The sequence below is a fragment of the Treponema bryantii genome (assembly GCF_036492245.1).
Taxonomy (GTDB): Bacteria; Spirochaetota; Spirochaetia; order Treponematales; family Treponemataceae; genus Treponema_D; species Treponema_D bryantii_C.
Genome location: NZ_AP025286.1, coordinates 915,994 through 1,031,336 on the forward strand (window position 1 = coordinate 915,994; position 115,343 = coordinate 1,031,336).

At 39.1% G+C, this 115,343-nt stretch carries 96 protein-coding genes, 3 tRNA genes and 1 riboswitch (2 of these 100 only partly in view); of the genes, 64 read left to right on the forward strand and 35 right to left on the reverse strand.

The features are described 5' to 3' along the window. Positions 1 to 1,160: the 5' portion of a leucine--tRNA ligase gene (gene leuS, locus AABJ44_RS04320; RefSeq protein ID WP_338370685.1), read on the reverse strand. 1,393 nt of this gene lie to the left of the window's left edge; the window shows 1,160 of its 2,553 coding nt (coding positions 1-1,160); it begins with the start codon at positions 1,158 to 1,160; its stop codon lies off the left edge, out of view. 358 nt (positions 1,161 to 1,518) lie between these two features. Here leuS and AABJ44_RS04325 point away from each other — a divergent pair, with 358 nt between their 5' ends. The 3 genes from AABJ44_RS04325 to AABJ44_RS04335 all read left to right on the forward strand — a co-directional run bounded on the left by AABJ44_RS04325 (position 1,519) and on the right by AABJ44_RS04335 (position 7,092). Continuing rightward, positions 1,519 to 2,946 (forward strand): DUF4832 domain-containing protein, encoded by a 1,428-nt coding sequence (locus AABJ44_RS04325; RefSeq protein ID WP_338370687.1) that lies wholly within the window; start codon positions 1,519 to 1,521, stop codon positions 2,944 to 2,946. Positions 2,947 to 3,002: 56 nt separating this feature from the next. After that, positions 3,003 to 5,186, forward strand: coding sequence for a hypothetical protein (locus tag AABJ44_RS04330; RefSeq protein ID WP_338370689.1), 2,184 nt, complete (start codon positions 3,003 to 3,005; stop codon positions 5,184 to 5,186). Between the two features lie 232 nt (positions 5,187 to 5,418). Further along, positions 5,419 to 7,092, forward strand: coding sequence for a DUF4832 domain-containing protein (locus AABJ44_RS04335; protein ID WP_338370690.1), 1,674 nt, complete (start codon positions 5,419 to 5,421; stop codon positions 7,090 to 7,092). Positions 7,093 to 7,094: 2 nt separating this feature from the next. Here AABJ44_RS04335 and AABJ44_RS04340 read toward each other — a convergent pair whose 3' ends face one another. From AABJ44_RS04340 to AABJ44_RS04350, 3 genes are all read right to left on the reverse strand, one after another. Beyond that, positions 7,095 to 7,493 (reverse strand): hypothetical protein, encoded by a 399-nt coding sequence (locus AABJ44_RS04340; RefSeq protein ID WP_338370691.1) that lies wholly within the window; start codon positions 7,491 to 7,493, stop codon positions 7,095 to 7,097. A gap of 204 nt (positions 7,494 to 7,697) precedes the next feature. Then, positions 7,698 to 8,543 (reverse strand): metal ABC transporter permease, encoded by an 846-nt coding sequence (locus tag AABJ44_RS04345; RefSeq protein WP_074643000.1) that lies wholly within the window; start codon positions 8,541 to 8,543, stop codon positions 7,698 to 7,700. Next, positions 8,515 to 9,201, reverse strand: coding sequence for a metal ABC transporter ATP-binding protein (locus tag AABJ44_RS04350; RefSeq protein WP_338370692.1), 687 nt, complete (start codon positions 9,199 to 9,201; stop codon positions 8,515 to 8,517). Before AABJ44_RS04350 ends, AABJ44_RS04345 begins: the two co-directional genes overlap by 29 nt. Positions 9,202 to 9,325: 124 nt before the next feature. Between AABJ44_RS04350 and AABJ44_RS04355 the strand changes: the two genes are divergently transcribed. Beyond that, positions 9,326 to 11,224 (forward strand): methyl-accepting chemotaxis protein, encoded by a 1,899-nt coding sequence (locus tag AABJ44_RS04355; RefSeq protein WP_083379803.1) that lies wholly within the window; start codon positions 9,326 to 9,328, stop codon positions 11,222 to 11,224. 118 nt (positions 11,225 to 11,342) lie between these two features. Here AABJ44_RS04355 and AABJ44_RS04360 read toward each other — a convergent pair whose 3' ends face one another. Next, complete coding sequence (locus tag AABJ44_RS04360) at positions 11,343 to 11,969, reverse strand: adenylate kinase (RefSeq protein ID WP_338370694.1); 627 nt, start codon at positions 11,967 to 11,969, stop codon at positions 11,343 to 11,345. A 252-nt stretch (positions 11,970 to 12,221) separates the two neighbouring features. On the opposite strand from AABJ44_RS04360, the gene AABJ44_RS04365 reads away from it, so the two are divergent. The 3 genes from AABJ44_RS04365 to AABJ44_RS04375 are packed head-to-tail and all read left to right on the forward strand — an operon-like array spanning position 12,222 to position 14,331. Next, positions 12,222 to 12,827, forward strand: a complete 606-nt coding sequence (locus tag AABJ44_RS04365; RefSeq protein ID WP_338370695.1) for a LemA family protein — start codon at positions 12,222 to 12,224, stop codon at positions 12,825 to 12,827. Positions 12,828 to 12,841: 14 nt separating this feature from the next. Further along, positions 12,842 to 13,546 carry a TPM domain-containing protein gene (locus AABJ44_RS04370; RefSeq protein ID WP_338370696.1) on the forward strand — a complete coding sequence of 235 codons (705 nt, stop codon included), beginning with the start codon at positions 12,842 to 12,844 and terminating at the stop codon, positions 13,544 to 13,546. Continuing rightward, entirely contained in the window at positions 13,540 to 14,331 is a 792-nt protein-coding gene (locus tag AABJ44_RS04375) for a TPM domain-containing protein (RefSeq protein ID WP_338370697.1), read from the forward strand. The genes AABJ44_RS04370 and AABJ44_RS04375 overlap by 7 nt, the downstream gene beginning before the upstream one ends. Here the strand turns inward: AABJ44_RS04375 and AABJ44_RS04380 are convergent. From AABJ44_RS04380 to aroF, 4 genes are all read right to left on the reverse strand, one after another. Continuing rightward, entirely contained in the window at positions 14,300 to 16,534 is a 2,235-nt protein-coding gene (locus tag AABJ44_RS04380; protein ID WP_338370698.1) for a methyl-accepting chemotaxis protein, read from the reverse strand. The two genes, AABJ44_RS04375 and AABJ44_RS04380, sit on opposite strands and share 32 nt — an antisense overlap. Before the next feature lie 83 nt (positions 16,535 to 16,617). After that, positions 16,618 to 17,196 carry an O-methyltransferase gene (locus AABJ44_RS04385; RefSeq protein ID WP_338370699.1) on the reverse strand — a complete coding sequence of 193 codons (579 nt, stop codon included), beginning with the start codon at positions 17,194 to 17,196 and terminating at the stop codon, positions 16,618 to 16,620. Between the two features lie 33 nt (positions 17,197 to 17,229). Then, positions 17,230 to 18,087 (reverse strand): prephenate dehydrogenase, encoded by an 858-nt coding sequence (locus AABJ44_RS04390; protein ID WP_338370700.1) that lies wholly within the window; start codon positions 18,085 to 18,087, stop codon positions 17,230 to 17,232. Beyond that, complete coding sequence (gene aroF, locus AABJ44_RS04395; RefSeq protein ID WP_338370702.1) at positions 18,084 to 19,094, reverse strand: 3-deoxy-7-phosphoheptulonate synthase; 1,011 nt, start codon at positions 19,092 to 19,094, stop codon at positions 18,084 to 18,086. Before aroF ends, AABJ44_RS04390 begins: the two co-directional genes overlap by 4 nt. A 284-nt stretch (positions 19,095 to 19,378) precedes the next feature. Between aroF and AABJ44_RS04400 the strand changes: the two genes are divergently transcribed. Further along, a complete protein-coding gene (locus AABJ44_RS04400) occupies positions 19,379 to 20,695 on the forward strand; it encodes a nucleotidyltransferase family protein (protein WP_338370703.1) in 1,317 nt (438 codons plus the stop codon). Positions 20,696 to 20,745: 50 nt separating this feature from the next. Here AABJ44_RS04400 and tsaD read toward each other — a convergent pair whose 3' ends face one another. Both tsaD and AABJ44_RS04410 read right to left on the reverse strand, forming a co-directional pair. Further along, positions 20,746 to 21,777, reverse strand: a complete 1,032-nt coding sequence (gene tsaD / locus AABJ44_RS04405; RefSeq protein WP_338370705.1) for a tRNA (adenosine(37)-N6)-threonylcarbamoyltransferase complex transferase subunit TsaD — start codon at positions 21,775 to 21,777, stop codon at positions 20,746 to 20,748. A 9-nt stretch (positions 21,778 to 21,786) separates the two neighbouring features. Continuing rightward, positions 21,787 to 23,049 (reverse strand): divergent polysaccharide deacetylase family protein, encoded by a 1,263-nt coding sequence (locus AABJ44_RS04410; protein ID WP_338370706.1) that lies wholly within the window; start codon positions 23,047 to 23,049, stop codon positions 21,787 to 21,789. A 135-nt stretch (positions 23,050 to 23,184) separates the two neighbouring features. Between AABJ44_RS04410 and thrH the strand changes: the two genes are divergently transcribed. The 4 genes from thrH to AABJ44_RS04430 all read left to right on the forward strand — a co-directional run bounded on the left by thrH (position 23,185) and on the right by AABJ44_RS04430 (position 26,950). Further along, the gene (gene thrH, locus AABJ44_RS04415) at positions 23,185 to 23,784 is read left to right on the forward strand and encodes a bifunctional phosphoserine phosphatase/homoserine phosphotransferase ThrH (RefSeq protein WP_074642962.1); all 600 of its coding nucleotides are present in this window, start codon (positions 23,185 to 23,187) and stop codon (positions 23,782 to 23,784) included. Positions 23,785 to 23,851: 67 nt separating this feature from the next. After that, a riboswitch (TPP riboswitch) is annotated at positions 23,852 to 23,966 on the forward strand. Continuing rightward, a complete protein-coding gene (locus tag AABJ44_RS04420) occupies positions 23,953 to 24,930 on the forward strand; it encodes a thiamine ABC transporter substrate-binding protein (RefSeq protein ID WP_338370708.1) in 978 nt (325 codons plus the stop codon). Its footprint overlaps the riboswitch before it by 14 nt. Further along, complete coding sequence (locus AABJ44_RS04425) at positions 24,930 to 26,315, forward strand: ABC transporter permease (protein WP_338370710.1); 1,386 nt, start codon at positions 24,930 to 24,932, stop codon at positions 26,313 to 26,315. The genes AABJ44_RS04420 and AABJ44_RS04425 overlap by 1 nt, the downstream gene beginning before the upstream one ends. Next, positions 26,312 to 26,950: an ABC transporter ATP-binding protein gene (locus AABJ44_RS04430; protein WP_338370711.1), complete on the forward strand. Its 639-nt coding sequence runs from the start codon at positions 26,312 to 26,314 to the stop codon at positions 26,948 to 26,950. Before AABJ44_RS04425 ends, AABJ44_RS04430 begins: the two co-directional genes overlap by 4 nt. Before the next feature lie 22 nt (positions 26,951 to 26,972). On the opposite strand, the gene AABJ44_RS04435 is transcribed toward AABJ44_RS04430, so the two are convergent. The 5 genes from AABJ44_RS04435 to argC all read right to left on the reverse strand — a co-directional run bounded on the left by AABJ44_RS04435 (position 26,973) and on the right by argC (position 31,619). Beyond that, positions 26,973 to 27,740 (reverse strand): GNAT family N-acetyltransferase, encoded by a 768-nt coding sequence (locus AABJ44_RS04435; protein WP_338370712.1) that lies wholly within the window; start codon positions 27,738 to 27,740, stop codon positions 26,973 to 26,975. A gap of 29 nt (positions 27,741 to 27,769) precedes the next feature. Beyond that, positions 27,770 to 28,642, reverse strand: coding sequence for an acetylglutamate kinase (gene argB, locus AABJ44_RS04440; RefSeq protein ID WP_074642950.1), 873 nt, complete (start codon positions 28,640 to 28,642; stop codon positions 27,770 to 27,772). Between the two features lie 9 nt (positions 28,643 to 28,651). After that, positions 28,652 to 29,932, reverse strand: coding sequence for a bifunctional glutamate N-acetyltransferase/amino-acid acetyltransferase ArgJ (argJ, locus tag AABJ44_RS04445; RefSeq protein ID WP_074642947.1), 1,281 nt, complete (start codon positions 29,930 to 29,932; stop codon positions 28,652 to 28,654). 97 nt (positions 29,933 to 30,029) lie between these two features. Next, positions 30,030 to 30,656 carry a polysaccharide deacetylase family protein gene (locus AABJ44_RS04450; protein ID WP_338370713.1) on the reverse strand — a complete coding sequence of 209 codons (627 nt, stop codon included), beginning with the start codon at positions 30,654 to 30,656 and terminating at the stop codon, positions 30,030 to 30,032. 18 nt (positions 30,657 to 30,674) lie between these two features. Then, on the reverse strand, positions 30,675 to 31,619 hold the full coding sequence (gene argC / locus AABJ44_RS04455) for an N-acetyl-gamma-glutamyl-phosphate reductase (protein ID WP_074642942.1): 945 nt from the start codon (positions 31,617 to 31,619) through the stop codon (positions 30,675 to 30,677). Positions 31,620 to 31,715: 96 nt separating this feature from the next. On the opposite strand from argC, the gene AABJ44_RS04460 reads away from it, so the two are divergent. The 17 genes from AABJ44_RS04460 to AABJ44_RS04540 all read left to right on the forward strand — a co-directional run bounded on the left by AABJ44_RS04460 (position 31,716) and on the right by AABJ44_RS04540 (position 48,043). Then, entirely contained in the window at positions 31,716 to 33,680 is a 1,965-nt protein-coding gene (locus tag AABJ44_RS04460; protein WP_338370714.1) for an EAL domain-containing protein, read from the forward strand. Further along, positions 33,670 to 34,041 (forward strand): metal-dependent transcriptional regulator, encoded by a 372-nt coding sequence (locus tag AABJ44_RS04465; protein ID WP_074642937.1) that lies wholly within the window; start codon positions 33,670 to 33,672, stop codon positions 34,039 to 34,041. Before AABJ44_RS04460 ends, AABJ44_RS04465 begins: the two co-directional genes overlap by 11 nt. A 1-nt stretch (position 34,042) precedes the next feature. Further along, complete coding sequence (locus tag AABJ44_RS04470; protein WP_338370715.1) at positions 34,043 to 34,882, forward strand: phosphatase PAP2 family protein; 840 nt, start codon at positions 34,043 to 34,045, stop codon at positions 34,880 to 34,882. Between the two features lie 72 nt (positions 34,883 to 34,954). Then, positions 34,955 to 35,027, forward strand: a tRNA-Lys gene (locus tag AABJ44_RS04475). A gap of 270 nt (positions 35,028 to 35,297) precedes the next feature. Further along, on the forward strand, positions 35,298 to 35,882 hold the full coding sequence (locus AABJ44_RS04480) for an MptD family putative ECF transporter S component (protein ID WP_338370716.1): 585 nt from the start codon (positions 35,298 to 35,300) through the stop codon (positions 35,880 to 35,882). Then, positions 35,882 to 36,607 (forward strand): energy-coupling factor transporter transmembrane component T, encoded by a 726-nt coding sequence (locus AABJ44_RS04485; RefSeq protein ID WP_338370717.1) that lies wholly within the window; start codon positions 35,882 to 35,884, stop codon positions 36,605 to 36,607. The genes AABJ44_RS04480 and AABJ44_RS04485 overlap by 1 nt, the downstream gene beginning before the upstream one ends. After that, positions 36,608 to 38,101 (forward strand): ABC transporter ATP-binding protein, encoded by a 1,494-nt coding sequence (locus AABJ44_RS04490; protein ID WP_338370718.1) that lies wholly within the window; start codon positions 36,608 to 36,610, stop codon positions 38,099 to 38,101. After that, positions 38,083 to 38,478 (forward strand): heavy-metal-associated domain-containing protein, encoded by a 396-nt coding sequence (locus AABJ44_RS04495; RefSeq protein WP_338370720.1) that lies wholly within the window; start codon positions 38,083 to 38,085, stop codon positions 38,476 to 38,478. Before AABJ44_RS04490 ends, AABJ44_RS04495 begins: the two co-directional genes overlap by 19 nt. Then, positions 38,478 to 38,702 carry a FeoA family protein gene (locus tag AABJ44_RS04500; protein ID WP_074642922.1) on the forward strand — a complete coding sequence of 75 codons (225 nt, stop codon included), beginning with the start codon at positions 38,478 to 38,480 and terminating at the stop codon, positions 38,700 to 38,702. Before AABJ44_RS04495 ends, AABJ44_RS04500 begins: the two co-directional genes overlap by 1 nt. Further along, a complete protein-coding gene (gene feoB / locus AABJ44_RS04505; protein WP_338370721.1) occupies positions 38,699 to 40,744 on the forward strand; it encodes a ferrous iron transport protein B in 2,046 nt (681 codons plus the stop codon). Before AABJ44_RS04500 ends, feoB begins: the two co-directional genes overlap by 4 nt. A gap of 7 nt (positions 40,745 to 40,751) precedes the next feature. Continuing rightward, positions 40,752 to 41,042, forward strand: coding sequence for an Lrp/AsnC family transcriptional regulator (locus tag AABJ44_RS04510; RefSeq protein ID WP_074642916.1), 291 nt, complete (start codon positions 40,752 to 40,754; stop codon positions 41,040 to 41,042). Between the two features lie 13 nt (positions 41,043 to 41,055). Then, the gene (gene gpmA, locus AABJ44_RS04515; protein ID WP_338371289.1) at positions 41,056 to 41,799 is read left to right on the forward strand and encodes a 2,3-diphosphoglycerate-dependent phosphoglycerate mutase; all 744 of its coding nucleotides are present in this window, start codon (positions 41,056 to 41,058) and stop codon (positions 41,797 to 41,799) included. Positions 41,800 to 41,853: 54 nt separating this feature from the next. Further along, complete coding sequence (gene eno / locus AABJ44_RS04520) at positions 41,854 to 43,173, forward strand: phosphopyruvate hydratase (RefSeq protein ID WP_338370723.1); 1,320 nt, start codon at positions 41,854 to 41,856, stop codon at positions 43,171 to 43,173. An 88-nt stretch (positions 43,174 to 43,261) separates the two neighbouring features. Continuing rightward, complete coding sequence (locus tag AABJ44_RS04525) at positions 43,262 to 43,858, forward strand: class I SAM-dependent methyltransferase (RefSeq protein WP_338370724.1); 597 nt, start codon at positions 43,262 to 43,264, stop codon at positions 43,856 to 43,858. A gap of 94 nt (positions 43,859 to 43,952) precedes the next feature. Then, on the forward strand, positions 43,953 to 45,275 hold the full coding sequence (gene xylA, locus AABJ44_RS04530; RefSeq protein ID WP_338370725.1) for a xylose isomerase: 1,323 nt from the start codon (positions 43,953 to 43,955) through the stop codon (positions 45,273 to 45,275). Between the two features lie 37 nt (positions 45,276 to 45,312). After that, entirely contained in the window at positions 45,313 to 47,202 is a 1,890-nt protein-coding gene (locus AABJ44_RS04535) for a dihydroorotate dehydrogenase (RefSeq protein ID WP_338370726.1), read from the forward strand. A 232-nt stretch (positions 47,203 to 47,434) separates the two neighbouring features. Then, the gene (locus AABJ44_RS04540) at positions 47,435 to 48,043 is read left to right on the forward strand and encodes an L-2-amino-thiazoline-4-carboxylic acid hydrolase (RefSeq protein ID WP_338370727.1); all 609 of its coding nucleotides are present in this window, start codon (positions 47,435 to 47,437) and stop codon (positions 48,041 to 48,043) included. Here the strand turns inward: AABJ44_RS04540 and AABJ44_RS04545 are convergent. The 5 genes from AABJ44_RS04545 to AABJ44_RS04565 all read right to left on the reverse strand — a co-directional run bounded on the left by AABJ44_RS04545 (position 48,040) and on the right by AABJ44_RS04565 (position 53,935). Continuing rightward, positions 48,040 to 48,495 carry a PIN domain-containing protein gene (locus AABJ44_RS04545; protein ID WP_338370728.1) on the reverse strand — a complete coding sequence of 152 codons (456 nt, stop codon included), beginning with the start codon at positions 48,493 to 48,495 and terminating at the stop codon, positions 48,040 to 48,042. The genes AABJ44_RS04540 and AABJ44_RS04545 overlap by 4 nt on opposite strands. Then, positions 48,485 to 49,027, reverse strand: a complete 543-nt coding sequence (locus AABJ44_RS04550; RefSeq protein WP_338370731.1) for a helix-turn-helix transcriptional regulator — start codon at positions 49,025 to 49,027, stop codon at positions 48,485 to 48,487. The genes AABJ44_RS04545 and AABJ44_RS04550 overlap by 11 nt, the downstream gene beginning before the upstream one ends. A gap of 186 nt (positions 49,028 to 49,213) precedes the next feature. Next, positions 49,214 to 51,565, reverse strand: coding sequence for an efflux RND transporter permease subunit (locus AABJ44_RS04555; RefSeq protein WP_338370733.1), 2,352 nt, complete (start codon positions 51,563 to 51,565; stop codon positions 49,214 to 49,216). A 25-nt stretch (positions 51,566 to 51,590) separates the two neighbouring features. Then, a complete protein-coding gene (locus AABJ44_RS04560; protein WP_338370735.1) occupies positions 51,591 to 52,529 on the reverse strand; it encodes a helix-turn-helix domain-containing protein in 939 nt (312 codons plus the stop codon). A gap of 50 nt (positions 52,530 to 52,579) precedes the next feature. Beyond that, the gene (locus AABJ44_RS04565; RefSeq protein WP_338370736.1) at positions 52,580 to 53,935 is read right to left on the reverse strand and encodes an MATE family efflux transporter; all 1,356 of its coding nucleotides are present in this window, start codon (positions 53,933 to 53,935) and stop codon (positions 52,580 to 52,582) included. Between the two features lie 285 nt (positions 53,936 to 54,220). Between AABJ44_RS04565 and AABJ44_RS04570 the strand changes: the two genes are divergently transcribed. Continuing rightward, positions 54,221 to 54,850, forward strand: coding sequence for a manganese efflux pump MntP (locus tag AABJ44_RS04570; protein ID WP_338370737.1), 630 nt, complete (start codon positions 54,221 to 54,223; stop codon positions 54,848 to 54,850). Here the strand turns inward: AABJ44_RS04570 and AABJ44_RS04575 are convergent. From AABJ44_RS04575 to AABJ44_RS04585, 3 genes are all read right to left on the reverse strand, one after another. Beyond that, positions 54,828 to 55,340 (reverse strand): HXXEE domain-containing protein, encoded by a 513-nt coding sequence (locus AABJ44_RS04575; RefSeq protein WP_338370739.1) that lies wholly within the window; start codon positions 55,338 to 55,340, stop codon positions 54,828 to 54,830. The genes AABJ44_RS04570 and AABJ44_RS04575 overlap by 23 nt on opposite strands. A gap of 31 nt (positions 55,341 to 55,371) precedes the next feature. Next, positions 55,372 to 55,941, reverse strand: a complete 570-nt coding sequence (locus AABJ44_RS04580) for a DUF3793 family protein (protein ID WP_338370740.1) — start codon at positions 55,939 to 55,941, stop codon at positions 55,372 to 55,374. Between the two features lie 99 nt (positions 55,942 to 56,040). Next, positions 56,041 to 56,460, reverse strand: coding sequence for a flavodoxin (locus tag AABJ44_RS04585; RefSeq protein WP_074642874.1), 420 nt, complete (start codon positions 56,458 to 56,460; stop codon positions 56,041 to 56,043). Positions 56,461 to 56,655: 195 nt separating this feature from the next. Here AABJ44_RS04585 and AABJ44_RS04590 point away from each other — a divergent pair, with 195 nt between their 5' ends. From AABJ44_RS04590 to AABJ44_RS04615, 6 genes are all read left to right on the forward strand, one after another. Then, complete coding sequence (locus AABJ44_RS04590; RefSeq protein WP_338370741.1) at positions 56,656 to 57,333, forward strand: energy-coupling factor transporter transmembrane component T family protein; 678 nt, start codon at positions 56,656 to 56,658, stop codon at positions 57,331 to 57,333. Next, entirely contained in the window at positions 57,318 to 58,787 is a 1,470-nt protein-coding gene (locus tag AABJ44_RS04595) for an ABC transporter ATP-binding protein (RefSeq protein ID WP_338370742.1), read from the forward strand. The genes AABJ44_RS04590 and AABJ44_RS04595 overlap by 16 nt, the downstream gene beginning before the upstream one ends. Before the next feature lies 1 nt (position 58,788). Next, entirely contained in the window at positions 58,789 to 59,382 is a 594-nt protein-coding gene (locus tag AABJ44_RS04600; RefSeq protein WP_338370744.1) for an MptD family putative ECF transporter S component, read from the forward strand. 141 nt (positions 59,383 to 59,523) lie between these two features. Further along, the gene (locus AABJ44_RS04605) at positions 59,524 to 61,374 is read left to right on the forward strand and encodes an ABC transporter ATP-binding protein (RefSeq protein WP_338370746.1); all 1,851 of its coding nucleotides are present in this window, start codon (positions 59,524 to 59,526) and stop codon (positions 61,372 to 61,374) included. Further along, complete coding sequence (locus AABJ44_RS04610; RefSeq protein WP_338370748.1) at positions 61,367 to 63,085, forward strand: ABC transporter ATP-binding protein; 1,719 nt, start codon at positions 61,367 to 61,369, stop codon at positions 63,083 to 63,085. The genes AABJ44_RS04605 and AABJ44_RS04610 overlap by 8 nt, the downstream gene beginning before the upstream one ends. A 98-nt stretch (positions 63,086 to 63,183) precedes the next feature. Beyond that, on the forward strand, positions 63,184 to 63,822 hold the full coding sequence (locus AABJ44_RS04615; protein WP_338370750.1) for a TetR/AcrR family transcriptional regulator: 639 nt from the start codon (positions 63,184 to 63,186) through the stop codon (positions 63,820 to 63,822). Here the strand turns inward: AABJ44_RS04615 and AABJ44_RS04620 are convergent. Genes AABJ44_RS04620 through AABJ44_RS04635 form a run of 4 tightly spaced genes read right to left on the reverse strand, consistent with a single transcriptional unit; the run spans position 63,805 to position 70,080 of the window. Next, complete coding sequence (locus AABJ44_RS04620) at positions 63,805 to 65,469, reverse strand: ABC transporter ATP-binding protein (RefSeq protein ID WP_338370752.1); 1,665 nt, start codon at positions 65,467 to 65,469, stop codon at positions 63,805 to 63,807. The two genes, AABJ44_RS04615 and AABJ44_RS04620, sit on opposite strands and share 18 nt — an antisense overlap. 3 nt (positions 65,470 to 65,472) lie before the next feature. Next, positions 65,473 to 68,736: an energy-coupling factor transporter ATPase gene (locus AABJ44_RS04625; protein WP_338370754.1), complete on the reverse strand. Its 3,264-nt coding sequence runs from the start codon at positions 68,734 to 68,736 to the stop codon at positions 65,473 to 65,475. Between the two features lie 9 nt (positions 68,737 to 68,745). Further along, positions 68,746 to 69,462: an energy-coupling factor transporter transmembrane component T family protein gene (locus AABJ44_RS04630; protein ID WP_338370755.1), complete on the reverse strand. Its 717-nt coding sequence runs from the start codon at positions 69,460 to 69,462 to the stop codon at positions 68,746 to 68,748. A 12-nt stretch (positions 69,463 to 69,474) separates the two neighbouring features. Continuing rightward, the gene (locus AABJ44_RS04635) at positions 69,475 to 70,080 is read right to left on the reverse strand and encodes an MptD family putative ECF transporter S component (RefSeq protein ID WP_338370756.1); all 606 of its coding nucleotides are present in this window, start codon (positions 70,078 to 70,080) and stop codon (positions 69,475 to 69,477) included. 116 nt (positions 70,081 to 70,196) lie between these two features. On the opposite strand from AABJ44_RS04635, the gene AABJ44_RS04640 reads away from it, so the two are divergent. From AABJ44_RS04640 to AABJ44_RS04690, 11 genes are all read left to right on the forward strand, one after another. After that, the gene (locus AABJ44_RS04640; protein WP_338370757.1) at positions 70,197 to 70,838 is read left to right on the forward strand and encodes an exonuclease domain-containing protein; all 642 of its coding nucleotides are present in this window, start codon (positions 70,197 to 70,199) and stop codon (positions 70,836 to 70,838) included. Between the two features lie 12 nt (positions 70,839 to 70,850). Beyond that, entirely contained in the window at positions 70,851 to 71,843 is a 993-nt protein-coding gene (locus AABJ44_RS04645; RefSeq protein ID WP_338370758.1) for a helix-turn-helix domain-containing protein, read from the forward strand. A gap of 98 nt (positions 71,844 to 71,941) precedes the next feature. Then, the gene (locus AABJ44_RS04650; protein WP_338370759.1) at positions 71,942 to 73,768 is read left to right on the forward strand and encodes an ABC transporter ATP-binding protein; all 1,827 of its coding nucleotides are present in this window, start codon (positions 71,942 to 71,944) and stop codon (positions 73,766 to 73,768) included. 178 nt (positions 73,769 to 73,946) lie between these two features. After that, on the forward strand, positions 73,947 to 75,716 hold the full coding sequence (locus tag AABJ44_RS04655) for an ABC transporter ATP-binding protein (protein WP_338370761.1): 1,770 nt from the start codon (positions 73,947 to 73,949) through the stop codon (positions 75,714 to 75,716). Positions 75,717 to 75,821: 105 nt separating this feature from the next. Beyond that, positions 75,822 to 76,823: a hypothetical protein gene (locus AABJ44_RS04660; protein WP_338370763.1), complete on the forward strand. Its 1,002-nt coding sequence runs from the start codon at positions 75,822 to 75,824 to the stop codon at positions 76,821 to 76,823. A gap of 205 nt (positions 76,824 to 77,028) precedes the next feature. Next, complete coding sequence (locus AABJ44_RS04665) at positions 77,029 to 78,804, forward strand: ABC transporter ATP-binding protein (RefSeq protein ID WP_338370764.1); 1,776 nt, start codon at positions 77,029 to 77,031, stop codon at positions 78,802 to 78,804. An 11-nt stretch (positions 78,805 to 78,815) separates the two neighbouring features. Then, positions 78,816 to 80,639 (forward strand): ABC transporter ATP-binding protein, encoded by a 1,824-nt coding sequence (locus AABJ44_RS04670; RefSeq protein ID WP_338370766.1) that lies wholly within the window; start codon positions 78,816 to 78,818, stop codon positions 80,637 to 80,639. A 152-nt stretch (positions 80,640 to 80,791) separates the two neighbouring features. Continuing rightward, positions 80,792 to 82,615: an arginine--tRNA ligase gene (argS, locus tag AABJ44_RS04675; RefSeq protein WP_338370768.1), complete on the forward strand. Its 1,824-nt coding sequence runs from the start codon at positions 80,792 to 80,794 to the stop codon at positions 82,613 to 82,615. A gap of 145 nt (positions 82,616 to 82,760) precedes the next feature. After that, positions 82,761 to 83,375: an HAD-IA family hydrolase gene (locus AABJ44_RS04680; RefSeq protein WP_338370770.1), complete on the forward strand. Its 615-nt coding sequence runs from the start codon at positions 82,761 to 82,763 to the stop codon at positions 83,373 to 83,375. Positions 83,376 to 83,392: 17 nt separating this feature from the next. Then, entirely contained in the window at positions 83,393 to 84,172 is a 780-nt protein-coding gene (locus AABJ44_RS04685; RefSeq protein ID WP_338370772.1) for a ZIP family metal transporter, read from the forward strand. A gap of 15 nt (positions 84,173 to 84,187) precedes the next feature. Beyond that, positions 84,188 to 85,180, forward strand: coding sequence for a 2-hydroxyacid dehydrogenase (locus AABJ44_RS04690; protein ID WP_338370773.1), 993 nt, complete (start codon positions 84,188 to 84,190; stop codon positions 85,178 to 85,180). A gap of 7 nt (positions 85,181 to 85,187) precedes the next feature. On the opposite strand, the gene AABJ44_RS04695 is transcribed toward AABJ44_RS04690, so the two are convergent. Together AABJ44_RS04695 and AABJ44_RS04700 are read right to left on the reverse strand one after the other, a co-directional pair. After that, positions 85,188 to 86,609: an adenylate/guanylate cyclase domain-containing protein gene (locus tag AABJ44_RS04695; protein ID WP_338370774.1), complete on the reverse strand. Its 1,422-nt coding sequence runs from the start codon at positions 86,607 to 86,609 to the stop codon at positions 85,188 to 85,190. Positions 86,610 to 86,686: 77 nt separating this feature from the next. Beyond that, positions 86,687 to 87,313 carry a TetR/AcrR family transcriptional regulator gene (locus AABJ44_RS04700; RefSeq protein ID WP_338370775.1) on the reverse strand — a complete coding sequence of 209 codons (627 nt, stop codon included), beginning with the start codon at positions 87,311 to 87,313 and terminating at the stop codon, positions 86,687 to 86,689. Positions 87,314 to 87,507: 194 nt separating this feature from the next. Between AABJ44_RS04700 and AABJ44_RS04705 the strand changes: the two genes are divergently transcribed. From AABJ44_RS04705 to AABJ44_RS04745, 9 genes are all read left to right on the forward strand, one after another. After that, a complete protein-coding gene (locus AABJ44_RS04705) occupies positions 87,508 to 89,871 on the forward strand; it encodes an efflux RND transporter permease subunit (protein WP_338370777.1) in 2,364 nt (787 codons plus the stop codon). 15 nt (positions 89,872 to 89,886) lie between these two features. Further along, entirely contained in the window at positions 89,887 to 90,666 is a 780-nt protein-coding gene (locus AABJ44_RS04710) for an outer membrane lipoprotein-sorting protein (RefSeq protein ID WP_074642818.1), read from the forward strand. A 14-nt stretch (positions 90,667 to 90,680) separates the two neighbouring features. Further along, entirely contained in the window at positions 90,681 to 91,844 is a 1,164-nt protein-coding gene (locus tag AABJ44_RS04715; protein ID WP_338370778.1) for a DUF1302 domain-containing protein, read from the forward strand. A gap of 53 nt (positions 91,845 to 91,897) precedes the next feature. Further along, on the forward strand, positions 91,898 to 92,356 hold the full coding sequence (locus AABJ44_RS04720; protein ID WP_074643529.1) for a chemotaxis protein CheX: 459 nt from the start codon (positions 91,898 to 91,900) through the stop codon (positions 92,354 to 92,356). Between the two features lie 57 nt (positions 92,357 to 92,413). After that, positions 92,414 to 93,589, forward strand: a complete 1,176-nt coding sequence (locus AABJ44_RS04725; protein ID WP_338370780.1) for a TrkA-related ion transporter — start codon at positions 92,414 to 92,416, stop codon at positions 93,587 to 93,589. Positions 93,590 to 93,598: 9 nt separating this feature from the next. After that, positions 93,599 to 94,114 (forward strand): cyclic nucleotide-binding domain-containing protein, encoded by a 516-nt coding sequence (locus AABJ44_RS04730; protein ID WP_074642810.1) that lies wholly within the window; start codon positions 93,599 to 93,601, stop codon positions 94,112 to 94,114. 1 nt (position 94,115) lies between these two features. Further along, entirely contained in the window at positions 94,116 to 95,102 is a 987-nt protein-coding gene (gene rsgA / locus AABJ44_RS04735; protein ID WP_074642809.1) for a ribosome small subunit-dependent GTPase A, read from the forward strand. A gap of 77 nt (positions 95,103 to 95,179) precedes the next feature. Then, a complete protein-coding gene (locus tag AABJ44_RS04740) occupies positions 95,180 to 97,729 on the forward strand; it encodes an endonuclease MutS2 (RefSeq protein WP_338370782.1) in 2,550 nt (849 codons plus the stop codon). A 32-nt stretch (positions 97,730 to 97,761) separates the two neighbouring features. After that, positions 97,762 to 98,532: a class I SAM-dependent methyltransferase gene (locus AABJ44_RS04745; RefSeq protein WP_338370783.1), complete on the forward strand. Its 771-nt coding sequence runs from the start codon at positions 97,762 to 97,764 to the stop codon at positions 98,530 to 98,532. Here AABJ44_RS04745 and AABJ44_RS04750 read toward each other — a convergent pair. The 4 genes from AABJ44_RS04750 to AABJ44_RS04765 all read right to left on the reverse strand — a co-directional run bounded on the left by AABJ44_RS04750 (position 98,522) and on the right by AABJ44_RS04765 (position 103,130). After that, positions 98,522 to 99,607 carry a GGDEF domain-containing protein gene (locus AABJ44_RS04750; protein WP_338370785.1) on the reverse strand — a complete coding sequence of 362 codons (1,086 nt, stop codon included), beginning with the start codon at positions 99,605 to 99,607 and terminating at the stop codon, positions 98,522 to 98,524. The genes AABJ44_RS04745 and AABJ44_RS04750 overlap by 11 nt on opposite strands. A gap of 95 nt (positions 99,608 to 99,702) precedes the next feature. Then, on the reverse strand, positions 99,703 to 100,800 hold the full coding sequence (asd, locus tag AABJ44_RS04755) for an aspartate-semialdehyde dehydrogenase (RefSeq protein ID WP_074642799.1): 1,098 nt from the start codon (positions 100,798 to 100,800) through the stop codon (positions 99,703 to 99,705). Between the two features lie 151 nt (positions 100,801 to 100,951). Then, entirely contained in the window at positions 100,952 to 101,866 is a 915-nt protein-coding gene (gene dapA / locus AABJ44_RS04760; RefSeq protein WP_074642796.1) for a 4-hydroxy-tetrahydrodipicolinate synthase, read from the reverse strand. 172 nt (positions 101,867 to 102,038) lie between these two features. Then, a complete protein-coding gene (locus tag AABJ44_RS04765; RefSeq protein WP_338370786.1) occupies positions 102,039 to 103,130 on the reverse strand; it encodes a GGDEF domain-containing protein in 1,092 nt (363 codons plus the stop codon). Between the two features lie 60 nt (positions 103,131 to 103,190). Between AABJ44_RS04765 and aroC the strand changes: the two genes are divergently transcribed. From aroC to AABJ44_RS04790, 5 genes are all read left to right on the forward strand, one after another. Then, a complete protein-coding gene (gene aroC, locus AABJ44_RS04770; protein ID WP_338370788.1) occupies positions 103,191 to 104,306 on the forward strand; it encodes a chorismate synthase in 1,116 nt (371 codons plus the stop codon). Between the two features lie 9 nt (positions 104,307 to 104,315). Further along, positions 104,316 to 105,758, forward strand: coding sequence for a serine hydrolase (locus AABJ44_RS04775; protein WP_338370789.1), 1,443 nt, complete (start codon positions 104,316 to 104,318; stop codon positions 105,756 to 105,758). Positions 105,759 to 105,794: 36 nt separating this feature from the next. Beyond that, a complete protein-coding gene (locus AABJ44_RS04780; RefSeq protein WP_338370790.1) occupies positions 105,795 to 106,217 on the forward strand; it encodes an isoamylase early set domain-containing protein in 423 nt (140 codons plus the stop codon). 66 nt (positions 106,218 to 106,283) lie between these two features. Then, a tRNA-Gln gene (locus AABJ44_RS04785) sits at positions 106,284 to 106,354 on the forward strand. 75 nt (positions 106,355 to 106,429) lie between these two features. Further along, positions 106,430 to 106,502: transfer RNA gene (locus tag AABJ44_RS04790), tRNA-Glu, on the forward strand. 196 nt (positions 106,503 to 106,698) lie between these two features. Here AABJ44_RS04790 and AABJ44_RS04795 read toward each other — a convergent pair. After that, complete coding sequence (locus tag AABJ44_RS04795; protein WP_338370791.1) at positions 106,699 to 107,505, reverse strand: hypothetical protein; 807 nt, start codon at positions 107,503 to 107,505, stop codon at positions 106,699 to 106,701. 343 nt (positions 107,506 to 107,848) lie between these two features. On the opposite strand from AABJ44_RS04795, the gene AABJ44_RS04800 reads away from it, so the two are divergent. The 3 genes in view from AABJ44_RS04800 to AABJ44_RS04810 are tightly spaced (at most 15 nt apart) and all read left to right on the forward strand, a layout consistent with a single transcriptional unit that may run on beyond the window. Continuing rightward, on the forward strand, positions 107,849 to 109,666 hold the full coding sequence (locus tag AABJ44_RS04800; protein WP_338370793.1) for a tetratricopeptide repeat protein: 1,818 nt from the start codon (positions 107,849 to 107,851) through the stop codon (positions 109,664 to 109,666). A gap of 15 nt (positions 109,667 to 109,681) precedes the next feature. Then, the gene (locus AABJ44_RS04805; protein ID WP_338370795.1) at positions 109,682 to 113,287 is read left to right on the forward strand and encodes a DUF481 domain-containing protein; all 3,606 of its coding nucleotides are present in this window, start codon (positions 109,682 to 109,684) and stop codon (positions 113,285 to 113,287) included. After that, positions 113,284 to 115,343, forward strand: the 5' portion of a protein-coding gene (locus AABJ44_RS04810) for an Ig-like domain-containing domain (protein ID WP_338370797.1). 10,936 nt of this gene lie beyond the right edge of the window; 2,060 of the gene's 12,996 nt are visible here — the first part of the coding sequence; it begins with the start codon at positions 113,284 to 113,286; the stop codon falls past the right edge of the window. Before AABJ44_RS04805 ends, AABJ44_RS04810 begins: the two co-directional genes overlap by 4 nt.

Genomic DNA, 115,343 nt, shown 5'->3' on the forward strand with positions numbered 1-115,343 from the left:
ACATGGATTCCATCCTGAGTCCAAGCCTGAGTCTGTACATCAACTTCGCTCTTCAAAACTTCGATGATTGGAAGATTGAACTTCTTAGCGAATTCCCAGTCGCGGTCATCGTGAGCAGGAACTGCCATGATTGCACCTGTACCATAAGAAATCAAAACGTAGTCTGCAATCCAGATTGGAATGAGTTTTCCGTTTACAGGGTTGATTGCGTAGCTTCCAGAGAATACACCGGTCTTGTCTTTTGCAAGGTCTGTACGCTCAAGGTCAGATTTCTTAGCAGCTGCTTCCTGATAAGCCTTAACTGCATCAGCCTGTTCAGCAGTTGTGATTTCAGGAATGATTTTGTGCTCAGGGCTTACTACCATGTAAGTAGCTCCGAACAATGTATCGCAGCGAGTTGTATAAACTGTAAGTTTATTATCAGTTGGTTTTCCGTCTTTGTCAGCTACAGTGAAAGTAACTTCAGCACCTGTTGATTTACCAATCCAGTTGTGCTGCATTGCCTTTACACTTTCCGGCCAGTCGAGACCTTCGAGGTCTGCATCAAGGCGGTCTGCATAATCAGTAATCTTCAAAATCCACTGACGGATTGTCTTATGAGTAACTTCTGCACCACAGCGGTCACACTTTCCGTCTTTTACTTCCTCGTTAGCAAGACCTGTCATACAAGAAGGACACCAGTTGATTGGAGTCTGTGCTTCGTATGCCAATCCTTTTTTGTAGAGCTGGAGGAAAATCCACTGTGTCCATTTGTAATAGTCTGGCTCACAGGTAGAAACGCAGCGGTCCCAGTCATAAGAGAAACCAAGCGACTTAATCTGCTGTGTAAAGTGTTCAATATTTGCGTTAGTTGTTGTCTTTGGATGTGTTCCAGTCTTAATAGCATAGTTTTCTGCAGGAAGACCGAAAGCGTCATATCCCATAGGGTGAAGAACGTTGTAACCGTTCATACGTAGGTAGCGGCAGTAAATATCAGTTGCGGTATAACCTTCAGGATGTCCAACATGTAGACCAGCAGCACTTGGATACGGGAACATGTCCAGTACATACATGCGTTTCTCTGGTGGAAATTTTTCATCCTCAGTTGCCTTAAAAGTTTTGTGTTCGTCCCAATACTTCTGCCATTTAGGCTCGATGGACTCAAATGGATACTTACTCATACACGCCTCACATTTTTTGGGGAGTCTCAAATCCAGGCTCCCATTTGGAATAATGCATCTATTATATAAAAAAAATGAATTCGTGAAAATATAAAATAAAAAATAATAAATTTTGTAACCTTAGGGGATTTTACCTATTATTTAATATAACTGCAGAATTACAGCAGTTATAAAAACAATAGCGAGGTTATATATGCGTAAAAGAACTATTTCTGTCTTATTGTGCTTATCAGTGCTATTTGGCTGTAGTGCTTCACTACAAAAGGAAAGGGATTCTGAAAGAGGGGAAGAACAAATAAGAAGTGTTCACCCTGATTTAGAGTTTAAGGATTCCGAAAAGATTATTTTTAATCCTGATATGGGATTCTATAGTGTCGTAAAGGCAATTGTTACAAAAGATAATATTACAATAAAAAGTAGTTATAAAAATCGACTTGAGAATCATAATCCGATTTGTACTGATGGAGTTTACCCTGAAGATAATGAAGTTCTGAATACTGCAAGATTTGATCAGCTGCTTATAGAGTTTGATATAAGTTCTTTTTCAACAAGAAATGATGGAACTGAAAGTCTTAATGGAGAAAAGGTTCATCTGCCGGTAGATGAAATTAAAGATGTTTTAAATCGTGTAAAAGCTGCAGGAAAAACAGCTTTAATTCGTTTTGCATACGATCCAAATTTTGAAGGTGATGGAAAAACTCGTGATGTTGAGCCTGAAGATTTTGGTTTAATTCTCACTCATGTTGAAGATATCTGCGAAGCAGTTAAGGATTATGCGCCGGTGCTTACAGGTATTCAATGTGGAATGATTGGCCCTTGGGGTGAAATGAACTTTACTACTTATTCTAAAAAAATGAAAAAAGCTGATTTTGAAAAGTATGATTATGATTTCGAATTAGAGCTTGATTCAATACCTGATAAAAATGATGAATATATTGAAAACGGATATCTTGTTCTGGTTATGCGAAAGTTTACAAAGGAACTAGAAGCAAATAATTGTGATGTTCCATTGTTAGTTCGTCAGCCAAGATTTATTTATGATTATATCAAACGAAGAAATTCAGATTTTGATTTTGATTGTGAGAATGTTCCTGCATTATATAAACCAGATTCATCTGATAAAGAATTTTACAGACTGGGACTTTATAATGACGGTTATCTTGGTTCAGAGTCTGATTCTGGAACTTTTACCATAGATCGTGCTCAGGAAACTGCTTTTATGGAGGCCTTTACAAATCACACTCCTTATGGCGGTGAATTGATCGGAAACTATAACTTGAAATCAGGTAATTGTAATTCAATGGTTGAAATGTTTACAAATCATCTTTCAGTTTTGAATATAGGTTATAAAGAATCTGTTTTCCGTGAATTAAATAAGTTTAATTATAAAAATGAACCAGCCTTTAAATATCTGATTAAGCATATGGGCTATCGATATGTCCTAACAGATGTACTTTTAGAATATCCTGAAAATCTTTCTGAAATGGATATAAATCTTACTTTTATAAATAATGGTTTTGCAAATCTTCCTTATCACAGAAAAAAGGTGATGACTGTGCTTTTTGAAAAAGATGGCGAAATCGTTTTTGAAAAGAAAGATCCAAATCTTGTGTTTGATGGAAAAGATAAAAGTTTTGTTTTGAATACATCAAAACTACCGGAAGGTAGTTATGCAATATACCTCAAAATTTCTGATTTTGACGGAAACTATCCAATTCAACTTGCAAATAAAGATCTTTGGAATTCCGATCTGAAAGCAACAAAAATTGGAGAAATTTCAAAATAAAAAATTAAAAAAGTAAGCGTGACAAAAAAACTTTTTACTAAAATGGAGAATTTTTTATGATTAAGAAAATTTTACCTGCTACTGTTTTGAGCTTATCTTTGATAAGTTGTCAAATGGGGTTAAAGAATTTTGGTGGCAGCGATGATGCAAATTTTGTGCAGAATCGTTCATCAAATGCTGCAACAAATAGTGATAATGGAATCGAGATTTCTTATGATGAAAATAATGTTTATTTAAGATTTAATGATGAACAAGACTCAGATGAAATTCAGATTTATATTAATACTGATGGAAATAGTGCTACAGGTTTTCAGTCGTGGCATTGGAACTGGAATGTTAAAACAGGCGCTGAATTCCTGATAGCGACTGGAAATAAAAAAAGTTTTACACTTTCCAGTTATACAAACGATGGTGCTGATTGGCCATGGTATTGCAAGTCAGTATATGATAAAAATAATTCAGACGATTTTTCATGGAATATCGATGGTTCTACTGTAACTTTGAATATTGCTTTATCACTTCTTAAAGAAAATGAAAAACAACCTTCCATATCAGATTTAAGTTTTGGTTGTGTTATGCTTAAGGGGGGGGATGTAAGTTCAGTTTTGCCATCTAAGGATGAGTTTACAAAGTATACTTTCAAAGATGTGGAACTTACCGATTCAAGAATCAAACTTGCTTATGACTGCAAATATTTGTATGTAAGTGTTGATGGATTTGACAAAAATTCTTATCTTTTTATAAATACAGATTCCAAAACTACTGGCTATACAGGTGCAAACTGGAAAAATAGTGGAGTTGATTATTTTATAAATAATGCAAAACTATATAAATTTGCTGACGGACCTTGGACTTTAGATCCAAATTATATTGTCAAAGATATTAAAATAGATACTGATAAAAAAATTTTGACAATAAGTCTTGCAGATCTGGGAATAAAATCTACTGATATTAATAACTTAAGTTTTGCGTATGATGAAGGAAGTGTTCAAATCCCTTCTTATGGTGGAGATTTTGCTTCTGTAAAAGCTGCTGTAACAGTTTCTGAAAAGACTGTAAATTATGAAGAAGAGTATGGTTCTAAAAATTTTGATTTCCAATGTTCAACAATGATTAACAAAGGTATAATTATTCCTGCGTATATTGAGTTACCAAAATTAAAAGAAGGTGTTGAAAATATATCCTCATTTGATGATTTTGAAGATGATGTACGCAAAGAGATGTGGGAAGTTTTAGTAGAAGCAGCTGGTAGTCGTAAAGATAAAGACTTCTTTGTCGTTGTAAATAGTGCTCACAGTGGGCCATTTACTACAAAAGCCGATGATACCATTAAAGATTATTTTACCCCTGAAGGGTGTAAATTGGGAGATAATCAATCTCATTTTGAGATGGCAGAAGAAGATAAAAATTGGAAAATTGCTAAATTCTGCTATAACGAAATTAAAAAATACGGTGGTAAAATTATTGGCTATGTACATACATGTGATTCAACAACAGTGGGACTAGATAAATGTGCAAAATTTACAAAATCAGCTGATGGAAAAGATTTTCACTATTACGGATTCCGAACTATTTCTGATGTACAGGCTGATATTATTGGATGGTATGAGGGACTGAAAGTTAATGATGAAGAGTCCTTGCTTGACGGAATTTGGCTCGACGAATTTTATCCAAGATATGAACTTATGACAGATTCTGATCCTGAAGATTGGAGAATTGTTTTGCCATTTCCAAATGAAAATATGCTTTATAGTCCAACACAAGTTAGAGACGAGTTTCCAAATAAAGATGCATTGTTAGATTCTTTTGGTGGCTTTGCTCAAATGGAACCATATGGAGGTTATTATTGGCAGATTTGTAAGGCAATAAAGGATAAGTATCCTGAGTTGATTAAAATCGGAAATGCAGGTGCTGCATTAGAGAATAATCAATTGGCCTATGGTAAACTGGTTGATATTCTTGTATGTTTTGAAGCTGACTATATAAAAGCTAGTGGACAAGTTTTAAAGAATGGTGCTACAGATGCTGCAGGAATAGCTTCAAAAAAACTGGCTTTAATTCATGGAGTGCAAGAAGATTCTTTGACAAATTTAATTTATAAAGTACTTTATGAAGGTGATAATGTGTATAGCCATGTCTGTGTAACAGATCGAGGATATGGAACATCAGGAGAAGCTAATGTTTGGGGCGGTCTGCCAAGCTATCTAAAAAAAGAGCTCGAATACATCGTTACAAACTAACTAAAACCAAAAAATAGAACAAATTTAATTCTAACAAAAAAATCCCCCTCTGATCGTCACGCCGGAGGGGGATTTTTTTGAACGTTTCTAATCTTGACAAACTGTGTGATTGATACTAGAAAGAAAAAAAGTGTAAAAATATCAATTAAAATCTGTGAAAATCTAAGAAAAAGTGAATCCAGAAAGAAGTTAATTAAATTTAACTTTTAAGACATATAGATAGGAGTAAAATATGTTAGACAAGTGTAAGAAAATCTTTTTTACTGATTTTTTTTGTATTTTATTGTTAACTGGATGTGATAACTTAAATCTTTTTAAGGCTGATGTTTCTAATGTTAAAGAAAATGAAATATGTTATGTAAAGCAATCTATTAATTATGAGGACTCAAATGAAATAATTTACAATCCTGATATGGGGTTTTATAGCGCTGTAGATTTGCAGGTACTTTATGATGGAGTTGATAATCTAACTTCAAAATGTAAGGAAATAAAAAAAACAGCTTCTAAATATTCTGGTTCATATTCTTCTGGTGCAAAATTTGATTTACTTCATTTGAAGTTTGATTTAAGCGCCTTTTCTGATAATGCTATTCGTGCTATTGATGATAATGGAAAAACAACTAAGGGGAACACTGGAGATTTAACTCAGGAAGCGCTAGATGGAATTGAGCAGATTTTAAAGGCTGTAGAAGATGCTGGAAAAACCTCAATAGTTCGCTTTTGTTATGATTATAAATACCAGGGACAAAAAAAATATGCGGATGAAAATAATAAGGTAATTATTGATAATCTTGTAAAAGCTACTGGGAATCAGAAAAAGGATAGTAATGGATACAGATTATATACAAATTCTAAAGGAGAGACAGTATACGCAGATGTAGAGCCAAATCCAGAAGATTTCCAGACTATTATAAATCATATTAATGTAATAGCTCCACTTCTTATTAAACACATGAATTCAATTACAGCAATTGAATGTGGAATGATAGGCCCTTATGGAGAGATGCATTCTACAACATTGGCAAAAAATAAAGGTTCTGCAGAATATGGATATATTATTGAAGTTATGGATGCTTTCTTAAAAGCTTTAGGTAATACAAAAATTCCATTTTTAGTTCGTCAGCCTGCTTTCTTAAAAGCTTATATTAGTTCCAACGAGAATAATGATAAGTTCGGTTTGTATAATGATGGTTATCTTGGTTCTGGTTCGGACCTTGGAACTTTTAAGGAAGATAGAAAGACTGAAATTGAGTATTTGATGCCTTTTACAGAAAAAACTCCTTATGGTGGAGAGTTATGTTATGATGATGGTTCTAATGAAGGATTGTGGCGAGCACGTTTTCTAAATGATACAGTAGATGAAATGTATAAAGTTCATCTATCATTTTTGAATATTGGTTGGAATCATCATGTTCTTAAATGGGCTGATTCAATAAATTCTTACTACAACGAAGATGGAGTCGAAATTAATGATAAAAATCTTGTTGATATAGGAGACGGAAACGAAGAAAGATTTTTTCAGTATCTCATAAAGCATATGGGCTACCGATATGTTCTGATTGATTCTAAAATTGGTATGGATAATGAGAAGAAACATTTAGGATTTAAACTGACATTCAAGAATAATGGATTTGCAAATATTCCATATCACAGAGAAAAGATTATGACTGTGATTTTTGTAAAAGATGACGAAAAGGTTTCGGAACAGATTGTATCAAATCAGATTTTTGATGGAAAAGAAAAAGAGTTTTATGTTAGTATATCGAATTTACCACAAGGTGAATATCAAGTTTTCTTAAAAATATCTGATAGTAATGAAGACAAGAGTTATCCTATTGAATTAGCAAATACAGATATTTGGGATAATACCTGGAATGCTAATGAAATAGGATCAATTATAAAATAAAATTAAAAATCAACACTGGTGGCTTCGAGGTAGTTGTAGGTTACGCCATCGGTTTCTGTGATTTTGTAGAGTCCTGTGATTGTGATGTCTTCTCCTGGTTTAGGGAAATCATCTGGATAGGTGTGGTTGCCGGGCCATACGAACTCGAGGCCCTGCTGACAGCAGGCTGTTGCATCAGGGACAACTACAGCGTAGTATATTTCGCCTGTGTACGGATCGGTGTAGGTTTCGAACCAGCCTTTTACTTTGATGTTTTTTTCTACATAGTCTTCCGGCATTACAAGCATATCAAAGATTGTAGTGTATATCATTGTTGCGGACATTTTTGTAAGATCGAGGTCGACTTTTGAATTGCCGGTATTTGAGCCTGGCGAAACTAACGGCTGTGAGCCGGTGTTCATGTCTGCGACAGCTTCTGTGTTCTTTGCGGCGGAAGCGGCCTGAAGACCTGAGTTATTTGTTGTGTCTTTTCCTTTACATGAGAGGAATGCGTTAGGGATTGTCGCGAGCAGACCGCAGGCCAGAAGGGCCGAGGACTGTCGAGCTAAAGCCCGACCCTGGCGCAGCCGGGGGAACGCCCTGAAAATATTCTTAATCATCACTTTCTATTTTATAAAAACTCCTGCAATTGTAAATATGAGAAATGCGGTAAGGTCTGCTGCTACGATTGTGCTTCCTACCGGAGTGCCGGCGAGTATTGAAATCAAAAGACCTGCCACAGAACATACTACAGAAACAATGGCTGAGCAAATAGTTACAGAACGGAAACTTTTGAATACACGCATTGCAGAAAGGGCTGGGAAGATTACGAGGGCAGAAATTAAAAGCGAGCCTACGAGGTTCATTGCAAGTACGATGATTACTGCTATGATGATTGCGATTACAAGATTATAAGCCTGCGCATGTGTACCAACTGCGGTTGCAAAGTTTTCATCAAAGGTTACGCAGAAGATCTTATTATAGAAGATTATGTAAGCTATGATTACTGCAATTGAAAGACCTGCACAAAGCCATACTTCGCCGGAGGTGAGGGTAAGGATTGAAGTCGAGCCAAAGAGGGTACTGCAGACATCTCCAGTAAGATTTGATGAAGTAGAAAAAATATTCATTAAAAGATAACCGATTGCAAGGGAAGCTACAGAAATCATTGCAACTGCTGCATCTCCCTGAATCTTTTTGTTCTGGCCTGAACGAAGTAATAAAATTGCACTTATGATGGTTACCGGCAGAACTATGTACATGTCATTAGGAATGCTGATGAAGGTTCCAAGAACTGTTGCAATACAGATTCCGCCAAAGGCTACATGTGAAAGTCCGTCTCCAATAAATGAAAAGCGTTTGAGAACAAGGGTAACTCCAAGCAGTGAAGAACAGAGTGAAATCAACACGCCAACAATAAAAGCATAGCGGACAAAGGCAAAACTAAAGTATTGAATTAATGTGTCTATCATATTCTTTTACGTCTCCAAAGAATGTTGCGCCACCACTTCCTATGTGCAGTACGTGTGTTGCGTGTTTTAGGGCTGCTTCAATATCATGAGAAATCATTATGATTGTGATTCCGGTTTTATTGAGTTGTTCTATTAAGGTATACATTTCTTCTGTAGCTGCAGGATCAAGGCCTGTTACAGGTTCATCGAGAAGAAGCATTTTCTGTGCGGCACAAAGAGCACGGGCGAGAAGGGTTCTCTGCTGCTGTCCACCAGAAAGTTCCCGGTAGCATTTTTTAGCAAGATGAGTTATACCAAGTTTTTCCATTGCTGCAACGGCAAGCTGTTTTTCTGCTTTATTATAGAAAGGGCGTTTACCGCAGCGTGACTGACAGCCGGAAAGTACGATTTCGCGGACACTGGCAGGAAAGTCTCTCTGGACTTCTGTCTGCTGCGGAAGGTAACTGATTTCATCTGCAAGGAGGCCGTCTCCTGTTGTGATTGAACCGGACTGCGGTTTAAGCAGGTGGAGAATGGTTTTCATCAGTGTGGTTTTTCCAGAACCATTATCTCCTACAATGCAAAGGTATTCACCTTTGTTTACTTCAAAAGAGAGGTTTTCAATAACTGTTTTGTTGCCATACCCGAGGGTAAGGTCTTTGCAAATTAGTTGTGCCATGGTACTCCAATTTGATAATCATTCTTAAATTGAAAGTATGATGACTATGACATATTTTTTACATTTATACAATGGTGTATTTTTTTCGTTACAATTTGCCATTTATACCTTATAATTATAAGTTATGACAGTATTTGCGACATTTGTTATAGTTTTATTTGCAGTCACTTATGCAAGTGTACTGATGTTGAGATGGTTTGCTCTAGAGTTTATTTACGATGAAATTGAAGTTATGTGGAGTGGTACTCTGCCTAACATTATGGTTGCATCTCTTCTGCTTTTTGTAGCCGTAGCAATCGGATATTTTATAGCAAAACCTTTTGATCAGATAATCAAAAAAATCAAGGAAGAAGGCCGTAAGGCAACACAGGAAGAAATCGGACTTTGTCTCAAAAGCTACAGAGGTATAATTCTTCTTATTATCATTGCAAACGTAATTGGTTTCTTTATTGGTCAGATTATTATTGTTTACATTGGAATTGCAAACGGAAGTAATGTTTACTACTTTTCCCGCGTGTTCCTTGTAATTGCACAGGCTATGGCTTTTGGTGGTATATCTGCCATTACTTCAATTAAACTGGTAGATTATCTTCTTATTAAAAAGCGGGAAATGCTTGAAATTGGTTCTATTGTAGATTTTAAAAGCCGTTCTTCAAAAATCTCTATATCCATTGGTCTTGTATTCTTTATTTCCCTGTACTTTCTTGGAATAAACATGCTTACAGTTCCGTATGGAATTCTTCTTGCTTCTCATAACGGAACTTTCCAGGGAGATCTGCTTACTGCTTTCTTTAAGAAGGGTGCAATCTGTATTTCACTTTCTGCTGTACTTGCGGCTGTTCCTTTCCTTACAGTTTTGAGAGGTCTTTCTAAACGAATTAAACTTACATCACATCTTCTGGATGAAATTACAAATAACGGTGATTTAACCTGCCGAATCAATATTAATATGATGGATGACTTTGGTCTTCTTATCTCTTCTGTAAATACATTGATGGCAAAACTTTCTTCTATGATTAAAGACTTTAAGGCCGAAACAAATGCTGTTACAGAATCTGCAGGAATCATTTCAAAATCTGCAAGATATGCAACTGGTGCTATTGGTGTTATGAATCATTCGCTTCAGCATATTGATGAAAACAGTAAGAAGCAGGATGAACTTGTTGAAATTACCGGCGATAATATTGTTATGCTTGCAGACAGTATTGAAACAGTTAAGCTGCATGTAACTCAGCAGACTGAAGCTGTTCAAAGTATTTCTTCTGCAATTTCAAGAATGACGGATAGTATCTCAAGTGTAGCTGATACTGCAAAACAGGCACAGGAAGTATCTCAGGGACTTTCTGAACGCAGTGATGTAGGAAATACTGCTGTTGAACATGCGGTAACTACTATGAAAGAGATTCAGACTGTATCTGAAGAGGTTCGTAAACTTTTGAAGGTTATTCAGGGTATTGCCGCTCAGACAAACCTTCTTTCTATGAATGCTGCAATTGAGGCGGCTCATGCAGGTGAGTTTGGTGCCGGATTTGCGGTCGTTGCTGACGAAGTTCGCTCTCTGGCTTCTTCTTCATCTTCTAGTGCCCGTGATATTCAGAGCAAGATTAAAGAGATGATGGAAAAGACAACTGCCGGTGTAGAAGCAATTACTTCTGCCGGTGTTGCATTCCAGGGAATTCGTGACAATGTAGTTGAAAATGCAACTCTTGTTAAAAATATTTATGATGCAATGCTTGCTCAGAATGAAGGAGCTGCAGAAACAAAGAAGGCTGCGGATGATCTTGTAGAGGCTATTCATGCTATTCGTGATTTGGCTGAGGAAGAAACTGAAGGTGCCCTTAAGCTCCGTGAATCTATGGATGCGGTTGTTGCGGCCTCTAAGTCTACTATGGCTGCCGTTCAGGAAAGTCTTGAAGCTACAGCAAATATGAAGGATACGGTTGAAAAGGTTGATACTTCAGCAACCGGCAATAAAGAATCTGTTGAAAAGATTCATAATCATGTGGAACAGTTTATAGTTTAAGCCTAAAAAAAAGAGCCGGCTCATACTAATGAGTCGGCTCGCATAGTCTCGCCTCTGAGGCATTTAGTGGTAGAACCTAAAACGACCCGCTGTCGCAGCTCGTTTTTTAACGGTTCTGCTAGAATAGCCTTTTAAACTCACCAAGCAAAATGTCTGTCTCAATTGATGCATCAAGATCAGTAATCTTGCCCTTGTTCTTGTAGTAGTTGATGAGTGGTTCTGTCTGTTCGCGGTAAACATCCATACGGTGAAGGATAGATTCCTGCTTGTCGTCATCGCGCTGATAGAGTTCGCCACCACACTTGTCGCAAATGCCTTCTACTTTTGGTGGAAGAGTTTTGATATTGTAGTTAGCTCCACAAGCTTTACATACACGGCGAGTAGAAAGACGGCCGATTACGATATCATCTGAAATCTGGAAGTTTACTACTTTGAGGTCAGCAACAAGACCATCAAGCATTTCTGCCTGAGGAATTGTACGAGGGAATCCGTCAAGAATGTATCCGTTCTTGCAGTCATCCTGTGCAAGGCGGTCTTTTACAAGTTCAAATGTGAGTTCATCGCTTACGAGAGAACCTGAATCAATAATTGCCTTTACTTTTACTCCAAGAGGAGTCTGAGCCTTAATATTGGCACGGAAAATATCACCTGTAGAAATGTGTGGGATTTTGTAGTCTTCTGCTACCTTAACTGCGAGAGATCCTTTTCCAGCTCCCGGTGGTCCCAAAAATACGAAATTGTTCATTATTAACCTCTTTGTATTAAAAAATCTGATTTTTATATTTTATTATGAAAGTCGAATTCGGGCAAGGGAAAAAAAAGAATTTCTCACAGAGAAGACAGCGGTCACGGAGGAAATATATATATATAGCTCTGTGTCCTTCGTGTGCTCTGTGAGGGATAAAATTTTGTTGACTATATCACCATTCGTTTATAAATTTAAACTAAGACACCAATCCTGAAATAAGTTCAGGATGACATACATTGGAGGATTTTAATGAAAAAGATTTCGAAAGGGCTTATTGCTTTGATTATTGTGCTTGTTTGTGTACTTGGAGTTTTTTCTTTCTATAAGAATACTTACAATTCACTTGTTTCAATGGATGAAGAGGTTTCGGCAAGCTGGGCTGAAGTTCAGAACCAGTATCAGCGCCGTCTGGATCTGATTCCAAACCTTGTTTCTACAGTGAAGGGCTATGCTAAACATGAAAGTGATGTATTTACTCAGGTTTCTGAGGCACGTTCTAAGGCCGGTGGTCAGATTAATATAAGTGATGAAATCCTTAATGATCCGGAAGCTTTTGCTCGCTATCAGCAGATTCAGGATAATCTTGGTGCAAGCCTGCAGAGACTTTTGATGGTAACAGAACAGTATCCTGCTCTTAAGGCAGATCAGAACTTCCTTGCTTTGCAGGATCAGCTTGAAGGAACAGAAAACCGTATTACAGTGGCACGTAACCGCTTTAATGATACAGCAAAGGTCTACAACAAAAAGGTTCGTCAGTTCCCTGCAAATATTATTGCAAATATGAGCGGGTTTGATAAACGCCCTTATTTCACAGCAAGTGCAGAAGCACAGAGTGCTCCTAAGGTTGAATTCTAATAATTGGACGTCTTATGAAATATAAAACACTTATAAAAAAACTTAAGCTTAAGGATGAAGATTTTGCTGCAATAAAAAAAGCAGTAGCCGATGCTGAAACCAAGACTACCGGCGAAATTGCTGTTGCAGTAACTCCTGAAAGCGCACGTTACTGTTTCTGGGAACTGCTTGCGGCAGACTGTGTCGGCATGCTGGTTCTTCTGTGTATGATTCCTTTTTCACAGAAGATTCTTGAGCTTTACCGCAGACTTTACTGGCAGAACGAACCAAGCTGGATTCTTCCGGTATTCTTTATCGTAAGCTGTCTTGCTGCAGTTCTGATTGCTTTTTATATTGCAAATATTCCGGTAATTGACCGACTTATAATTCCACGCTCTGTACGAAAGACCTGTGTTACAAACCGAGCCTTCCGTTATTTTACAGAGTCTGGAGTTTATGATACAGCAGAGCATTCTGGTATTCTGATTTTCGTTTCTTATATGGAACGTCAGGTTCGTATTGTTGCGGATTCGGGAATTTCTAAACATATTTCTCAGGATTTATGGAATCTGATTGCTGATGAACTGGCTGAAAATCTTCGCAAAGGTGAAGCATCAAAGGCTTTTGTTACTGCAATTGAAAAATGTGGTCAGCTTCTTGCCGAGAACTTCCCGCCTCGTGAGGAAAATCCAAATGAACTTCCTGATGGCCTTGTAATTCTGGAGGACGCAGAATGGTAAAGAGATTTTTGATGAGCCTTGGCCTTACAGCCATTTTGATTTTTACTCCGCTTTTTGCAGTTTCTGTTCCAGCTCTTAAGGGCCGTGTAAACGATTATGCAAAAATTATCCGTGATAGTGATGAGCGTGAGATTGAAGAATACCTTGCCGGTATTGAACAGAGTACTGGCATTCAGATTGCAGTTCTGACAATGCCTTCTCTTGACGGTGAAGATATTGCTTCGTTTGGAATTAAGGTTGCCGATAAATGGCAGCTTGGCGATAAAGAAAAAGACAACGGTGCTCTCCTGCTTGTTGCTTATGCTGAACATGATTTGCGCATTGAAGTAGGTGATGGACTTGAAGGTTCTTTGACTGATGCAAAATGCGGTCTGATTCTTCGAAACGTAATCGTTCCTGAGTTTAAGAACGGAAACTATTCTGCCGGTATCAAAAAAGGCGTTATGAATATGGGTGGAATTGTAAGCGGTGATGAAAGTGCTGTAAGCCGTTCTGTTCGTGAAGGTGAAAGTTCAGGCTCTTCATCAGATTTAATACCTGCATTTATCTGTGTAATCTGGTTATTCCTTTTCATGAGTGCAATTTCTGCGGGTACAAGAAGAGGAAGAAGACGCGGACGCTACTATCATAATGGAAATACAATTGCCTGGATTGCAGCAGATGCAGCTCTCCGCAGTATGATGAGAGGCTCTGGCAGCGGACATTCTCATTCATCCGGTGGCTTTGGAGGCTTCTCTGGAGGCGGCGGTCACTTTAGTGGCGGTGGTGCATCGGCTCACTGGTAGTTTTCATGATTTCCATAAGCTCATGAGCAACCTTTGCTGTGTTTTCTGCAAGCGCAGCAAGGTTCTGAGCTTCCTTACTTAAGGTTTCTGTAAAGGCAGAAATTTCACTACTGGCATCATTTACAGCCTGTGATGCCTGACACAAATCCTGCATGTTATTCATTACACTTGTAGCAAACTTATCCTGACTTGCAATTTCTGTTTTCATGTGGGCAGCGCTCGTTGCAAGACTCGAAGCATCTTTTGCTATTTCATTTCCGGCACTCTGCTGAGATTTCATTCCTTCCCAGGCTGCATTTACACGTTCAGCACTCTTTACAGAACCATCATCAATTTCTGTAAGTGCCTGATTTACTTTAGATGTTAGTTCCGCACTACTATCAATAGAACTGATTATAGAAGTAATAATTTCGGCAATTTTATTTGACCACTGAGAAGTCTGAGCTGCAAGCTCTTTAATTTCATGAGCAATTACAGCAAATCCTTTTCCTGCTTCTCCGGAGTGTGCAGCTTCGATACTTGCATTCATCGAAAGTAAGTCAATCTTATGAGCAAAGGTACTAAGCGTACTTGCAACACCCAGAATTTCAGTTGAAGAACTCTGGATATCTTTCATTACGGCCATAAGTTTTTTCATATCTTCACTTCCAGTTTGTGTAAGCTGGGAAAGTGATGATGTAAATTGAGCCGCAGTTGAAATACCTTCACCAACAGTTGTGATACCGTTGATAATATCCTGAGTACCCTTAGTTGTATGCTGGATCATAATTGTCTCGTTTTCAAATTCAACAGAAATGTCCTTTAAGAAGTTAGTAAGATTATCAATGGCTACGGCCGTTTCTTCGCGGATGCGGTTCTGTTCGTTAATTGCATTATTGATATCAGTAACTTTGTTTTGAGTTTGAGAAGAAGAGTTAATCATAGCGTCTACAGATTCATTAAGTCTTTGTGCAACGACATTTGAATCCTCTGCCATTATCTGTGCTTTTTCAATAACGCTGGAAAGTTTGTCTTTCTGACTTTGTGTTTCTTTGGCAAGTCTCTGAACTTCTTTCTTTATGTTTGATTCCCTTATGGCAAGTGTGATGAATACAGAAAGATCAACGCAGAAGAATGCAAAGCCCTGTGTCCACATAAAAGGTACTACGCCTGTTACCTGACAGACAATATCATGAATTGCACAGCAGGAACCTGCAAAGAATCCGATAAAGACCGGAATAGAATCATACTGTTTACCTTTAATTCCCTGAACAGTAACTATAAAACCATAGACAATTACACCGACTGTTGGAAGCATTGCAATCAAGAATAAATTATCAACTGCAACATCATTTCCTGTACTTATTAAAAAGGCTGCAAAGAAAATTACGGTAACAGAAATTGCTATGGCAAAGGCGAGTTTTGATCTTTTTCTGTTGTAAAATTTATGTAAGAAAAGCATCAAAAACATCATACTTGCAGGTAAACAGGCTCTTGTAAATGAACGCTGTATGTTGTAATTGATGAGAGTGTTCTCAGATCCCATATCATAAAAATAAAGGATGATAAAGAATAAGCAGCCGACAAAATATAAGAAGGCTGTATTTGTTCTATCCATACAGTATTGCAGTAAGGCATAGAACAGAATGAATGCACACAAAACGCCAATACATAAAAATATTTTCTGATTAAAAATATTTTTGATTTTATTCATGAAATAGCCTTGTGTATCATTATCGAGAGAAGGACAGATGTCTTTTGCAGTTGAGCCAGGAGCATAGACCCTTAAGGCAATATCTATAGTTCCATTTTTAATACAATTTGAAGGAATTAAAATATCTGTATTTTGTTCGATTTTAATACTAAGATTGGGAGGGAAATTTCCTCGTGAACCGACATAAACTCCATCTGCATATACCTGAATGGCACAGTTTGTCTTCTGGAAGCCAAGCCATATATTAGTATCTTTAAGACTGCCTGGAACATTTACTGATTTTCGAAGCCAGAAATAATGATTGTTATTCTGAACGGATATGATTTTACCTGTGTTTATGGTGTCCCAGGAATTGTCGTTAAAAGATGGAGCTGCAAAACTCTGATTATCACTGAATTTGATTTTCCAGTTATCATATATTGGTTCGCTATGTTTGTTTTTAAATGAGCAGGATGTAAAAATGATTAAAATAATAAAAAGTGAAAATAAAGCTCTTGTAAAATTTCTCATCTTGTCTCCCCCAGTTAAAATGTATAATTATTATAACATGGAAAGTGAGATAACATAGAAAAATTTTAAGGAAAAAAAAGCTGCTATTTTCTTTTGCTTACTGCGATTCTGTCACCGATTTCGTAAAATGTTGTTTCGAATTCTTCGTTTGTACGCAGGAATACTGCGTACTTCTGAATCTTTTTTACGAGTTTTTTTGTGCTGTAGTTATGTGTGAGGGAGAGGTCATCTACCATGCCGTGGAATGAAAGATTATCGCTTATCATAACTCCGTCTGGAGCAAGGTTTGCCTTGTACTTTTCAAAAAACTTAATGTACTGGGCTTTTGCAGCATCGATGAAAATGAGGTCGAATTTGCCTTCAAGCGGGCAGGTGAGTGCATCGTCGTGAATGGCTGTGATGCGGTTTTCAAGGCCGCAGGCTTTAAAGTTTTCTACGGCTTTGATATGGCGGTCTATATCGAGTTCTATAGTAGTAACATGAATATCATCCGCAAGTTTTGCAAAGCGGATTGAAGAATAGCCGATGGCAGTACCGATTTCCAGAATGTTTTTACAGTTGTGTTCCTTTATATATTCACAGATAAAATCACAACCTTCATCCTGCATGATAGGAACTGCCTCTCGGCTTGCGTATGCTTTTATAGAAAGTAAATCGTCCATAAATCCTCTGTCATCCTGAACTCGATTCAGGATCTAGTTCTTCTGCATCTGAATGCGCTTAGAGCGTACATCTGCAAGAAGTGATTGTAAACCATTTGCGTCCTGGGTTTCAATCAGGTTTTTAAGATTATTAAGCTGGGCTTCAAAATTTTCTATGTGAGCAACGAGCTTTTCGCGGTTAGCGAGGAAGAGCTCTGTCCAAAGCGGTGCGTTAATCATCGCAATGCGGGTGAGGTCCTCGAACGAACCGCCACCGAAGCTTGTGATTTCCGGGTCGCCGGCACTTTCTACCATGGCACTCGCAACAACGTGACACAGCTGAGAGGTAAAGCCGATCTTGTTGTCGTGAGTGTCGGCATCAACTTCGGTAATGCGGGTAAAGCCCATTTTTTTGATGATGGTGCGGAGCTTTTTGACTGCGGCTTCATCTTCATAACCTTCTTTTGGTTTTATGAGGATGTAGTTGTGATTCAAAAAGTATTCGCCTTTAGAGGCTGCAAAGCCTTCCTTTTCACCACCGGCCATAGGATGACCTAAAATAAGATGTGCATTTGCAGGACGGATTTCTTCCATGCTGACTGAAAGCTCGTGTTTTACACCGCTGATATCAGTGATGATTGCGCCGTCTTTATAATCATTCTTATGCTGCTTTAAGAACTCAAGAGTTGCAGCAGGGTAGAGACAGACAAAAAGCATATCGGCTTCGGCAAGCATTTTGTTAGTTTCCGAAGGAGTGAACGCTTTATCAATAATACCAGAGGTGAGGGCTGCGTACAGCGACTCGTTGTTTTTATCAAGCGCGTAGATTTTATCGTTTGTGTCAGCAGAAGAGCGGATTGCTTTTGCAATAGATCCGCCCATAATTCCAAGTCCTACAATTGCAAAAATCATACGTTACGTCCGTTAATAGCTGCAATCTGTGGAAGAACTTTCATAAGCTGTGCAAACTCTGTTGGGTGGAGAGACTGCTCACCGTCACAAAGTGCCTTTTCCGGATTGTTGTGAACTTCGATAATAAGTCCATCTGTGTTACATGCAACTGCTGCTTTTGCGAGTTCTGGAACCATCCAGCGCTGACCACAGGCGTGGCTTGGGTCGATGATGATTGGAAGGTGGCTTACCTTGTGGAGGTAAGGAACAATGCTTACATCCAGACAGTTACGTGTGTAGTTATCGAAAGTGCGAACTCCGCGTTCACACAAAATTACCTGTTCATTTCCGCTTGCCATAATGTATTCAGCAGACATCAAAAGTTCTTTTACAGTTGCTGCCATACCGCGTTTGAGGAGGATAGGCTTTCCTGTTTTTCCCATCTCTTTAAGAAGGTCAAAGTTCTGCATATTGCGTGCTCCAATCTGAATTACATCTACGTCATCAAAGAATTTGAGCTGGCGGATATCCATAAGCTCTGTTACGATTGGAAGTCCTGTTTCTTTTTTAGCAGCTACGAGGAACTGAAGTCCTTTTTCACCAAGTCCCTGGAAGCTGTAAGGAGAAGTACGAGGTTTGAAAGCACCACCACGGAGAAGTTTTGCACCGGCAGCCTTTACATCCTTTGCAATTGAGATAACCTGTTCTTCAGTTTCAACTGAACAAGGTCCTGCGATTACCGGAATCTCACCGTTACCAAAGCTTGTGTTTCCAACTTTGATTACAGAGTTTTCTGGATGGAAAGTGCGGCTTGCCATTTTGTAAGGGGCAGAAACGCGCTGTACTGTATCAACAAAAGGATTTGCGCTGACCATTTCTGTGTCGAGCGAACTTGTGTCACCGAGGAGTCCGAGAATTGTAAGGTTTTCACCTTTTGATACATGAACTCCAAAGCCCTTCTGCTTCCATGAGTCAATGAACTCATTCATCTGCTGATCAGATGTTCCGTGTTTAAGTGTAATAATCATAAAAAATCCTCTCTTGGCAAAAAAAAAGGAACTCTTTTTCAGAGTTCCTTGAAATTACCGATTTATATACATCAGCATCTACTTTGCCAGAACTCTGCAAGCGTTGTGAGAATACCAGTAATAATAGTATGCGTAAGTGATGTTTTTCATTTGTTCTTACTGTACTGTTGCGTAGAAACTTTGTCAAGTATAAGAAAAAAGAATAATTTGAAAAATAGATTTGTATTTTCTATGTATTCTTATGTATAATAAATTTATTAAAACTATAAGGATGATATTTAAAAATGACAAAAGGACAAATAAACCGTATAGGTCAAAATCTTTTAAAAGCTATTCAAGAACAAAAGTCTCCTTCTGAAGAAGACTTGTTAGGATTACAGCAGTATAGAAAAGAGTTTAAGGAACCTCTTAAAAATGCAAGTAATGAATTGTTACGAATAATGCAAAATATAGATAATGAAGGCATTGTTACTTATCGTGTAAAAAGAATTGAATCTATTCTAAGTAAAATCGAACGTCAGCCTGATATGGATTTAGCGAGAGTTAATGATATTGCAGGTTGCAGATGTATTTTGCAGAATGAAAAAAAAGTATTTCAATTTCTTAATGAATTAAGAAATTCTCAAGTGTTACAAATAGTACAAAAGACAGATACTAATGGCAATCAGAAAGAGTATCTATTTGATTATATTAATTCACCTAAGGAAAATGGATATAAATCAATTCATGTAATTTGTAAAAGCCAGGATAAGGTTATAGAAATTCAAATTCGTGATAATACACAGCATGCATGGGCAACTTTAGTCGAAATAACAGATTCTATATACAAGACAAAGATAAAAGAAAAAAATGATGATAAAAAAACCGGATTATATGAGTTTTTAAGACTTTATTCAAAAAGTAAAAATCTTACACTAGAAGAACGGCAGACTATAAATAAGATCCTGGTAAAGACAAAATATTTGAAAAGACTTGCTAAAACATTTAGTAAGAACTTAGTTTCAATTAGAAAAGATTGGAGCAATATTGAAGAGAAGCAGGGAAATTTTTATTTATTTGTATTGCCTAAGAATAATAGACCAAAATTTATGGTATTTGATGATTTTACAGAAGCTGAAGATGCATATTTTGATTCATTTACAAAGGAAATTAATCAGAATGGTTCAAATATAGTAATGGCATATGTTCAAAAAAAGGATTTTGCAACTGTAAGTAAAGCTTATGCAAATTATTTTTTAGTAAAACATACCTTGTTTACAAATTTAATTAATATTCTTATTAATGATACTGGAAAAATAAATACAAATTACAAATCTTTCAGGTTAGCTTTATTTTGTATTTATATAAAGATTTTGATTAATTTGAATGAATGTGAAGGTAATTTACTTGGCGAAGTAAACGAAATGAATCGCAAGAAAAAAGAAGAGTGGCTTAGCGAAACTCTGGATGAGATAAAGCATGGTTATGATAATCTCCATCCTAAATATAAGATTAACAAAATTATAGTTTTATATTTTTTAATAACTGATTTGCTAAAAGTGTTGTTAAAAATTTTTATGCTCTATTGCAAAATAAAATGGCATATGATTTTAAATAAATAAAATCGTAAATTGTTGAAAATTAGCTTTATTTTCTAATTTTCAACAATAATCTATTTATTATGCCGTACCTGATCCAATCCTCGCTTGAACTGCGGGATTCTTGCACATGTTACGGTATTCATGTCGCTGCGGTCGCCGCGCTGGAGGAAGTGGTAGGCTACGCCGGCAATCATGGCACCGTTGTCGCCACATAATTTCAGAGGCGGGAAAATGCAGTTGATGTCTGTACGTTCTGCGAGCATGGCGCGGAGGCGGGAATTGGCTGCAACACCGCCGCCGCAGACTACTGTTTTGAGGCCGGTATCGTCGGCGGCTTTCAGGAGTTTTCCAACCAGAGTTTTGATTGCGGTTTCCTGGAAGGCGGCGCACATATTTTCTGTGCTGTGTTCGTAGCCTGGCTGCCAGAACATATCACACTGGTGAATTACGGCAGTTTTCAAACCGCTGAAGGAAACGTCGTAGCGGTGGTCTTTTTCATCAAGTTTTGGAACAGGGAAGCGAGCTGCTTTCGGATCTCCTTTTTTAGCAAGGTTATCGATTATAACTCCTCCAGGGTAGCCGAGGCCATAGAACTTAGCAACCTTATCAAAGGCTTCTCCAACAGAGTCATCAACAGTAGTTCCTAAAATTTCAAGATCATCAAAACCATTTACTTTACAGATAATTGAGTGGCCGCCGCTTACGAGAAGTCCCAAAAACGGATATTCAACATCTGACTGGAGTTGTGCTGCATAAAGGTGACCTAGCATATGGTTAATTGCGATAAAAGGTTTGTTTGTAGCCCATGCAAGAGTTTTTCCAAAAGTAAAGCCAACGAGAAGGGAACCCATAAGGCCCGGGCGGTTTGTTGCGGCAATGGCATCAACCTCATCTAAGGTCATGTTTGCTTCTTTGAGTGCCTGGCGAACTACAGGAAGAATCCATTCTGCATGTTTACGGCTTGCAATTTCTGGTACAACACCCTTATAGATTTTGTGGAAAGGGATCTGTGTTGCAACTACGTTGCTGAGAATTGTTTTTCCGTCTTCTACGATTGCGCAGGCTGTTTCATCGCAGCTGCTTTCTATACCTAATACTTTCATTTTGTTCCTCTAGTTCTTTCTGGCGCGGCTTTTGCTTACTGTACTGAAAGTGTATCCTTGTGCTTTAAGCTCAGGGTACACATCCTGTAAAAAGGCCGGCAGAAAATCTGCACTCCAGATATGGCCTATCATTATAACGCTTCCATTTTTATTTGCAAGGTCAAGGCCTTTTTTAAGCTCTTTAAGAGCGTTTGCGTTTGTTTTCTCGTTATCAAGGAAGATGTTTCGTTCGTAGTATGAATAACCGAGTTCGCCCGCAACATACGGCACCTTGGTTTCTACGTTAGTGCGGCTATCGAGGAAGTAAATACCTTCCTGAGAGCAGAACTGCATCACCGTGGCCATTTTTTCTGCATTGGCTGTAATGGCAGATCCTTCATGATTATTCATTCCGGAAATCGGGCCGATTTCTGTGATGTTCTGAAACAGCACAGACTTTATTTCACTTTCACTCATTTCAGGTTTAATGGCACCTGGTCCCGGATTTACAGATGTATTTACAGCCTGCATCGGCTGATGAAGCATAACTTCAAAGCCGGCCTTACGAACCTGTGCTGCAGTCTCTTTTGAATGTGCCAATTGAGGAAGAACCGCAACTGTTATAGGGAAGGGCAGCTTTAAGAACGGTGCAAGGTGCGAAAGATTTTGTCCTCCGTCATCAAAAACAAAAATCAGCTGAGCATTATTTTTTGCTTTTGGAAAGTTGTATTTTGATGATGGTGTTACAGGCGCAGGGACTGTAGTTGTGTCCTGTGTTTTCTGAGTATTCTGTGAATCCTTTTCAGGAGTTTTATCTTTTACCTGAGGTGTTTCGATTTTTACTGATTTATCTGTTTTTGCAGGCTCTGTTTTATTTGAAGACTGCGGCTTTTTAGGAGTCTCTGGCTTTTTTGTTTCTGTTTTTGGCTGACTTTCTGTTTTTGGCTTAGTATCTGCCTTTGTTTTGTTTTCAGTTTTAGGCTTGTTTTCATCCTTTTTCTTTTTAGCAGACTCGGCTTCAGTTTCTTTATTATTCTTTGAATCAATAATTTCTTCTTTATATCTTTCTATTATACTGTCTGGAAGCTTTTTGTTCGGTTCATGAAGTGTTGTAACGAGCAGTAAGCCCATACAGATTGTGATAATAGCACAGCAGAAAATAATTGCCTTATAAGCCGGAATATATACCTTAGGCTTTTTTGATGAGCGGCGGGTTGTGCGGGTAGTTCGTTTTGATCCGGTTTTTCTTGTTGTTTTGCTGGAAGTTTTTCGCGCTGTTTTTTTCTGAGGCATAAGATGATAGTATCACTTTGGAAAGATTTTGTCAGTTAGGGGGATTCCTTGATATATTTTAATAAATACTGTATTTTCTTAGTAAGATTGTCGGGTCAAACCCGACAATGACAGATGTTTTATTGAGGTAAAAAAATGATTATCACTTGTCTTGATCTTGAAGGCGTACTTGTACCGGAAATCTGGATTGCTTTTGCTGATACTGTTGGAATTCCAGAGCTTAGAAGAACTACCCGCGATGAGCCGGATTATGACAAACTGATGAAATATAGAATCGGAATCCTTAAGGAGCATGGACTTGGTCTTAAGGAGATTCAGGAAACAATCAAAAAGATTGATCCTCTTCCTGGAGCTAAGAAGTTCCTCGACGAACTCCGTTCATGCTGTCAGACAATCATTTTGAGTGATACTTTCAGCCAGTTTGCAGCTCCTCTCATGGAAAAGCTCGGACAGCCTACAATTTTCTGTAATGAACTGATTGTTTCTGATTCAGGAGAAATTACAGGCTACAAGATGCGCTGCGACAAGAGTAAGCTCACAACTGTAAAGGCTCTTCAGTCAATCGGATTTGAAACAATCGCTTCGGGCGACAGCTTCAACGATCTTGGAATGATTGAGGCTTCTAAAGCCGGCTTCCTTTTCCGTTCTACAGAAAAAATCATCAAGGATTATCCACAGTATCCTGCATTTACAGAATACTCGGAACTGCTTGACGCGATTAAGAAAAGCCTATAATCGAAAAAACGGCTCAGAGGCAAGCTGTGCTTGCCGACTTGACAAGCACACTTAAAATATTTATTTAGTTTATAACCGGGGGTGGCGGAGCATAATGAGACGTCGTTTCATTTCCGCCTGAGATTATACCCTTCGAACCTGATCCGGATAATACCGGCGGAGGTAGGTATGAAAAAAAGTCATACTCTCATCGTTTTATCAATCTTCATTTTTACATTGGTTTGCCCCATGCTTATGGGCTGCAAAAAATCATCTAAAGTTGACGCTGCTCGACTCAACGAGGTTATCGTTTACACTTACGATTCTTTCTGTGGCGAATGGGGAAGTGGTCCTGAAATTGCACGTCTTTTCGAAGCAAAAACTGGTATCAAAGTAACTTTCATTGACTGTGGTGATGGTGTTCAGATTCTTTCAAAGGCTCTCATTGAAAAAAATGATCCTTATGCAGACGTTCTTCTTGGTCTAGATAATAATCTTACAGAAAAAGCTGGTGAAAGCGGAGTATTTGAAAAATTTAAGCCTTCAAATGCATCAGTTCTTGCAGATGGTCTTGAAGAAGAACTCGGTGGAAACTGGATTATGACTCCTTATGATTACAGTCCGTTTGCAATCATCTGGAATTCACTTTCTGGAATTCCAGCTCCTGCCTGTCTTGAAGACCTTACAAAAGATATTTATAAGAAAAAGCTGATTTTGATGGATGCCCGCACAAGTACTCCTGGCCTTGGTTTTGAAACCTGGGTAAATAAAGTTTACGGTGATAAAGCAGCTGATTATATGAAGAGACTTGAACCTTCTATTCTGACTATGGCCCCTGGTTGGAGTGTAGGTTATGGAATGTTTACTGATGGCGAGGCACCTCTTGTAATCAGTTATACAACTAGTCCCGCTTATCATATTGAGTATGGTGAAGGGGATCAGTATAAAGCCCTTACATTCTCTGATGGTCATGTTATGCAGGTTGAAGGTGCTGGTCTTGTAAAGGGTGCAAAGAATCCTGGTGGAGCTAAGAAGTTTATTGAATTCCTTATCAGCGAAAGTGCTCAGAATGTAATTCCAGGAACTCAGTGGATGTTCCCTTCTAATAAAAACGTAGTGCTTCCAGCAAGCTACGATACAATTGAGATGCCAAAGATTTTGAAATAGTGTTTAAGATTTATTTCTACACCTTAGAAATTGCGCTTCTCTCAACTTTAATTGCAGCAGCGGCTGGTATTCCTGCTGCATACTTCACTGCGCGCCGGCGTTTTCCCGGCCGCAGGATACTTCTATCGTTTTCTGCGGTTTCACTGTGCGTTCCTTCCCTTATTGTTGCACTAGGCTATGTTAGCTTCTGGGGAATGAACGGCACTGTAAACCGTTTTTTCGGAACTCATTTTTCCTTTCTATATAGTACAGCAGGAATTGTAATTGCTCAGGGTTTTTACAATGTTCCGTTTATAACGGGGATTGTAAGTGAGGCCTGGGAACGTCTGCCACGGGAACAGGAAAACGCCGCACGCTTATTAGGCGCCGGTGAAACCCGCATTCTTCGTACCGTAACTCTCCGTCAGCTTTCGGGAGCAATCGGCGCGGCCTGTATTCCGGTTTTTCTTTTCTGTTATTTCAGTTTTATGATTGTCCTGCTTTTTTCTCCGGTTGGACGTTCTACTCTTGAAGTTGAAATTTATCATTCAATCAGGACAACTCTTGATGTAAGTGCCGGTGCTAAACTTGCGCTTCTGGAAACCGTAACGGCTTTTGGAATTGTACTGGCTTACAGTTATGTGGCAAGAAGAAGTCAGACGACGTCGAGCGGAGTGGATTATGTGCCGGTTGTGAGAAGACGGATTCGCGGGTCGGCGGTTATATTTGTTCCGCTTGTTTTTCTGATTTTGATTTTTTTGATTTTTCCGCTTGGAGCTGTTTTTGTGAACGGAGCGGGGGAACTCGGTAAAGTACTTAGGAGCCGGGGCTTCTGGAAAGCTTGTGCGAACTCGGTTAAGTGCGGGGTGGCGACCGGCGCGGCGTGTACTTTGCTAGGCTTTGCTTATTCGGTGGCGGTGAAATTGACGAGGCGGCAGGCTAGCGTGATTTTGCAGACGGTGCCGGTGCTTCCGATGGCGATTTCATCGGTCGTGATTTCGTGGAGCGCCACGATGATTTTTCATCGCGGAACTCCGGCTTTACTTGTGGCGCTGCAGACGGCGCTGTATTGGCCAATCGCTTACCGGCAGATTCAGAACGGAATTAACCGGATATCTTATGAGACGGATGCTGCGGCAAGGCTTTTATCCCGCGGATGGTTTGACAGCGTGGTGCGAGTATATCTGCCAGCATGCCGACCGGTTCTGTTATCAGCCTTTGCTTACTGCTTTGCAATAAGCCTTGGAGATGCTACTATGCCTCTGGTACTCTCAATCCGTAATTTTGATACTCTTGCACTGTACACTTATAAACTTGCCGGTGCATATCGTTTCAGCCAGGCTTGTGCCTGTGGTGGTATTGTTGCCGCCCTTAGTATGTTGATTTTCTCGCTTGGAAAAAAATGAGTTACTTTAGCGTAAAAAATATTCATAAAACATGGGAAACAGTTACAGTTGATTTTTCTCTTGAATGTGAAAAGGGTAGTATGACCTGTCTGCTCGGTCCGAGTGGCTGTGGAAAATCAACTGTGCTGAATATAATCAGTGGGCTTGAAAAAAACGACCCGGAATACGAAACAAAACTCGAAGTGGAACTCGACGGTCAGCGTATTGAAAAACTTCCTCCTCGTCAGCGTGGGGTTGGAATGGTATTTCAGAGCGGTGCTCTTTTTAATCACATGAATGTAGTAAATAATGTCGCTTACGGATTGATTTCCCAGGGAATGAAAAAAAAGGAAGCTCTGATAAAGGCTTCTGCATATTTACCGGAATTTGGACTTACTGATTTTGATAAGCGTATGCCTCAGACTTTAAGTGGCGGAGAGCGCCAGCGTGTGGCACTTGCTCGTACTTTGATTACAGAGCCAAAACTTGTTCTACTTGATGAGCCTTTGTCTGCTCTTGATGCTGATCTTCGTCGTCGTCTTGCTGCACAAATCCGTGAATGGCAGAAAAAAATCGGCTTTACAGCAATCATGGTAACTCATGATGTTAATGAAGCTGAAGCTATTGCAGATAAGATTGTAAGATTTTCCAAATAATACTGGCTGATAAAAGAATATGTTATTGATTCTTTTTCATATACCAGTATGAATAAAGTTTTTCAAAACCAAGTTTTTTATAAAGGTTTACTGCAATATCATTAGTTTGAACCACTTGCAGATAAGAATGATGAGCACCTTCTTTTTGTGATTTTTCAAGAAGTGCAGAACATACTTTTTTACCGAGTCCATGGCCGCGAAGTTCTGGTGAAACAACAACATTCTGAAGCAGCATATATCCATTTTCAATTGCAGCAGAAGCGCATGCAGCAGGTTTTCCTTCATATATAAGAGTGCAATATATTGTATCAACCAGAACTTTTGAAATCATTCTGCGGAAAACATCCTGATCATGTAAATCATTTATTTCATGAACTTTAAGAAAGACGGGCAGCCATTCATCCGGCACAGATGAAAAAATGTATTCAATTGATGAGTCTTTTTCAGATGTAACAGTACTTGTTGCCAGATCACAAATCATCAGATCTGTTGGAGTTACAGGTTCGTATCCACGCTTTGCAAGAAAATCATTTAATTCTGAATCTATTTCAGTGATTTTAAACAGACAGGGAAGTCCCTGCTTTTTGTAAGCCTGTTCGCAGAAAGAAACTTTTTCTTCAAAAGATTTAGAAGAAGGGTAGAGTACACTGACCGAATTTGCACGGCCAGTGTATCCTTCAGAAAATTTAAGAATCCAGCCATCGTAAAGAAGAGTGTTTAAGGCAACATGGCCGTTCAGACACATTTCTTCGATTTTTTGTATCTGTTCATTCATGTATGTATCCCCCATAGAAGCTCTCCTTTAGAATTGACTTGCGACTAATAAATCATTGTTCCAATACCACGGTCAGAGAACATCTCGATCAAAAGTGAGTGTGGAACGCGACCGTCGATAATATGTGTGCGTGGAACTCCGCCTTTAAGGGCAGTTTCACAGCAGTCGATTTTTGGAATCATACCACCGGCAATAACTCCAGTGGCTTTGAGAGAACCGATTGCAGTGCGTTCAATTCTCTTTATGAGTGTTGTAGGATCGTCAATGTTGCGGAGGATACCAGGAACGTTTGTGAGCTGTACGAACTTTTCAGCGTGAAGAGCAACTGCAATTTTAGCAGCGGCTGTATCAGCATTGATGTTGTAACGTGCTGTGTCCCCGTCTTCTCCAAGAGCAACTGTAGATACTACAGGAATAAATCCTTTATCGAGAAGTGAAGAGATGATTTCTGGATTTACTTCTGTAACTTCACCTACAAAACCGAGATCTTTTTCTGTTTTTACAGCGCGAAGAAGACCCGAATCAACACCAGAAAGTCCAACAGCTTTACCGCCTTTCTGCAAAAGAATACCAACGATGTCTTTGTTCAGTTTTCCTGTAAGAACCATCTGAACAATTTCCATTGTCTCTTCGTCTGTGTAGCGGAGTCCGTCAACGAATTTGCTTTCCTTACCAACGCGTTCGAGCATGTGGTTGATTTCTGGTCCGCCGCCGTGAACGAGTACAACCTTAATTCCGATTGTATTAAGAAGAACGATGTCTTCCATTACAGCCTGCTTGAGTTCTTCGTTGAGCATGGCATTTCCGCCGTATTTTACTACGACAACCTTGCCGCACCACTGCTTAAAATATGGAAGTGCCTGAACAAGTACTTCTGACCACTGTTCTGTTGCAATATTGTTTGTTTCGTTAGCCATCGTTATCTCCTAGGTGCGGTAGTCGCCGTTGATTTTTACATAATCATAAGTAAGGTCGCAGCCCCATGCAGTACCTTCTGCGTCTCCGTCATGGCACTGAACAAGAATTTCTACGGCTTCACGGCTCATGATTTTCTTAGCAAGATCTTCGTCGAAGTTTGTAGGAACTCCGTCCTTATAAACCTGAACAGATTCTTCTCCATGAACTTCAAAATCATCATAATTTTCAAAATATCGTTTAGCGTCTGGACGGCTTGTGAACCAGATGCTTGTTTTGTCTGGATCAAAAGGAATTCCACTGTAGCCCATTGCACAGAGGAATCGTCCAAAGTTTGCATCGCTTCCGAACATAGCAGCTTTTACGAGGCTTGAGCAGATGATTTCCTTTGCAAGTCCGCGTGCAGCTTCAATTGTAGCGGCCCCTTTTACATTACATTCAACAAGGCGGGAAGCTCCTTCACCGTCGGCAGCAATCTTCTTTGCCATTACTGTATTCATTTTATTGAGTGCTGCAAGGAATGCATCGTAATCTGCGCCGGCAGCAGTAATTTCTGCATTGCCTGCTTTTCCGTTTGCAAGGATTGTGAGTGAGTCGTTAGTAGAAGTGTCTCCGTCTACAGATACACAGTTATAAGTTCCAAGAATTGATTCGTGGAGTGCCTTGCTGAGCATTTCTGAGCTGATTGCACAGTCTGTTGTAATAACACTGAGCATTGTTCCCATGTTGATGTGAATCATGCCAGAGCCCTTACACATTGTTCCCATGCGGCAGAGTTTTCCACCAACAGTGAACTCAACAGCGCATTCCTTGAACTGAGTATCAGTTGTCATGATTGCGATGCGGGCTTCTTTATTTCCTTCGCGTGAAAGTCCCTTTGCGAGAGTTTCTGCATTGTTTTCAACTTTTGTAACATCCAGCTGTGCGCCAATTACACCGGTTGAGTAAACGATAACATCTTCCGGTTTAATGTTGAGCTGATTTGCTGCAGCTTTTGCCATACGGAGTGCGTTTTCTGCACCCTGAGCGCCTGTACAGCAGTTAGCGTTTCCAGAAATTGCGATGAGAGCCTGTGCCTTACCGTCTGCGAGGTGCTTCTGAGTAAGCTTTACGCTTTCTGCTTTTACGCGGTTCTGTGTAAAAACACCGGCTGCATTACATGGTACCTCAGAATAAATGAGGGCTGTATCATTCTTTGTTCTGCTTGCCTTAATGTGGCAGAGCATACCGTTTGCGGTGAAGCCCTGGGGAGCACATACACCGCCTTCTATAAATTTAATATCATTCTGCATAAATATTCATTCCTTTTGTATATTTATACTGTTTTTGAAAAGATTGTTCAACTAAAAAAAACGGTCCCTTCAACTTTGTTCAGGGACCATTTCAGGTTTATTGTACTACAGACCAGTTGTCGCCGTTGTCTACCATCGGAACATTTTTAAGTCTGTACAACTCTGGGGCTGTCACGAACTCAAAGCCCATCTCTTTAAGGGCTGGAATTGCACGGTCGACAACCTCACGGGTTGCGTCGTTACCTTCATTTACGTGCAGGAGGTACATAACGCCGTCCTGTGTGTTTTCCATCATCTTCTGATAGCGTACATCGGCAGGACAGGCTGGAAGCCAGTCATCGCAGCCATGGCCACAGATGAATGGAACGTGAATTACTTCATGCATCAGGTCGTTTACGCAGATGTAAGGAGGGCGGAAAAGTACCGGTTTTTTGCCTGTAATTTTGATGATTGCTTCATCACATTTGTCGTATTCTTCAATCATCTGCTCTTTTGTGAGTTTTGTCATATCAGGATGTGTCCAGGTATGGTTTTCAATGTCGCAGCCCATTTTTACGGCACGCTCTATTACCTTTGTGTTTTCAGGTGTGATTTTATTACCAATCAGAAAGAAAGAAGCTACAACACCGTGCTTTTCGAGAACATCGAGCATTTTATCCATTGTGTCGTTGCCCTCAAAATTTGGACCGTCATCAAATGTTAAACTACAGTACTTTTTTTCCATTTTTTTCTCCAAATGGGCTTAGAGACAGGTAGCCTCATCAATTCCCATCATAATATTCATACACTGAACAGCAGCTCCGCTGGCACCTTTTCCAAGGTTGTCGAAACGTGTTGTAATCATAATTCTATCATCATTTCCGTATACAAATACCTGCATATTGTTTGTTCCGGCAAGGGTATTTGCTGGAATGAACTGCTCTGGTAAAACACCTTCACCCATAAGCGGAGCAACCTGAACAAAACGGCTGCCTTCATAATGAGCGGCAAACATTTCCTGTACATCTTTTGCAGTTACCTTTTTTGAAAGAAGGCGGCTGTGAAGACCAACTGTAACAGTCATTCCCTGGAAGTAATCACAAACGTAAGGATTGAAAACAGGTTCAAAGTCGAGGCCTGATATTTTTTTGATTTCCGGTAAATGTTTGTGCTGCTGTGTCAAAGCATAAAGACGTGGAGAATCAAGTCCTGGATCACGGCCTTCTGCTTCATACTGTGCAATGGCTTTTTTTCCTGCTCCGGAATATCCGCTGACTGCGTGAATCACAACAGGATAATCAGCTGGCATAATTCCTGACTTAACAAGAGGGTAGCAGATGGCAATTGAGCCTGATGCGTAACAACCAGGTACGGCTACACGGTTTGAAGTCTCAATTTTCTTTCTGAAATCAGCTCCAAGCTCTGGAAATCCGTATGCCCAGTCTGGATTTGTACGGTGAGCTGTAGAAGCATCGATAATGCGTGTTTTAGGATTTGTGCACAGAGCAGCAGATTCAATTGCGGCGGCATCTGGCAGACACAGGAATGTAAAATCCGATGCATTGATCATTTTTGCCTTTTCAGCAGGATCTTTTCTCTTATCATCATCAATAGTAATGATTTCAATATCATTGCGCTTTTCAAAACGCTCAAAAATCTTAAGGCCGGTAGTGCCTTCTTTTCCATCAATAAATACTTTGTAAGCCATGCGGTTATTATAGAAGAATGCAATTGTTTTCACAATATAAAAGTTTGACCGTAGTGATTTTGTAGATTATAATATTTTGTTAAGGAAATCTTACATTTGGCACAGATTTATCAGTATGCAGTTGCGGCTCTCTTTATTGATGCAGTAATCATCTTTTTCTACTTTCAGAAAAGAAGTCTGCCAACCTTCCAGAATATAGTCTTTTTCGTAATTCTCTCTGTTGTTACTCTTAATACAGTTGCAGAGCTCGGTGCCGGCTATATGGAAGAGCATCTGTCTTCATTTTCTATAGGGACAGCTTATATTATAGAATGTCTCTATTTTACATTTAACCTGACATTTGGTGTTCTTTTTACTATATATAACCTTTCTGCCTTTGATATTTATGGCAGGCTTAACAAAAAATCAATAAGGATTGTTCAGTCGGTTATTCTTTTTCCGTATTGTTTTTTTTTGATTTCCGTATGGCTTACTCCGCTTCTACATAATTATATCAATCTTGTTTTTACTTTTGATTATGTCAACGGATATCAGCGCGGAAGAAATTTCTGGTTTTATGGTCTTTGTTCAACAAAAGCTTTCTTTATAATTTTTTCTTTTGCTATCATTCTTTGTTTCAATCGATATATTGCCAGATCGAAGATGCAGATTATGTACTTTTTCATTGTGACTATGTCTGTTACTTCACTTATGCAGCTTTTTAATTATGGTCTTTTGATTGAGTCTTTTGGAATGTCGCTTGTTACACTGGTCTACTTTTTCTTTATTCAAAAACCGGAAGAGATGGTAGATTCTTCAACCGATACTTTGAATCAGTCTGCGTTACAGCGCATGCTCAGATATAATCTGGCAGTTGGACGAAGGTTTTATTGTGTTGCAGTTTTTATTGATGACACAATGTTTATTGCCAATACCTTTGGTATTCCAAAACTGAATGCTTTCCTTACTGATGCCGGTAACTTTTTGAAGCAGAATTTTTCTTATGCAAATGTTTTTAGCCGTCAGCAGGGCTGTTTCTGTATTCTTTTGCGGGAAAGTGATGAAGAAGCTCTGAATAGAGTTATAACTCTGCTTAACAATCGTTTTCAGAAGGCCTGGGTTCGTGAAAATGTAGAATTAAAGCTTTACATCCGCCTGTGTATTATTGACTGTCCAAAGGATGCTGAAAGTCCGGAAGAAATTATGGATATCATCAATATGATTTCTTCGGATGAGCGATATCGTCAGAGCGTTGTTTTTGCCAGTGAAATTGATTTGAAATACCGCCGTCGTACAATATGTATAGAACATTGTTTACGAAATGGTCTTACAGAAAATCGTTTTGATGTTTTCTATCAGCCTATCTGGTCTACAGCAGAGAAAAAACTGATTGGTGCAGAGGCTTTGATTCGTCTGAAGGATGAAACTGGACATTTTATTTCGCCGGAGGATTTTATTCCGATTGCAGAAAAAACTGGTGCAATTCTTCGTATTGGAGAATATGTGTTTGAGTCTGTTTGTCTGGCTCTTTCTCAGATTGATGTTGAAGCATACGGTATCAAAAAAATTGATATAAATCTTTCGGTTGCTCAGTGTATGCAGGAAATCCTTGCCGAGCAGATTTTGAAAATCAACAGTATCTATAAAATTCCGCCTTCAATTATTAATCTTGAAATTACAGAAACGGCGGCTGCCCATACACCGGAAATCCTCTTGAAAAACATGCAGGATCTTGCAGATGCCGGTTTTGAGCTTTCTCTTGATGATTATGGTTCTGGATACTCGAATATGAGTTATATGCTGAACCTTCCATTCAAAATGATTAAGATTGATAAGTATATTGTCTGGGCTGCCTTTACAGATAAGAGGGCAGAAAAGGCACTTGCTGCTACTATCAAAATGATTAAGGAAATTGGAATGACTGTTCTGGCAGAAGGTGTTGAAACTCCGGAGCAGGCTGAATGGCTTACAGCTTCCGGCTGTGATTATCTGCAGGGCTTTTATTATTCCCGGCCTATTCCAAAAAAAGAGTTTTTAAGTATAATGTTAGATAATAAAAAGGGGGATGCAAATGCAGATTAGAGAATCAGCAGAGATGTATCTTGAAACAATACTTGTGCTTTCAAAAAAGGGTGACGTGCGTTCTATTGATATTGCACGTGCTATGGATTTTTCACGTCCTTCTGTAAGTGTTACAGTACATAATCTTGAAAAAGAACATTATATAAAGATAAATGAAAACGGAACAATTTCTCTTGAGCCTGCTGGTCGTGAAATTGCAGAACGTATTTATGAACGTCATACAGTTCTTACAGATCTTCTTATTGCAATCGGAGTTTCTGAAAAAACAGCTGCAGAAGATGCCTGTAAAATCGAACATGATCTCAGCGTAGAAACTTTTGAGTGCGTTAAAAAAGCAATCAAAAAAATGGGCAAAAAATAACATGACTAATCTTAGGAAAATCAGAACAAGACTTACAGCCTTGTTCTTTCTTTTAATATTCAGTGGAGCAGGGCTTTCTGCCGCTACTTTTGATTATGAACAGCCTTTTTCACTTAATCCTGTAAATGAAAGTATTCAGCTTGGGGTGGGTGGGCTGCTTTCCGGTTCTGCACTTGTTTGCGATAAAATTCTTCATATCAAAAATAATGATTTTAATGCAGCAGATTTAAACCTGTCAGAAATTTCTACACTTGAACAGATATTAATGAAACCATACAGCAAGCCTCTTCATATTGTTGGAACTGGAACTATGGCACTCGCTCTGGCAACTCCTGCTGTTTTTGCTGTGTTACCAGCTAAAGAGTGGCTTACAATTGGAACAATGTATCTGGAAACTATGCTGCTTGCTAACGGAATTAAGGAATGGATGAAGCTTCTGGTTTATCGAACCCGACCTTATATGTATTTTGATGATTATCCGCAGGATAAGGTAGAAGATGGAGACTGGAACTGTTCATTCCCTTCTGGACATTCAACGCTTGCATTTGCTGCGGCTGCATTCTCAACTATGGTATTCTGTCAGTGCTTCCCTGATTCAAAATGGAAATATGCTGTTGCGGGAGGAGCCTTTGGTCTTGCAGCTACGACAGGTATTTTCAGAATGGCATGTGGAAAACATTTCTTTACAGATGTCCTTGTAGGTGCCGTTATAGGAACTGCCTGTGGTTTTATAGTTCCATACATGCATACAAAAAACTTTTACGGAAAATTTGAAAAGAAAAGCGGCAGAGCAAATGCTAATTTAACTCCTGCAGGCTTAACTTTTTCTTATAATTTCTAATAAATTTAGGTTTTGTCTATTGACAAACTTTAGAAAAATCTCTATATTATTAAAACATTCGCAAGGATGGATGGGCTACTAGCTCAGTAGGTAGAGCAACGCCCTTTTAAGGCGTGGGTCACTGGTTCGAATCCAGTGTAGCTCAGTAAAGGACTTCTGGTTTCAGAAGTCCTTTTTTTTTATTCTAAACAGAATTACGCTGTATTAGTCTTTTTTCTTATATTCCTGAATTATTTGTCTATAAAAATACACTACTGGAATTATATCCTTTCTTATGAAGTTAAGCGTTTATCATTGGGGCTTTTGTAATCTTTTTAATCCATTAGACATTAAGGGTTAGTTGACACTAACTATTCTTATATATATACTGAAATTATATGTTAGTTAGTACTAACGATGAAAAAACGAGGTTTTTATGAAAAGTTCAAACAAACTCAATGGTAAAGATTTAATCAACATCGGAATTTTTACTGCAATTTACTTTGTAGTGATTATGGCTCTTGCAATGCTCGGCTTTATTCCGATTTTTATGCCAACCTATTCTGTGCTTATGCCTTTATTTGGCGGTATTCCCTTTATGCTTTTTCTGACTAAAGTCCGCAAGTTTGGAATGGTCTGGATTATGAGCATTCTTATGGGACTGCTTATGTGGCTTACAGGTATGTCTTATTATGCTCTGGTTATTGGTAGTATTACAGGGTTGATTGCAGAGTTTGTTCTTAAAGGCGGCGAATACAAAAGTGCAAAAAGAGCGGTTATTGTTCATGCAATTTTCTGTTTCTGGATTGTAAGTAATTACATTCCATTATTCTTCTTTGCTGATAAATACTGGTCTACAAGACAGAATTTTGGTCAGGAATACATTGATGCACTTACAAAGTTATTTCCTAAATGGATGTTCCCGGTTCATATTGCTTTATGCTTTTGCTTCGGTATCATTGGCGGACTTCTTGGCCGTAAGATTCTTAAAAAGCACTTTGCAAAGGCTGGAATTGCATAATGGAAATCTTAAGCGCTACTTCAAAAAAATCTGTTTTGGATCCGCGCACTAAACTAATTCTGCTTGTATTTGTTTCAGTGTTTGTTCTGGGAAATGCAGGCGGAGACTGGGCGGCTGAGTTTCGTGTTGCACTGAATTATCTGCCGCTTTTTCTACTGCTAAGTGCCCGACGTTTTAAGCCATTTTTATTTGGTGTCTTTTTTTATACCTTTGCGTATGTCTTTGCAATGTTTGTTATGCCACATTGTACTGGTTTTCTGAATTTTCTGATTCTTGCAATGTGTGGAATTGTCTTGAGATTTATGCCGGGTGTTTTTACCGGGATGTATCTCGTTTCTACAACAACTGTCAGCGAGTTCATGAGTGCCATGGAAAGAATTCATATGCCAAGTCAAATCACTATTCCACTTTCCGTTATGTTCAGATTTTTTCCTACAGTTATGGAAGAAGCTTCAAGCATAAACAAGGCAATGGCTATGAGGGATATCAGATGTGGTGGAACAAAAGCTTTTCAGATGATTGAATATCGCCTTATTCCGATGATGACCTGTTCTGTAAAAATCGGGCAGGAATTGTCGGCGGCTTCACTTACACGCGGTCTTGGCGGACCAGGAAAACGAACAAATATCTGTAAAATTGGTTTTGGATTCTGGGATTATTTTACTTTTATTGCTTTAGGAGCAGGACTTGCTATAACCATTCTACATGGCTTCAAGGTGATTTAAATGATTGAACTTAATAATGTCAGTTTTACATATAGTTGTGGCGAGGGGATTGAACGTGGGGCAGCCGGAGGAGTCGGAGAAAGATCTTCAAATGGCAGTCTCTGTAACATTAATCTAAAAATAGAAGAAGGCGAATTTGTTTTACTAACCGGAGGATCCGGCTGCGGTAAGACTACTATTCTTCGTCTTATTAATGGACTTATTCCAAACTTTTTTGAAGGTGAGTTACAAGGACATGTTTTTGTTAATGGCAATGATGTTTCACAGGTAGAATTATATGATACTGCAAAAATTGTAAGCACTGTATTTCAAAATCCGCGTTCTCAGTTTTTTAATGTTGATACAACTAGTGAGCTTGCTTTTGCATGTGAAAATCAGGGAATGGAAGAAAATGAGATTTTACGGAGAATCGACAAAACAGTAAAGGATCTTCAGCTTGAACCTCTTATGGGAAGGAGTCTTTTTCAGCTCTCTGGCGGACAAAAGCAGAAAATTGCCTGTGCGTCAGTTGCGGTTACAGGAAATAAAATCATTCTTCTGGATGAACCAAGTGCGAATCTTGATTTGAAAACAATCGAAGGACTTCGTGAGCTGCTTAAGAAATGGAAGAGTGAAGGGAAAACTATTGTAGTTGCAGAACACCGTATATCTTATCTTTGGGAACTTGCCGACCGAACGATAGTTTTGGAAGATGGAAAAATTATCCGGGAAATGTCTCGAGAAGAAATGGATAGGATTTCGGAAGAAGAATTGCATAAGCTGGGTCTACGTTCAAACTGTCATGCTGAACTTGTTTCGGAATCGCATAGTCAAAAGATGCTGAAACAAGTTCAGCATGACGTGTCACTTCAAGATGGTATTGAAAATATCAACATCCAAAACTTCCGCTACAAATACCGCAATGGTCTTGTTGCCCTAAATATTCCGCATATGGAAATCCCGGTTGGAAAAATCACTGCAATTACCGGTAATAACGGCGAAGGTAAAACAACCTTCCTTAATTGTCTTTGCGGATTAGGAAAACATTCAAAAGGAATTATAGAGTTTAATGGGAAAACTTATAAACGGCATGCCCGTCAAAAGAAAATCTTTCTTGTAATGCAGGATGTAAATCATCAGCTGTTTACAGAAAGCGTTCTGGATGAAGTTATTATCAGTCAAAAAGAAGAGAATGAAAAAGAAACTCACCACATTTTGAAGAGTCTTGATCTGGATGATTTTGCAGATCGACATCCGCAGTCGCTTTCTGGCGGCCAGAAGCAGCGACTTGCTGTAGCCTGTGCAATTGCAAGCGGACGAGAGATTCTTCTTTTTGATGAACCAACCAGCGGCCTCGACTGCACACATATGCTTCAAATCGGACAAATCCTGCGTAATCTTAAAAACCTTGGAAAAACTGTAATCGTAGTAACGCACGATCGTGAACTTATCAAAGAATGCTGCGATTTTGAAATACCATTAAAGGAGTTTAACTTATGGGAACAGTCATCTTAATTTTGATTCTTTTAATAATTATTCTTTTTGCTGTAAAAAGTACTCTCAATAGGATACAGCACGGTTCGGCATGCTGTGGTGAACGAGATGCACCGGAGAAAAAAGTAAAAGTTCAGGATAAAAATAAATCACACTATCCTTTTAAATATGTGCTTTCGGTTGACGGCATGCATTGTTCAAATTGTACACGCCATGTGGAAAATGCTTTGAACTCGATTGACGGGATATGGGCTACTGCGAGTCTTGAAAAGAAGTCCGTAACAGTACTTTCGAAAATGGAGCTTGAGGCTGCTGATTTGGAATGTGAAGTACGGGATGCAGGCTACACGGTTCTTTCTGTTACAAAAAATCAGGTTATTACACAAGGAGATATATAATGGCAATTTCTGAATTGAAAAAAGATCAAAGCGCAGTAATCGCCTCTGTAAACGGCGATGCACGTTTTGTAAGCAGGATTACATCTATCGGACTTACACCGGGATGCAAGATTACAATCGTAAAAAACGAAAAGCATCGTCCGCTTTTAGTTTATTCGCGCGACACTATGATTGCTTTGAACCGTAATGAATGTGAGAACATCACAGTGGAGGTCGTTGCATGACAGACAAGAATGAAACAGTAATTGCATTGCTCGGTCAGCCTAACTCTGGAAAATCCACACTTTTCAATGCGCTTACAGGTCTTAAACAGCATGTCGGAAACTGGCCTGGAAAAACTGTAGAGAAAAAAGAAGGAAATTTTGAATACAAGGGAACAAAATATCTTGTAGCAGACCTTCCTGGAACTTACAGCCTTTCAGCAAACTCAGATGAGGAAATCATCACCCGTGATTATATTGCAGGTGGTAAGGCAGATGTTGTCTGTATCCTTGCAGACAGCTCTCAGCTTCAGAGAAGCCTTTATATGCTTGCTGATTATGCAGGAATTAAAGTTCCAGCTTTCCTGATTTTGAACATGAGTGATGTTGCTGCTGAGCAGGGTAAGCAGATTGATTTTGCTGCAATTTCTAAAAAACTGGGAATTCCGGTTGTTCTTTTTTCTGCTCAGGATAAAAAGAATTATGATGGATTTTATGCAGCTCTTGAAACTGCAATCAGAAAAAAGACAATACTTGATTCTTCAGCTCTTGAGACAAAATATAATTCAATTGAAGCTTATAAAGGAATTAAACCTCTTGTGCCTGAAAATGTGATTCCTGGCTATTCTTCAGTCTGGCTTGCTGCCAAGGTTGTAGAAGGAGACTTGCCGGTTACAGCAAAAATCAAAGCTGCATTGGAGGGAGAAAAGAAAAAGCAATTTGATGAAGAGGTTGCAAAAAATCTCTTGAATTCAAAAGAAACAAATAAAGGTGTGCTCCTGACGGGAGAAGCAAAGTTTGCCTGGATAGATGAGTTTCTCGAAGGTTCTGTTGCATCAAAAACACAGACACGTAAGCTTGGAAAGTTTGACCGTATGATTACTCACCGTGTTTGGGGAAAGTCTGTGGTAATTCTTACAGTCCTGTTCGGTCTCATTGCTTCATTTATACCTGCCCTTCCATTTATGGGAGTAGGTAGTGCAATCGGGGCTCTGATTAATCCTGTAACAAATGGGCTTACTGCAATCGGTTGTCCAGCCTTTATCATAGCTATCATCTGTGATGTTGTAATTAACTCTCTCAGCTTTATTTTCAAAATGCTTGGCTTCGTATTTGGTGTAACTTTAGTATTTGGTCTTCTTGAAGAAGTCGGCGTTATGGCACGTATCTCTTACGTTTTCGATAACACAATGGCAAAGCTTGGACTCCAGGGAAAATCAGTTATGCCTTTCCTTGTAAGCTTCGGATGTACAATGGGTGGTGCCGCAGGTGCGCGCGTTATCGATAACTGGGGGCAGAAAGTTCTGACAATTGCTCTCGCATGGGCCGTTCCTTGTGGTGCTGCCTGGGCAGTTGTTCCAATGCTTTCAACAGTATGGTTCGGAGGTGCTGCTCCTCTAATTATTGTTGCAATTCTTGCTGTGATGATTCTTCATATGTGGGTTACTTCAAAAGTTTTCGGCCGTAAGCTTGTTAAAAAAGAAGATCGTTGCGGTATGATTATGGAGCTTCCACCTTATCATAAACCAAAGTGGGGTGCACTTTTCCGTTATGTTCTTGGACGCACAAAGGATACCTTCTTCCGCGTTCTTAAAATCATTCTTCTTGTATCTTTTATATTCTGGCTGCTGACATTTACAAAATCCGGTTCTATGGATAACTCAATTTTGTACAAGGTTGGTCAGTTTATAGAGCCTGTTACAAAGATTTTTGGACTTGGGTGGAAAACCTTTATGGCCTTTATTGTTTCTTCTCTTGGTAAGGAAGGGGCAATTGGTGTTCTAAGTTCAATCTTCACAGACCACAATATGATTACTGTAGGTTCAACTGTAGCCGGGGGTGCAGCGGCTAATATCAATGAACTGCTTGTTGCTAACGTTGCAAAACCTGAAGCTCTTGCATTCATATTTGCGATTACCTTTAATATGCCTTGTATTGTTGCACTTGCTGCAACTTACCAGGAAACTCATTCGGCTAAGTGGACTGCAATTATTGCTCTTTACTATACAGTGGGAGCGCTTTTGATTGCGTGTGTTGCTTATCATATCGGATTGCTTATCTGGTAAAAGGAACATGGAAGAACTTTTAAATCTGCTCCGCGACGGGCATTCACGATCAATCGAAATGCTTGCCGAAGAGCTAAATACAAGTACCGATGATATCAATCGTCGCATCGAGTTTCTCGAGCGTGCCGGTATAATTCGTCGAGTACTGAATATCAAAAATGACTGCTCACATGGCTGCAATGGTGGCCACTGTCCGGGCTGTAAGGCGCATGCCGGAAAGTCTGACAGTTCCCCTTGTAAAGGCTGCCTGCCCGAAGGTGGCTTCAAAAATATGGGCGAAATGTGGGAAGTAGTATAAGGAGTTTATTATGATAAAGTTAGTTTTAGTTCGTCACGGCGAAAGTGAATGGAATAAGCTGAATCTTTTTACCGGCTGGACGGATGTTGAACTTAGTGACAAGGGCCGCGAAGAAGCTAAACTTGCCGGTAAGCTTTTGAAGGATGAAGGTTATGATTTTGATATCTGCTTTACATCTTATCTTAAGCGTGCAATCCATACATTAAATGGAATTCTCTGCGAAATGGATCGCGAGTGGCTTCCTGTAATCAAAACCTGGAAGCTCAATGAGCGTCATTATGGCGACTTGCAGGGAAAGAATAAAGCAGAGGCTGCAGAGAAGTTTGGAGAAGATCAGGTTAAAATCTGGCGCCGTTCTTTTGATGTAAAACCTCCTGCTCTTGCAGACAACGACGAGCGTTCAGCTAAAAATCAGCCTATGTATCGTGATGTTGATTCAAGCTTTCTTCCTCAGAATGAAAGCCTTGAGACAACAATTGCCCGTGTTATTCCATACTTCCTCGAAGAGATTAAACCTCAGATGAAGGCTGGTAAACGCGTAATAATTGCGGCTCACGGAAACAGCCTTCGCGCTCTCGTAAAATATCTGGACAACCTTACACCGGAAGAAATCCTCGAAGTAAATATTCCGACAGGTACTCCACTCGTTTATGAGTTCGACGATAATTTTAAGGTAATCAAACATTATTATCTTGGCGACCAGGAAGCACTCAAAGCAAAAATGGAAGCCGTAGCAAATCAGGGAAAGAAAAAATAAAACAAAAATGTTATTCTGAACTTGTTTCAGAATCAGCATGACAAGGAGAAAAATATGTTAAACAAAGTTGCAATCAGCAATGTAATCGGACGTGAAATAATTGATTCACGTGGTAATCCTACTGTAGAAGTGGATGTAATTCTTGAGAACGGAGTTTTCGGCCGTGCCGCAGTTCCAAGTGGAGCAAGTACAGGTGAAAACGAAGCTCTTGAACTCCGAGACGGCGATAAGGAGCGCTATGGTGGAAAGGGCGTTCTTAAAGCTGTAGAAAATGTAAACAAGGTAATTGCTCCTGCTCTCAAGGGCTTTAATGTTTTTGAACAGCGTGCAGTTGATATGAAGATGCTCTCGCTCGATGGAACTCCAACAAAGAGTAAGCTCGGTGCTAATGCAATTCTTGGTGTTTCTCTTGCAACTGCTCAGGCTGCTGCAAAGGCTTTGAATATTCCTCTTTATCGCTATATTGGTGGTGCAAATGCACATGTACTTCCTGTTCCAATGATGAATATCATCAACGGTGGTGCTCACTCAGATGCTCCAATTGCATTCCAGGAATTTATGATTCGCCCGGTTGGTGCAAAAACAGAAAAAGAAGCAATCCGCATGGGTGCCGAGGTTTTCCACGCACTTGCAAAACTTCTTAAAAAGCGCGGTCTTTCAACAGCTGTAGGTGATGAAGGTGGATTCGCTCCAAAGTTTGATGGAATCAACGATGCACTCGACAGTATTGTTCAGGCAATCAAGGATGCTGGTTACAAGCCAGGAAAAGATATTAAGATTGCTATGGACTGTGCAGCAAGTGAGTTCTCTGTAGAAAAAGACGGCAAGTTCTTCTATAACTACAAGCAGCTTTCAAATGGAACTCCAAAAGATCCAAACGGAAAAGAATTGAGCGACGATGAGCAGATTGCTTACCTCGAAGAACTCATCACAAAATATCCTATTGACTCGATTGAAGATGGTCTCGACGAAAACGATTGGGAAGGCTGGAAGAAACTTACAGCACGTATCGGCGACCGCTGCCATCTCGTAGGTGACGACCTCTTTGTAACAAATGTTAAGTTCCTTGAAAAGGGAATCAAGCTTGGTGCCGGAAACTCAATCCTCATCAAAGTAAATCAGATTGGTTCTCTTACAGAAACTCTCGAAGCAATTGAAATGGCACACCGCCACGGCTACACAACAGTAACCAGCCATCGCTCGGGTGAAACTGAAGACACAACAATTGCCGATATCGCAGTTGCTACAAACTCAGGACAGATCAAGACTGGTTCTATGAGCCGTACAGACCGTATGGCAAAGTACAATCAGCTTATCCGTATCGAAGAAGAACTGGGTAAAACTGCTGTTTATGGCTACAAAAAATTAAAGTAAAAATATAAATATTTTTTTAGTCCTATCATATTCCGTCCTGCTGAAAAGTTGGGCGGATTTATATATTTTAAATGAAAAAGAGATAAAAATGAGTAAATCGATCTGGGACAGATTTGCACCAATCTATTCACTTGCGATGAAGTCGCAGAAAAATATTTATGATTATATGTATTCGCATATCCGTGAAAAGGTGAGGGGAAAGGATGTTCTTGAACTCGCAACCGGGCCAGGGCTTATTGCAAAAAATGTTGCAGAGGTAACCCATCGCATGGTTGCAACAGATTTTTCACCGGACATGATTAAGCAGGCACAGAAAGGGAATAATCCAGTAAATCTTACCTTTGAAATTGCAGATGCTTCTAACCTGCCATACACAGATCATTTTTTTGATGTCGTGATTATTGCAAACTGCCTGCACATTGTTCCGAATCCGGAAAAAGTTTTGAGTGAGATTGAACGTGTTATGAAAACAGGCGGGCTCCTTATAGCACCAAATTTCATTGAACGAAAAATTGCCAGTCCTAATCTCTGGCAAAAACTTCTCTTCAAACTTGGCGTAAAATTCGAACACCAGTGGACATCTGAACAATATAAAAACTTCCTGGAATCAAACGGCTGGAAAATCACCGTCAGTGAAGTAGTTCCCGGCCGCATAGATTTAATGTATGTTGAGTGTATAAAATAAGTTCTTTTGACCTCCATATTTCTTTTTTTATAAAGTTAGTGTATACTAACTTTATAAAAGTTAGATAAAACTAACAATAAATAGGAGGCTCAAAATGAGCGAGTTTTTTAAGAATATTCCTGAGATAAAATTCGAAGGAAAAGATAGCAAAAATCCATGGGCATTCAAGTATTACAATCCTGAATTGACAATCATGGGTAAAAAGATGAGCGAACATCTTCCATTTGCAATGGCATGGTGGCATAACCTTGGCGCTAATGGTGTAGATATGTTCGGTTCTGGAACTGCAGATAAATCTTTTGGACAGACTCCGGGAACTATGGAACATGCAAAAGCTAAGGTTGATGCCGGTATCGAGTTTATGAAAAAACTCGGAATAAAATACTACTGCTGGCATGATGTAGACCTTGTACCAGAAGATCCGAATGATATCAACGTTACAAACAAACGTCTGGATGAAATCTCTGATTATATTCTGGAGAAGACAAAGGGTACCGACATTAAATGCTTGTGGGGAACTGCAAATATGTTCGGTAATCCACGTTTTATGAACGGAGCAGGTTCTACTAACTCTGCAGATGTTTACTGCTTTGCTGCTGCTCAGGTAAAAAAAGCACTTGAGATTACTGTAAAACTTGGTGGTCGCGGTTATGTATTCTGGGGTGGTCGCGAAGGGTATGAAACTCTTCTTAATACAGATGTAAAGCTTGAACAGGAAAACATTGCTAACCTCATGCACATGGCTGTTGATTATGGCCGTTCTATCGGTTTTAAGGGAGATTTCTATATCGAGCCTAAGCCAAAGGAGCCGATGAGTCATCAGTATGATTTTGATGCTGCAACAGCTATCGGTTTCCTTCGTCAGTATGGTCTTGATAAAGACTTTAAGATGAATATCGAAGCTAATCATGCATCTCTTGCAAATCATACTTTCCAGCATGAACTTTGCATCAGCCGCATAAACGGAATGCTTGGTTCTGTAGATGCTAACCAGGGAAATCCAATCCTTGGCTGGGATACAGATAATTTCCCATGGAATGTTTATGATGCAACTCTTGCGATGTACGAAGTTCTGAAGGCTGGTGGTCTTACAGGTGGTTTCAATTTTGATTCTAAAAACCGCCGTCCTTCAAATACATTTGAAGATATGTTCCATGCATACATTATGGGAATGGATACTTTTGCTCTTGGTCTGATTAAGGCTGCAGAAATTATTGAAGACGGACGAATTGACGGCTTCATCAAAGAAAAGTATTCAAGCTACGAAAGTGGTATTGGAAAAAAGATTCGTGATAAACTGACAACTCTTGAAGAACTTGCTGCCCGTGCTGCAGAAATGAAAAAGCCATCTGATCCAGGTTCTGGTCGCGAGGAATATCTGGAAGGAGTTGTTAACAATATCCTCTTTCGCGGATAAATATCTGGATTAGTTTATAGGAGACAGGTGAACAGTTATGGATTTAGCAGAGATTGATGAAAATGGAAAAGGTTTGCAGTTTTTTGGAAAGACAAAAGTTGAGCGGCTGGAGAAAGTTGAAGGTCAGCCAAATGTATATCTTTTGCAAACGACTATAGAATGTGAACGACCAAATCAGGCTGTTCCTAAAGCAGGCCAGTTTTATTTAATCAGGAGTGCTAAATCCGCTGTTCACTATAACAGACCTATCAGCGTATATCATTCTGAAGAGTGGATAAGTAACGAGGGAAAGAAAAAGATTCTGGTTCAGTTTATGATTCTCGAGAAGGGAAGAGGAACTGGGGAACTTTGTCATATGACTCTTTGGGATGATATTTCTATAATCGGCCCGCTGGGAACTCCCTGGCCGTTAGAAGAATGCAGGGAAATTGCAGAAAAAAATCCGGATCAGGCAAAAATATGTATTATTGGAGGTGGAATTGGAGTTGCACCGGTAGCAAATCTTGCATCAAACCTTCCTGCTGAATCATATGATTTTTATGCCTCATTTAAATCCGGTTCATACGGACTAGACCTGATTCAACCAAAACACCTTTTTGTTACAACCGATGACGGCTCCTGCGGGCTTAAAGGAATGCTTCCCTGCGCATTTACAAAAGAAGCTGTAAAAGCAGCAGGATACGAACTGATTCTGGCTTGTGGTCCAACGCCAGCCCTTGTTTATGTTCAAAAACTAGCTTCTGAATTGGGAATCAAATGCTATATCAGCATGGAACATAGAATGCTCTGTGGTCTTGGAGCCTGCCTTGGTTGTACGATTGAAACTACAAAGGGGCTCAAAAGATGCTGTAAGGATGGTCCTGTTTTTGATGCCTCAGAAGTTATATTTGATCCTCCTGTTCAACGCCGACAGCCGCTAACTACCAATGAAGAACCGGATTTAAGCGTGGACATAGCAGGCGTTCATTTCAAGAATCCAACAATTGCAAGCGGAGGAACCTTTGCTTTTGGACAGAATTTTCGTGGAGTAAGTGATGTAGCTGCATGGGGAGGAATAGTTTCCAAAGGAGTGACTCTTGAACCGCGAGAGGGAAACCATGGGGAGCGAAGCCTGGAGGTCGCTGGCGGAAACATGAATTCCATTGGCTTACAGAATCCGGGAATACCTTATTACATTGAAAATCTTCTTCCAGGAATGATAGGACTTGGTCCTGTTGTAATTACCAACCTTGCAGGAAGTGATATAGAGTCTTATGTAGAAGGAGCGAAGCTGCTCGATAAAACTGACTGTGATATGATAGAGCTTAATATAAGCTGTCCGAATATTAAGGCTGCAGGTTTAGCCTGGGGAATGAGTGCAGATACAGCCTATTATTGTGTTTCTGCAGTACGTGCCGTTACAAAAAAGCCCTTAATGGTAAAACTTTCCCCAAATGCAGCAGACAACCGGCCTATAGCAATAGCCTGTATTAAGGCAGGGGCTGATGCAATCAGTTTAATAAATATGATTCATGGAGTTGCGATCGATATTGATAAAGGAAAACCGTTTTTTAATAATGTTCACGCAGGCTATTCAGGTCCTGGACTTAAGCCTTTAGCTCTTAGAATTGTATATGATGTTGTTCAGGAAATTAATAAACTTCCTCCAGAGCAGAGAGTTCCGGTTGTTGGAATAGGAGGAATTTGTACCTGGCAGGATGCGGTTGAATTCATTATGGCAGGAGCCAGTGCAGTTGAAATAGGGCAGGCTAAATTTACAAATCCTAATGTTACAATTGATATTCAAAATGGCCTTAAAGAGTTTATGAAGAGTCATGGATATCATAACCTTTCAGAAATGAGGGGAATTGCCCAGGTAGCAAGGCATAATAAAGCCCATACAGATGAAAAAGGCCGTTTTGCAGATTTAAAAGCAATGATGAAGTAAAAGAAAAGAGCCGCCATCTGGCAAACTTGGCGGCTCTTGAGTAGATTAACAACAAACTTTAATAAATATTTTATAAGAGCTAAAGAACTACGTATGACATAGTACTGTTAGTGGCAACTAACAATTTAATAATACAGTAATTTAGTAGGTTAGTCAAGCAAATCAGGTGGTGAAATATTTAGTCTAGACTAACAAACAGATAGGAGATATAACTTATCTTAAGAGGATTAAAATGAAAGATGCAGATGAAATACTAAAAGGAAAAAAGTTCATAAGAAATGAAATTGAAAAACGTTTCGATGCAGAAACAAGCCATGAAGTGTGGCAGTTGGCTAAGAAAAAACTCGAAGATATGTTGAATAAATATGATGGCCTTCCGGGGGGAGTTCAGGCTCATACTCATGGCTTTATTTTTCCCGCAGCAGCAATTTATCTAGCATTAAAGGATAAAGCCCCTGAACAGGCTTTCGACATCATGCAGTACACAATGAAAGAAAAATCATCAAAATTTGGAAAGTCTCTTGCCCGGATGACTTATATTCCAGGCTTCAAAAAGTTCTTCCTTAGCATGTGGGACTCTATGAGTCATAAAATGTTTGGAGAAAATGCAGGCTTTCAGAATATCTTTTATGACTGTCCTAAAGGCGAGTTCCGTATGGATATTACACAGTGTCCTTACAATAAATACCTTACAGAAGTCGGCTGCCCGGAACTTACAAAGCTCTTCTGCGAAAATGATGTTTACAGCTACGGAAATCTTCCCGGCCTTAAGTTTACCAGAACAAAAACAATCGGAACCGGTGACGACTGCTGCGATTTTAAGATGGAATTAATTCACTAGACTGAAGTAAATGGATTAAGAATCTTTGTGCCGCCAATAATCTGACCATTATTTAAATCTTCTGAATAAACAATAATGCAGCCATTGTCATTGGCAGAAGAGAGAATTAGAGAGTCCCAAAAAGAAAGTTTGTTTTTTATGCTTATATCAATTGCGTTCAAGATAAGAGGTACGGTGACTTGTCTGACAGTTAGTTGACTGGAAAATAGTTCAACATATTCTTTTGCAATCTGCTTTGAAAGTTTGAGCTTCTTTACGGCAACATTATAAAATTCTTGAAGACTCTGAGTAGAAATAATACCAGTTTTTGAGCTTGAAGCATCTGTTAATAGCTGTGATGCAATTTCTTTTTTTTGTAAATCATTTTCATCAACTGAATATACCAGAATGTTTGTATCAAAAAAGATTTTATTGCTTTCTGTTACTGTTTGATCACTCTTTTTATCTTTCATATAATTCCTCTCTAGTCCATTTTTCTCCATGAGAGTTTGGATGATATTTATTATTCAGTTCCGTTAACTTATTATAAAAAGAATTTTGTTTTTTAGATTTAAGTTTTTCTTCTGTAGCTGTCTGAACCATTCCTGAAACTTTCTCAAGAACTTTTAACTGTTCCTTATAAACAAGTTTTGGAAGCATTTCGAGAATTGCTTTGAGATAATATGAAGATGAGGTTTCCTGTGGGCTATAAATTGCACCTGGTTCATGAAGTTCCCAGGTAATATCTTCACTTCTTTGATGTGGATACTTAGATGACTTTGAATTCTCAAGTTTATTATTTATAGATTGATTCAACTTATCTTCAATAATAACATCATAAGGAACTCGATAAAAATTGGAAAGATCAGTAACAACCTTAACGGGTGGTATGGCGGCTCCAGTTTCATATTTAATATACATCTGTCTTGAAATTCCAAGATATGAAGCCACTGCCGCCTGAGAATAATTATTCTGTTCTCTTAAACTTCTCAAAGTTTCATTCATAGAGAATATTATAAATGCTTCATATTTAAAGTCAATGTAATTATACTAATTATGTAATATAAATTAGACATAATTCAAGTTTACTCTTAGTCTAGACTGACCCGACTGCGCCTAAGAGTATCCGTAAATAAAAAAGAGTATCCGCCGCTAAACGGATACTCAAAAAAGTTAGGAGGAGAAACTCATTTATTCTATATCAGAATTAGTTTTTCCGAGTGGCTTGAGGAGGTAAATCAAAGCCGGGGTGAGAGTGTAGTCTGCAACGAGCGCAGAACCAAGTCCCACCATTGAAAGAAGACCAATTCTGAACATAGCCGTAATCGGGCTGAAGCAGTACATAAGGAACATTAAACACAAGATAAAGGTTGTTGTTCCCATAGTTTTGCCAATCTCGCGGAAGCTTTCAGTTACTGCTTCCTTATAAGAGCGGCCTGTCTCCAGTTTGGTTTTTATATGATTTGAGAAGTGGATTGTATCATCAACTGCGATTCCAAGAATCATAGGCATAACCATCATTGTCATCTCGTCGAGCGGCATATGACTGTAGCCCATAACTGCTCCAATCAAAAGAACGGGCGCAAGGTTTGGAATCATGGAAATAAGACCTGTTCTGATGCTTGCAAAAACAATAATCATAAGGATGGCAATCATGATGAACGAAGAACCGAATGATTTAAGTTCACTCTTTACGACTGTTTCGTTCATAGCTGCGTTTTCGGCAATAGTTCCAACCACAGCAACCTTTGCACCTGGGAAGTAATTACGGGCATATGCTTCTGCCTTTGTAATATCTTCTACAATCATGTTTGCATTGTAATCTGAAATTTCTACATGAACATAAGCTGCGCTGTAATTTTCTGTAAGCTCACTGAAAAGAGATTCACTGTCTGAAATTTCATAGAAGAAGAGAAGCTGGGCAAGAAGCTCCGGATCTTCTGGAATTGTGTAATAAGCCATATCATCACTGTTGAAAACGCGGTTCATCTCTTTTACCATTCTTGTAATGCTGCGCACACGTGGTTTTCCGTTTGTGATTTTTGTCATCTGAAGCTTACCTAAATCTTTTTCCAGATCTTCGAGAGCAAGCATATTCAAAGGATCTTTAAATGCATCATCCTCATCAAACTCAATCATAACATCATAGCTGTAAAGGTTTCCGATTTTTGTTTCAAGGATTTTTTCAATTCGCTGAACAAATGGAACCTTGTTTCCCATGAACTTTAAATAATCCATGTTTACTTCCATTTTAAGAAGTCCCGGAATACAGGCAGCAATAACAAGTATAGAAATGATTGTAACAAGCTTACTGTGTTTTACGATTTTTTTACCAAAGCTTTCGAATGCCAGGTCTGCCTTTGTAGCACCTTTTGTTTCTATTGCTTCAGGCTGCTTGTCTTTACCATAGCTTAAGAAAATTGGAATAAGAATGATTACATAAAAATAAACCATTACTACTACACTTGCAGCAACAGCACCAAGCCAGAGCATTGGTCTGATGGCAGCAAACATAAATGAAAGCAGAGAAGCGGCGGTTGTAATAACCGTGAACAGAATTGGCCAGCCTGAATCTTCTACAGCCATAATAACAGATTCTTTGCGTTTACCGGTCTGTCTGAAGTGCATCTTAAATGCATTGATATAGTGCAGGGCATAACCAATGGAAAGAGCCATTCCAAGAAGAAGTGGAAGTGACATTAAATCTGAATCAGCCGGAATTTTAAGAAGCCCTGTAAAACCAAGTACCGTTCCAATTCCAAGAATTGTTGCAAGGAAAGGTACAATAACTCCGGAAACTGTACGTACAAAAATAATCAGACAAAGGAGCATTACAATTAGTCCGAGTACTATTCTTGTTGCCATATCCTTTGTAAGTACATCTTCTTTTTCTGCGGTAGTGTAGGCGCTTCCAATTGGCATGAGAGACCATTTATCACTTTTAAACTCATCACTCATAATGACTTTTTCTGCGGTATGACCTACTTTACTTACGTCTTCACTTTCGTTCTGGAATGGACGAAGCTTTAAGGTTATCCAGGTTTCCTTTGCGTCATCAGAAACAAGATTGTTTACGATAGACTCACGGCTGAGCATGAACTTTTTGATTTCGGTGAGTTTTTTCGGATCTGTTGGAATACCATCATCAAAAGGACTCTTTACATCAAGACCATCATCAACTCCAATTGGAACTGTAATATTTGTAAGCGAAGTAACCTTGTCTGCAAAAGGAACTTCTGTTTCGAGTCTGTCACCAAGACGGTCAATCATATTAAGAACATCTGGCGCAAACACATCTTCAGCCTGAACCAATACTAAGACATACTGGTCATTGCCGAACATTTCCTTAAAATGATCCGAGTTCTGCTGGATTTCACTTCCGTTTACAATCCAGTCGCTGTTTGTACTTTCAGAACGGAAATTGCGCATTCCTGAAAGACAGATAAGAGTCCAGATTAAAAGAATTGCTATGCAAAGCTTACGATGCTTTATCTGGCCTTCTCCAACCTTACGGAAGAAGGTATTGATTTTTGAAACTTTCATAAATTCCTCCTTTGGAATATGAGAATTATTGACGCCAGTTTTTCGGAAGAATTCCTTCGTTGCGTTTGAAGACTTCTGAAAATTTACTGGCATTTGTATAACCACATCGGCCTGCAATTTCTGTGATGGAAAGATCTGTAGAAGCAAGAAGATTTTTTGCAAGCTGAATACGGGATTTTGTGCGGTACTCATTTATTGTGAGCCCGTACATTTCTTTGAAAGCTTTTTGAAGGGTAGTGCGGTTCAAGTTTACTTTTTCAGAAAGCTCTTCAATCGAAATTTCCTGTTCAAGATTTGAGTTTATGATTCGGCGGACATTCTGTACCTTGCGGCCGGTGGTTCCGCTGAAATATAAATCAGTTGAATCGCGCTTGTCTTTTCTCTGCATTAACAAAAGGATTGCATGAACTATTGCAAGCTTAAGATTATATGCAGAAAACTCTCCGGGTAATTTCATCATTTCAAGAAAGAGCTTCTCCAGCAGGTCGCTGCCAGGATACGACACCGCCGAAGTGCTCTTTCGAATTTCACTAAAAAAATTGGAATCATTAAAATCACTGGTATCAAAAAACTCATTCAAAAAAGCAATTGTATCTTCGCAAAAAATGATAAGGCTTATGCAGTTCATACCGCTTTTGCCAAGACTACATTTTCTGACTGCCGTTTTACTGTTGAAAATCATTACATCGCCTTTGTCTCCGCTTACAAACTGTCTGTTTTGCAGTTCAAATTCTCCGTGGCCTTCGGCAATGTACATAATCTCAAGACCATCAACCTCGCGCTTTTCTTCCTGATAATTCGGATTATAGGATTCCAGCTCCGAATAAACGAGTTCAATTCCTTTGGCAATATGTGTGTGTTTAATAATGCCTTCACCCACAGGCCCAATCATGCGGTAGACTTCTTCGCCCTCGCATTTACAGATGAGATTCATGTAGGTTTTGAAAAGAACTTCGTTATTCATAAGACCTCCTGAAAAAGATCCTGAAACAAGTTCAGGATGATGATTTTATTCTATGCTCTTCTAAATCGTCCAAATGCTCCACACATAAAGATTACGGCAAGTGCAAGTACTATAAGATCTGTAAACAACTGAGCGTAGAATACACCTTTAATTCCAAGTCCATTAATGTTTGGTAAAAGAAGAACTAAAGGCAGGAATAAGAACAGCTGTCTTAAAAGTGCAAGAATAGAAGCTGCGCTTGCTTTTCCAATTGCCTGGAAGAATGTGATTGCAAGAATCAAAACTCCATAAGTAATAAATGCTCCAAAGAGAACACGGAGCATTGGTGCACCTGCTTCAACAATTGCTGCATCAGTAATAAACATAGAAAGCATTTTTGCAGGGAAGCACATAATCGGAATGTAGAAAATCAGAGCAACTACAGTAGCTGAAACCATAAAGCAGCGTGTAAACTTTCCAACGCGGTCAAAAAGCTTTGCTCCATAGTTTGTACCGATTGCCGGCTGGAAGCCCTGACTGATTCCCCACAGAGGAATGAATGAGAAGGCCTGTAAACTCAAGGCAGCACCCAGAATTGTCTGCCATTCACTGCCGCCCCATTTTGAGGCTGTGTTATACAAAACTGTCTGCTGAAGCATAGACATAACCTGCATCAACATTGCAGAAACTCCAACACTTAAAACTGGTTTAATCAAAGTCTTTTCAAACTTAATCTTGTGAATTTTTACAGTGTCACTCTTCTTTAGGAAATAGAAGAAAGACATAATCATCAAAACAAGCTGAGAAATGATTGTTGCAAAGGCAGCTCCAAGAACGCCGTTTCCTTCACCACATACCTTAATCAAAACAGGATCGAGGATAATGTTGAGGATTGCACTTGTTGCCATGATTGCCATAGCCTTTTTGAGTTTTCCCTCTCCTCGCATAATCATGTTTGTAGACTGACCGAGGTTTACAAAAAGAGAACCGCAGAATACAACACGAAGATAACGAACAGCCTGCTCAAGAACTTCTCCTTCAGCTCCGGCAAGAGACAAAAGCTGGCGTGTGAAAAGAAGTCCACCAACAATAACAATTACAGAAAGAAGGGAAACAAAGGAAATTAAGTTTCCCATTATTTTATCAACAGTTTCCTGGTCACGTTCACCAATGGCACGCGAAAGAACTGAAGAAGAACCAACACCAATCAAGGTTGCAATACCGCTGTTTATAAGAGTAAAAGGGTAGGAAACTTTTACTGCAGTCATTGCAACTGGACCTACCATCTGTCCTACAAAAACGGCATCCATAAAATTATAGAGCCCAATAACAACCATACCGAGCACAGCCGGCACACTCAGAGTAAGCATTGTCTTAAACACATTTCCGCTGACTAACATTTTGCGGGTGTCCTGCTTATCACTCATACTAACCTCCATTAATAAATAATTATGTTAGTAAGAACTAACATAATTATAATATAAATCACATAAAAAAATCACTACTCCAAATAACAAAAAATACTCCAAGTTGCAATTTAATTTTCCTGTGTAATCTTGACCAGTCATACATGCTTGTGGCATAATCTAAAAACATTATCAAATCTCTTCCATGGGGGAGTAGCTGGCGCCGCGTGCGTTACAAGTCAACATACTGGTTTTTGCCTGGCTTGTGTTAAATTGCGAGACTCATGATTAAGGTGAAAACTTCTTATGGAATGGAATCTTATCTTTTTATTAAATAGTATCCTGCTTGGTGTCGGCCTTGCAATGGATGCTTTCTCTGTTTCAATTGCAAATGCTTTAAATGAATCTCAAATGAAAAAAGGCCGTATGTGTTTTATTGCCGGCGTATATGCTTTTTTTCAATTTGCTATGCCTATGATTGGCTGGATTTGTGTTCATACGATTCTGGAATATTTTAATAAGTTTCAGATTATAATTCCGTGGATTGCTTTAATTCTTCTATTATATATTGGCGGAAAGATGATCTGGGAGGCTTTTCATGAATGTGAAGAAGGCGAAGGGGCCGGCGCCAGCGCTTCTGGAGATTCAGCTCTTCCGTGTAAATCAAGCTTGACTATTTCTGTTCTTATGATTCAGGGAATTGCTACTTCAATTGATGCACTTTCTGTCGGTTTTACAATTGCAGATTATGGTCTTGTAATGGCATTGGTTGCTTCTCTTATTATTGCTGTTGTGACTTTTGCGATTTGTATGGCAGGCCTTTTAATCGGAAAGAAAGCAGGAAATCATTTAAGTTCAAAAGCAACCGTTCTTGGTGGAATCATTCTGATTGGTATTGGAATAGAGATTTTTGTTAAGGGTGTATTTTTCTCGTAAACCAGCCGATCATACTTTGTGCAATCTTTAGATTTACAAAAACAAGCAGTGCACCAAGAGTTATAAAGATTGCCGCAAAGCCAGCAGACTCTTCTATGCTTACAAGACATTTACAGACAATCAGAGTGTTTACTGGAAGGCAGATTATGCTTGTAATGCTTGCCGGAATATAGCGGCGGAAAATGCTTACCTGAATCAAATGTACAAAAAAATGAAGGTCGCAGCCGATAAAAGCTCCAAGCCATAAATACCAGAGAACCGGCTTATCAAAAAAATAGGCGAGGGTAGATATTAATATACAGAGGAACAATTCCTCATAAACAGCAAGGGCAAATCCCTCTGTGGAAAAATCTCTGTAACAGCGGAGAAGTTTAGGAAAACGTTTTTCAAGTTCATCATGGTTTTTATTCAGAAAAAACTTGAAGCCAATGATTTCTTCCATTTCATGAAACATAAAAATTACAGGAAAAAGCCATACATATTCCTTCATTTATGCCTCCATCTATTTTAAGATAATACTATTATGCCGCTGATGCAACTTTTTTATATTCACAAATAATAAAATCCAGTGAGTATCCTTCGTTGTATAATCGTTCGCAAAGACAGCTGCAGTTTTTATATTTGCAGTGACATTGTTTTGCCTTTTCAATATCATTATAAGATTTCCATTGACCGCAGTATTTGCAGTTCTGACCTTCGTGATTTTCAAATTCAATAACATCATCAACCGGGTAGCCCAGAATAACTCCAATTTCATGAGGAAATCCTTGTATCGAGTGAAGTCGATATTTAAAATCATTTATAAAATCAAATATGCCCCCACAATGATATCCTTTTTCAACAAGATAAGAATGAACTACAATGTCACTCAGAATTTTTCTTACCCAGCATACATTACAGACAAGAATTGCCGTTGAGTTTTCAGATAGTTTTATTGCAAAACTTAAAAATCCTCGGATAAATAAAGTTTGTTTCCATTGCTCAAAATTACTTTCCGAGAAATCTTTGTTTTTTACAAAAAACATATTTCCTGCTTTTATTTCACAGAGAGTAGGAGCACAAAAGTGAATAATCATTTGATCAAAACTCATTTTTTTATTTTCCTTTTTAAATAATGCTTGCCGCAAAAAAAAAGAGCCGCTCGACCTGGCAAAATCGAACGGCTCTAAATATATTTATTTTATAAGAGCCTATTTTATTGCAGATGCTGCCCAAGCCTTACACTGCTCAACATCTGCTTCTTCCGGAGTAAGGTGAACCATAAGTGGTTCTGCAATGCTTACTGCACCGGCATTGTTCAAACGGTCAGTCCAGTCGCGGAGCCACTGTCCGTCGCCCCAGTCATATGAACCAAAGATTCCAACTTTTTTTCCGTTAAGGGAGCCTTCAATTCCGGAGTAGAATTCTTCTACTGAATCTTCAAGAACTTCATCTCCCATTGCAGGACTTCCAAGAAGAATAACATCGCTTGAAAGCACATCGTCTTTATTTGCACTGTCAGCTGTACTGAAAATGACTTCGGCACCAGCGGCCTTTACTGCATCACTAATGGCATTTGCCATTGCCTCTGTATTACCAGTTGTACTTGCGTATATTACAGCAACTTTCATATATTACCTCATTCATAAATATGGTTTTGTAAAAAGTTAGGAACGACTAACTAATTGATAGTATATAGTGTATTTAAAAGTTAGTCAATACTAACAAAAAAAATATTTAAATATTGTTAGTACTTGCTAACGTAATGATAATTCGTTATTATGCTGATATATGTTATATAAAACTAACATATCAGAGAGAAATGTATGCATAAAGTAAATATCAATCCTATTGTTCTGATTATCATAAATATACTTGCACCTACAATGTATATCTTTTTGAGGGGAACTTACCTGCAGTATTTTCTGGCTGCTTTTGCTTTGACTGTTCTTATATTGATGGGATGTTTCAAAATTATGTTTGCGTTTATTGGAATTTACGCAGTGATGCAGGCAGTGATTATTTTGGGAATACAGTTTTCGTCTCTTTCTTATCTATCATTATTCTTTGTAGTTTTGATTCAGTCGGTTCCTTGTTTTGCAATGGTTTTTGCTTTGATAAAGCGCTATACTTCGGCTGAGTTACTTTCGGCTTTGGAGACTATGAGAATTCCACGCGTACTTGTAGTAGCCGTTACAATCACTTTGAAATATGTTCCGACATTTTCGCGCGAGTTTAAGTATATTCTGGAATCGATGAGACTTCGTGGGATTTCATTTACCTGGCTTCATCCTATAAAAAGTTTTCAGTATTTTATAGTTCCACAGTTATTCCGTTGTGCAGCACTTTCAGAAGAAGTTACTGCTGCCGGTCTTGTAAAAGGAATTGATGCTCCTGTAAGACGTTCTTCATATTTTGAACAGAAATTCAGATTTACTGATTTTGTATTTCTTGCAATTTTTGCTGCAGGATTAGCAGGAGGTTTTATATGGTTCAGGAAATAAATAAGGAAACTGTGCTTCAGGCGCAGGATCTGACTTTTTCATATATGGATTCTGATGAAGGAATCAAAAATGTAAACTTCGAAATAAAAAAAGGGGAGGTTATTCTTCTTACTGGAAACAGCGGTTGTGGAAAATCAACTCTGCTTAAATGCTTAAACGGATTGATACCTGCAGTTACAGAAGGACATCTTTCCGGCAATCTTATGATAAATGGAAAAGAATACAGCAAACTAAAAATGCATGAACTGAATAGCGATATTGGTTCGGTATTCCAGAATCCACGCTCTCAGTTTTTTACTGATAACACAACAAGCGAACTTGTTTTCCCGATGGAAAATTACGGCTGGACAAAAGCCACTATGGAAAAGAAACTAGCTCAGCTTACAGAAGAATTTGGCCTTAAAAATCTTCTGGATAAAAATATCTTCATTCTTTCGAGTGGCGAGCGTCAGATGATTGCGCTTGCTTCGGCACTTACTATGAATCAAAAAATTGTTCTTTTTGACGAGCCTTCTGCAAATCTTGATTACGGAAATGCGATGAAACTTGGCAGTATCATTGAACGGCTTAAGGCTGACGGCATGACAGTAATTGTTGCTGACCATAGATTTTATTATCTGAATGATATTATTGATAAAGTGTTCTTTATGGAAAACGGCGAGCTTACTGTTTTCAACAGCGAGCGTGCTTTCAAAAAAGGGACTTATGATACAAGAAGTTTTGATTTATTTTCTCTTGATGTTCCTTATCTTTTAAAATTGCCGAAAACAGAAGAACGCATAAAACCTGTTGCTGAATTACAGGGTGCTGGTTATAAAAATATTTTGATAGATGTGAATCTCAAATTATACAAGGGTGAGATTACAGTTCTTGTCGGCTGTAATGGTACGGGTAAAACAACGCTTGCAAAACTTTTTTGTAAAACTTATAAACCGGATTATGGAAAAGTTACAACTTCGAGTCTGCCGTTTTTTATCATGCAGGACCCGGATTATCAGCTTTTTGGAACTTCTGTAAAAAATGAACTTTCACTTGTAAAGAAGGCGCCGCAGGAAATCGATGAGTGTCTTGAATATCTTGGACTTGGAAAGTTTAAGGATTCTCATCCGTTTGAATTGAGCGGCGGACAGAAGCAGAGACTTCAGATTGGTATGGCGATGCTTTGCGATCGTGATCTGATTATTTTTGATGAACCTACGAGCGGACTTGATGTTTCTTCAATGGAAAAAGTTTCAAATGAAATTATTAAGCTTAGGGAGAAATCATCTGTGCTTGTGATTTCTCATGATTATGAATTTATCCGCCATGTTGCAGACAGAATAATCTTTCTTGAGGGTGGAAAGATTCAGAAAGACTTTGTTCTTGATGCTTCGACAGTTGGTGAGTTGAATCAGATATTTAATAAAATGAAAGATAATTCGGAAGGTTTCGAATTATTAAAAAAGGAGGCGTAGTGTGCGCAAATTAAAAATCAAGGATGTTGTAATGACATCTCTTTTGACAGCCTTGTACTTGGTATTCTACCTGGTTGCCAGTATGATTGTAATGGTGCTCGGACAGTTTGGTCACGCAATAAGTCCTGGAATCTGTGCTATTTTTACTGGAGCTGTAATTTTGTTTCTTACCCGTAAGGTTGGAAAGTTCGGACAGTTCACAATCATGCAGGCAATCATCATGTTAATTTTTTCAATAATGGGTGCCGGATATCTTCCGTGGATTATTACTTCAATGGTTGCTGCAATTCTTGCTGATGTGATTGCTTCCCGCGAAGAAAAGCCTGCAGTATGGAAGGTCGCTCTTGCGTCGGGTGTTTTCCATGTTGGACAGGCGTGGGGATCAATCGTTCCAAGCTGGTTCTTCCTTGAAAGTTACAAGTCTGAATGGATTGGCCGCGGCCAGACTCCAGAAGCAATGGAAGAAATGGTGAAGTACACAACCGGCTTCATGGGCCTTGTTTCAACCTTCATCGTATTTGCACTTGCTGTAGCCGGAGTCTATCTTGGCTGGTTGATTTTAAGAAAGCACCTGAAAGAAAAAAAAGAATACTAAAAAAATATATTTACCTCAAAAGAATTTTCTGTCTGGTGAGTTTCATCAGACAGTTTTTTAGAGGCGAGTTGAAACAGTGTTTCAAGAGATCCCGATCCTGAAACAAGTTCAGGATGACGGTTCTTGATGACGAGGAGAAAAATGAAATCAAAATCAAATCTACCTTTCTTATTCCGCTCGATGGGCGCTTTTAAAATCACCATGCTCATCAGCATTGTCTTTGCTGCTTTGTCGGCAATAGAAAATATTTATGCGTATACCTTTGTGTATAAAATCGCGGAGATAATTATTTCTAATTACGGAAATCTCGGCGCCGTTGATAAAGAGATTTTTTATGAGTACGGCAAGGGCATTGTGTTTGCAGTATGTGCGGCTTATGGTCTTTACGGTCTTTCGCTTTTATTCTCGCATATCACAGCTTTTAATACTGCGGTGCGTTTGAAGAAAATGCTTATCCGCCATATTGGAAAACTACCGGGCGGCTATCATGATTCAAACCCGAGTGGCAGTCTTAGAAAAATCATTGAAAAAAATACAGACGCGAGTGAAACGCTGATTGCACATCAGATTCCGAATACTACGATGTCGATTGTGCTTCCTGTTGCCTTTGTGATTTTTATGTTCCGTTACAGCGTGTTGCTTTCGGTTGCCTGTCTGATTCCTGTAATAATTGGCTTTGTACTTTTGATGGTGATTATGATGGGAAATGGAAGTGACTTTGTGCGAACCTATCAGCAGGCGCAGAAGGATATGTCGAACGCAGCGGTTGAGTATGTGCGAGGTATTCCTGTTATGAAAACATTCGGGCAGACAGCTGATTCTTTTGCACGTTATAAAAATTCTGTGAAGGGCTTTTGTGAGTACGTTTACAAGTTTGCAATTTCTATGATGACGGCGGACAGCCTTTATAATACGGCGATGAACTCTGTGTTCTATACGCTGGTGCCGGTGGTGCTGGTGCTGTGGAGATCTGCGGCTGGTGGTGCCGGCGGCGTTCATCTTTTTGCGTCCTTTGTTTTCTTTACGTCTATTATTCCTCTTGAAGTTACAATCTTGAAACGAATCATGGGAAACTCATCTGAATCAATCATCGTAGATGAGGCGATGGGATCGCTTAAGACAATTCTTGATGAAAAGGTGATGGAGTATAAAAAGGACGGTGGTGACGGGGAATGTGCCGAGAGCAACGAGTGTGCCGAGGTCCCTGCCGGTTACGGTTTTGAGTTTAAGAACGTAAGCTTCCGTTATGCACCGGAGCTCCCTCTTGCTTTGGATGGCGTGAATCTTATTGTTGCCGAAGGAAAAACTACAGCGCTGGTCGGGCTTTCTGGTGGCGGTAAAAGTACAATTGCTTCGCTGGCGGCCCGCCTCAGGGATGTGACTGATGGAGCGGTGATGCTCGGCGGAGTAAACATCAAAGATATCAGTGAGAAAAAACTCAACGAGCTTGTGAGTATTGTCTTTCAGGAAAACAGTCTTTTGAAAATGAGCATTGCAGAAAATGTTGCCCTTTATCGTAAGGATGCCAGCCGTGACGAAATTATGCGAGCTCTTAAACTTGCCCAGTGCGAAGACATAATCGCAAAACTACCGAATGGCATTGATTCAGTTTACGGCGCAAAGGGAGTTTATCTTTCCGGTGGTGAAGTTCAGCGAATTGCAATTGCGCGTGCAATCTTAAAAGATTCTCCAATCATCATTCTTGATGAAGCTACTGCTTTTGCTGATGCAGAAAATGAATATTTGATTCGTAAAGCATTCAGCGAACTTTTGAAAAATAAAACTGTAATCATGATTGCTCACAGAATGTCGACCGTCCGTGATGCAGATAAAATCTGTGTTGTAGAAGCAGGAAAAATTATTGAAGAAGGAAATCATGATGAACTGATGAAGCGCGGCGGAAAATATAGCGCAATGGTAAACGAATATAACCGCGCAATCAGCTGGAAACTTGGCTCAAACGACAGCGCAAAGGAGGCCTCAAATGCTTAAGAAATTTCTGAACGTTTCAAAAAATACAAGAATCGCAGTTTACAAGGCTTCTGCCTGGCTTGCAGTTTTTCAGCTGATTGCAATGGTTCCTCTTGTTATGATATACAAGTGTATTTCAAAAATGCTTGAGTCGTATGCAAATCAGGGAACTTTTGAGACTTCGCTTATTTTACAGATTATCGCCGGAACAGTAATAGTGATTTCGATGTATTTTGCATATCGCAAAATGTATAAGATGAAGTATATCAACGCCGCATCAGAAAATCTGAATATGCGGATGGATCTTGCAGATAAGCTTCGCCGCCTTCCCGAAAGTTTTCTTTCAAAGCATGATTTGAGCGACCTTACTTCTACGATCATGGATGATATTGGGATTATTGAAGGTATTCTTGCAAATCAGGTAACAGAGTTTATCGGCGGAATGCTTGGAATCCTGATAACCGTATGTGCACTTTTTTTTGTGAATGTAAAAATGACTCTCGCACTTTTTGCAGTGCTTCCGTTTGCAGCTCTTGCTATGGCTTTGTGTGATCCAATTTCCGGAAAAACTCATCAGAAAAACCGTGACATAAAAGTTTCAATTTCTGAGCGCATTCAGGAATATCTTGAAAATATTAAGATTCTTAAGGCGTCCGGAAATATCGAAGATTATCAAAAAAAACTGTGGCGTACGATGGGGCGGCTTGTTCCCCGGCTTGTGCTTTTTGAGTTTCTTTCCGGAATGAGTATTTCAACTGCTTACAATTTGCTTCGAATGGGAATCGGTGTTGTTGCGATGGTCGGAGCAAATCTTCTTGTAAAGGGTGAAATCTCTGCTTCAGTTTATCTGATTTTCATGCTGGCTTCGGTTTGGGTATATGAGCCGCTAAGTTATACCTGCGAACATCTTGGTGCGGTTATTTCGTCAAAAGTTGCGGCGAACAGAATCCGTCATATTATGGATTATCCTGAACAGACGGGTAGTGAAGTATTTGCTCCTTCAAATTATGATATTCAGTTTAAGAATGTTGATTTTGCCTATAACGAAAATGGAGAAAAAGTTTTATCTGATGTAAGCTTTACCGCAAAGCAGGGAGAGTATACTGCGCTGGTAGGGGCTTCGGGCAGCGGTAAAAGTACAATCTGTCGTCTTGCAGCGCGTTTCTGGGATAATGATTCTGGTGAGATTTTAGTTGGCGGACAGAATGTAAAAAATCTTGCTCCGGAAGAACTTTTCAAATTGTTTTCTATTGTGTTCCAGGATGTTACGCTTTTTAATGATACAATATATAACAATATTCTGGTTGGAAATAAAAATGCTACTCGTGAACAGGTTATAAAAGCCGCCGAGTTCGCTCAGTGTATGCCGTTTATAGAAAAGCTTCCTCAGGGTTTTGACACAGTGCTCGGAGAAAATGGTCATACCTTAAGCGGTGGAGAACGTCAGAGACTTTCGATAGCTCGTGCCTTCTTAAAAGATGCACCGATTGTCTTGTTGGATGAAAGTACAGCTTCAATTGATCCGGAAACTGAAACTAAGATTCAGTCTGCTATTGAAAAACTAACTAACGGTCGTACGGTGTTAATGATTGCACACAGATTGCGCTCAATCGTAAATTGTGACAGAATCATAGTGTTGAAAGAAGGCAGGGTAGTGGGGAACGGAACTCACGACGAACTTATGAAATCCTGCGAAGTTTACAAAAAATTGTATACTTTACAGAGCGAATAAAATCCAGCGTCATTGCGAGCGTAGCGAAGCAATCCAAATAATAGATTGCCACGTCGGCCTTCGGTCTCCTCGCAATGACATTTAAAATTGAGGTTATAATGCCGCAAAGAATTATAGGAGTCTCCAAAAGACTTATTGAAGTTGCAAAAAAAGAATTCCTCGAAAAAGGCTTTGAAGGGGCTTCTATAAGAACAATTTCATGCGAGGCCGACACAAGCCCGCGTGCAGTTTATACCCGCTTTGAAAATAAAGAAGAACTTTTTGCCGCCGTGATTGAACCGGTTTATTCTGATTTTATAAAGATGTTCAATGAAGATAAAATCCTTTACTGGAACATGGCCCGAAGAAAAGATTTTTCAAAAAATCCGGAAGAGTATTATCTTCGATATCTGGATTACGCTTATTCTCACAAAGATCAGTTTGTATTAATCCTGCAAAAATCAAAAGGAACAAGGTTTGAGCATTTTACCCGAAACCTTTGCGAAATTGATTTAACAGAATTAAACAAACAGTTGCCCGAAATTCTCGAAGACTTTAAGAAGTTCCAGAAAGATAAATCGACACAGCTTTTTCTGAACACTATTACTTATTCTTTTTATAACGCACTATTTGCGCCGCTTATCGAAGGCGTTGAACTGGATGTTGCAAAATCATATATCACAAAACTTACACAATTCTATAACGATGGTATTTTAGCCAACCTAAAAAACTTTGCTGATTTATCTGATTTTGCTTAAATTACCATTTTCAATTTTATATACTGCATTTGCATTTTTAATTGTGTTTAATCTGTGTGCAATAACCAGTAAAGTTTTACCAGCACAAAGTTCATCAATTGCCTGCTGAATATAAGCTTCATTATCCGCATCAACACTTGCTGTTGCTTCATCAAGAATAATGATAGGGGAGTCTTTCAGAATACATCTTGCAATAGAAATACGCTGTGCCTCACCACCAGAAAGACTTGCTCCGCCTTCGCCAATTACTGTATCAATTCCAAACGGAAGTTTATTTATAAAATCCATACAACGTGCTTTCTTCAGACATTCAAGAACTTCTTCACGAGTAGCAGAAGGCTTTCCCATACGCACGTTATTGAAAATTGTATCTTTGAATAAATAGACACGCTGAAATACAACACTGATATTGTCCATAAGATTATTTAATGGAACTTTACGAATGTCGCAGCCTCGAATTAAAATTTCACCTTCCTTAATATCCCAGAATCTGGTAAGAAGATTTGCAATTGTACTTTTGCCTCCACCCGAAGGTCCAGTTAAAGCTGCCATAGTTTTTGGTGGAACTTCAAGTGAAATATTTTTCAGAACAGCTTCTTCTTCATAAGAGAACGAAACATTCTTATATTCAATTTCGGGAATACCCGCTGAACAATTGTCCGGAATCTTTTCAATATCAGTTTCATCTAATAACTCAAGATTAAACAATTCTTCCATTCGGTTCAGGCTGCTGTTCATAACTGCAATTCTTGTAACCTGAAGATACATTTCTCTAACTGGTCTGAAAATCCCAAAAGAAAAAATACTGATACCGAGAGTACGGTATAAATCAATACTTCCTATTTTGTAAAGATAAATTCCAAGCCCTGTAATTATTGTAATTCCAAGAATATTCAAGCTTTCAATCATTCTAAGTCCTGGAGTCACTTTCTTTTCAAGTTCGAGACATTCATCTTTCATGTGAACAAAAGATTTGTCCAGTTCGTTAGATTCTGATTCGAGCATATTGTAAGATTTTATAACGCTCATTCCTTCAATATATTCCAGAACCTGTTCAGATAATTCTTCATTCAGTTCCTGTTTTTTATCTGCTTCGCTCTGCTCGTGCTTCATGCAAAGGTTTCCTGTTAAAACAATGAGGGCAGTGATAACCAAAGAAACCACACCAAGATAAGGATGAAGTATAAACATAAAGCTTACGGTCATAATCTGAGAGCAGAAATCTCCAGCAAAATCAGCAATCATGTTCATACAGTTGCTCTCAATAAATTGCATATCAATTGAAAGTATTGTACTGATTTTCCCAATATTTCCATCAGAAAAAAATCCCATAGGAATCTTTTTAAGTCTGTCGCCAAGTTTCATTCTGAGATCTGCAAAAAGTTCGTAGCCTGCTGTAGACTGAAATCTGTCAGAAAGATATCTGAATAAAACCTGTCCCAATAGACAAAAAATTAAGATGCCCGAAATTACAGCGACAGTTTTATAATTCATTGTTTTTTCAAATAGCGCTTTGATTACAAAAAGACTGAGCATATAGGGAAAGTAGGTGAAATATGAATTTAAAAATGAAAAGAGATATGCAATTCTGATTTTACCTTTGTACTTATCTGCCAGTTTTATAATTCGCCGGATTTGTTTAAGCATTTTCTACTCCATTTTTGTAAAGATTTGATTTCCAACTTTCCAGTTATCAGCATTTACAGAAAGCTTATACAGTTTTTTGAAATAATCACTCCTGTTCATAATCTCATTCGCAGGGCCTTCTTCAATAACTTTCCCATCTTTTATCAAAACTATTTTGTTCACGTTTTTTAGCGCACTTAATTTATGTGCAATTACAATTACTGTTTTATTTTCTATGATTTTTTCGATAGCACGATTTATCTTTTCTTCGTTTTCAATATCAATAGAAGAGGTTGCTTCATCAAGAATTATGATTGGGGCGTCTTTTAGAATTGCCCGTGCAAGTGCAATGCGCTGACGTTCACCGCCTGAAAGTCTTTTTCCGGCATCACCGACCATAGCCATATAACCGCCAGGGAGTTTTTCTATAAACTCATCACATGAAGCAATCTTTGCAGCCTGTTTAACCATTTCGTTTGTCGCAGATGGATTTCCAATTCTGATATTATCCATGATGGTTCTGTTGAAGAGGAAAACTTCCTGTGAAACAAAGGAGATTTTTTTATTAAGAGCAGAAAGACTAAGGTCGGTAATTTTCTTTCCGCCTAAGGAAATATCGCCGCCGTCTGTGTCATATTGATGAGCTATGAGTCTTGCAATTGTAGACTTACCGCTTCCAGATTCTCCGACAATTGCTGTCATCTCACCTGCTTTTGCCGTAAATGAAATATCTTTTAAAACTTCCTTATCTTTATACGAGAAATGAACATTTTCAAAAGTAATATCTTCAGAGCTATCCGTCTTTTCTGATTTATCTGAAAAATCAGCATGACCTTCTTTCAAAGGCGTTCTGTCTAAAACGCTTTCCAGTGACTGAATCTTATAATTCACCTGAGTCATGGAAGCCATAAATGAAAGTGCACGCAAAAGATTTGAGCCGGTTGCAAGCGAGAGACAGATAATCAAAATCAATTGTGCAAGTGTAGCCTGTCCTGTCATAACGGCAATAGAACCAAGCGGCAGTGTAAATAAAAGCATATTTGGAAGAAGACTTGTATAAAGTGTAATCCATGGCCAGCAGACCTTGTACCATATGAGACTGAGGTTCTTATAGTTTAAAACACCAGATTCGTAATTCTTGTAAGATTCTTCCTGATAATTAAAAACTTTTACAACTTCAATTCCATTTATAAATTCTATGATGGAATTATTCATTCTTTTAGCTGCTGCAAAATAACCACCCATTCTTTCTGTTCCGTCACGGTACATTTTTGTCATACATTTCAAACCGATTGGAATTACGAGAATTGAGGTTAGTGCAAGAAGCCAGTTTATCTGGAACATAAAAACAATTACGATTACAGACACAAGAAGATTTGAAAGTCCTTCTGGAATTGCATGTGCAAGAATGATTTCTATACTTTCGATGTCATCCGTAAAGAGTTTTTTTAGGGCTCCGGTTCCAATCTGTCTTATTGTTCCTAACGACTGTTTGTTTAGTTTTTCTTTTAATTGGATTCTTAATTCTTTTAATGTGTTAAAGGCGGCTTTGTGAGAAAGAGAAAGTCCCTGGGTATACAAAAAGATATGAAGTAAACCGCCTCCAAGAATTCCACTCAAAATAATTGCAATCGTTTTTAAGTTAAAGGAAACTGAATTGAGAAGACCATCTGTGATTTTATAAATCATAAGATAAGGAACAATGCTTGCAAGAACTCCGAGCACCATACAGACAATTGCTCCATAAAAATATTTTCTGTATTTTCCCATTCGGTTTATAAGACGAACAATTGAAGAGGAATTATCTCGTTTTTGTGTAAAGGCTTCTTCGCTTTCTGTTGTAAAAAAATATCTGACTTTAGCAATACCTTCTTTATCCAGAGGATATGCGGAAACAAGCCGACCTCGTTCTATATGTACTACATAATCACAACAACTTAATATGAGTTCTAAATCATGAGTAATGATAACCGAGGCTTCAACTTCAGAATCAGTTTCTTTTACGATTTTTGAAAAGTTCTGCATTCCCTCAAAGTCCAGACCGCTTGTTGGTTCATCATAATAAATAATCTTTTTGCCAGAGCATAGGGCAGAGGCTATTGCAACCCGCTGCTTTTGTCCGCCCGAAAGAGATGAAGGGTGCCGGTCTTTATATTCTTCAATTCCCAGTTTTCTAAGAACAGAACAGGCTTCTTCGTCGCTTACCTTGTTATTAAGTTTTAACTCCTGAAGAACAGAGTCACAGAAAAGCTGATGATTTACATCCTGCATAACCATAAAACTTTTTTCAGCTCTCTGCTTATCACTCAAAACTTCATTATCCAAAGAAATAGTTCCGTTTGATTTTAAGGTTCCGCAAAGGGCTTCTGCGAAGGTACTTTTTCCTGTTCCGTTATCACCAATCAAGGCAATGACACTTTTTGCAGGAAGCTTTAAATCATCTATATCAAGAATTGTTGAGTTGCCGCGCTGACACGATAAATCGCTGACAGAAATTGCCGATTGTTTATTCCGAACCGAAACAGGAGTTGCCCTGATTAAATTAAGATTTGTAGTTCTGAGTCCAAGTTTATGCAGCTCCTCTTCACTAAGAGCTTTCATCTGGGCGTTTGTAAATTCTCTTTCAATTTGCCCGTCTTTCAGATAAATAAAACGGTCTGCCAGATCCATCAGAAAATAAAGACGATGCTCAGAAACAATGATGGTTTTTCCTTCGCTCTTTAATTTTGTCAGAATCTTTTGGAGACGGTTTATAGCTTTTTTATCGAGATTCGAAGTAGGCTCGTCCATTACAAAAATATCAGGGCTGGCTGTATAAACTGAACCGCATGCAATCTGCTGCTTTTCTCCACCAGAAAGCTCAAAAAGACTTCTGTCCAGCAAAGGCTGAATCTGAAAATCTGCAACAGTACTTTCAAGCTGAGCTTTCATTTTTTCTTTATTCATATTTTGATTTTCACAACCGAACACAAGTTCACTTGTAGTATCAATATGGAAGAACTGACTTTTTGGATTTTGAAAAACGGAGCCTACGAGAGTGGAAATTTTTGTGATTGGCTCGCGGGGAACATCTATATCATTTATAAAAACATGGCCTTCCATTTGCCCATCATAAAAGTGAGGGGCAAGACCATTTATAATTCTGGTGAAGGTTGTTTTTCCACAGCCACTTTTGCCGCACAAAACAATAAATTCACCATCCTTAATTTCAAGATTTATATGTTTAAGACAATTTTGATTTTTTGCCTTTCCAGAATATGAGAATGAAACATCATCAATTTTAATCATTTTTAAACCTCACTGAAATTTTACAAGGCTTATTACTATGAATCCTAAAAATAAAATAATAACCAGGTAATCAAAGAATTTCATTTTGACAGCAGAATAGCAGCTTCTTTTTTGATTGCTGTCGAGTCCACGTGCCATTGCAGAAGATGCGAGTTCTTCCATCAAAGACATTGAACTGAATAATAGAGGAACCAGAATATATTCGATTGTTTGAGCTGGTTTCAGCAAAAGATTTCGGAGATCAAATTTTATGCCGCGAAACAGCATTGCTTTTTTTATACTTTCCCATTCATCAGAAACTGTAGGCATAAAACGAATCATTACGATAAAGGGAATTACAAACGTCATTGGCAGATGAAGTTTTTGAAATGAAGAAATTAAATCTGCCATTTTTGTAGTTTTTGTAAATAGTGCGAGCGCCATTGCAATCGGACAGATGAATTTTATCATCACCATTATGGCGGCACCAATCATATCGAGAGTAGAGGTGACAGTGCTTTTTGTAACACCATGAAATATCAAAAGAACTATAGAACAGCCAATAAAATATTTGATGGCGGTAAAGCCTTCACCTTCTAAAAATATAATAATTCCAAGAAAGGCAATGCAGATTATTGCGGGTACAACGCTGAGATTTCTGAGGGAGAAAAACATTGTACCCAGCAAAATTACAAGCTTTGTTCTTGGATCAAGTTTTAATATCGAATTATTATTTGATGAGAACATTGTACTTGATGCTTAAACAATTTCAGCTTTTTCAAAATGCTTTTTAATTAACTTAGAACCGATAAACGCTCCGATGATTCCACCAACTACGGCAAGGCCTATAATCATAATCCATGACCACCATGGAGAGAGAAGTTTTACCATTCCATCTGCAAAACTTCCGCCGGCACGTTTCTGAAGATTTTCGATATAAGCATCCTTTGCAAAAAAGATTCTGATAAAGTTTGCGGCAGTTCCAATGTTGAAGAAAACATAAGAAATTGCATACCAGAGTTTAGATTTATATCTTCCAATCAAAATACAGATTTCTGCGAGTAGGGCAGAAACAACGCATACAGTAAAAGCAATTGGATCAAAGCCTGTAGAAATGCATGCGAAAAGAAGTTCAATAATAAGAGCAGCACCGAACTTTCTTACCTTTGTTACGCTAAGCAGGTAAATAGAACCTAAAAGAACTCCAAGAATACCCGGGCACATAACATAAAGAATAGGAACAGAGCCAACAAGCATCATAATTGCCAGAACTGCAATCAGATAAATTGCGGCAAAAGCGCCGGCGAAAATCAAATCTTTGACGGTTAATTTTTTAGTCTTTGACTTTTCAACTATATCACCCATTTTTAATTCTCCTTTTGATGTAGTTTATTGTTAGTGATAACTAACTTAAAGAGATTTAATTTAGATGTCAATAGATTTTCTATTGAAACTGAATATAAAAAGTGCAATAATTAGTTATGACTAACAAGGCATTGTGTGAAGATTCTCAGTTATCACTTTTTGATGATGAACCTGATGTAAAAAAACAAAGTTTAGATTATATAACAATAGATTTTGAAACAGCTAATCAATATGGCAACAGTGCAATTTCAGTTGGTCTTGTCCGCTATATAGATGGGAAAGAAGCAGATTGCATGTATGAGTTGATTTGTCCGCCAAACGATTATTTTGTTCAGGAATGGATAGATCAGATTCATCATCTGACTTATGAAGATGTAAAAAATGCTCCAAAGTTTCCAGAAGTCTGGGATAACAAGGTACGGCCATTTATAGAAAAAACACCTGGACTTCCACTGGTTGCTCATAATGCAAAATTTGATATGGGTGTAATTTGGGATGCCTGCAGTTTTTATCATCATAAATTACCGGGATATAATTATTTTTGTTCACTTCAGATTGCAAAAAAGGTATGGCCGGAATATGAAAAGCATGCGCTTACATTTCTTGGCGAAAAGTTTGGGATAACATATCTTGCTCATGAAGCACTCGAAGATTCAAGAACCTGCGGATTAGTTGTTGCGCTTGCTGCTCAAAAAATGAAAGCTCGGACAGTACAAGAACTCTTAGATAAATGCAAGAATAAAATGGAGAGAATTTAAGTTTACGAAAAAATGAAAAATCAGATTGTTGTACCAAATGTCTATAATTCTTCACCAGATGAGTTTTTTGACGGAACTGCTTTTATTCCAAAAGAGATTGGAGACCTCAAACTTCTTCGAAAGGAATGTCGTAATCAGATTGTTTATTATGACTGGAATCTAAGTTTTAAAGATAAAACTTTTGCAAGCCGTCCGGATAATTTCGGGAGAGATGAGATTCAGATTATCTTCAACATTAATCAAAAAATTGACTGGCAGGTAGACAGTGCCCATGAAACTGTAAACATGCTGCCAGGTGAGGTTTGTGTTTTCAGAAACAAGAATTACGCAACCTCTATGAATTATGAAGGAGATAAAAATTTTCAGTTCAAAAGTCTTCAAATGACAACTGATTTTTTTGAAACTCTTCTTTCCCGCTATTTTGATTCGGATAAAATCGAAATGGGAAAATCTCTTTTTCTGACCCATGTAACAAAAACTGCAATAACAGCAGACATGTTCAAAGTTCTTTCAGAAATTGACAGTGCAGAAAAATATCATGAGTTCAAGGGCGTTTACGTCGAAGCAAAATTAATTGAACTGATTGCCCTGGTTCTGCACGGAATCTTTTATAACAAAACTTCCATGATAGAAAGAAACAAAACTATAGCAGAAGGAAATCAGTCTGATATTGCTCAGATTGAAGCCCTGCACCACCGAATCCAATTTAATCCCGCAGATGATTACAAAGTTCCCCAGCTCGCAATAAATCTTTCCATGAGCGAAAGCAAACTTACTCGTCTTTTTCGTTCTCTATACGGAACATCAATTCATCAATATATACAAGACCAGCGTCTGGAAAATGCAGCCCGCCTTATTTCCAGTAAAGAAGTGAATGTTTCGGAAGCTGCCCTGCAGAGCGGTTACACCAATATGAGCTGGTTTTCAAAAGAATTTCAGAAAAAGTTTGGGCTTACCCCTAAAAAGTTTTCAATGCTTAAAAACGCAGTTACTGAAAACTGTTAATTTTCTCCCGATTTTTAGTAGAAATCAATATTTGTAATAAATTATACTCTATAATAGTTAGTTAGTACTAACAATAAAAAAGTTATTTCGGAGGCCCTATGTTAAAATCTGTAGCGCCGTATATTGGAAAGTATAAAAAATATACGGTCATTGCGTCGGTGCTAACAACGCTTGGAATTATCGCCAACGTTGCACCTTATTTCTTTTTGTATCAGCTGATTCTTCCGCTTACAAGACATCAGCTGCCGGACTTTCATTTTGTTGTAGTCCGCGTTTTATTGATTTTTGCCTGCCTTGCTTTTTACGCAATCTCTTATACGACAGGCCTATGTTTTTCTCACGTGAGTGCTTATAACACGCTGAAAAATATCCGCATCTCACTAAAGTCAAAACTAGAAAATCAACCTTTGGGAAATATCAAGGAAATGGGAACCGGTCAGATTAAACGTGTTTTTACAGACGATATCGATCAAATTGAGCTTCTTCTGGCCCACGCCATTCCGGAGGGAATTGCAAATCTTTTAGTTCCCCTCATCGTGATAATCGCAATGTTTATAGTTGACTGGCGCCTTGCACTTTTGACCTTGGCAATTATTCCTGTCGGAGTTTTTGCGATGTCCATGATGATGAAGGCCGGAATGATAAAAATGGGAGCTTATTACGAGTCTGCAAAAAAGATGAACAACACAATCATCGAGTATGTAAACGGAATGGAGGCAATTAAAGTTTTCAACAAAGATGGAGATTCCTTCCGACGCTTTGGAGATGCAGTTCGCGGTTACCGTGATTTTACTCTCGCCTGGTATAAGGTTTGCTGGCCATGGATGGCAGTTTATAATTCCACCCTTCCTTGTCTGGCTTTTTTCACTTTGCCGATTGGAGCTCTTCTTGTTTTGAACGGTACTATTGATTTGAGCCAGCTGCTTTTAGTTTTGTGTATGTCCTTTTCGATTGGCTCTTCAATTCTTCGCGCCCTCAGCTTTGGCGGAAAGATTCCTCAGCTGGATTATAAAATTGCCGAGCTTGAAAAAATGATGAACGGCGACGCGATTAAGCAGGGCACTCACGACTTTGAAGGCAAGAATTATGATATTGAGTTTAAGGATGTGAGATTCAGTTATAAGAAGGGGGAAGCCTCATCCCTCGCGGCGCGAGTTTCCGAAGGAAACTCGGTAGTGAGCGAAAGCGAACGGACTACCCCTTCTCCTAGGGGCGAAGCCCCTAAGACCCCAGAGGTTCTTCACGGCATAAACCTCACCCTCAAACATGGCACAACCACCGCCCTCATCGGCGAATCGGGTAGCGGTAAATCAACCCTTGCAAAACTCCTTGTTCATTTTTACGACCTTGATTCAGGCTGCATAAAAATCGGCGGGCAGGACATTACCGACATGTCAATTGAAGCTCTGAACAATCAGATTTCTTATGTAGCTCAGGAACAGTTCCTTTTCAACACCAGTCTTTACGAAAATATTCTGATAGGCCGACCTGACGCAACCCGCGAAGAAGTCTTAGATGCCGCTCGTCGTGCCCAGTGCAATGAATTCCTTGCCCGCTTCCCAAAGGGAATCGACACAATGGCAGGAGACAGCGGTAAGCAGCTTTCCGGCGGAGAGAGACAGCGTATTTCACTTGCCCGTGCAATTTTGAAAAATGCACCGGTAATTGTATTAGACGAAGCTACCGCCTTTATGGACCCGGAAAATGAAGAAAAGATGAACGCCGCAATTGCAGAAATTGTCAAAGACAAAACAGTAATTGTAATTGCGCACAGACTTTCTTCAATCAAAAATGCAGACAAAATTTGTGTACTCAAAGCGGGCAATGTGATTGCCGAAGGTACACATGAAGAACTAATGAAGAACTGCGAAGAGTTCCAGAAGTTGTGGGCTGCAAGCACGGCTGCTGCAAACTGGAAGATCTAAGCGGGGGCGTTACGGGGGCGGAGCCCCCGTTAGAAGGGGTAGCCCGCAACAACGTGCGGGCGCAGGGGGAGACTTCCCCCTCCTCCCGTCATTGCGAGCGCAGCGAAGCAATCCATAATGTAGATTGCCACGTCGCCCTGCGGGCTCCTCGCAATGACATCTGGAAATGGAGATTACTATGAAAAAACAAAATAAATCTATGATTTCGATGATGCATCGGCTGGTGGAATTTTGCGGGAAATACAAGGTTCCGATTCGAGTGTCTTACCTGCCGGGCTTTATAAAGGGCCTTGTGATGAAGTCGCCACTTATGGCTTCTTTCTTTCTGGCCTGTGATTTTATGGCTGGCAGAATGACTAAAAAAAGCTGCCTTATTTACGGACTGATTATTCTCACCTGTGTGATCCTTCAGGCTGTAATGCAAAATATTACGGACCGCCTTCAGTCGGCTACCGGCTTTAAGGTTTTTGCAGACAAACGAATGGAGATGGGAGACCGCTTCCGTAAGCTTACCATGGGCTACTTTACCGAGGGAAATATCGGTAAGGTGAGCAGCGTTCTTGCAACCGATATGAACTTTATCGAAGAGAACTGTATGATGGTTCTGGAAGAGCTTGTTGGTCTTATGATTTCTCAGGGTCTTATGATAGCCTTTATGTTCTTTTTGAGCTGGCAGCTGGGACTCACTGCTCTTGCCTGCCTCCTGCTCGTAATTCTTTTTGGAAATATCACTACAAGAATTTCAATTTCACATTCTATGCTTAAGCAGAAAACCGCAGAAAAAATGACAAGTGCTGTTCTGGAGTTTGCAGAGGGAATTGGAATTATCAAGACTTTTAATCTGCTTGGAGAAAAATCAAAAGAAGTCAGTGAAAGTTTTGAAGAAAGCAGCAAGAATTCAATCGGTTTTGAGATGGCTTACGCTCCCTGGTGGGCTTCTGTTCTGATTTCTTATGGAATCGTAACTGCTCTTACACTTTTTGTTTCCGCACTGCTTTCTTCAAAGGGTATGATGACTAATGAATATTTTTTGGGAATGGTACTTTTTGCTTTTGATTTGTTTGCGCCAATAAAGGCTTACTACGGCAACATTGCCCGCCTTACAGTAACAGATGCCTGTCTGGACCGTATTGAAAGTGTTTTTGATAAGGCAGAAATTGTAAATGAAGGCAAAGATACTTTGATGTCTGCAGAAGATGCAGCTTGCAAAGGACTTCCTGAAATCTCTTATCAGAATGTTAGTTTTGCTTACGGAAATAAAGAGGCTCTTCATGATATTTCTTTTGATGTTCAGAAAGGACAGATGATAGCGCTGGTCGGTCCAAGCGGCGGAGGAAAATCAACAATTGCAAATCTTCTTGCCCGCTTCTGGGATGTAAAAAGAGGCAGTATAAAAATCCGTGGTACAGACATCCGCAAGGTTCCAGTCGCAAATCTCATGGATAATATCAGTATGGTTTTTCAGCGGGTTTATCTTTTCCAGGACACTATTTACAACAACATCGCCATGGGAAAAACGAACGCTACCCGTGAAGAAGTTATTGAAGTTGCAAAGAAGGCCCGTTGTTACGATTTTATCATGCAGCTGCCGGATGGCTTTGATACTGTAATTGGTGAGGGTGGTGCAGATCTCAGTGGCGGCGAACAGCAGAGAATCTCAATTGCCCGCTGTATGTTAAAGGACGCTCCAATTGTAATCCTCGACGAAGCTACTGCCAGTGTAGATGCTGATAACGAGCACTTCATTCAGGAAGCAATCTCAGAACTTTGTCGCGGCAAAACTCTGATTGTAATTGCCCACCGCTTAAACACAATCCGTAACGCCAGCCGAATTATGGTTATCAAAAATGGTCAGATTGTTGAGTCTGGTACAAACGAAGAACTTCTGGCTAAAGACGGCCAGTATAAAAACATGGTAATTCGACAGAACCTGAGTATAAAAAAATAAAATAATCATAAATCATGCTTGACGAGATGTATAAAATAAATTATTATACGCCACTGTTAGTTTTTACTAACTAGAGTTAATAATAACTAACAAGGAGAAACAAAAATGATTAAATCAAAAAAAATGATAATTACAGCCGTAGCTGCTTTTATCGCATCTGTTTCATTTGCACAGGAAGTGACATTTGAAAATAAACTCACATGGGGAGTTACAGATATTTCTATTTCGGAGTCATCAACAGATACTAGTTTGTCTGCTTTTAAGAATAAGGCAAAATCTGAATATTCATCTGATAAACTTGATCTTGGTGTAGAAATTGAATTCACTGCGTCAAAAAATGGCAGTGTTTTTGAATTTGGTTCTGATGATTTTATTTCAGATGCATTTATTGAATTTCGTCCAGTTAATGTTTTGGGAATCGGATTTCACAGAAGCTATCCTGTAGCAGGTTCTTATCTTCCTTGTCTTGAAAAGGAACTTGATGACGCCAATATGGGTAGCGATTTCGGATTATTCGTACGTCCAGTTGAAGGTCTGGTGGTTGCAGGTGGCTTAGATTTCATTTCATACTTTGGACACGATGATGAAAAACCAATGGTTAATTTTGGAGCTGAATACACATTTGCAGAGGCTGTAGCTTTCGGTTTTGCTGTACGTAATGTTGTTTCTGATGAACGTACTTTTGGTGCTTATGCCTCTTATACAGGAATTGAAGGTCTTACACTTAATGCAGGTTTTACATACAACGGAAACCTTGAAGATTACAATGTAACAGGAAATCTTATAAATGCTGCTGTAATGTATAATATCAATTCGTTTGGTATCTATGCAAATGCAGTGCTTTCTGTAGGTGGTGAAGCTGATGCAGATAACGAACTTTATTCAGCAGCAAATCTTACTTACATGATAAATGATACATTGTGCGCAAATCTTTATGGTGGATTCTCATCAGACTTTGATAATGATGATTCCTGGGCAATCGAAGTTAGCCCTGGAATTGGTTATTCATTCAACGAACATAATACAGTTGGTGCAAGTGTGTTTGCATGTATTATGAAAGATACAACAATGCTTTCATTCCCTGTTTACTGGAAGTATACTTTCTAATATTTATATACTGAAAAAGTCCATTCCTTTTAGCCGGCAGTATAATATCTGCCGGTTTTTTTTGCTCTAAAAAGAAATAAATGCTCCATTCTGCAATTTTTTTTATATTTTGAATTATTTTCTTATAGGTTAGTTATTGCTAACAGATATGTAAAAGGATATTATAAGAAAGTTAGAAAAAACTAACAATGTGAGGTTAAAAATTATGTCATCAAAAACTAAATCTCCTGCAAAAAAAAGCCTTGTTGGCTGGATAATTGAATTTGCAGGAGAGAAAAAAGGGCAGTACATCACAAGTGTGTTCTTTGCTCTGCTTAGTGTGGCGTGTTGTATTGCGCCGTATTTTATGATTGCAAGAATTGTGCAGCAGCTTCTTGCCGGTGTTCGTGACTGGTCATTGTTCCTGCGTGAAGCTGGAATTGTTGCGTTGTTCTGGCTTGGAAATGTTGTCTTTCATATGATTTCAACTTCCATGAGCCATATCGCAACTTTTAATCTGCTTGGTAATATCAGAAAAAAAATGTGCGATAAGTTGACCCGTCTGCCACTTGGAACTGTTCTTGATATGCCTTCTGGTTCACTTAAAAATATCATGATCGAAAGAATAGACAGTATGGAAACAACTCTCGCTCATATCGTTCCTGAATATACTTCAAATATAATTCTTTCAATAGTACTTGTTATTTATCTGTTTGTTATAGACTGGCGTCTTGCTCTTGCGTGTATGGCTGTACTTCCAATCGGTTTTATCGCTATGTGCTTTATGATGAAAGATGGTCCTGCTCGATTTAAGTATGCTCTGGATAAAACAAAGGCATTGAATGATACTGCTGTAGAGTACATCAACGGAATTGAGGTAATCAAAGCCTTTGGAAAATCAAAATCTTCTTATGAGCGCTTTGTAGTGGCTGCTCAGGAAGGTTCTGCATGTTATGTTGAATGGATGCGAGATTGTATTTGGCCGCATGCGGTGGCTACTGTTGTTACACCGAGTCTTCTGTTGTCGCTTCTTCCGATTGGCGGGTATCTTTTCTTTAAAGGAAATGTAGATGCATCAACTTTTATTACAATGATTATTCTTGCTGTCAGCGCAATCCAGCCTTTCCTTATTGCCTTTACCTATCATGATGATATAGCAAAGGCCGGTGCAATTTTTGGAGAAGTCGGTTCAATTATGAAACTCGAAGAACTCGACCGTCCAGCAGAAGATAAGAAAAAGCCGGCAGATAATTCTATCCTTTTGAAGGATGTTCATTTTAGTTATCACAAGGGGATTGAAGGAGAAGAGAAAAAAGAAATTCTTCATGGAGTTTCAATGTCGCTTCCACAAGGTTCGTACACCGCCTTTGTTGGCCCAAGCGGATCTGGTAAATCTACAATCGCCCGTCTTATTGCATCGCTTTGGGATGTTGATTCCGGATCCGTAGAAATCGGTGGTGTAAATATCAAAGACCTTTCTCTCGAAGAATATAACCGCCGTGTCGCATACGTAAGTCAGGATAACTTCCTTTTTGATATGAGTGTGCGAGAAAATATTCGTCTCGGACGCGAAGGTGCAACCGATGCTGATGTTGAAGAGGTTGCACGAAAATCCGGTTGTTATGATTTTATCATGTCGCTGGAAAATGGTTTTGACACAATTGTCGGTGGAAGCGGCGCGCACTTGAGCGGTGGTGAGCGTCAGCGAATTGCAATTGCCCGTGCAATGATGAAGGATGCTCCAATCGTAATTCTGGATGAAGCTACTGCTTATACAGATCCAGAAAATGAAGCAATAATTCAGCAGAGTGTAGCAAAGCTTGTTGCGGGAAAAACTCTGATTGTAATTGCTCATCGACTTTCAACTGTAAAAGATGCAGACAAGCTTTATGTAATTAAAGATGGCCTTATAGACAGTTCTGGAACTCATGAAGAATTACTGGCTCAGGGCGGTCTTTATAAGAATATGTGGGAAGCACATATTGATGCAAAGGATGAGTAGGAGACTAAAAAATGTTTGAAACGTTATTTAAATTTTTTAGATTTTGTGATGTCGAGAACCGCAGAAAATTTACCGGTTCAATTATTGTTGGAATCTTCAATTCTCTTTTTATGGCATTAAGAATTGGTGCAGTTGCAGTTATGCTTAGAGGAGTAATATCCGCATCAATTGATGGAACCGCCTTTGAAATGAATACAGTATGGCTTTCTTTTGCAATTATGTGTGTCAGCATAATCGGCGGAATAATTACCAGAAAGGTTACTTCAATGTGGCAGTGTGAAGGCGGTTATCGTACCTGCGCGAAAAAACGTATCGAAATTGCAGAACATCTTCGTTATCTTCCTATGGGATACTTCAACGAAAATAGTCTTGGAGAAATTACTTCTGTAACAACAAATACAATGGAGTCTGTAGGTGATGTTGCAACCCGTGCTGTAATGATGGTCTTCCAGGGCTTACTCGATACTTCGCTTATTATTGTAATGCTTTTCTTCTTTGACTGGCGTATTGCTCTGGTTGCACTTGCAGGTTTTGGACTTTTTGAATTTGTAAATCTCTTTATGCGTATAGCTGTTCGTGATGTTTCTGCAGAAAAAATTAAAGCTGATGCGGCCGAGATTGGAAAGGTACTGGAATACATTCAGGGAATTGCAGAAGTAAAAGCATATAACCTTGCAGGAAAACGACGCCGTGAACTTAATTCTGTTATTGAAAAACGTCTGAAGATTCTCATCAAAATGGAGATGCGTTGTATTCCTGTTTCAAACTTACAATCGTTAGTTGCAAAACTCAGTGGTGTTGCAATGATGCTTGCTTCGTTAAATTTCTATCTGGCTGGAACAATGGACTTGGCAAACTGCAGTACAATGCTTGTTTGTTCATTCATGCTGTTCAATGCTCTTGAAGCTGGCGGAAATTATTCGGCACTTTTGAGAACAATTGATATTGGTGTAACTAAGGCAAGTAAGATTCTGGCTCTGCCGACAATGAATATCGAGGGTAGGGAGCGACCTGCGGAGCAGGGAAAAACAGTCCAGTGGACTGTTTTTAGCGAGTCTCCGAGCAGCTGTGCTGCGAAGGCGGAAATAAAAGATAGACTTAATATTGAAGCTCACAACATCGACTTCGCCTACGACAAGCGTAAAATTATCGACAACATTTCCCTCAAAATTCCTGCAAATACCACGACTGCCATCGTTGGTCCAAGCGGCGGTGGAAAAACAACCTTCTGTCATCTTCTTGCGCGCTTCTGGGATGTAGACAAGGGAACCGTAACACTTGGTGAAAAAGATGTCCGCGATTACAACATGGACGACCTTATGAAAAACTACAGCTTTGTTTTTCAGAACGTCTATCTCTTCCATGATACAATTGCTAATAACATCCGTTTTGGAGAGCCGGATGCTCCAATGGAAAAAGTTATCGCTGCGGCAAAAAAAGCCTGTTGTCATGACTTTATTTCGGCACTGCCAGACGGCTACGATACAGTAATTGGTGAAGGCGGAGCTAGTTTAAGCGGTGGGGAAAAACAGCGAATATCTATTGCCCGCGCAATCATGAAAGATGCTCCAATCATCATACTTGATGAAGCAACTGCAAATGTTGACCCTGAAAATGAACGAGAACTTATGAATGCAGTTTCAGAACTTACTAAAGAGAAAACTGTAATTATGATTGCACATCGCTTAAAGACAGTTCGCAATGCAGACCAGATTGTTGTAATAGACAAAGGCCGTATTGCAGAGCAGGGCAAACATGAAGAACTTGTTGCCAAAGGCGGAATCTATGCAAAGTTTATTGACTCTCGTAAGCAGGCTGTAAGCTGGAAGTTGTAATTCACAATTACCGGCAGCTGGACAGGCAGATGGATAATCTGCTTGTTGAAAGGCCTTGTGTAGTCCGGCACAGGGCGAGCTTTAGCATAAAAAATTTCATAAAAAATTCATTGGTTGCTAACATCACTTTATTTCTTTATAATACGTTTACTATGGCAGATGTTAAAGATACTTGCCGTGCAATTATTGCTGCGGCTTTGAATGAGTTTATTAAAGAAAAAGATCCAGCAGCTGAAGCTGTCAGCGCGGATAAAATTGTAGTTCAGAACGCTCCGAATCCGGAAATGGGAGACCTTGGTGCACCTATGTTTGTTTTTGCAAAGGCACTTCGTATGGCTCCACCTCAGATCGCATCCGGTGTTGTTGCAAAAATCACAGACAAATCTCTTGGAGAGTTCCTTGCTGTTGGTCCTTATGTAAACGTAAAACTTAACAAGGCCGGCGCCGCAGCTCCAATTCTTGCTGCAGTTAAAGCTCAGGGCGACACTTACGGTTCAATTAACAGCGACGGAAAAAAGCCTCTCGAAGGCCGCCGTGTTATGATTGAGTTCTCTTCACCAAATACAAACAAGCCGCTTCACCTTGGTCATGTCCGCAACGACGCACTCGGTGAATCTGTTAGCCGCATTCTTAAGGCTGCAGGTGCCGAGGTTTACAAGGTAGACCTTATCAATAACCGCGGTGTTCATATCTGTAAATCTATGCTCGCATATAAACTCTTCCACGAGGCAAACGGCGATACACCGGAATCACTCGGAATGAAAGGTGACCACTTTGTTGGTCAGTGCTATGTTGAGTTCGATAAATATCTTAAGGGCGAAAAAGACAAGCCTGAGACTGCACATCCGGAAGCAAATCAGATGGCAGAAGATATGCTGATTAAGTGGGAAGCAGGAGATCCTGAAGTTCATGCTCTCTGGGAGAAAATGAACGGCTGGACTTTCGACGGTGTAAAAGAAACTTATGAGCGCACTGGAATCAGCTTTGATAAATACTACTTTGAAAGTGAAACTTACCTTAAGGGAAAAGATGAAATTATGAAAGGCCTTGAAAAGGGCGTTTTCTTTAAGGCTGAAGACGGATCTGTTCGCATCGACGTTACAGACGTTGTAGGTAAGGGTAAGGACGAAGACAATCACGAGAAGGTTTTGCTCCGCAAAGACGGAACTTCTGTTTATATTACTCAGGATATTGGAACTGCAATCAGCCGCCACGACGACTGGGCTTTCAATCAGCTTGTTTACGTTGTTGCAAGCGAGCAGAACTACCACTTTAAGATTCTGTTCCACATCCTTAAAAAGCTTGGCTTTGACTGGGCAGACAAATTGTTCCATCTCAGCTATGGTCTTGTAAATCTTCCAAGCGGTCGTATGAAGAGCCGCGAGGGTACAGTTGTTGATGCTGATGATTTGGTTGATTCGCTTCACGCAGACGCCCTTGCCGCAATCAAAGAGCGTGGCCGCGACGGTGAAGTAGGCGATGCAGACGAAGTTGCAGAAAAGGTTGCACTTGGTGCTCTTCATTATTACATGCTACAGGCAACTCCAATCAAAGATATGCTTTTCAACCCTGCAGAGTCTTTGAGCTTCAACGGAAATACAGGTCCATATCTTCAGTACATGGGTGCACGTATCAACTCAATTCTTGCTAAGGCTGCTGAGGCTGGTGTTGCAGAAGATGGTTCAGAAGCTGCAGTTGCACTTCTTTCAAGTGAAGATGAATGGGCTTTGATTAAACAGCTTGGTGATTATCCAAATGTAATTGCAAAGGCTGCTGAAAATCTTGATCCAAGTGAAGTTGCTGCTTATGTTTACGAGGTTGCAAAACTGTTCAGTAAGTTCTATCAGAACTGTCCGATTGTAACTGCAGAAAACAAGCTGCTTGCCGGAGCTCGTCTCTACCTTGCAAGTTGTACTCTCCAGGTAATCAAGAACGCAATGAAGCTTGTTCTTGTTCCTTACCTCGAGAAGATGTAGGTTATAATCGAAGAACCGTTATAAAATGGGCTGCGACAGCGGCCCATTTTTTTTATAAAAAAAAGAATACCAGCTCTCCATCCGTCGCAAAAATATGATAGGGAAAATTGTTGCATACCACCAAAAAGTGGAGTAGGATACAAATATGATTATTTTTGATTTTGATGGCACTCTGGCTGATAGTATTGGCCTTGGATTTGAACTTGTAAATTCCCATGCAGAAAGACTTGGTTATAAACGTGTTGAACGCGAAAGAGGTATGGAACTTTCTGCTCTGGAAATTATGAAGGAAGCTCATATCAGTTTCTTCAAGCTTCCCCGGCTGGTTCTTTACTTTAAAAAGCTTTTGAATGAAAGTTTCGATAAAGTCTCAATAATTGATGGTGCCGTACAGCTTCTTACAAAATTAAAGTCAGAAGGCCATAAACTTGGAATAATCACTACTAACTCTGCAGCCTGCGTATCTGGTTTTCTTAAGAAAAATAATCTGGATGATTACTTCAGTTACATGAAAACTGATGTTGCGATATTCGGAAAAATTAAAGCGCTAAAACAGGCAAAAAAACAGCTTAAAACAGATTTTGTTTACGTGGGCGATGAAATTCGTGATATTGAAGCATGTAAACGGGCTGGCGTTCCAATTGTTTCTGTTCCTTTTGGTTTTAATTCAGCCATGGGGCTTGAAAAGAAAAATCCGGGCTTAGTTGCAAAAAATTATGATGAAGCGTATGAGCTTATCTGTTCGCAGATAAAAGAATAATTTGAAAGGAAATCAATATGAATTTTTTGATTGTACGAGGACTTTTAATTCCATTTTTAGGAACATCTCTTGGAGCCGCCCTTGTTTTCTTTATGAAACGGGAGCTTAATGTAAAACTTCAGAATATGCTTTCTGGCTTTGCTGCAGGTGTCATGGTTGCCGCTTCAGTATGGAGTCTCTTGATTCCTTCTATGGAAATGGTTAGTGACCGTGGAAAGCTTGCCTTTATTCCTGCGGCTGTTGGTTTTTGTGTCGGAATGATTTTCCTTTTAATCCTGGATAAGGTGGTTCCACATATGCATCTTGATGAAAGCCAGGAAGGTCCTAAAACTAGTCTTCAGAAAACAACGATGATGGTTCTTGCTGTCACTCTTCATAATATTCCTGAGGGAATGGCTGTTGGTATTTTGTATGCAGGCTGGGCTTCCGGCTCTGCTCAGATTACAGAAGCCGGTGCTCTTACACTGGCACTCGGAATCGCAATTCAGAATTTCCCGGAAGGTGCAATTATTTCAATGCCGCTTCACTCAAAAGGGCTTTCTAAAGCAAAGTCCTGCTGGTATGGAATTCTTTCCGGAGTAGTTGAACCTGTTGCCGGTTTCCTTACAATACTGCTTGCAAGTCATGTAATATCAATTCTTCCATATTTCCTAAGCTTTGCTGCCGGTGCAATGATCTTCGTTGTTGTTGAAGAACTTGTTCCTGAAATGTCAGAAGGCGAACATTCAAACCTCGGCACTATCATGTTTATGATTGGCTTTGTTTTGATGATGATTCTGGATGTAGCGTTAGGATAATCTTCAGGAGGATTTATGAAAATCGCTTTTTTTGATACACGTTCTTATGACAAGGTTTCATTCACAAAAATGAATGAAGAATATAAATATGATATTGATTTTCGTGATTATAAACTCAACGAAAATACAGCTCTTACCACAAAGGGGTATGATGTTGTCTGTGTTTTTGTAAATGATGTTGTAAATGCAGAAGTTATAAAATCACTTAAGGACTGCGGTGTAAAACTGATTGCACTTCGCTGTGCCGGTTATAACAACGTTGACCTCAAGGCTGCAGCGGAAGCAGGAATAAAGGTTGTGCGTGTTCCAGCTTATTCACCGTATGCAGTTGCTGAACATGGAGCTGCTCTTTTGATGTCTCTTACACGTCATATTCCACAGGCATATCTTCGCACAAAAACTGCAAACTTTAATATTGAAGGTTTGACGGGCCGTGACCTTCATGGACTTACCGGCGGAATTATCGGAACCGGAAAAATCGGTCAGATAATGGCAAATATTCTCAAAGGATTTGGAATGAAAATCATTGCTTATGATCCTTTCCCGAATGAAAAGTGGGCCCAGGAAAGCGGTGCAACTTATGTAAGCAAGGATGAGATTTTCCAGCAGAGTGATGTCTTAAGTTTACATTGTCCGCTTACAGAAGAGACAAAGCATATTGTTAATCATGATACAATGAAGATGATGAAGCATGATGCTGTAATCATAAATACCGGTCGTGGTGCTCTCATAGATTCTAAGGCTCTGGTCCATGCTTTAAAACACGGACACATCGGCGGAATTGGTATGGATGTTTACGAAGAGGAGAGTAAATACTTCTTCAGCGACTGGTCTACAGATATCATGACAGATGATGTTCTTGCCCGTCTTTTGACATTCCCGAACGTAATAATTACCGGACATCAGGCATTCCTTACAACAAATGCCCTTAAGAATCTTGCTGAAACAACTCTGAATAATATCCATGATTTTACAGCTGGAAAAGAACTTGTGAATGAAGTGAAATAAATATCAATTACAAGAAGTAACTTTTCATCAGGCCTTTACCTTTTACTTCTACATTCACAGCTTTGCCGTATGGAAATAAATCTTTTGTAAGTTTATAAGTCGCCTCACTTACATGGATTTGCATTGGTTCTCCATTTGTTTCCATGCGGCTTGCAACGTTTACAGTGTCGCCCCATACATCATAGATGAACTTTGTTTTTCCGATTACACCTGCAACAATAGGACCTGTGTTTACTCCTATACGAATCTTTACTTTATGACTTGATGTTTCGTTGAATTCATTTACATCTTCCAGGAGCCCCTGTGCAAAATGAATCAGCCGTTGTGCTCCATCATTATTTGCATCTTCTATAAGGCCTGTCGCCGCCATGTAAGAATCTCCAATTGTTTTGATTTTTTCGATTCCTTCTCTTTTAGCACGTTCATCAAATTTTTGTGTCATATTATTGAGCATTTCAACAGTTTCTTCTGCAGTCATTTCACTGCTCATTTTTGTAAATCCAACAATATCGGTAAACAGTACGGTTGCATTTGGATATTTTTTTGAAATAGTCTGATTTGGATTTTCGGTGAGTTCACGGGCAATTTCAACAGGAAGAATATTTAAAAGAAGATTTTCAGCTTTTTGATTTGCAATTATAAGTTCTGCTGTTCTTTTACGTACAGTTTCCTCAAGTTTCTTTTTGTATCTTTCAAGCATTTCAACTTCAAGTTTATGACTTCTTTCAATTTCTCTGTTTGTATCCTGTACGACAAAAACATAAAGTAAAACAGAAGTTCCAGAAGTAGACATTGCAGTAAAGGCAATTCCAAAAGTAGTGAATTGAAGAATAGTTGCAAGAAATGGAATTACAATAAAAAGAAAAAGAGGAATCCGAACTGCAGGTGAAAGTATCTTATGATTTGAAATAACAAAAATTGCTTCAAGAAAAATAGCAGCCGGAAGAAATATCAAAAATAGAAATGTCCCCTTTGTACGATGGTAAACATTATTAGCATCAAAATAGTAACAGAAAGGTGTAAATTGTGAGACAATAAGAATTAAAGTAAGAGTAATCATAATTATGTCATTAAGTCTTATTATTAAATGATTATACTTCCATCCCTTTAATCCTTTACTTTTAAATTCATTATTGAGATCTTTAATATAAAGGTTCATTACATAGATGATTGAAAAACTGAAAAAATAATCAAAAAATTTTGCAATGCGCAGATATATTCCTGCATAATCTCCAGTTGCATCTTTATTTATATAATAAAATCTGCTCGAAATCATAATCAGAGCACTGTTTAATTCAAGAAGAAAAATTGCAATCTTTTTTGCTTTTGGAAGATTTCTTGTAATTAAAGTCAGAAAGGCTGTTGCTAAACAGATTCCTTCCATAAACAACATAATGCCCAGCTGATGTGAGCGTAAAAAATTAAACATAATATTATTGTAAATTGAGTTATTGGGTTTTGCAATTAAAACATGCTTTGTGTAAGGCTGACACGACTCGGCAAAGATCAGTTTGTTGTAATTCCCATAAGATGCATGCTGCCATAACGCGTAAATTCCATTATGTCGATTATATAGGCGGCTGCATCTTTTTTTGTCATATTGTGAAGGATAATATCGCAGTATGCATTTATAACTGTAGAAGCCATAAAATGAATTGTCATTGGAGAAACTTTTTTTGTAGCTAATTTTTCTTTATACATCCATTCAAAGGTCTCTTCACAGTTTTTTGTATATATATCACAGATTTCTTCCTGGAAATGTTCATGAGTGCTTCCTGCAGACTTTGTAAGGAGAAGGGTAAAAGCATCAAAGTTTTCATACATATAGTCCAGGAATTCAATTACCGATTGTTCTTCCAATTCCATATGTTCTTTCATATGGGGAATGTCCAGGCCTGTGTGATTTTCTGAATTTGCAAGCATTACAGCTTTTGTAGATGTGGCTATAGCTTCATCCACAAGTGCACAGAAAAAGGCATCTTTATCCTTAAAATGTCTGTACATTGCTCCTGTGGTAACTCCTGCATTTGCAGCAATAGTTCGCAGAGATGAACCCATAAATCCTTTTTCAAGAAATTCTTTTTTTGCACTTTCGAGGAGTTTTTTCTTTGTTTCAGCTGATGATTCTGCCATAATTCACCGGTGGTTGAGCCTGTCGAAACCACTTTTTTTATTTTATCTGCAATTTATATTTTTTGCAATAAAAATGATAACAATGTTATCGTTTGTACTTGACAAGATAACACTGTTACCACTAAGATAACATTGTTATCAGATAACAATGTTATCATTTTTTAACACTGTTATCCGGAGGAGATGAAAGATAAATGAAAGTCACTAAAATAAATGACTGGTTTGAAAAATTCGGAAGGTTTGAAATAAAGCACCGCTGGGGATTTATTATCGGGCTTATTATTGTAACAGTTGTATGCAGTCTGGGGCTTACACGTCTCAAACTTGATAATGGAGAAGAGGACTGGTTTGATGACTGGGAAACTACAAAAATCAATCAGGATCACTTTGAAAGTATTTTCGGTTCAACAGATTCTCTAATGGCTCATATTACTACCAAAGGAACTGATGTTTTTGATCCGGAAGTTTTGAATATGATTGATGAACTCGGAGATGAGCTTTTAAATAATGTTCCATATGCATCAAGTATTACTTCAGTCATGGAACTTTCGCTTCCAATTGGTACGGAAGACGGTTTTGAAGTAAAAAGTCCGTTTGAAGATGGTGTCCCATCTGATCCTTCAGAACTTGCGGAAAAGAAAGCTTTTATTATGAGCCGTGAATCTCTTGTAAATTCCCTTGTCAGTGAAGATTGTACCGAAACCTGGCTTATCGTAAATCTTGAGCAATATTCAGAAGGTCTTGATGAAGCAATGCAAAAAATTGCTCCACCCGCAATGGCAATTTTTAATGATCCAAAATATCAGTCTGATAAATGGGAAATCCGTCCGGCAGGTCTTTCATATACAGAATATGAGGAAGAAAAACAGATTACAAGTCAGTGTGTAAGTCGTATTGCTCTTGGATTTGTTGTAATGCTGATTTTCCTTATTATCTTTATCCGCTCTCTTCGCGGAGTTGTAGTTCCTTCAATTGCTACAATCGGTGCTCTTTGTACAACTCTGGGGGCTTCCGGCTGGATGAATATCAAAGGTAACAACACAATGCTTCTTGTAACAGTTTTGTTATCAATGGCACTTGCAGTTGGTTATGCAGTTCACTATATCAACAGTTTTAAGATGTACTTCAGAAAGACAGGTCAGCGAAAAGAATCAATTGTTATGGGAATTCGTGATTCAGGCTGGGCTTTGTTCTTTACGGTAATTACAACAATGGCAGGAATGCTTTCATTCCTTTCTGCCGGAATCAGACCTATGCGTTGGGTTGGTGGAATTACTGCTGCTGCCGTTCTCGCAGTCTTCATTTTTGAAATTATTCTTTTACCTTGTCTCTACAGCTTTGGAAAAGATAAAGAACCAGATCCAACCTTTGTTGACACAGAAGGTTCAACTAAATCTGACCTTCGTGTAGAAGCAATGGGAAAGTCAATTCTCAATAAAAAGTGGATTACAGTAATTGCAGGAAGTGCAGTTCTTCTTGCTGTAATTCCTGGTATGTTCAAAATCAAAGTAAATATGAATTACTCAGATATGATGGGCGAGCGAACTCCTTATATCAAACGACTTCTTGAAATTACCCGAAGTCAGCTGGGAAGTCAGTACAGTTATGAAGTTCTTGTTGAGTATGAGGACGAAGATTCTCTTAAGAATCCTGAAGTTCTAAAAAATATGGACGAACTTGCAGAACGTGTTGGAACTCTAAGTATGACAAAGGTTTCTAACGGAAAACCTCGTGTTTCTTCTGTAACAAAAGTAATCAAGGAAATGAACCGTACTCTCAATGGTGATGATCCCGACGCTTATGTAATTCCAGATGACCAGGATCTTGTTAGTCAGGAACTGTTCCTTTATGAGATTTCCGGTGGTTCAGATCTTTATGATTACGTCAGCGAAGATTTTAAGGCTGGTTATCTCCATATTGAACTTGCCGGTTATGATGGTGAAGAAATTGTTCAGAATATGGATGCTGTAAAAGAATGGGTAGCAGAACTCTTCCCTGATGCGTCAAATGCCGGGGTAGTAGGTGAGGTTGTTCAGTATGCTCATATGAACGGTAAACTTGTTCGCGGGTCAATCCGTTCAATTGGAACTTCTCTGATTGTAATTCTGCTGCTTTTGATTATTGCCTTTACTTCGCTTCGAACAGGCTTTATTGCAATGATTCCAAACGTTGCCCCAATTGCAATCATAGGTGGAATCATGGGATATGCCGGAGTTAATCTTGATATGATTACTGCAATGATTATGCCGATGATCCTTGGTATTGCGGTAGATGATACTATTCACTTTACAAATCATATTAAATATCATTTTGAACTTACGGGAAACTACCGCTCGGCAGTTTTGAATTCATATCGTGAAATTGGAAAAACAATGATTATGACAACAATCATACTGTGCGCTATGTTTGGAATCTTCCTTACAAGTACAATGACTGTTCTCGTAAATATCGGCTGGCTGTCGATTGTCGGCTTGGGCAGTGCGCTAATTGCTGACTATACACTCACACCGGTTTTATTGTTTATAACAAAGCCATTTGGACATGAAACAAATAAATAACAAAAGGAGATATTTATGAAAAAACAATTTCTTACTTTAGCGTTAATTACAATGGGTACTCTGCTCTTTGCTGAGACAGGTTACGATATCATGAAAAAAGCAGATGAAGTGCCGGAACCTAAAACTTCCTCTTCAACTGCGACCCTTACAATTCATTCAAAAAAAGGATCAGACCGAATCCGTGAAGTTATTATGAAGAGTAAGGATTATGGAGAAGTAGAAAAGAGTATTATCGTGTTTACAACTCCAAAAGATGTAGCAGGAACTGGATATCTTATGTTTGATTATGAAGATGATAATAAAGATTCTGATAACTGGCTTTATCTTCCTGCAATGAAAAAGACACGTCGTATTGCTTCAAGCGGCTCTGAAAGTGAAGGAAGTTTTATGGGAACAGACTTTACTTATCAGGATATGGGAGATCGCAGCCTCAATAAATATGATTACAATCTTCTTGGTGAAGAAGATGTTGATGGCACAATCTGCTACAAGGTTGAATGTATAAGCAAGGCTCATACAGAAAAAGATCCTCGCTATATCAGCTACATTGGAAAATCAGATTATATTCTCCGTAAATGTGAGTTTTATGACCGCCAGAATCAGCTTCACCGGGTTCTCACCTGCACAGACTTTACAACCATCAAAGGCTTTACAACAGCACAAAAAATGAAAATGGAAAATGTTCAGAGCGGAACCTGGTCTCTCATCGAATCAAAAAATATTGTTTACGATGCAGAAGATATTGATGATTCTTTATTCACAGTAGCAGCATTGGAAAAAGGTCGAATCAGATAATGTCTGGAGAGTTTATGAAAATAAAAAGCTTTATATTGATTTTACTATTACTGATATATTTTCCTCTCATTGCGGAGGGGGGAGTAGATTTCTCCGGAGAGATTCAGACTCTCTGGGGAGCTGGTGTTCCATGGACAGACGGCGATACTTCAGCCGGTAAGTTTCTTCTTGGGACAACCGAGTTTACCGGTACACTTGATGCTTATTACGATAACAGCTCAGCACTTGCAGAGGCTTCTGTTTCGTATGATGCTGTAACGGGCGAACTCGACTGGTCGCTTAATGAGCTCTGGTTCGACTATACTTCAAGCTTCTGGGGAATCAGAATTGGCCGTCAGAAAACTGCCTGGGGTAAAGCCGATGGTGTAGACATCACAAATGTAATTTGTCCAGGTGACATGTCCAATCTTGCAGCAATGGCAAGTGACGATTCAAAACTTGCAATTGATGCTCTGCGCATTTCGTTTTCTGGAGAACAGTTTACCACAGATATTTACTGGATTCCGTTCTTTACACCTGCAGCACTTCCAGAATCAACAACAAGTGCTGTACAGATTATAAAGCCCGATACTGCAATCTGGAATGGAGAATATGGTGTAAAACTTTCCGGTTACTTCCCAGCATTTGATGCCTCTGTCTACGGTTTTTATGGTTGGGATGATATGCCTGTTTTTGATTATACTTATACGGGAAATTACAAACGAATGGCAATGATAGGTCTTGATGCAGCAATTCCGGTTAGAGAAGTTGTTATTCGTACAGAAGCAGCTTTCTTTCCAAAACGCTATTTTACCGATACAGAACTGCGTAATGAAATCTCAGCTCTTGCCGGTATAGACTGGATGCCATCCGGCTGGACACTCACAGCCCAGTATTTCTGTGATTATGTTTTTGGAGACACTGAAAGCATAAACAGAGCAGATGCCTATACTCATGGGGCAACTCTGAGTGTTTCAAAGACATTCCTGAATGAAACCTTGGAAGCAAGTTTGAGTGGACTTATAGGCTTTAATGATTTTGACAGTTTTATAAAGCCATCGATAAATTACAGCCTTTCTGATCAGATAAATGCTGAAATTGGAGCTTATATTTTTACTCCAGGTCCTGAAAAAGACGGAACTTACGGAGCTTATAAAGATTACAGTAGTTTCTATGTTAAAGGTAAATTCAGTTTCTAACATTTTGTTTTACAAATCCAATTTTGTGGTTTATCATAATATACGATATGGGAATGGACGCAAAAATTATTAACGCATTTCTCACAGAGGGAATCAATACTTTCCAGGATATGTTCAATATAGGTCCTCAAAATAAGGAACCTCATCTTCTGGATATACATGCAGGCCATCCGTGGGAAATATCGGGTTTGTTAGGAGTTACCGGCGAAATAAAAGGAATCGTTGCTTTCCGTCTTCATAAGATTCTTGCAAATAAAATGCTTGAGCTTTCCGGATTAAAATGTAAGCCGGAGGATTATGAGGATATGGCCGTTGGGCTGGTAAGTGAGTTTACAAACATTATTTCAGGTCATGCAGTTACTGCTCTAAGTCAGTATAAAATGGACATTTCGCCTCCATTTTGTGTAATGGGACACAATCACATGATTGCCTGGCCTAAAAACTACCCTGTAATCGCAATTCCGTTTGTTACATCATACGGGCCGTTTGAAGTAGATGTCTGTTTCAAATAGTCTTGTACAAACGGTGTTCTTACTGACTTCCCCTGCTTTTTTTGCTATAATATCAAAATGAGTAAAAAAAAGCAGGGGAGTTTTAAGCGTTTTAAGCGCGCTCTTAAGTATACACTCAAAAATCCTCTTACTTATATCTGGCTTCTCATTTTTATAATAATTGCCGTTGCAACTATTGTTGTCTTTGCGTCTGAAACTAAGACCGAAAGCGGAATAGAAACAATGTTCGATTCCGTATGGTTTACATTAGTTGCGGTTTTTGCGGCTTATTTTGATTATTGTGTAAAATCAGTTCCAGGCCGAATGTCAGCGCTTGTTCTGCTTGTGCTCGGAATGCTGTTATTCAGTGCCGTTACCGGTAAGCTTGCGTCCTATTTCATGGATTTGCAGATGAAGAAAAATAAGGGGCTTAAAAAATTGAAGAATATGAAAGGACATTTTTTACTTTGCGGATGGAGACCAGGCTTTGAAAAGATTCTGGATACCGTGCTTACTACAAATCCGGATATTACACCTGATATGGTTGTAATGATAAATGATGCAGCAGAGCAGATTGAGCAGATTCGTTCACAGCCTCGATTTAAGGAACTTAATTATGTTTCCGGAGATTTTTCGGATGAAGCTGTTCTTAAACGTGCACAAATTGATACTGCAGAACGAGCCCTTGTAATTTGCGACCGTTCAAAAACGTATTCTGATCTTGAAATAGACAGTCGTACAGTACTTGCCGTTCTTACAATGGAAAATCTGAATCCTGGAATTTATGTAGCAGCTGAACTTATCGATGCAAAATTCCAGAAGCATCTTGAAATGGCACATTGTGATGAAATCATCCTTACACAGGATTATGAACACAGTCTTCTTGCAACTGCTTCAAGCGGAATGGGTTACAGTAACGTTATCCGTGCCCTTATAAGTGATGATGCTGATACTGGTATAATCATAGAAGATATTCCTGCTTCGTTTATTGGAAAGACCTATGGTGAATATGGAGCTCATATTGAGCAGAATGGTAATAAAGGCGGCGTTCTTGTAGGCCTTCTCTTAAATACAGGTAATTTCCATCAGCGTCGTAAAGATGCACTTAGAGAGGCTCAGAAGAATCCTGATATCAAGAGTATTGTTGATAATCTGAAAAAGGTTAAGACTCTCAAGAGTAATGAACCGGTTCTTACACCTGCGCCAGATTTTGTTATTCAGAAAAATACCAAAGCCATTCTGGTACGAGGATAGGAGGATTTTATGGATAAGTTTGAAGACGTTTTACCTAAACTTGTACAGATTCAGTTGTTTTCTGATTTTTGTATTGATGATGAAAATGATTGCAGAATCCTTCGTGCTGTATATGATAATATGACAGTTGAAAACTATCAGAAGGGTGATGTAATTATTGAAGAAGGAAAGTTCGGAGATATGTTCTATATCCTGTATCAGGGAAAAGTTCAGGTTTATAGAAAGACTCCTGCAGGAGATAAGATTGCCCTTGCAGATCTTTCCAGTGATATGAATATTTTCTTTGGGGAAACAGCTTTGATAAGTGATGATCCACGAACTGCAACAGTAAAGGCTATAACAGACTGTCGTTGTATAGCACTTTCCAGTACAAAGTTTCTGGAAGTGTGTGATCGCGAGCCCCTTTTAGGCTACAGAGTTCTTTTGCACCTTGCACAGGGAATGGCAAAAACTATCCGCGATACAAACAGCGATAAGGCAACCTTATACGAAGCATTGTTCAGTGAAATAGAATCAGGAGTTTAATTTGAAAGGAACTGTTATTGCAGGAACAAATAATCTTTTTACAGTTGAATGTGAAGATGATGTTACCCGAAACTGTACAATTAAAGGTAAAGTAATTAAAACTGAAAAGGAATATTATAATCCAATTGCACCAGGAGATGTTGTCGAAGTTGAACCGGATGAACTTAATGATGAAAAAGGTCAGATAGTTACTCTGGAAAAACGACGCAATACTTTTTTGCGCTGGAATGTAAAGGGCCGTTGTCCGCAGCTTCTTGCAAGTAACCTTGATTATCTGATTCTGGTATGTACTCCGGATGAGCCTCCTTTCCGTCCTCGCTTTACGGATAGAGCTCTGGCTCAGGCTGAACATCAGGGAATCACTCCGGTAATTGTCTGCAACAAATGGGACCTCGCCCTTGAAATGCAGACTGATGGGCGCGAAGAGCAGTTTGAAGAAATAGAAAAAAGACTTTCTATCTGGGAAGATTTAGGCTACAAGGTACTGCGTATTTCTGCAAAGACAGGAGAGGGTATGCAGGAGTTTGCAGAGCTGCTTGAAGATAAACTTTCAGCATTTGTAGGTCAGTCTGGAGTAGGTAAATCCAGTCTTATAAACGTTATGGATAATACCTGCGTACTGAGAACAGGAAGCCTTTCAAAGAAATACGGTCGGGGAAGCCATACCACTACTAAAGGTACGCTGATTCACCTGACCTTGAATGAGACATTGACTGAAGGAATACAGGGCCGTAAGGCAAATATCATTGATACACCGGGAATCCGCCGTTTTGTACTTGATGATATTGAAGCTGATGACCTTGCAATGTACTTCAGGGAATTTGAACCATTTATCGGCAAATGTAAATTTGGAATGAATTGCCGGCATAATACAGAACCAGGTTGTGCAGTGCGTAAAGCTGTAGAAGATGGCGTAATTAGCCAGGAACGCTTCGACAGCTGGCAGAGAATCAGCGAAGAAATCCGCACAGGCTCCTGGAGCGATTGATTGGATTGCCACGTCGCTACGCTCCTCGCAATGACGTCATTGCGAGCGAAGCGAAGCAATCCATGTTATAAAGAACTATGAATAATAAAACCTTAAACGAAATTGATTATTATCGTCTCCGCGACGAAATCGCGGGATATTGTGTTTCGACAGAAGGTCGCGAAAAACTATTACAGCGCGAACCTCTTCGAAAATCAGAAGAAATTGAAAATTTAAAAAATCTTAGCCGCGAGTGGAGTGTTTACTTTTCTGCGGGTCGTGCAAATCCTATTAGTGGCTGGGAACCAGTTCATCCGCTTCTCAGTATAATAAAAGCTCGTGGGGCATCTCTCTCTCTCGAACAGGTGCATTATCTTGGTCAGTTTGTAACAAGCATAAACAGCGTTCGTAAAGCAATTCAGCTGCATGGTCAGGAATTGTCATTAAAACTGCTTGCAGAACAGGTTACTCAGCTGCCGGATATTACAGATATGGAAAAAAAGATTTTCCGTATCATTACTCCTGATGGAGAACTACGTGAACTTCCAGAAATAATAGCAATCAGAAAGCAGATTGCAAGCCTTAATGCTAAAATCAGAACTGTTATGCAGGGCTTTACATCTGACCAGAAGCTAAGTGATGTGCTTCAGAGTAACGTTCCGGTATTGAGAAACGGCCGCCAGGTGCTTGCCGTAAAAGCCAGTCTTCAAAACAGAATTCCTGGTATTGTGCATGAGGTAAGCCAGACTGCTCAGACTGTTTATGTAGAACCGGAAGAAGCTGTGCTTTGCAGTAATGAGCTGATTCAAAAAGAGTTTGAACTTCAGGCAGTTATAAAAAAGATTCTGCTTGAGCTTACAGAAAGTCTTCAGCCATCTATTCCGGCAATAAAGCAGGCGCTTCCTGTTATGACATTGTTTGATACTACTCAGGCAGCAAGCCGATGGGGACAGTCTCGCGAATGTAACTATGCACTGCCAGCAGACAAAGAACCGCCTCTTTTACTTAAGGCTAGACACCCGCTTCTTGGGGAAAAAGCTGTGCCTATAGACATCCGCTTTATGGACGGCAAGCGCGTACTTATAATTACAGGACCGAACACCGGCGGAAAAACCGTTTCGCTTAAAACTTTCGCGCTCCTTTCTATGCTAAATCAGTCCGGCTTCCCGATCCCCGCGGCGGAAGGTACCCGTTTACCGGTATTCTCAAACGTCTTTGCTGATATCGGTGATGATCAGTCTCTCGATCAGAGCCTTTCTACCTTCAGCGGTCATATGAAAAATATCGCGCAGGCCGTGAACTCTGCAAAATCCGATACCCTTATCCTTCTGGATGAACTTGGCAGTGGAACCGACCCTCAGGAAGGAACCGCTATCTCAATGGCCGTTCTCGACGAACTTATTAAACGCAAATCTTTCGTGCTTGTAACGACCCATCAGGGCATTTTGAAAAATTACGGCTACACAAATCCGTGCTGTATAAATGCGTCTGTTGAGTTTAATCAGGATACTCTGTCACCGTCATATCACTTGCTTATGGGGGTGCCTGGTGAAAGCCATGCTTTGGATATTGCTCAGAAGAGTGGACTACCAACAGAAATCTGCAAGGCAGCACGTACTTATATTGCAACAGAACAGGCCGATGTTTCAGCTCTTATCCGTGGTCTCAACCGCAAGCACGTAGAACTCAATAAAGTTCAGAAAGAAGCAGAACGTCTCGCCGTGGAAGCTCAGGAAAAAACAGACCGACTTAAGGCCCGCGAACTCGAACTTCGCCGCCTGGAATCAAATCTCAAAAAAGGTAAGCAGCAGGAACTCAATGACTTCCTTATTCACAGCCGCCGTCAGCTTGAAAATCTTGTACGTACTCTCAAGGAAGGTGAGATTACACGAGAGAAAACTCTCAGTGTAAAGCAGTACATTGCCGAGCTTACGGAAGATACAATGCGTCTCGATCGAAAAATCGAAGCCGAGGAAGAAAAACTTGCCCGTGACGAACAGAAGTTTGAGGCAGAGCAGGCAGCTGCTAAAAAGCATTCAATCGGAAGCAACAAGAAAACAAAGAAGAAAATGAGTAATGCCGAAGCATTGAAATATGCAAGTTCGATTGTTACAGAACCTGCTGTGGACAGCAAAGCTCAGAGTTCTCAGAAAATAGCAGCTGCTCCGGTTCAGATATCTTTCCAGCCTGGCGCCACAGTTCGGACAAGTACTGGTACTTCAGGAGTTCTTGTTGAACAGACTAAAAAAGGTGTGTGGCAGGTTCAGTTTGGCAGTATCAAAATGTCAATGAAGGAAAAAGATCTTAAGCTTGTGCAGGGGACAGAAGCTCAGAATTCAGTTCCTCTCAAGGCTGATGTATCCATTGAACTTGCAGATGATGCTTCAAATGGAATTTATGAGAGACCTGTATTTGAATTACGTCTTCTTGGTATGCGTGCAGATGAAGCTGTTCGAGCTCTGGAGCGTCAGGTAGATCTTTGCGTGCTTCATAACTTCCCTCATTTCAGTGTAATTCACGGAAAGGGTGATGGAGTTTTAATGCAGGCAGTTTCAGATTATCTTTCGCACTGTCCGGTAGTAGCAGAGTTCTCAAAAGCTCCTGCCGAAGACGGCGGTGCCGGTAAGACATACGTAACGCTTAAGTGACGCAATGACGGTCGTAGGATTTCGGAGGATTTATGGACTGGTTTGAATCAGAAAACTTCTGGACACAATTTGCACCAATTATGTTTGATGATGCCCGCTGGGCAGAAGCACCAACTGTAGCTCAATACGTAAAGGACATTGCAAAGCTCCGTGACGGGGATTCTGTCCTCGATGCAGGCTGCGGGCTTGGCCGCATTTCCGTTGAACTCGCCGCTCTCGAACTTGACGTAACTGGGGTAGATATAATCCAGAGCGAACTCGATGCCGCCCGCGAATCTGCCGAGGCAGAAGGTGTTCCGCTCAAACTTATCAATCATGATCTTAGAACCTTCCATGCTCCTAATCAGTTTGACTGTGCTGTAAATCTTTATACTTCGTTCGGTTATTGTGCTTCAGTTGAAGAAGATATGCAGATTCTTAAAAACATTGCAGATTCAGTAAAACCCGGCGGTACCTTCATTATGGAATGTACCAGCCGCGAAACTGCAGTTATGTACTGGACTCCAGGCGAAGAATTTGAGAGGGCAGGTTATAAGGTTGTAACACATTTTGAAGTTGTTGGTGCCTGGGAGGGGCTGAAGTCGCAGTGGACACTGTATCCTGCTGATACAGATCTCAGTAAATCACCGGCTTCAAAACCTGTTGTAGATCACTGTTTTGTACAGCGCCTATACCCGGCATCTTTCCTGCGAGACAAACTGATTGAATTCGGGTTTTCTGATACAAAAGTTTATGGAGATTTTGATAAGTCTCCATATAACGAGCATGCCAGAACAATGGTTTTAATTGGAATTAAGAAATAACGCAGTTCTTTCCTGAGTTCTTTGCTGTATAAAGTTTCTTGTCTACTTCCTGTAAAAGAACATCGTAGGTCATGTCTTCTGTACAGGTCATAAAACCGGCACTTACAGTAACAAAACGGTTTTCAGCAAGAATTATTTTTTGTCTGGTTTGTTTAAGGACATTCTGTACAAGTTTAAGAGCTTCTTCCTTGTTTTTCTTTGGAATCAAAAGAAGAAATTCTTCACCACCATAACGGCAGGCGGTTACACCATCTGTAATACATTCATTAAGAATATCTGCAAATCTTTTAAGTACTGTATCTCCAAAAGGATGGCCGTATTTATCATTTACATACTTGAAATCATCAATATCAAACATTGCAATATGCAGTTTACCTGTGTCCCCGAGGGTAAGAATTGCAAGTTTTAAGAAATTGTTGAAATACCGGCGGTTATAAAGCCCTGTTAATTCATCTGTATTTGCCTGACGTTCATAAAGCAAGGAAAGCTGTTCAATCTTATGACGGTCATGATAATTCTGTTTTGAAACAATAAAAGAAAATGCAAAAAGTACAAGGCTTGCAATCAGCATACTGCAAAGCTGATCTATAAAGGCATCATAATGTGACATTGGAATAAATGCCTGTGGTAAAATTTGATAAAGAACAAAAAGACCTGAATATTCCAGAAGAATTAAAATAAAAAGAATAATTCTGGTTTTTCCTCTGAGAGCAAGTGCAGTACAGACTACAGCTACGAGAAAATAAAAAGGCATTCCACCATGAAGTCCTGCATTTGCAAAGAACATCAGCGGAAAAAGAATCATAGCTGTAAGAGATATTGAAATAGTAGCAAAAAGCTTTGTTTTTTTAGTTTTAAATCCCCAGATTGAAAGGGCAAGAAGAAGCAGGGAAGAAATCAATGGAAGAAGTACAGCAATTGTCGGCAGACCAATCATATATGACTCTACAAAACCGATAATTTCACCAACCATTGCACAGAAAACCATTGCGTAGGTAATTCGTTTTTCGAGGGAGTACTTTGGCGAAAATATGGTATTGCGTATTGTCCTTAATGCTGAAAAAACTCGTTCCATTCAGTCTATTATATACTGTCTAAATGGGTATTACAAGTTTAAAAAAAGGTGGTCGAGACTGGCTCAACCACCTTTTTTGGTTTTTCAATTACAGACTAGTTAAAGAAACCCTTAGCTTTCAAAAGTTCAGCGTTAAGAATACCACCAAGAGCAGCACCACGTTTTGTATTGTGGCTCAATGCTACAAACTTGATGTCGAATACGTTACATGGGCGGAGACGTCCGATAACGCAAGCCATTCCCTTTTCAGTCTCGCGGTCGCGGCGTGGCTGTGGGCGGTTTTCTTCGTGGCGCACAACGATTGGATGTTCTGGAGCGCTAGGAAGTTTGAGTTCCTGTGGAACGGATGTATATGAAGTCCAGATCTTCTCGATTTCTTCCAGGCTAGGCTTTTTGTCTTCTGGAAGATCAAATTCAAGTGAAACACAAGCTGTGTGTCCGTCTACTACAGGTACACGTGTACATGTAGAAGAAACAAGAGGACCTGCTGCGTTTTCAATCTTTCCGTCCTTTACTGTTCCGAGAATCTTAAGACATTCTTTTTCTGTCTTTTCTTCCTCGCCTCCGATAAATGGAACGATGTTATCAATCATATCGAATGAAGAAACTCCTGGATATCCGGCACCAGAAGTAGCCTGAAGAGTTGTTACGATCATTCTCTTGATTGGGTATCCAGCCTGAATAAGAGCGTGGATTGGCATCATGTATGTCTGGAGAGAACAGTTAGGCTTTACAGCGATAAATCCCTTGTCCCATCCGTGGTGCTTTTTCTGATCAGCAATTACATCGAGGTGAGAGTAGTTGATTTCTGGAACGAGCATTGGAACATCCTCTGTCCAGCGGTTAGCAGATGCGTTAGAAACAACGGGGATTCCTTCAGCAGCGTAAGCAGCTTCAAGAGCCTTAATTTCATCTTTACCCATTTCGAGGGCAGAGAATACAAACTGACACTTTCCAAGTGCCTTCTTTTCGTCGTTAGCATCTTCTACGATGAGGTTAGCTACGGCAGCAGGAATATCTGCACCAATGAGCCAGCGGTTTTTTACAGCTTCTGAATATGGTTTACCAGCTGAACGTGGAGAAGCTGCAACGTATGTTACTTCAAACCATGGATGATTTTCCAGCAACTTAATATAGCGCTGACCAACCATTCCTGTTGCGCCAAGTACACCAACTTTTATCTTTTCACTCATAATATTACTCCTTTTTTAGGTTCTAGGTTTTAGGCTAGCAGGCGTTGCGGGCGACGTTTGAGCCCGCAGAGGGGGTAGTGAGCTACGAAGTGCGAACGAGGGGGAGACTTCCCCCTTAATCCCTGGCACCTATAACCTGGCACCTATAACCTTATAAATTACAGTCCTTAATTGCCTTCTCAATGATCTTCTTTGCATCATCGGTAACTTCTACCAATGGAAGTCTTACAGAACCAGCTGGCATACCCTTTACGTTCATTGCATATTTGATTGATGAAGGGTTACCGTCACAGAACTCTGCCTTGAAGAATGGAGCGAGTCTGTAGTTAATCTCGCGGGCCTTCTTAAGGTCTCCATCCAAAGCTGCAGCTGTCATTTCGTGCATCAAAGCTGGAATCATGTTTGAAGCTACAGAAATAATTCCGTCTCCACCACATGCAACTAAAGGAAGTGTCAAAGAATCGTCTCCGCTGAATACAGCAAAGTCAGGTTTCTTGTTCTTAATCTGACCAATAACTTCCATCATCTGAGCAACAGATCCGCTTGCTTCCTTTACACCAGCGATGTTAGGGAGCTCTGCAATACGTGCAAGCAAATCAGTTGGAATATTCAAACCTGTACGACCAGCAATGTTGTAAACGATGATTGGAATTCCAACCTTTGAAACTGCTGCAAAGTGCTGATAGATTCCTTCCTTTGATGGCTTGTTGTAATATGGAGTTACAACGAGAGCAGCATCTGCACCAGCTGCCTTTGCACGTTCACAATAAGCAACTGCATCCTTTGTATTGTTTGATCCGGCACCAAGAATGATTGGAATCTTTTTGCCTGTTTCTTTTTCAAAAGCGCGAACTTCTTCAAAAACAATCTGAATAATCTGATCTTCTTCGCTGCCTGGCTTTTCGTCGAGGGTAGGGGTTTCAGCGGTGGTTCCAAGTGGAACAAGACCGTCTATACCTTCCTGGAGCTGATGTTTGACATTTTTTCGGAAGCCCTCAAAATCAACTGAACCATCAGCCTTCATTGGTGTAATCAAAGCTGTAAAAGCGCCACGAAAAATACTCATAACATACCTCCTGAGTTTAATAGGGCCGCACGGCAGGCGGCCGGTGATAAATAGCAAACCGTTAAAAAAAATTACGAGAGCAATTTTTTAGGTTTACCTTCTTGAAAATATTTGGAGATATTTTAATGATTTTCGGTGAAATATTCAATATAATTGAAGAAATGAAGTTGAACTAAATATTTTTACTCTGCTTTAAGTTTACTTTATTCTCGTACATTCTCTCATCGCTGAGTGAAATTATTTTTTCGATGTCGTCACCAGGAGTGTAACTTGCATAACCACATGCAACCTGATACTCAGTTTTTTTAAGATTCTTCTGGAAAACAGAAACCAGATTTATAACTTCAGAAATGCTGCTCTTTCGGAAAATCGCCATAAACTCATCACCACCAGTGCGGTAAAGCTTTGCATATCTATTGAAGGTTTTAAACATTTCTGTGGTAACTGTAACAATTGCTTTATCACCGGCAGCGTGGCCCTGAGTATCATTAAACATCTTAAGATTATTCAAATCCATTGAGAGAATAATCAAAGGTTCCTTTTGCAGATGTTTAAGTTCCAGATAAAAACAGCGTCTGTTCAGGAAGTGAGTGAGAGTATCACGCTTGTAAGTCTGTGTAAGCAGGAAGAAGTAGTAAAATATAATAGAAGAAATCAGAACCTGAGAAAGTACAAAATCATACTTATAGCGGTTTTCCATAAGGGTTGCAGTAAACGCTGCAATCTCCATGATGATTACAATAATCGGTTCATATTTATTGTAATTAAAATTCTTAAGGGAATAATAAACTACCTGGAAGGCATAGAAAACGCAAACAATATGTGATAAGAATCCAAAAGGCCCTCGTACAAACTTATTTGCTTCATTAAAATCAAACATCAGCCCACGTGCAAACGGGAAAATGCTTGTGAGTGAAATGATTACACAGAAAATCAAAGGAATCGTAAAAAGTCTGTTTCTTTTGATTTTGTATCGTGCTGAAATTACTGATAAGCGGTAAAGAATCATAGGACGGAGTGCATAACCAACGCCAGCCGAAATGTATCGGTAAACGGTTGGATGATCCATGTGAGCTGAAATAAAACGCATGCTGTCAGAGGCGGTAAGAAGAATTGCTGCAGCACAGGCAAGTAAAAAGCTACGGTTCGTTGAATCAGAAAAACTGACATTTGTTTTAATAAAAGCTATGAGAACTAATACTGATACCAGAGGTGCAAATTCTGTTTGAATAAGCAGCCTGGCCGTTGAAAACGTAAACTCCATACCTTTTATCTATTATACACTATCTTCATTTTAACTACAAATTTTATTATAATGATGATTATGAAAAATAATGGTAATACTTTTGGAACAAATTTCTCTGTAACAACCTTTGGTGAAAGCCATGGAGTTGCTCTTGGCTGTATTATTGATGGCTGTCCTGCTGGAATTGAATTGTCGGCAGAGGTGATTCAGAAAGCATTGAACAGACGCCGTCCGGGTGTTTCTCCAGATGGAAAACTGAATGCTTCTGTTACAGCAAGAACTGAGGCTGATGCAGTAGAGATTCTTTCGGGAGTTTTTGAAGGCCGTACAACCGGTACCCCGATTGCGCTGGAGGTTCGCAATACTTCGCAGCATTCAAAAGATTACGGAAATCTGGATTTGACGTTCCGCCCCGGCCATGCTGACTATACTTATGATGTGAAATATGGCGGATGTCGGGATTATCGCGGCGGTGGACGCTCGAGCGGACGGGAAACTCTTGCGCGTGTTGCCGGTGGGGCAGTGGCTGCTCAGCTTCTGGCACAGCATGGAATTAAGATTACTGCATATACAATCCGCGCGGCTGGTATTTCAGCAGAAAAGCGCGACCTTTCACAGATAGAACAGAATGCTTTACGTGCTCCGGACAACGAAGCAGCAGAACGTATGAACGCTAAAATCGAAGAACTCCGAGCTGCCGGAGACAGTGCCGGTGGTATTATCGAATGTATCGTTCAGGGGTGTCCGGTTGGTCTTGGCGAGCCTGCTTTTGATAAACTGGATGCAAATCTTGCAAAGGCTATGCTTAGTATTGGCGCGGTTAAGGGCTTTGAAATTGGCGATGGTTTTGCAGCTGCTGATTCTTTCGGCAGCACAAACAATGACTGTATGCATGCCGAGAATGGTCATCCGGTTTTTGACTCGAACCACGCCGGCGGTGTTTTGGGCGGATTGAGTAGTGGGGCGGATATTATTTTCCGCGTTGCCGTAAAGCCTGTGCCGAGTATTTTTAAGCCGCAGCAGACGGTTCGCCGTGCCGGGGATTTTGGCGGGGACGGTAAAGCTCAATATGAAACAACCGAGCTCCAGATTAAGGGCCGTCACGACATCTGTCTGTGTCCACGCATTGTTCCTGTTGTAGAAGCTATGACAGCCCTTGTACTTGCAGACTTCCTTTTAAGAAATACACACTAGAGAGAGTATATGTCAGATAATAAAGATTCAAAACGCTTCCGTCTGTGGCATGCCTTAGTTGCTGCAGCAGCTTTACTTATTTTTTGTTTCTGTGTTTTTACAGCAAACCGTGCAATCTGTTTTAAAAAGACCGTTCAGCCAGTTGACCTATCTGCAGAGCAGGCTGAGTCTCTGTCGCAGTTTCTTATTGAAAATTATCCTTCAGAATATCAGGTTCTTAAAAAACTTCCATATAATATTGGAGAGCCTCAGCTGGACATCTGGGCTAAATCAGCTATCTTAATTGATGTTTCAAATGGAAATATTTTATATGAAAAAAATGCCGATGCAATCATTCCTCCTGCATCAATGACAAAACTTTTTTCTATGTATGTTGTAGAAGAAGAAATTGCCAGTGGACGTTTTTCTTATGATCAGGTAATTCCACTTCCTCCTGAAAGCTGGGCCTGCAATATGCCACCTCACAGTTCACTTATGTTTCTTGGAAAAGATCAGCGTGTAACTATGGAAGAACTTTTGCTTGGACTTTCAATCTGTTCCGGTAATGATGCGGCTTATGCTCTGGCTTATACTGTTTGCGGTTCAATGGAAGAATTTGTTGAACGTATGAATCTTGTAGCACAGGATCTTGGGCTTGAAAACACTCACTTTGTAGAAAGCTCTGGTTACAGTGAAAAAAATCAGACTACGGCGCGGGAAATGGCTGAATTTGCGGCAATTTATTTACGCCGTCATCCTCAGTCGCTGCATCGTTTTCACAGCGTTTTAGATTTTACTTATCCGAAAGCAAGAAATCTTGCTCCTGGTGATAAGCCTGCTGCACAGGATTTTTCTCAGGGGCTCCCTCAGAAAATCACAATGGCTATCACTCAGGATAATACAAATCCTCTTCTTGGAAAACTTGAAGGTTGTGACGGTTTAAAGACCGGTTATATAGATGAAAGCGGTTATAATCTTGCGCTCACAGCTGTGCGTGATGAAACCCGTTTTCTTTCTGTTACAATGGGTGGACCTGGAAAGAATACCCGCGAAGGTCAGGCTGGACGTGTGCATGATGGCACAGAGTTGATGGAATGGGCCTTCCGTAATTTTGCAGATTATTCTGTGGAACTTAAGGTTCATCCATATCTTGTACGAAGTTTTAATTCATCAGAAAAAATGCTGCGTCTGGTTCCTGTATATTCTGATTCAACCTTTACTGTTCCGTATGTAACAGAGACTTCTATGACTGAGAATATGAATTCAGTAAAAGTAGAAGTGAAGCTCCCGGATTTTTGCTGGGGTGAGGTAGTGCAGGGTAATCAATATGGTTCTATTGTGATTTCTGCAGGCGATTATATATTGAAAGAGATTCCGCTTCTTGCAGATAGAAATCTAAAAAAAGGAAACGTTTTACTCGCTGCGTCAGACTTGATTTTAAGCAGATATAAGATTAAAATTAAAGTTAATTAAAGTACGGTTGGTAACAATCGCACGCAGGAGATATTTATGTCATTAAAGAAAACATTTTCTAGTGATGGAAAAAAGTGTACAGTTGTATTTACAGTGAATCCAGAAGCTGCAGCCGGAGCAACAAAAGTGTTTCTCGCAGGCGATTTTAACAGTTGGGATCCTACTTCAATTCCTATGAAAAAAGATCCGACAGGTTCTTTTTCAGTAAAAAAGCAGCTCGAAACAAATAAAGAATATCAGTTCCGTTACTGCCTTGATGGAAACACATGGATTAACGACTGGAAAGCAGATAAATACATTCGCTCTGAGTTTGCAAGTGATGACAACTCTGTTGTAGATACAACAGTTCCAAAGGCTCCTAAGGTTTCTAAGAAGCCAACATCAAAAGCTGTAAACAAATCAGTTGATAAGAAGCCAGCTGCTAAAAAGCCGGCGGCTAAAAAAACAACAAAAAAATAATAAAAATAGGCATTAACCTGTTGACAATGTGAGTGTTAATCAGTATATTAATACTCACTTATTTATTCCCCGATTGTGTAATGGTAGCACTTCAGATTCTGGTTCTGACTGTGGGGGTTCGAATCCTCCTTGGGGAACTATAAAACTGAATCAGAAATGGTTCAGTTTTTTTTGTGTATTGTTCCTGCGGGAATAGCACATAGAGTTCAATTGGTTCCTTCGAATATCGGTTTAGTTCGCGGCCCTCTCAAGGCTGAAAGGCGGGTTCGATTCCCGCAGGAACCGTCTCATAAGTAAAAAGACTGCCGCTAATAACGGGCAGTCTTTTTTTTATATGTGCCTTTATTTCGATAATCCTAAAACGGCCCGCTGTTGCAGCCCGTTTTTTAACGGATTTTCGATTGTAGGCAGGTTCGATTCCCGCAGGAACCGTAAAAAAAAAGACTCGCATTTGCGAGTCTTTTTTTATTTAGCCTTAATCTTAATAGTAGTCTGCTGCTGTAGGATCAGAAATATAGTTAAGATTGTTCTCTCTGATGGTCTGTTTAATATTGTCTTCCGAAATCAAATTTAAGAGTTGCTTAAGCTGAGAACGGGTAAAATAGTATTTTACTATAGGAGATTCTCTTGTAGTTGCATCTCCAGCTCTTTCATAGTATTTATTTTTGAATTCATAATTACTGATGGTAAAATATGGTGAACCCTTTACAAATTCATAACCACAATATCCGTCTCCAATACCGTTGTTTGGAGTTGAGCTGCTGAGTGTACCCCAATTCAACTGATAACGGATTTTTCCGTAAGTTCTTTCTGTGTGACGTCCATTTCTCTGAAGTCTTTTATTTTCGAAATCAGAAAAATATGCTTCTGCATTCTTTGCAAGGATTGCACGGTTGTCTTTATCGAATTGAAGGTAATAATATGCTGCGGAATTGTAACTTCCAAAACCAGCCATAAGATTGTCATATCTGATTACTGTTGTGGCATTTTTTTCTTTCAGACCAGATATTTCTTTTGTGAATACAGTTGTTTCATCAAACTTTATAAACTCATCACTATTTCCAAAAGTAAAGAAGCTTTCTATGGCATTTTTTTTCTTTTTCATAGCAACTAATTCTTCTTCAGAATTATTTTCAGTTGTAGTTTGAACTTCTGTATTTTCAACAACAATCTCATCATTAGCAATATATGAATCTGACGCAGCTTGTACCTGTTTTGTTGTTCCGCAAGAAGTAAGAATTGAAGTAAAAGCAATCAAACAACCTGCGGTTAATAAAGTTTTTTTCATTTTGTGAACTCCATACATGTTTATTAATGTAATTTATATATAATAAACAGTTATATATTTTAAGATGTTACAAAACTATAATAAATTTACAGCATCTTGTTCAATAATCTTTATGTACTAAAGATCTTTATTTTTTTATAAAATCAAAAATAAACGTTTTCTTCTATATTACTTGTAAAAGATTCTTTTATTTGTTATAATCTGATTTTGGAGAAGTTTAAAATTGATAAAAAAAGTCTTTTTTTCCATTACATTATCATTTTTGCTATTATTGCCTGTAAATGCAATTGAATTAGTTTTTTCAGGTACACCAGAGCTGCTTTTTCCTTTTCTAACAGGAGGATTGGAAAAATATGATTCGCTTGGTTTTGGTGGTATGCTGGATACTGGTGTTGCTTTATGGGATACATTGAATGTTGGAACAACAGCAGGTTTTTACGCAGTTCCTAAAATGTCATCTTCAAAGCTTCGTGAATCAGAAGCAAAAAATGTTTTCTTTGTTCCTGTCGGCTTAAAGGTTGGTGTAACTCTTTATCCTTTTTCACGAATTTCTTTTTCTGCAGGTGTTTCTGGTGGACCGAGTCTGGCTCTTTCAGGCTCTGCGATTCATTATCAGCCGTGGTATAGGGCAGATGCATCTTTTGCATTCAGAATTAATCCGTCATTTTCTGTTGGTCTTTCTGCGTCCTGGATGGATATTCAGTATGACAGCTGGGTCAGAAATCCACTTTTACAAGGTGTATCTGGTGGAGTGTCTGTGACTTATCGATATGACACAAAAAAATCAACAGGTAGTGTAAGTGCAACTGCAGAATGTGACGACAGTGTTTTCCCTTTGATCGCTTCAATTTATAAAGAAAACAGTTTTGGTAATATTTATATTTCAAATGATGAAACTGCTGAAATCAGAAATGTACATGTATATATTCGTGCAGAGGGCTATACTGCTTCAGATATTGAGTGTGGCTCAATTTCAGTATTGCGCAAGCATAAGACAGAAGTTATCCCGCTGATTGCTGATTTTTCAAGTTCTATCTTGCAGTTTACAGAAAACGGACAGATTCCTGCTGAAGTAAAAATTGATTATGAACTTCTTGGTCAGAAAAGAACTGCTGTTTCTCAAATAATAATTCCAATTTATAACCGTAATCAGACAAGATGGGTGGACCCTGCTGTACTTGCAAGTTATGTTTCTGCTTCTTCTCCAGAAGTAATGGAGTTTTCAAAGTCTCTTGTTGGAGTTGCCCGCCGATATCTTCGTTCAGGTCTTAATCGTAATATGCAGTTTGCAATGTATCTTTTTGAAGGTATGCGTCAGGCTGGAATAAAATACGAGGAAGATTCTTCTTCACCTTATGATACTTATCATCTTAATCTTGAAACTCTTGATTATATCCAGTATCCATATCAGACAATGCTTTATAAAGCAGGTGATAAAGATGAGGTAGGAATTCTGTTGATTTCACTTCTTCAGTCAGTTGGTATTCAGACTGGTTTTATTGCAACTGCTGATGATTTTATTGTTCTTTTTAATACTGAGATTTCTGAAAATCATATAGATAACTTCTTTGATGGTTCGGATCGCGTTCTTGTTCTTGATGATGGTAATGTCTGGCTGCCTCTTTCAATGAAAGTATTCGGTGAAGGTTTTATAAACAGCTGGTACAAAGCCGTTGAAGAATTTATGGCTGTTACAGAAGCAGAAGAAGATTATTCTTATGTTGATATTTCTTCGGCATGGACTTATTATCCGCCGGCAAGTTTCTATAGTGGCGAAAATGTTGCTCTTAATACATCGGAAAAGAAAATATCAGAAATCGTAGAAACTGATATTTCTCGTTATATTACAGCAGAGTTTGGTCCTCAGATTGCAGCTGTACAAAACAGAATATTGCAGGAAGGCGCTTCGGCAACCCTTTATAATCAGCTTGGTTTGCTCTATGTTCGTGCCGGAATGTATTCCAGCGCAATTCCTGTTTATCAGCTTTCGGCAAAAATGGGATCAATCCCTGCTATGAATAATCTTGGTAACATTGCTTCTATGCAGAAAAATTATAAAGAGGCAATGTCTTGGTATCAGAAAGTACTTGAGCTTGATCCGGAGAATAAAACTGCTTTGTCTAACCTTAATCGAATCCAGAGTGAGCTGAAGAATGAATAAGAGAGAGTTTAAAAAGTGTCGGGAAAACAATCTAAAAAAATAAGAAAGGTAAAACGATTTTCTAAAAAGGCAGTGATAGGTTCGGCTGCTGCTATTCTCTGTACTGCGCCTGTGGTTCCTGAGGGTGGAGAATTCATCTTGAGTGTATTCCCACACATCTCTTTCCCTATCATAAAATTTGATGAAAGTCTTGCAACCGGCTTTGGTGGTGGAGTTGCACTTACATACAGGCCTGTTGAGTTCTTTAATGTTTTTGCAGAAGGTGATTATAAGCAGTATCGTTTTAATACAAAAGAGGATATTGGTGATATTTCTGTAATCGGTGGTAAGGTTGGTGTCGGATATCATTTACCGATAACTGACCGAATCGGTATGGATATAAATGCCGGTGTCGGATATTACAACTCTACATACGATAACGGACAGGGCTCTTCTGGTTCAAAATCAACTGTAAACGGACTTAGCGTTACTGGTTCCATTGCCTTCTCTTATAAAATCAATCCGGTTTTTGCAGTTTCTGCTGGTGGAGCTGTTGAACATCTGGCTTATAAAGATGGTAAGTTTATTACAAGTGCAGATGTAAATCCTGCTCTTTCTATAAATCTTACTAAAGCTTTTTCTAATAAAGCAAATGTTAGTTTTGATTCTGCAAATTTAAAACCTGTCTTCCCGGTTTTCTATTCATGGTATAACGACAATCCATTCGGCACTATTGAAATCAGCAATCATGAAGATGCTGCTATAACAGATGTTCAGGTTTCATTCTATCACCCTGAGTATATGGGGCAGCCAAAGAATTGTGGTGGAACTAAAATCCTTTACAGGGGCGAGACTCTTACGGTTGATCTTAAAGCTTTTTTCAACGAGCAGATGCTCAACCTCAATGAGAAAAATGATTCTCTTACAACCATTACTGTTGAATATAAATATCTTGGTTCAAAGAGATCTGCTACATTCCCATTGATAGTTCCTGTTTACGGACGAAACAATATGTCATGGGAAGATGACCGCTGTGCTTCTGCTTTTGTATCTTCTAAAGACCCTGCTGCTATGTGGTTTGCCAAGTATGTTGTTTCTACTATCAGAGATAATGTACGTAACGGCTTACCTACAAACATTCAGTATGCAATGGGTATTTTTGAAGCTCTTGATCAGTTCGGTATAAACTACGTAAAAGATCCGACTTCAGCATTTGAAGACAATGTCGGAACAGCTTCAATTGACTTCCTTCAGTTCCCATATCAGACACTTATGTATCGTGGTGGAGACTGTGATGACCTTTCAATTCTGGTCTGTTCACTTTTTGAATCTATAGGAATTAAAACTGCGTTTATTACAGTTCCTGGTCATATTTTTATGGCTTTTGATTCCGGCTTTACAGTAGAGCAGGCTAAAGAGTATTTCATTAATCTTGATGAATTTATTGTTGATGGAGACAATGTCTGGGTTCCTCTGGAAATTACACTTACTGATGAAGGGTTTAATCAAGCCTGGCATAAGGGTGCCTGGGAATGGAATGTTGCCAATAGAAAGGGCAGTGCAATGCTCTACAAGATGGAAGATTCCTGGAAAATCTATAGACCTGTAAATGTTCCTGGTGCAACTGCACGCTTTACTTTGCCGGAAGAACAGTATGTGGCAAAGCTTTTTTCTCATTCTGTTGATCAATTTGTTATGGAGCAGATTGCTCCAAGAATTGCATATTATGAAAATAGAATTGCAGCAGCTCCTTCAGCACAAAACTATAATGATTTAGGTGTTCTGTATGCACGTTATGGACTTTTTGAACTTGCAGAGCAACAGTTCCGTGTAGCCCGCGAGAAAAAATATCTTCCTGCATATTTAAATACTGCAAATCTTTATTTTTCTATAAAAGATTATGAAAGAGCTCAAAACTGGTATAACGAAGTTCTTTCAAAAGATGACTCTGTGATTTTAGCAACTCTTGGTCTGGCACGCTGTTCATATGAACTTGGAGATTATACTTCATGTGATACCTATTATGAGCAGGTATATAATACTAACCATGACCTTGCTAAAAAGTATTCGTATCTGGGTGCATTCGAAGAAACAACGGGAAGAAGTTTCTCGCTTGCAGACAGACTTGAAAATACAATCTGGATAAACAGTCTTGAAAATGAAAAAACTGTTCCTGGTGTTCAGAATGTTCAGAATCAGGTTGCAGTTCAGACTACAGATGTAATATTAAAAACTCCGGCTTCAGAGCAGAAATCACCAGACTTGGAAATCAATAAACAGGTTGCGGTAGTAGTACCAGCAGCTACCGAAGAGAAAAGTGAAAAATTAGAAAAAGAAGAAGAACCTCTTACAGGTGGTGATGGTGATGACGATGCTAATGGAGAAAATTCTGAAGATACAGCAGATAAGATTGTAACTGAAGTTGTCGAAGATACCGTTGCAGAAGAAGCTGTAAATGAGACATACGTTGGAATTGCTTCTGAGCTTGAATTCAGTTTCCTTACAATAGATGACCTTGTAGCACTCGCAGAAGAAAAACTTGAACAACCTGTTCAGCTTGAAAAGACTGAGTTTGTTGAGCCTGCGGAAGTTGAGGTTGCTGAGAAGTCAGAAGTTGTAGTGCCAACAGAATCTTTTGAATTAGCAGAACAAACTGAAATTTCAGTACAGACAGAAATTACCGAGCCAAAAGAACTTGTTGAGACATTAGAACTTGCTGAGGCAACAGAAAATGCAAAGCCTGCTGAAATTGCTGCACAGTCTATAATTACAGAAGAATCTGCCCCTGTAGAACTTGCGGAAAATACTGAAGAAAGCATCGAACAAACAGCAGAAGAAGAAACTCTCGTACCACAGCCTGAAACTACAGCCATAGCAGAAGTTGAAGAACCTGTTATCGATTCTGAGATTATAGTTGCAGAGCCTGTTGAAGCTTCTGTTACTTCTTTAATCACCGACGTCCCATTACGCGCCGTTCCAAGATTTACAACACAGCCATCAGAAGAATGGGCTCCAAAAGAAGCCTACGAAGTAGAGTCAATTCCAGGAATGAAATCATTCGAAGAAGAAATGGGCGTTTACCAGAATGAAAAGGCATTCCTTTATAAAGACGAATATGATTTTGCCGTAAATCCTGGAGAAAAAGTTGAAGATAAAAAAGACACAGAAATTACTCAGAATACAGTTCTTGAAGTAAATCCGTTTACAAGCTTCCTTTCAGAAAAAGAAGCTGCAAAGGTTGAAGCAATCACTAAGTTTAGGCTTGAGAATATAACGGAGAAAGTTTCAGAAAAAATTACCGAGACAGTTTCGGATTCTGTTCCTGAAACACTACCTCAGGTTTTGTCAGAAACTGTAGCACAGACAGTATCAGAAACTATTACTGAATCTATATCTGAAAACACTGCAGAGACAGTTACAAACACTACCATCACTTCTGTTGAACAGATTCCAGTACCTGAAGTTATTCCAGAGGCTGAAATTGCAACATCAGAAGAAACTGCCGTAGCAGTACCAGTAGTAACGGAAACAACGGTTGATGAACCGAATAATAAATCAAAAATCCCAGTTATTGCCGCAACAGCAGGAATTGCCGCCGCTATTGCAGCTTTATTTATAGCAAAAAAAAGGAAAGAAAAATGAGAAACTTAAACAAACTCTTATCAGTATTTTTATTTACAGGACTTCTCTTTATTACAGCATTATCAGTGACAGCCTGTGACAGCTGGATGTCAAATGATAACTTCATGTCAGAGATAGAATCAGAAGTTCACGATGCAAACGCTGCAGAAATCAATGTTTATATTCGTTATGCAAATGCAAAAATGGGATCTACAGAACCTTCTGGAAATACACGAATGAAGGTAGATGTTGCTTCAAAAATTTCGGCAATTACAAGTGATGACTACGGCTTTATAAAATGGGCTGCTTTCTCAACAGAAGATTTTGCAACCACTAAACAGCATTCCAATCTTATTTTCATAAATGAAGATGATTACAACACAAATTTTAAGGATAAAGAACTTCCAGCTTCAGTTGTTAAATTTTCAAATGATAAAAGTCCTTCAACTGAAGTAAAAGTATTATCTTCAAGAACTGATGTTTTTATTATTCCGATTGTAACAAATAGACCTACCTATGTTCAGTCAGTTCCAGCCAATGCGGACTATAACGTTGTAAAAAATACATCTATCCGAATTCTTTTCTCAAAGCCTCTTGATGAATCTACAATTTATGATTCAGAAGGAAACTTGAACTATTCAATTACCACAAGTTCAGCAACCCTTAATGACGATGAAGAAATTGAAGCAAAAGATATTACAGATTTCTTTAGTCACAAATTAAGTGATTCTGGAAAAATGCTCACCTTAAAACTTAAGGAAGAAGAAGACGAAGATGGCAATAAATTAATCAAGAACTTACTTGATAACCGTCAGCGAATTACAGTCATCCTTTATGAAGGACTTTGTGACCGCTACGGTTTTTCAATGAACGGTAACTATACCTTCAGTTTCCAGACAGGAACAAATACAGATACACTTGCTCCAATTATCGAAGTACTTGTGGGTGGACCGGGAGATATTTGTACAGGTTTTGTTTCTTTCCATGATGGAGAAATTGACGGTAAAGCAACAACAGCAGCAAAAAATGCTCCAAAAGATATCAATAGCACAGAATATACAGATGCTTTGCTTGCTCAGCGTGTAAAAGATAAATTAAATATTTATGTAAAGGCAAATGATATTATTGCATCTGGAAACACAGATATTAACCCTGCAAAAGACTTAAGCGAAGATAACGTAAACTACATTGCAATTAGTGCTTCTCTTTATATTGAAAATACAGATGAAAAAGGAAATCCGGTAACTGCAAATCGTGATGATCTTGAAACAACTATTCCAAAGAAAAATAATATTTACATTCCGGGAACAATAAGTGCAAATGCAGAAATAAATAATCTTTTCACAGAAATTGTACCGTTAGATAAAAATGGCACTAAGTATTCTGGAGGAACTATTTATACTTATGATATAAGTGGACTGCCAGATGGTCTTATTAAAATTGATGTCTGGGGTATTGATATGACAGGAAACAGCGGAGGAGATAAAGAAGCTGGTGCCGCATATTATACAAAACACGATAACGGTTACAAATCAATCTTTGTTGTAAAAGATAGTACTCCAATCAATTCTGATTTAGTAAGAAAGAATAAGCTTGTAAAATCAAAATCTGAAGCAGCTCCTTATGGCTGGTACAACAGTGAAACTTTAGGAACAATGCAGCTGTTTGATACTGCACAGGATAAGATTGTTGATAGCGGTAATCAGAAACTTCGTTCATTAGATAATAATCTTTTCTGGTCATTTATTGTAGGAAAGAACAGCAGTACTCCAGATGTTTCATCAAAAGATTGGGTTCGTATTCACAGTGAAACTTCTGGTGAAAGTCTTTTATATTCTCTTAAGAATGCAAAAGCAGCACAGGATGGTCCGGTAGATATTACACTTTACTTAAAAGATGATATGGGCAATATTTCTGAGCCTGTAGTTCTCGACTCAATCATGTATGATAATACTAAGCCAACTGTTAAACTTCTTGATAATTATGGTGACTTTGTAGATGCAAACGGAAATAAAGCTCTTCACAGTTCTAAAGACGCAGTAATCAGCCAGATTCTTAAAGTTGCATTTGAAGAATT

Bases quoted from the DNA above. Each gene is read 5' to 3' on its own strand.
- AABJ44_RS04325 (WP_338370687.1), top strand. From the start codon at position 1,519: ATGGGATTCTATAGTGTCGTAAAGGCAATTGTTACAAAAGATAATATT.
- AABJ44_RS04330 (WP_338370689.1), top strand. From the start codon at position 3,003: ATGATTAAGAAAATTTTACCTGCTACTGTTTTGAGCTTATCTTTGATA.
- AABJ44_RS04335 (WP_338370690.1), top strand. From the start codon at position 5,419: ATGTTAGACAAGTGTAAGAAAATCTTTTTTACTGATTTTTTTTGTATT.
- AABJ44_RS04340 (WP_338370691.1), bottom strand. From the start codon at position 7,493: ATGAACACCGGCTCACAGCCGTTAGTTTCGCCAGGCTCAAATACCGGC.
- AABJ44_RS04345 (WP_074643000.1), bottom strand. From the start codon at position 8,543: ATGATAGACACATTAATTCAATACTTTAGTTTTGCCTTTGTCCGCTAT.
- AABJ44_RS04350 (WP_338370692.1), bottom strand. From the start codon at position 9,201: ATGGCACAACTAATTTGCAAAGACCTTACCCTCGGGTATGGCAACAAA.
- AABJ44_RS04355 (WP_083379803.1), top strand. From the start codon at position 9,326: ATGACAGTATTTGCGACATTTGTTATAGTTTTATTTGCAGTCACTTAT.
- AABJ44_RS04360 (WP_338370694.1), bottom strand. From the start codon at position 11,969: ATGAACAATTTCGTATTTTTGGGACCACCGGGAGCTGGAAAAGGATCT.
- AABJ44_RS04365 (WP_338370695.1), top strand. From the start codon at position 12,222: ATGAAAAAGATTTCGAAAGGGCTTATTGCTTTGATTATTGTGCTTGTT.
- AABJ44_RS04370 (WP_338370696.1), top strand. From the start codon at position 12,842: ATGAAATATAAAACACTTATAAAAAAACTTAAGCTTAAGGATGAAGAT.
- AABJ44_RS04375 (WP_338370697.1), top strand. From the start codon at position 13,540: ATGGTAAAGAGATTTTTGATGAGCCTTGGCCTTACAGCCATTTTGATT.
- AABJ44_RS04380 (WP_338370698.1), bottom strand. From the start codon at position 16,534: ATGAGAAATTTTACAAGAGCTTTATTTTCACTTTTTATTATTTTAATC.
- AABJ44_RS04385 (WP_338370699.1), bottom strand. From the start codon at position 17,196: ATGGACGATTTACTTTCTATAAAAGCATACGCAAGCCGAGAGGCAGTT.
- AABJ44_RS04390 (WP_338370700.1), bottom strand. From the start codon at position 18,087: ATGATTTTTGCAATTGTAGGACTTGGAATTATGGGCGGATCTATTGCA.
- aroF (WP_338370702.1), bottom strand. From the start codon at position 19,094: ATGATTATTACACTTAAACACGGAACATCTGATCAGCAGATGAATGAG.
- AABJ44_RS04400 (WP_338370703.1), top strand. From the start codon at position 19,379: ATGACAAAAGGACAAATAAACCGTATAGGTCAAAATCTTTTAAAAGCT.
- tsaD (WP_338370705.1), bottom strand. From the start codon at position 21,777: ATGAAAGTATTAGGTATAGAAAGCAGCTGCGATGAAACAGCCTGCGCA.
- AABJ44_RS04410 (WP_338370706.1), bottom strand. From the start codon at position 23,049: ATGCCTCAGAAAAAAACAGCGCGAAAAACTTCCAGCAAAACAACAAGA.
- thrH (WP_074642962.1), top strand. From the start codon at position 23,185: ATGATTATCACTTGTCTTGATCTTGAAGGCGTACTTGTACCGGAAATC.
- AABJ44_RS04420 (WP_338370708.1), top strand. From the start codon at position 23,953: ATGAAAAAAAGTCATACTCTCATCGTTTTATCAATCTTCATTTTTACA.
- AABJ44_RS04430 (WP_338370711.1), top strand. From the start codon at position 26,312: ATGAGTTACTTTAGCGTAAAAAATATTCATAAAACATGGGAAACAGTT.
- AABJ44_RS04435 (WP_338370712.1), bottom strand. From the start codon at position 27,740: ATGGGGGATACATACATGAATGAACAGATACAAAAAATCGAAGAAATG.
- argB (WP_074642950.1), bottom strand. From the start codon at position 28,642: ATGGCTAACGAAACAAACAATATTGCAACAGAACAGTGGTCAGAAGTA.
- argJ (WP_074642947.1), bottom strand. From the start codon at position 29,932: ATGCAGAATGATATTAAATTTATAGAAGGCGGTGTATGTGCTCCCCAG.
- AABJ44_RS04450 (WP_338370713.1), bottom strand. From the start codon at position 30,656: ATGGAAAAAAAGTACTGTAGTTTAACATTTGATGACGGTCCAAATTTT.
- argC (WP_074642942.1), bottom strand. From the start codon at position 31,619: ATGGCTTACAAAGTATTTATTGATGGAAAAGAAGGCACTACCGGCCTT.
- AABJ44_RS04465 (WP_074642937.1), top strand. From the start codon at position 33,670: ATGCAGATTAGAGAATCAGCAGAGATGTATCTTGAAACAATACTTGTG.
- AABJ44_RS04470 (WP_338370715.1), top strand. From the start codon at position 34,043: ATGACTAATCTTAGGAAAATCAGAACAAGACTTACAGCCTTGTTCTTT.
- AABJ44_RS04480 (WP_338370716.1), top strand. From the start codon at position 35,298: ATGAAAAGTTCAAACAAACTCAATGGTAAAGATTTAATCAACATCGGA.
- AABJ44_RS04485 (WP_338370717.1), top strand. From the start codon at position 35,882: ATGGAAATCTTAAGCGCTACTTCAAAAAAATCTGTTTTGGATCCGCGC.
- AABJ44_RS04490 (WP_338370718.1), top strand. From the start codon at position 36,608: ATGATTGAACTTAATAATGTCAGTTTTACATATAGTTGTGGCGAGGGG.
- AABJ44_RS04495 (WP_338370720.1), top strand. From the start codon at position 38,083: ATGGGAACAGTCATCTTAATTTTGATTCTTTTAATAATTATTCTTTTT.
- AABJ44_RS04500 (WP_074642922.1), top strand. From the start codon at position 38,478: ATGGCAATTTCTGAATTGAAAAAAGATCAAAGCGCAGTAATCGCCTCT.
- feoB (WP_338370721.1), top strand. From the start codon at position 38,699: ATGACAGACAAGAATGAAACAGTAATTGCATTGCTCGGTCAGCCTAAC.
- AABJ44_RS04510 (WP_074642916.1), top strand. From the start codon at position 40,752: ATGGAAGAACTTTTAAATCTGCTCCGCGACGGGCATTCACGATCAATC.
- eno (WP_338370723.1), top strand. From the start codon at position 41,854: ATGTTAAACAAAGTTGCAATCAGCAATGTAATCGGACGTGAAATAATT.
- AABJ44_RS04525 (WP_338370724.1), top strand. From the start codon at position 43,262: ATGAGTAAATCGATCTGGGACAGATTTGCACCAATCTATTCACTTGCG.
- xylA (WP_338370725.1), top strand. From the start codon at position 43,953: ATGAGCGAGTTTTTTAAGAATATTCCTGAGATAAAATTCGAAGGAAAA.
- AABJ44_RS04535 (WP_338370726.1), top strand. From the start codon at position 45,313: ATGGATTTAGCAGAGATTGATGAAAATGGAAAAGGTTTGCAGTTTTTT.
- AABJ44_RS04540 (WP_338370727.1), top strand. From the start codon at position 47,435: ATGAAAGATGCAGATGAAATACTAAAAGGAAAAAAGTTCATAAGAAAT.
- AABJ44_RS04545 (WP_338370728.1), bottom strand. From the start codon at position 48,495: ATGAAAGATAAAAAGAGTGATCAAACAGTAACAGAAAGCAATAAAATC.
- AABJ44_RS04550 (WP_338370731.1), bottom strand. From the start codon at position 49,027: ATGAATGAAACTTTGAGAAGTTTAAGAGAACAGAATAATTATTCTCAG.
- AABJ44_RS04555 (WP_338370733.1), bottom strand. From the start codon at position 51,565: ATGAAAGTTTCAAAAATCAATACCTTCTTCCGTAAGGTTGGAGAAGGC.
- AABJ44_RS04560 (WP_338370735.1), bottom strand. From the start codon at position 52,529: ATGAATAACGAAGTTCTTTTCAAAACCTACATGAATCTCATCTGTAAA.
- AABJ44_RS04565 (WP_338370736.1), bottom strand. From the start codon at position 53,935: ATGAGTGATAAGCAGGACACCCGCAAAATGTTAGTCAGCGGAAATGTG.
- AABJ44_RS04570 (WP_338370737.1), top strand. From the start codon at position 54,221: ATGGAATGGAATCTTATCTTTTTATTAAATAGTATCCTGCTTGGTGTC.
- AABJ44_RS04575 (WP_338370739.1), bottom strand. From the start codon at position 55,340: ATGAAGGAATATGTATGGCTTTTTCCTGTAATTTTTATGTTTCATGAA.
- AABJ44_RS04580 (WP_338370740.1), bottom strand. From the start codon at position 55,941: ATGAGTTTTGATCAAATGATTATTCACTTTTGTGCTCCTACTCTCTGT.
- AABJ44_RS04585 (WP_074642874.1), bottom strand. From the start codon at position 56,460: ATGAAAGTTGCTGTAATATACGCAAGTACAACTGGTAATACAGAGGCA.
- AABJ44_RS04590 (WP_338370741.1), top strand. From the start codon at position 56,656: ATGCATAAAGTAAATATCAATCCTATTGTTCTGATTATCATAAATATA.
- AABJ44_RS04595 (WP_338370742.1), top strand. From the start codon at position 57,318: ATGGTTCAGGAAATAAATAAGGAAACTGTGCTTCAGGCGCAGGATCTG.
- AABJ44_RS04605 (WP_338370746.1), top strand. From the start codon at position 59,524: ATGAAATCAAAATCAAATCTACCTTTCTTATTCCGCTCGATGGGCGCT.
- AABJ44_RS04610 (WP_338370748.1), top strand. From the start codon at position 61,367: ATGCTTAAGAAATTTCTGAACGTTTCAAAAAATACAAGAATCGCAGTT.
- AABJ44_RS04615 (WP_338370750.1), top strand. From the start codon at position 63,184: ATGCCGCAAAGAATTATAGGAGTCTCCAAAAGACTTATTGAAGTTGCA.
- AABJ44_RS04620 (WP_338370752.1), bottom strand. From the start codon at position 65,469: ATGCTTAAACAAATCCGGCGAATTATAAAACTGGCAGATAAGTACAAA.
- AABJ44_RS04625 (WP_338370754.1), bottom strand. From the start codon at position 68,736: ATGATTAAAATTGATGATGTTTCATTCTCATATTCTGGAAAGGCAAAA.
- AABJ44_RS04630 (WP_338370755.1), bottom strand. From the start codon at position 69,462: ATGTTCTCATCAAATAATAATTCGATATTAAAACTTGATCCAAGAACA.
- AABJ44_RS04635 (WP_338370756.1), bottom strand. From the start codon at position 70,080: ATGGGTGATATAGTTGAAAAGTCAAAGACTAAAAAATTAACCGTCAAA.
- AABJ44_RS04640 (WP_338370757.1), top strand. From the start codon at position 70,197: ATGACTAACAAGGCATTGTGTGAAGATTCTCAGTTATCACTTTTTGAT.
- AABJ44_RS04645 (WP_338370758.1), top strand. From the start codon at position 70,851: ATGAAAAATCAGATTGTTGTACCAAATGTCTATAATTCTTCACCAGAT.
- AABJ44_RS04650 (WP_338370759.1), top strand. From the start codon at position 71,942: ATGTTAAAATCTGTAGCGCCGTATATTGGAAAGTATAAAAAATATACG.
- AABJ44_RS04655 (WP_338370761.1), top strand. From the start codon at position 73,947: ATGAAAAAACAAAATAAATCTATGATTTCGATGATGCATCGGCTGGTG.
- AABJ44_RS04660 (WP_338370763.1), top strand. From the start codon at position 75,822: ATGATTAAATCAAAAAAAATGATAATTACAGCCGTAGCTGCTTTTATC.
- AABJ44_RS04665 (WP_338370764.1), top strand. From the start codon at position 77,029: ATGTCATCAAAAACTAAATCTCCTGCAAAAAAAAGCCTTGTTGGCTGG.
- AABJ44_RS04670 (WP_338370766.1), top strand. From the start codon at position 78,816: ATGTTTGAAACGTTATTTAAATTTTTTAGATTTTGTGATGTCGAGAAC.
- argS (WP_338370768.1), top strand. From the start codon at position 80,792: ATGGCAGATGTTAAAGATACTTGCCGTGCAATTATTGCTGCGGCTTTG.
- AABJ44_RS04680 (WP_338370770.1), top strand. From the start codon at position 82,761: ATGATTATTTTTGATTTTGATGGCACTCTGGCTGATAGTATTGGCCTT.
- AABJ44_RS04685 (WP_338370772.1), top strand. From the start codon at position 83,393: ATGAATTTTTTGATTGTACGAGGACTTTTAATTCCATTTTTAGGAACA.
- AABJ44_RS04690 (WP_338370773.1), top strand. From the start codon at position 84,188: ATGAAAATCGCTTTTTTTGATACACGTTCTTATGACAAGGTTTCATTC.
- AABJ44_RS04695 (WP_338370774.1), bottom strand. From the start codon at position 86,609: ATGTTTAATTTTTTACGCTCACATCAGCTGGGCATTATGTTGTTTATG.
- AABJ44_RS04700 (WP_338370775.1), bottom strand. From the start codon at position 87,313: ATGGCAGAATCATCAGCTGAAACAAAGAAAAAACTCCTCGAAAGTGCA.
- AABJ44_RS04705 (WP_338370777.1), top strand. From the start codon at position 87,508: ATGAAAGTCACTAAAATAAATGACTGGTTTGAAAAATTCGGAAGGTTT.
- AABJ44_RS04710 (WP_074642818.1), top strand. From the start codon at position 89,887: ATGAAAAAACAATTTCTTACTTTAGCGTTAATTACAATGGGTACTCTG.
- AABJ44_RS04715 (WP_338370778.1), top strand. From the start codon at position 90,681: ATGAAAATAAAAAGCTTTATATTGATTTTACTATTACTGATATATTTT.
- AABJ44_RS04720 (WP_074643529.1), top strand. From the start codon at position 91,898: ATGGACGCAAAAATTATTAACGCATTTCTCACAGAGGGAATCAATACT.
- AABJ44_RS04725 (WP_338370780.1), top strand. From the start codon at position 92,414: ATGAGTAAAAAAAAGCAGGGGAGTTTTAAGCGTTTTAAGCGCGCTCTT.
- AABJ44_RS04730 (WP_074642810.1), top strand. From the start codon at position 93,599: ATGGATAAGTTTGAAGACGTTTTACCTAAACTTGTACAGATTCAGTTG.
- AABJ44_RS04740 (WP_338370782.1), top strand. From the start codon at position 95,180: ATGAATAATAAAACCTTAAACGAAATTGATTATTATCGTCTCCGCGAC.
- AABJ44_RS04745 (WP_338370783.1), top strand. From the start codon at position 97,762: ATGGACTGGTTTGAATCAGAAAACTTCTGGACACAATTTGCACCAATT.
- AABJ44_RS04750 (WP_338370785.1), bottom strand. From the start codon at position 99,607: ATGGAACGAGTTTTTTCAGCATTAAGGACAATACGCAATACCATATTT.
- asd (WP_074642799.1), bottom strand. From the start codon at position 100,800: ATGAGTGAAAAGATAAAAGTTGGTGTACTTGGCGCAACAGGAATGGTT.
- dapA (WP_074642796.1), bottom strand. From the start codon at position 101,866: ATGAGTATTTTTCGTGGCGCTTTTACAGCTTTGATTACACCAATGAAG.
- AABJ44_RS04765 (WP_338370786.1), bottom strand. From the start codon at position 103,130: ATGGAGTTTACGTTTTCAACGGCCAGGCTGCTTATTCAAACAGAATTT.
- aroC (WP_338370788.1), top strand. From the start codon at position 103,191: ATGAAAAATAATGGTAATACTTTTGGAACAAATTTCTCTGTAACAACC.
- AABJ44_RS04775 (WP_338370789.1), top strand. From the start codon at position 104,316: ATGTCAGATAATAAAGATTCAAAACGCTTCCGTCTGTGGCATGCCTTA.
- AABJ44_RS04780 (WP_338370790.1), top strand. From the start codon at position 105,795: ATGTCATTAAAGAAAACATTTTCTAGTGATGGAAAAAAGTGTACAGTT.
- AABJ44_RS04795 (WP_338370791.1), bottom strand. From the start codon at position 107,505: ATGAAAAAAACTTTATTAACCGCAGGTTGTTTGATTGCTTTTACTTCA.